83 protein-coding genes, 1 tRNA gene, 2 rRNA genes, 1 other RNA gene and 3 pseudogenes (2 of these 90 only partly in view) are annotated in these 115,343 nt (G+C 72.8%); 33 read left to right on the top strand and 57 right to left on the bottom strand.

The genetic code is table 11. The annotated features are described in order from the left end of the window. Window positions 1-1,318, bottom strand: the 5' portion of a protein-coding gene (locus AC3CHW_RS22715; RefSeq protein WP_488467675.1) for an RDD family protein. 572 nt of this gene lie to the left of the window's left edge; 1,318 of the gene's 1,890 nt are visible here — the first part of the coding sequence; its start codon is at window positions 1,316-1,318; its stop codon lies off the left edge, out of view. Between the two features lie 356 nt (window positions 1,319-1,674). Here AC3CHW_RS22715 and AC3CHW_RS22710 point away from each other — a divergent pair, with 356 nt between their 5' ends. Further along, entirely contained in the window at window positions 1,675-2,154 is a 480-nt protein-coding gene (locus AC3CHW_RS22710; RefSeq protein WP_459249875.1) for an SsgA family sporulation/cell division regulator, read from the top strand. Window positions 2,155-2,171: 17 nt separating this feature from the next. Here the strand turns inward: AC3CHW_RS22710 and AC3CHW_RS22705 are convergent, their stop codons facing one another. From AC3CHW_RS22705 to AC3CHW_RS22695, 3 genes are all read right to left on the bottom strand, one after another. After that, window positions 2,172-2,585 carry a VOC family protein gene (locus AC3CHW_RS22705; RefSeq protein ID WP_222625257.1) on the bottom strand — a complete coding sequence of 138 codons (414 nt, stop codon included), beginning with the start codon at window positions 2,583-2,585 and terminating at the stop codon, window positions 2,172-2,174. 254 nt (window positions 2,586-2,839) lie between these two features. Then, entirely contained in the window at window positions 2,840-3,124 is a 285-nt protein-coding gene (locus AC3CHW_RS22700) for a hypothetical protein (protein ID WP_398610772.1), read from the bottom strand. Between the two features lie 218 nt (window positions 3,125-3,342). Next, window positions 3,343-4,710 carry an FAD-binding oxidoreductase gene (locus AC3CHW_RS22695; RefSeq protein ID WP_488467674.1) on the bottom strand — a complete coding sequence of 456 codons (1,368 nt, stop codon included), beginning with the start codon at window positions 4,708-4,710 and terminating at the stop codon, window positions 3,343-3,345. Window positions 4,711-5,132: 422 nt separating this feature from the next. Between AC3CHW_RS22695 and AC3CHW_RS22690 the strand changes: the two genes are divergently transcribed. Continuing rightward, window positions 5,133-5,423, top strand: coding sequence for a hypothetical protein (locus tag AC3CHW_RS22690; protein WP_176161867.1), 291 nt, complete (start codon window positions 5,133-5,135; stop codon window positions 5,421-5,423). Window positions 5,424-5,612: 189 nt separating this feature from the next. Here AC3CHW_RS22690 and hppD read toward each other — a convergent pair whose 3' ends face one another. Then, entirely contained in the window at window positions 5,613-6,758 is a 1,146-nt protein-coding gene (gene hppD, locus AC3CHW_RS22685) for a 4-hydroxyphenylpyruvate dioxygenase (protein WP_176161868.1), read from the bottom strand. A gap of 208 nt (window positions 6,759-6,966) precedes the next feature. Here hppD and AC3CHW_RS22680 point away from each other — a divergent pair, with 208 nt between their 5' ends. The 6 genes from AC3CHW_RS22680 to AC3CHW_RS22655 all read left to right on the top strand — a co-directional run bounded on the left by AC3CHW_RS22680 (window position 6,967) and on the right by AC3CHW_RS22655 (window position 12,349). Continuing rightward, on the top strand, window positions 6,967-7,434 hold the full coding sequence (locus AC3CHW_RS22680; protein WP_176161869.1) for an Lrp/AsnC family transcriptional regulator: 468 nt from the start codon (window positions 6,967-6,969) through the stop codon (window positions 7,432-7,434). A 15-nt stretch (window positions 7,435-7,449) separates the two neighbouring features. Further along, entirely contained in the window at window positions 7,450-8,097 is a 648-nt protein-coding gene (locus tag AC3CHW_RS22675; protein ID WP_176161870.1) for an ABC transporter permease, read from the top strand. A 106-nt stretch (window positions 8,098-8,203) separates the two neighbouring features. Then, window positions 8,204-9,439: a betaine/proline/choline family ABC transporter ATP-binding protein gene (locus AC3CHW_RS22670; protein ID WP_488471139.1), complete on the top strand. Its 1,236-nt coding sequence runs from the start codon at window positions 8,204-8,206 to the stop codon at window positions 9,437-9,439. Continuing rightward, on the top strand, window positions 9,436-10,299 hold the full coding sequence (locus tag AC3CHW_RS22665) for an ABC transporter permease (RefSeq protein WP_488467673.1): 864 nt from the start codon (window positions 9,436-9,438) through the stop codon (window positions 10,297-10,299). Before AC3CHW_RS22670 ends, AC3CHW_RS22665 begins: the two co-directional genes overlap by 4 nt. Continuing rightward, window positions 10,296-11,354, top strand: coding sequence for a glycine betaine ABC transporter substrate-binding protein (locus AC3CHW_RS22660; protein ID WP_488467672.1), 1,059 nt, complete (start codon window positions 10,296-10,298; stop codon window positions 11,352-11,354). The genes AC3CHW_RS22665 and AC3CHW_RS22660 overlap by 4 nt, the downstream gene beginning before the upstream one ends. Before the next feature lie 200 nt (window positions 11,355-11,554). Further along, window positions 11,555-12,349 (top strand): helix-turn-helix domain-containing protein, encoded by a 795-nt coding sequence (locus tag AC3CHW_RS22655; protein ID WP_488467671.1) that lies wholly within the window; start codon window positions 11,555-11,557, stop codon window positions 12,347-12,349. A gap of 213 nt (window positions 12,350-12,562) precedes the next feature. Here the strand turns inward: AC3CHW_RS22655 and AC3CHW_RS22650 are convergent, their stop codons facing one another. The 9 genes from AC3CHW_RS22650 to AC3CHW_RS22610 form a co-directional block, all read right to left on the bottom strand. Continuing rightward, window positions 12,563-13,342, bottom strand: coding sequence for a S16 family serine protease (locus AC3CHW_RS22650; RefSeq protein ID WP_187062829.1), 780 nt, complete (start codon window positions 13,340-13,342; stop codon window positions 12,563-12,565). A gap of 182 nt (window positions 13,343-13,524) precedes the next feature. Beyond that, window positions 13,525-14,163, bottom strand: coding sequence for an IclR family transcriptional regulator (locus tag AC3CHW_RS22645; protein WP_176161876.1), 639 nt, complete (start codon window positions 14,161-14,163; stop codon window positions 13,525-13,527). A gap of 470 nt (window positions 14,164-14,633) precedes the next feature. After that, complete coding sequence (locus AC3CHW_RS22640) at window positions 14,634-16,418, bottom strand: DEAD/DEAH box helicase (RefSeq protein WP_359323871.1); 1,785 nt, start codon at window positions 16,416-16,418, stop codon at window positions 14,634-14,636. A gap of 145 nt (window positions 16,419-16,563) precedes the next feature. Further along, entirely contained in the window at window positions 16,564-16,941 is a 378-nt protein-coding gene (locus AC3CHW_RS22635; protein ID WP_187062828.1) for a type II toxin-antitoxin system death-on-curing family toxin, read from the bottom strand. Beyond that, window positions 16,941-17,138 (bottom strand): Arc family DNA-binding protein, encoded by a 198-nt coding sequence (locus tag AC3CHW_RS22630; RefSeq protein ID WP_187062827.1) that lies wholly within the window; start codon window positions 17,136-17,138, stop codon window positions 16,941-16,943. Before AC3CHW_RS22630 ends, AC3CHW_RS22635 begins: the two co-directional genes overlap by 1 nt. A gap of 32 nt (window positions 17,139-17,170) precedes the next feature. Continuing rightward, entirely contained in the window at window positions 17,171-18,859 is a 1,689-nt protein-coding gene (locus AC3CHW_RS22625; RefSeq protein WP_488467670.1) for an MFS transporter, read from the bottom strand. 352 nt (window positions 18,860-19,211) lie between these two features. Next, the gene (locus AC3CHW_RS22620) at window positions 19,212-20,333 is read right to left on the bottom strand and encodes a YeiH family protein (protein ID WP_488471138.1); all 1,122 of its coding nucleotides are present in this window, start codon (window positions 20,331-20,333) and stop codon (window positions 19,212-19,214) included. 71 nt (window positions 20,334-20,404) lie between these two features. Next, window positions 20,405-20,977, bottom strand: coding sequence for a cysteine dioxygenase family protein (locus AC3CHW_RS22615; protein ID WP_176161880.1), 573 nt, complete (start codon window positions 20,975-20,977; stop codon window positions 20,405-20,407). A gap of 191 nt (window positions 20,978-21,168) precedes the next feature. Next, a complete protein-coding gene (locus tag AC3CHW_RS22610; protein ID WP_398610777.1) occupies window positions 21,169-22,074 on the bottom strand; it encodes a LysR family transcriptional regulator in 906 nt (301 codons plus the stop codon). Window positions 22,075-22,362: 288 nt separating this feature from the next. Here AC3CHW_RS22610 and AC3CHW_RS22605 point away from each other — a divergent pair, with 288 nt between their 5' ends. Together AC3CHW_RS22605 and AC3CHW_RS22600 are read left to right on the top strand one after the other, a co-directional pair. Next, a complete protein-coding gene (locus AC3CHW_RS22605; RefSeq protein WP_488467669.1) occupies window positions 22,363-23,268 on the top strand; it encodes an alpha/beta fold hydrolase in 906 nt (301 codons plus the stop codon). A gap of 508 nt (window positions 23,269-23,776) precedes the next feature. Then, window positions 23,777-23,848, top strand: a tRNA-Cys gene (locus AC3CHW_RS22600). A gap of 108 nt (window positions 23,849-23,956) precedes the next feature. On the opposite strand, the gene AC3CHW_RS22595 is transcribed toward AC3CHW_RS22600, so the two are convergent. Further along, entirely contained in the window at window positions 23,957-24,298 is a 342-nt protein-coding gene (locus AC3CHW_RS22595) for a DUF1330 domain-containing protein (protein ID WP_488467668.1), read from the bottom strand. Window positions 24,299-24,707: 409 nt separating this feature from the next. On the opposite strand from AC3CHW_RS22595, the gene AC3CHW_RS22590 reads away from it, so the two are divergent. The 3 genes from AC3CHW_RS22590 to AC3CHW_RS22580 are packed head-to-tail and all read left to right on the top strand — an operon-like array spanning window position 24,708 to window position 26,260. Next, window positions 24,708-24,920 (top strand): hypothetical protein, encoded by a 213-nt coding sequence (locus tag AC3CHW_RS22590; RefSeq protein WP_488467667.1) that lies wholly within the window; start codon window positions 24,708-24,710, stop codon window positions 24,918-24,920. Beyond that, on the top strand, window positions 24,904-25,428 hold the full coding sequence (locus AC3CHW_RS22585) for a DUF6879 family protein (protein ID WP_488467666.1): 525 nt from the start codon (window positions 24,904-24,906) through the stop codon (window positions 25,426-25,428). The genes AC3CHW_RS22590 and AC3CHW_RS22585 overlap by 17 nt, the downstream gene beginning before the upstream one ends. Further along, window positions 25,418-26,260 (top strand): helix-turn-helix domain-containing protein, encoded by an 843-nt coding sequence (locus tag AC3CHW_RS22580; RefSeq protein ID WP_488467665.1) that lies wholly within the window; start codon window positions 25,418-25,420, stop codon window positions 26,258-26,260. Before AC3CHW_RS22585 ends, AC3CHW_RS22580 begins: the two co-directional genes overlap by 11 nt. A 666-nt stretch (window positions 26,261-26,926) precedes the next feature. On the opposite strand, the gene AC3CHW_RS22575 is transcribed toward AC3CHW_RS22580, so the two are convergent. Both AC3CHW_RS22575 and AC3CHW_RS22570 read right to left on the bottom strand, forming a co-directional pair. Beyond that, window positions 26,927-27,145, bottom strand: a complete 219-nt coding sequence (locus AC3CHW_RS22575) for a DUF397 domain-containing protein (protein WP_398610783.1) — start codon at window positions 27,143-27,145, stop codon at window positions 26,927-26,929. Then, complete coding sequence (locus AC3CHW_RS22570; RefSeq protein WP_488467664.1) at window positions 27,142-28,200, bottom strand: helix-turn-helix domain-containing protein; 1,059 nt, start codon at window positions 28,198-28,200, stop codon at window positions 27,142-27,144. Before AC3CHW_RS22570 ends, AC3CHW_RS22575 begins: the two co-directional genes overlap by 4 nt. Window positions 28,201-28,517: 317 nt before the next feature. On the opposite strand from AC3CHW_RS22570, the gene AC3CHW_RS22565 reads away from it, so the two are divergent. From AC3CHW_RS22565 to AC3CHW_RS22545, 5 genes are all read left to right on the top strand, one after another. Further along, window positions 28,518-28,883, top strand: coding sequence for a hypothetical protein (locus tag AC3CHW_RS22565; RefSeq protein ID WP_488467663.1), 366 nt, complete (start codon window positions 28,518-28,520; stop codon window positions 28,881-28,883). Then, a complete protein-coding gene (locus tag AC3CHW_RS22560; protein ID WP_488467662.1) occupies window positions 28,880-29,353 on the top strand; it encodes an NUDIX hydrolase in 474 nt (157 codons plus the stop codon). The genes AC3CHW_RS22565 and AC3CHW_RS22560 overlap by 4 nt, the downstream gene beginning before the upstream one ends. Before the next feature lie 127 nt (window positions 29,354-29,480). Beyond that, a complete protein-coding gene (locus AC3CHW_RS22555) occupies window positions 29,481-29,900 on the top strand; it encodes a GNAT family N-acetyltransferase (RefSeq protein ID WP_488467661.1) in 420 nt (139 codons plus the stop codon). Between the two features lie 409 nt (window positions 29,901-30,309). Then, window positions 30,310-34,458 (top strand): amino acid adenylation domain-containing protein, encoded by a 4,149-nt coding sequence (locus AC3CHW_RS22550; RefSeq protein ID WP_488467660.1) that lies wholly within the window; start codon window positions 30,310-30,312, stop codon window positions 34,456-34,458. 34 nt (window positions 34,459-34,492) lie between these two features. Further along, entirely contained in the window at window positions 34,493-34,708 is a 216-nt protein-coding gene (locus AC3CHW_RS22545; RefSeq protein WP_176161886.1) for an MbtH family protein, read from the top strand. Between the two features lie 83 nt (window positions 34,709-34,791). On the opposite strand, the gene AC3CHW_RS22540 is transcribed toward AC3CHW_RS22545, so the two are convergent. After that, a complete protein-coding gene (locus tag AC3CHW_RS22540; RefSeq protein ID WP_488467659.1) occupies window positions 34,792-35,418 on the bottom strand; it encodes a TetR/AcrR family transcriptional regulator in 627 nt (208 codons plus the stop codon). 213 nt (window positions 35,419-35,631) lie between these two features. On the opposite strand from AC3CHW_RS22540, the gene AC3CHW_RS22535 reads away from it, so the two are divergent. Next, window positions 35,632-36,264: a DUF2867 domain-containing protein gene (locus tag AC3CHW_RS22535; protein ID WP_488467658.1), complete on the top strand. Its 633-nt coding sequence runs from the start codon at window positions 35,632-35,634 to the stop codon at window positions 36,262-36,264. Between the two features lie 194 nt (window positions 36,265-36,458). On the opposite strand, the gene AC3CHW_RS22530 is transcribed toward AC3CHW_RS22535, so the two are convergent. From AC3CHW_RS22530 to AC3CHW_RS22490, 9 genes and pseudogenes are all read right to left on the bottom strand, one after another. Next, window positions 36,459-38,798, bottom strand: a complete 2,340-nt coding sequence (locus tag AC3CHW_RS22530; protein WP_488467657.1) for a xanthine dehydrogenase family protein molybdopterin-binding subunit — start codon at window positions 38,796-38,798, stop codon at window positions 36,459-36,461. A 296-nt stretch (window positions 38,799-39,094) separates the two neighbouring features. Beyond that, window positions 39,095-40,147, bottom strand: a pseudogene (locus AC3CHW_RS22525) ((2Fe-2S)-binding protein); the annotation flags it as partial. A 3,251-nt stretch (window positions 40,148-43,398) separates the two neighbouring features. Next, complete coding sequence (locus AC3CHW_RS22520) at window positions 43,399-44,295, bottom strand: FAD binding domain-containing protein (protein WP_187087840.1); 897 nt, start codon at window positions 44,293-44,295, stop codon at window positions 43,399-43,401. Between the two features lie 810 nt (window positions 44,296-45,105). Continuing rightward, a complete protein-coding gene (locus AC3CHW_RS22515; protein ID WP_187063086.1) occupies window positions 45,106-45,954 on the bottom strand; it encodes a carbohydrate ABC transporter permease in 849 nt (282 codons plus the stop codon). Between the two features lie 110 nt (window positions 45,955-46,064). Further along, complete coding sequence (locus AC3CHW_RS22510) at window positions 46,065-47,132, bottom strand: carbohydrate ABC transporter permease (RefSeq protein ID WP_488467656.1); 1,068 nt, start codon at window positions 47,130-47,132, stop codon at window positions 46,065-46,067. Between the two features lie 11 nt (window positions 47,133-47,143). Continuing rightward, entirely contained in the window at window positions 47,144-48,445 is a 1,302-nt protein-coding gene (locus tag AC3CHW_RS22505) for an extracellular solute-binding protein (protein WP_398610794.1), read from the bottom strand. 583 nt (window positions 48,446-49,028) lie between these two features. Then, window positions 49,029-49,421 (bottom strand): recombinase family protein, encoded by a 393-nt coding sequence (locus tag AC3CHW_RS22500; RefSeq protein WP_176161891.1) that lies wholly within the window; start codon window positions 49,419-49,421, stop codon window positions 49,029-49,031. A 120-nt stretch (window positions 49,422-49,541) separates the two neighbouring features. Continuing rightward, the gene (locus AC3CHW_RS22495) at window positions 49,542-49,850 is read right to left on the bottom strand and encodes a DUF3039 domain-containing protein (protein WP_176161892.1); all 309 of its coding nucleotides are present in this window, start codon (window positions 49,848-49,850) and stop codon (window positions 49,542-49,544) included. Window positions 49,851-49,865: 15 nt separating this feature from the next. Further along, window positions 49,866-51,191 carry an MFS transporter gene (locus AC3CHW_RS22490; RefSeq protein ID WP_488467655.1) on the bottom strand — a complete coding sequence of 442 codons (1,326 nt, stop codon included), beginning with the start codon at window positions 51,189-51,191 and terminating at the stop codon, window positions 49,866-49,868. Between the two features lie 149 nt (window positions 51,192-51,340). On the opposite strand from AC3CHW_RS22490, the gene AC3CHW_RS22485 reads away from it, so the two are divergent. After that, entirely contained in the window at window positions 51,341-52,300 is a 960-nt protein-coding gene (locus AC3CHW_RS22485; RefSeq protein WP_488467654.1) for a LysR family transcriptional regulator, read from the top strand. 52 nt (window positions 52,301-52,352) lie between these two features. On the opposite strand, the gene AC3CHW_RS22480 is transcribed toward AC3CHW_RS22485, so the two are convergent. Together AC3CHW_RS22480 and AC3CHW_RS22475 are read right to left on the bottom strand one after the other, a co-directional pair. Continuing rightward, a complete protein-coding gene (locus AC3CHW_RS22480; protein ID WP_488467653.1) occupies window positions 52,353-52,883 on the bottom strand; it encodes a VOC family protein in 531 nt (176 codons plus the stop codon). A 423-nt stretch (window positions 52,884-53,306) separates the two neighbouring features. Beyond that, window positions 53,307-53,954, bottom strand: a complete 648-nt coding sequence (locus AC3CHW_RS22475; RefSeq protein ID WP_398610799.1) for a YqgE/AlgH family protein — start codon at window positions 53,952-53,954, stop codon at window positions 53,307-53,309. Between the two features lie 251 nt (window positions 53,955-54,205). Here AC3CHW_RS22475 and murA point away from each other — a divergent pair, with 251 nt between their 5' ends. Continuing rightward, window positions 54,206-55,546: a UDP-N-acetylglucosamine 1-carboxyvinyltransferase gene (murA, locus tag AC3CHW_RS22470; protein WP_398610800.1), complete on the top strand. Its 1,341-nt coding sequence runs from the start codon at window positions 54,206-54,208 to the stop codon at window positions 55,544-55,546. A gap of 797 nt (window positions 55,547-56,343) precedes the next feature. Here murA and AC3CHW_RS22465 read toward each other — a convergent pair. From AC3CHW_RS22465 to AC3CHW_RS22445, 5 genes are all read right to left on the bottom strand, one after another. Then, window positions 56,344-56,622 carry an HU family DNA-binding protein gene (locus tag AC3CHW_RS22465; protein WP_176161898.1) on the bottom strand — a complete coding sequence of 93 codons (279 nt, stop codon included), beginning with the start codon at window positions 56,620-56,622 and terminating at the stop codon, window positions 56,344-56,346. Window positions 56,623-56,979: 357 nt separating this feature from the next. After that, window positions 56,980-58,401, bottom strand: a complete 1,422-nt coding sequence (locus AC3CHW_RS22460) for an NAD-dependent malic enzyme (RefSeq protein WP_176161899.1) — start codon at window positions 58,399-58,401, stop codon at window positions 56,980-56,982. Window positions 58,402-58,817: 416 nt separating this feature from the next. Next, window positions 58,818-61,421, bottom strand: coding sequence for a HelD family protein (locus AC3CHW_RS22455; protein WP_488467652.1), 2,604 nt, complete (start codon window positions 61,419-61,421; stop codon window positions 58,818-58,820). A 529-nt stretch (window positions 61,422-61,950) separates the two neighbouring features. Continuing rightward, window positions 61,951-62,547, bottom strand: coding sequence for a CGNR zinc finger domain-containing protein (locus tag AC3CHW_RS22450; RefSeq protein WP_488467651.1), 597 nt, complete (start codon window positions 62,545-62,547; stop codon window positions 61,951-61,953). Window positions 62,548-62,727: 180 nt separating this feature from the next. Then, window positions 62,728-63,981, bottom strand: a complete 1,254-nt coding sequence (locus AC3CHW_RS22445) for a uroporphyrinogen-III synthase (RefSeq protein ID WP_488467650.1) — start codon at window positions 63,979-63,981, stop codon at window positions 62,728-62,730. Window positions 63,982-64,403: 422 nt separating this feature from the next. Here AC3CHW_RS22445 and AC3CHW_RS22440 point away from each other — a divergent pair, with 422 nt between their 5' ends. Beyond that, window positions 64,404-64,796, top strand: a complete 393-nt coding sequence (locus AC3CHW_RS22440) for a hypothetical protein (RefSeq protein ID WP_488467649.1) — start codon at window positions 64,404-64,406, stop codon at window positions 64,794-64,796. Between the two features lie 420 nt (window positions 64,797-65,216). Here the strand turns inward: AC3CHW_RS22440 and ssrA are convergent. The 6 genes and pseudogenes from ssrA to ftsE form a co-directional block, all read right to left on the bottom strand. Continuing rightward, window positions 65,217-65,587: a transfer-messenger RNA gene (gene ssrA / locus AC3CHW_RS22435) on the bottom strand. A 173-nt stretch (window positions 65,588-65,760) separates the two neighbouring features. Further along, a complete protein-coding gene (gene smpB, locus AC3CHW_RS22430; RefSeq protein ID WP_176161904.1) occupies window positions 65,761-66,240 on the bottom strand; it encodes an SsrA-binding protein SmpB in 480 nt (159 codons plus the stop codon). A gap of 18 nt (window positions 66,241-66,258) precedes the next feature. Next, entirely contained in the window at window positions 66,259-67,344 is a 1,086-nt protein-coding gene (locus AC3CHW_RS22425) for a S41 family peptidase (protein ID WP_488471137.1), read from the bottom strand. Beyond that, window positions 67,345-67,485 (bottom strand): annotated as a pseudogene (locus AC3CHW_RS22420) (PDZ domain-containing protein); the annotation flags it as partial. A gap of 481 nt (window positions 67,486-67,966) precedes the next feature. Beyond that, window positions 67,967-68,878 carry a permease-like cell division protein FtsX gene (gene ftsX / locus AC3CHW_RS22415; protein WP_187059875.1) on the bottom strand — a complete coding sequence of 304 codons (912 nt, stop codon included), beginning with the start codon at window positions 68,876-68,878 and terminating at the stop codon, window positions 67,967-67,969. 9 nt (window positions 68,879-68,887) lie between these two features. Continuing rightward, window positions 68,888-69,577 carry a cell division ATP-binding protein FtsE gene (gene ftsE / locus AC3CHW_RS22410; protein ID WP_176161906.1) on the bottom strand — a complete coding sequence of 230 codons (690 nt, stop codon included), beginning with the start codon at window positions 69,575-69,577 and terminating at the stop codon, window positions 68,888-68,890. A 310-nt stretch (window positions 69,578-69,887) separates the two neighbouring features. Here ftsE and AC3CHW_RS22405 point away from each other — a divergent pair, with 310 nt between their 5' ends. After that, window positions 69,888-70,076 carry a hypothetical protein gene (locus tag AC3CHW_RS22405; RefSeq protein ID WP_176161907.1) on the top strand — a complete coding sequence of 63 codons (189 nt, stop codon included), beginning with the start codon at window positions 69,888-69,890 and terminating at the stop codon, window positions 70,074-70,076. Window positions 70,077-70,329: 253 nt separating this feature from the next. On the opposite strand, the gene AC3CHW_RS22400 is transcribed toward AC3CHW_RS22405, so the two are convergent. The 4 genes from AC3CHW_RS22400 to AC3CHW_RS22385 all read right to left on the bottom strand — a co-directional run bounded on the left by AC3CHW_RS22400 (window position 70,330) and on the right by AC3CHW_RS22385 (window position 76,272). After that, window positions 70,330-71,145 (bottom strand): hypothetical protein, encoded by an 816-nt coding sequence (locus AC3CHW_RS22400; RefSeq protein WP_488467648.1) that lies wholly within the window; start codon window positions 71,143-71,145, stop codon window positions 70,330-70,332. Between the two features lie 443 nt (window positions 71,146-71,588). Further along, a complete protein-coding gene (gene prfB, locus AC3CHW_RS22395) occupies window positions 71,589-72,695 on the bottom strand; it encodes a peptide chain release factor 2 (RefSeq protein ID WP_398610806.1) in 1,107 nt (368 codons plus the stop codon). Window positions 72,696-72,886: 191 nt separating this feature from the next. Then, complete coding sequence (locus AC3CHW_RS22390; protein ID WP_488467647.1) at window positions 72,887-74,188, bottom strand: serine/threonine-protein kinase; 1,302 nt, start codon at window positions 74,186-74,188, stop codon at window positions 72,887-72,889. 359 nt (window positions 74,189-74,547) lie between these two features. Continuing rightward, window positions 74,548-76,272 (bottom strand): serine/threonine-protein kinase, encoded by a 1,725-nt coding sequence (locus tag AC3CHW_RS22385; protein ID WP_459250211.1) that lies wholly within the window; start codon window positions 76,270-76,272, stop codon window positions 74,548-74,550. Window positions 76,273-76,879: 607 nt separating this feature from the next. Here AC3CHW_RS22385 and AC3CHW_RS22380 point away from each other — a divergent pair. The 6 genes from AC3CHW_RS22380 (at window position 76,880) to AC3CHW_RS22355 (ending at window position 87,047) form a co-directional block, all read left to right on the top strand. Then, the gene (locus AC3CHW_RS22380) at window positions 76,880-80,917 is read left to right on the top strand and encodes an FtsK/SpoIIIE domain-containing protein (protein WP_488467646.1); all 4,038 of its coding nucleotides are present in this window, start codon (window positions 76,880-76,882) and stop codon (window positions 80,915-80,917) included. A 675-nt stretch (window positions 80,918-81,592) separates the two neighbouring features. After that, complete coding sequence (locus tag AC3CHW_RS22375; protein ID WP_398610810.1) at window positions 81,593-83,029, top strand: ABC transporter substrate-binding protein; 1,437 nt, start codon at window positions 81,593-81,595, stop codon at window positions 83,027-83,029. 21 nt (window positions 83,030-83,050) lie between these two features. After that, on the top strand, window positions 83,051-84,532 hold the full coding sequence (locus AC3CHW_RS22370) for a carbohydrate ABC transporter permease (protein WP_459250214.1): 1,482 nt from the start codon (window positions 83,051-83,053) through the stop codon (window positions 84,530-84,532). Continuing rightward, a complete protein-coding gene (locus AC3CHW_RS22365) occupies window positions 84,529-85,410 on the top strand; it encodes a carbohydrate ABC transporter permease (RefSeq protein WP_398610812.1) in 882 nt (293 codons plus the stop codon). The genes AC3CHW_RS22370 and AC3CHW_RS22365 overlap by 4 nt, the downstream gene beginning before the upstream one ends. A gap of 134 nt (window positions 85,411-85,544) precedes the next feature. Beyond that, window positions 85,545-86,042, top strand: a complete 498-nt coding sequence (locus tag AC3CHW_RS22360; protein WP_398610813.1) for an FBP domain-containing protein — start codon at window positions 85,545-85,547, stop codon at window positions 86,040-86,042. A 99-nt stretch (window positions 86,043-86,141) separates the two neighbouring features. Further along, a complete protein-coding gene (locus AC3CHW_RS22355; RefSeq protein WP_488467645.1) occupies window positions 86,142-87,047 on the top strand; it encodes a sigma-70 family RNA polymerase sigma factor in 906 nt (301 codons plus the stop codon). Window positions 87,048-87,187: 140 nt separating this feature from the next. On the opposite strand, the gene AC3CHW_RS22350 is transcribed toward AC3CHW_RS22355, so the two are convergent. Continuing rightward, entirely contained in the window at window positions 87,188-92,260 is a 5,073-nt protein-coding gene (locus AC3CHW_RS22350) for an NAD-glutamate dehydrogenase (protein WP_488467644.1), read from the bottom strand. Window positions 92,261-92,751: 491 nt separating this feature from the next. Between AC3CHW_RS22350 and AC3CHW_RS22345 the strand changes: the two genes are divergently transcribed. After that, window positions 92,752-93,318 (top strand): DJ-1/PfpI family protein, encoded by a 567-nt coding sequence (locus AC3CHW_RS22345; protein WP_488467643.1) that lies wholly within the window; start codon window positions 92,752-92,754, stop codon window positions 93,316-93,318. Window positions 93,319-93,386: 68 nt separating this feature from the next. On the opposite strand, the gene AC3CHW_RS22340 is transcribed toward AC3CHW_RS22345, so the two are convergent. Together AC3CHW_RS22340 and AC3CHW_RS22335 are read right to left on the bottom strand one after the other, a co-directional pair. Then, window positions 93,387-94,049, bottom strand: coding sequence for an HAD family hydrolase (locus AC3CHW_RS22340; protein ID WP_488467642.1), 663 nt, complete (start codon window positions 94,047-94,049; stop codon window positions 93,387-93,389). A gap of 155 nt (window positions 94,050-94,204) precedes the next feature. Then, window positions 94,205-94,711 carry a DUF6912 family protein gene (locus AC3CHW_RS22335; RefSeq protein WP_398610834.1) on the bottom strand — a complete coding sequence of 169 codons (507 nt, stop codon included), beginning with the start codon at window positions 94,709-94,711 and terminating at the stop codon, window positions 94,205-94,207. 309 nt (window positions 94,712-95,020) lie between these two features. Here AC3CHW_RS22335 and AC3CHW_RS22330 point away from each other — a divergent pair, with 309 nt between their 5' ends. Beyond that, entirely contained in the window at window positions 95,021-95,695 is a 675-nt protein-coding gene (locus AC3CHW_RS22330) for an Rv3235 family protein (protein ID WP_488467641.1), read from the top strand. 302 nt (window positions 95,696-95,997) lie between these two features. Here the strand turns inward: AC3CHW_RS22330 and secA are convergent, their stop codons facing one another. Further along, on the bottom strand, window positions 95,998-98,853 hold the full coding sequence (secA, locus tag AC3CHW_RS22325; protein WP_488467640.1) for a preprotein translocase subunit SecA: 2,856 nt from the start codon (window positions 98,851-98,853) through the stop codon (window positions 95,998-96,000). Between the two features lie 612 nt (window positions 98,854-99,465). Between secA and AC3CHW_RS22320 the strand changes: the two genes are divergently transcribed. Together AC3CHW_RS22320 and AC3CHW_RS22315 are read left to right on the top strand one after the other, a co-directional pair. Then, window positions 99,466-100,056 carry a GNAT family N-acetyltransferase gene (locus tag AC3CHW_RS22320; protein ID WP_488467639.1) on the top strand — a complete coding sequence of 197 codons (591 nt, stop codon included), beginning with the start codon at window positions 99,466-99,468 and terminating at the stop codon, window positions 100,054-100,056. A 387-nt stretch (window positions 100,057-100,443) separates the two neighbouring features. Next, on the top strand, window positions 100,444-101,664 hold the full coding sequence (locus AC3CHW_RS22315; RefSeq protein WP_488467638.1) for a winged helix-turn-helix domain-containing protein: 1,221 nt from the start codon (window positions 100,444-100,446) through the stop codon (window positions 101,662-101,664). A 304-nt stretch (window positions 101,665-101,968) separates the two neighbouring features. Here the strand turns inward: AC3CHW_RS22315 and AC3CHW_RS22310 are convergent, their stop codons facing one another. The 9 genes and pseudogenes from AC3CHW_RS22310 to AC3CHW_RS22270 all read right to left on the bottom strand — a co-directional run. Further along, on the bottom strand, window positions 101,969-102,712 hold the full coding sequence (locus AC3CHW_RS22310; RefSeq protein WP_398610822.1) for a response regulator: 744 nt from the start codon (window positions 102,710-102,712) through the stop codon (window positions 101,969-101,971). A 344-nt stretch (window positions 102,713-103,056) separates the two neighbouring features. Then, window positions 103,057-103,752 (bottom strand): ribosome hibernation-promoting factor, HPF/YfiA family, encoded by a 696-nt coding sequence (hpf, locus tag AC3CHW_RS22305; RefSeq protein ID WP_488467637.1) that lies wholly within the window; start codon window positions 103,750-103,752, stop codon window positions 103,057-103,059. Between the two features lie 1,283 nt (window positions 103,753-105,035). Then, window positions 105,036-105,191, bottom strand: a pseudogene (locus AC3CHW_RS22300) (ComF family protein); the annotation flags it as partial. Between the two features lie 593 nt (window positions 105,192-105,784). After that, window positions 105,785-107,629: an LpqB family beta-propeller domain-containing protein gene (locus tag AC3CHW_RS22295; RefSeq protein WP_488467636.1), complete on the bottom strand. Its 1,845-nt coding sequence runs from the start codon at window positions 107,627-107,629 to the stop codon at window positions 105,785-105,787. 267 nt (window positions 107,630-107,896) lie between these two features. Continuing rightward, a complete protein-coding gene (gene mtrB, locus AC3CHW_RS22290) occupies window positions 107,897-110,215 on the bottom strand; it encodes an MtrAB system histidine kinase MtrB (RefSeq protein ID WP_488467635.1) in 2,319 nt (772 codons plus the stop codon). Window positions 110,216-110,223: 8 nt separating this feature from the next. Then, complete coding sequence (mtrA, locus tag AC3CHW_RS22285) at window positions 110,224-110,901, bottom strand: two-component system response regulator MtrA (protein WP_187062858.1); 678 nt, start codon at window positions 110,899-110,901, stop codon at window positions 110,224-110,226. 247 nt (window positions 110,902-111,148) lie between these two features. Beyond that, complete coding sequence (gene mtnA / locus AC3CHW_RS22280) at window positions 111,149-112,306, bottom strand: S-methyl-5-thioribose-1-phosphate isomerase (RefSeq protein WP_488471136.1); 1,158 nt, start codon at window positions 112,304-112,306, stop codon at window positions 111,149-111,151. A 174-nt stretch (window positions 112,307-112,480) separates the two neighbouring features. Continuing rightward, window positions 112,481-112,597: ribosomal RNA gene (gene rrf, locus AC3CHW_RS22275) — 5S ribosomal RNA — on the bottom strand. Between the two features lie 71 nt (window positions 112,598-112,668). After that, window positions 112,669-115,343: ribosomal RNA gene (locus tag AC3CHW_RS22270) — 23S ribosomal RNA — on the bottom strand (it continues 449 nt past the right edge of the window).

The following is a 115,343-nucleotide window of genomic DNA, read 5'->3' as shown; positions in this document are numbered from 1 at the left end:
CGTCGGGGCCGGCCGGCTGGGCGAGGTCGTGTACGCGCTGTGCCCAGTCGGCCTGGCCGGCGCCGAGGCCCGGCGCGGCGAGAGCGGGCGGGGGCGCGGGGGCCGGCTGGGCCGGGCCGGGGGCCGGGGCGCGGAGTGGGGCGCCCTGGGTCGGGATCTGGGTGCCCGGCACCGGCTGGGGGTGGGCGTCCTGGTGCGGCGCGGCCTGTGCGGGCGCGGGCGTGGCGGCCGGCTGGGCCGGGGGCGTTGGCGCGGCGGGGCCCGCCTGGGCCTGGCCCGCGCGCGCCTGTACGTCGCTGCCCCGCGCGTCGCCGCCACGGCCCTGCGCGCGGATGGTCAGCGTGCCGTCCCGGCCGCCGGGGGTGGCGGGGCCGGCGGGGGGTGCGTCCTCCGACTGGCCCCGGCCGCCGCCCGGTTCGGCGCCCTGCCGCTCGCGGCGCAGCGCCCGGATGGTGAGCGTGCCGTCGCCGCTGGCCCGTGGCGCGGCTCCGTCCGCTCCGGCCGCCCCGGGCTGGCCGGCGACCCCGGGCTGGCCGGTGCCTTGGCCGGGGACGGCGTCGGCGGGGGCCGGCTCGGTGGGCGCGGCGCCCTGGTGCGGTACGACGGGGGTGCCGCCCGCCGGGAGGGCCGCGCGGGGCGCGGCGCCGGCGTCCAGTGCGCGGCCCCGCGCCTGCGGGGGCTCGACCGCCGCCGTGGGGTCGGGCACCGTGGGTCCGGGCGCGGCGGGTGCCGGGGCCGGCGCGATGCCGGTCGGCGGGACCACGCGCGGGTCGCCCGGACCGTCGCCCCAGGCCGGCACGGAGCCGGGGCGGCCGGCCGGGGCGTCGTCGGCGCCCCAGGACACGCGCTGGTCCGCATCGCCCCCGAAGCCCGCCTGCCGCGAGGTGTCGGCGTACCAACCGCCGCCCGGCGCGGGGCCGCTGTCCGGCGACTGCTGCGGGTCGTGCCAGGGCACGGCGTCGGCGGGCCGGGTGGCGCCCTGCGTGCGCACGCCCACCTCGCCGCGCGGGCGCAGTTCGGGCAGCGCGCCGCCCGGGCCGCCGGCGTCCGGCTGTTCGTCGAAGAAGACCGGCCCCGTCTGGTCGGGGACCGCGCCCGCCTGTTGGGTGGTGTCGATCGGCGGCTGCTCGGTCGGGGCGAGCTGCGGGCCCTGGCCGTCGGCGTCGGGCGGCGGGGCGGGGACGGCCTCCCCCTCGCTGGGGGCGGGCCGGCTGGTGCCGGGCACCCAGGCGGCGCCGTTCCAGTAGCGGATGTAGCCGGGGATGGACGGGTCAGGGTAGTAGCCCTGCGTGGGGCCGCTGTCGCCGGGCACGCTCATGGTCTCCGATGTCCCGTATCTGCTCGGCCGCCTGGGCCGTGCTGTCTGTGCGGTGGGTGGCGCTACGCAGTCTGCCGCACCGGCGTGGCGCGGTGAACAGGCGCTCCGCGACCTTCTGGGCTGGCCGCACGGCCCCGCAGCGGCCCCCAGGTCTACCAGAAGGCCCCCCGCGCCGCGCCCCGCAATACCCACTGACCACCCGCACGCGGGCGGGTTCAGAAAAAATTCCGACTGAATGTGGGAACTCGCGTAATGGTGCGGGGGGTAGCGCGCTCTAACCCATGCGGGTCGCCACGCGGCGGCTCGTGGTCCACGCAACCAAGCCAACGCAACGCAGAGCAGAGAGGGCGCACCGCATGCACACCGTGGTGGAACGAGAACTGGAACTGAACCTGGTGCTGTCTCCCGAGCGCAGCATCCCCGTACCGGCCAAGCTGGTCTACCGCACGGACGAGCCGTACGCCGTGCACATCACCTTCCACGTCGGCTCCGACTCCCCCGTCAACTGGACGTTCGCGCGCGAGTTGCTCGTCGAGGGGGTGTTTCGCCCGTGCGGGCAGGGCGACGTGCGCGTGTGGCCGACCAAGGTGGACGGGCGCAGTGTGGTGTGCATGGCGCTGAGTTCGCCGGACGGGGACGCGCTCCTGGAGGCGTCGGCGCCGATCGTCTCGGCCTGGCTGGAGCGGACGCTGCGGGCGGTGGCGCCGGGGTCGGAGAGCGAACGGCTCGGGATCGACGACGCGCTGAGCGAGTTGCTGACGCCGACCCCGGGCGACGACTGGTGGCTGCACGGCCCGTGGCCCTCCGACGATTCGCCGGAGGGCCACGGGGCGTAGGGGTGCGGGTGCGAAGGTCAGCTCCCCGGCCCCTCGCTGACCGTGAGGAACTCGATGGCGTGCCCGTCGGGGTCGTCCACGTACAGGCCGCGCCCGCCGGAGCGGTGGTTGAGCTGCCGCGGCCCCTGGTGCCCCGGGTCCGACCAGTAGGGCAGGTCGCTCTCCCGGACGCGGGCGTAGATCCCGTCGAACTCCTCCTCGGAGACGAGGAACGCCAGGTGCTGCATGACGATCTGGTCGGGCTGGACGATGAAGTCCGCGTAGTCGATCGTCAGGCCGCCCTCGACGGGCACGGCGACGAAGGGACCGAACGGCTCGGGGTCGGGGGCGCCGAGCAGGTGGGTGAGGAAGCGGGCGGATGCGGTGCTGTCGGTGCTGTGCATGATGGTGTGGTCAAGGCGCGCCGGCACGATGCCTCCTACGGTGCTCATTTCCCGGCTGGAGCTGGGTCGTTGACCCTCTTCGACGGTAGGTCGGTGGCCACCGCACGGGAATCGGTCCTTCGCCGTACGACCCGCGTCCCGCGACTCGCGGGCCTTCGGCAAAGGTGCCGGGCGGGGGCGTACGACTTCGGACCGGGCGCGGGTCCTCGCGGGAGGGGCACGGGGCGCCGCGGACCATCGCGGACAGGCAAAAGCCCAGTACTCACGTCGCGGTGAGCACTGGGCTTCAGCAGTACGCGAGATCAGTCGCGGTCGAGGTGCGCCAGGAACTTGTTGTGCTTGACGTTGTTCTGGGTGTTGGTGTGGGTGTTGTTGTGGGTCTTGTTGTGCACGTTGGTGTTGATGTCGTCGAAGATGGTCGGAGCGTTCACCTTGGTGGTGTGGTTCACGTCGTCGATCTCGGTGACGACCTTGGTGCGCTCCGAGTCGCCGGTGATGATGTCGGCCGAGGCCGTGCTCATGGCGCCGGCGCCGGCGACGAGGGCCGCGGCGGTGGCGGCGGTAGCGAAGATCTGGCGAATGCGCATTTCCTGCTCCTTACGCGGGGTGTGACAGACCAGGCCAACTAAACAACCGCGAGGAGCGATAGCCGCCCATGACACCACGCATCTCCTGAATTAGCCCCAAATGGACCATAGTTGCGATAGTCCGCTGGTCGGGACACCGGCCCGGACTCCCACGGGCGCGGCGCGGAGCGCGCGGGCGAGCGGGCGTGCCGGGCCGGGGTGCGTGAACGGCGGGCGGATCAGAAGAGCTTGCCGGGGTTGAGCAGGCCCAGCGGGTCGAAGACGGCCTTGATCCCGCGCTGCAACTCAATGCCCACGGGACCGAGTTCGCGAGCCAACCACTCCTTCTTCAGCAGGCCGACGCCGTGCTCGCCGGTGATCGTGCCACCGAGTTCCAGACCGAGGGCCATGATCTCGTCGAAGGACTCGCGGGCCCGTCGGGCCTCGTCGGCGTCGGCGGGGTCGAAGCAGACGACCGGGTGGGTGTTGCCGTCCCCGGCGTGCGCGCTCAGGCCGATGGTGAGGTCGTGCTTGTCGGCGATGGCGGCCGTTCCGTCGATCATGTCGGCCAGTCGCGACCGGGGCACGCACACGTCGTCGATCATCGTCGCGGACTTGAGGGCCTCAAGGGCGGGCAGCGCCTGGCGCCGGGCCTGGAGCAGCAGCTCCGACTCGGCGGCGTCCTCGGCGGGCACCACCTCGGTGGCTCCGGCCTCGGCGCAGATCCGGCCCACGGCGGCGAGGTCCGGGCCGGGGTCGGGGGTGTCGAACGCGGCGAGCAGCAGCGCCTCGGTGGACTCGGGCAGTCCCATGTGGGTCAGCGCGTTCACGGCGCGGACACTGGTGCGGTCCATCAGCTCCAGCAGCGCGGGCGCGTGCCCGCGTTCCATGATCGCGCAGACCGCGTCACAGGCCGCGGCAGCCGAGGGGAACTCGGCGGCCAGCACCCGTTGTTCCGGCGGTGCCGGCCGCAGCCCCAGCACCGCGCGTACGACGATCCCGAGGCTGCCCTCGGAGCCGACGAAGAGTCTCGTCAGGTCGTACCCCGCGACGCCCTTGGCGGTGCGGCGACCGGTGCTCAGCAGCCGCCCGTCGGCGAGCACCACGTCGAGGCCGAGCACGTATTCGGCGGTCACCCCGTACTTCACGCAGCACAGCCCGCCGGAGGCGGTGCCGATGTTGCCACCGATGGTGCACTGCTCCCAGCTTGAGGGGTCGGGCGGGTAGTACAGGCCCTGCTCGGCGACGGCGCGGGAGAGGACGGCGTTCACGACGCCGGGTTCGACGACGGCGATCCGGTCCACGGCGCTGATCTCCAGGATGCGGTCCATCTTGGTCAGCGAGAGCACGATGCTGCCGTCGGACGCGTTGGCCGCGCCGGACAGGCCCGTGCGCGCGCCCTGGGGGACGACCGGGACGCGCAGGGCGGTCGCCGTCCGCATGACGTGCTGGACCTGTTCGACGGTGCGCGGCAGGACGACGGCGGCGGGGCTGCCCGCCGCGCAGAAGCTCGCCATGTCGTTGGCGTACGAGCGGGTGATGCCGGGGTCGGTGAGCACCGCTTCGGCGGGCAGTCCTGCGCGCAGTCGCGCCACGAGAGCGTTCATACGTCCAGCCTGGCACCGGTGCCGCCGGGGCGGAAGGTGCCCTGTCCGGCCGCGCCGCCGGCCGCCCCACCAGCGGCCGGGCGGCCGACGGTCCGGGGGAACGCCACGCGGGCGAGGCCGGGACCGGGTGGCGGGGGCGCCCTTCCGGGGCGGAACCGAGCCGGGGCGGCCAGGGGTACGAGCCGTCGACAACCGGGGCAAGCGACTCACAGGGCGTGGTCCGTACGGAAAGGACACAGAACCGCACGTATACGCAGGAGGAGCGAAAAGGTCACGCTGTCGCACCCACTTGGCGGCCAGAAACGGTGCGATGGGATGAACGATCGTCCTTGCCGACAACCGGTCGCGAGGAGCGCAGTTAGTGACTGTGCTGGTGCCTACACGGCGCCTAGTGCCCAACGCATACCAAGGAAGGTCACCTCATGAACACCAAGAAGGTGCTCGCGGGCTCGATGCTCAGCCTCGCCGCCGCTGGCTTCGCCGTCACCCCGGCGACGGCCGCCGAGGCCGAGGACACCGGCCGCTTCGAGCAGAACATCCAGATCATCGACGATCTGTGCCCGACCGTTCAGGACATCGACGTCCTGGTCATCGAGGTGCTGGACGAGGCCCGCACCAACCAGTGCAACACGATCCACGACAAGGCGGCGCAGATCGACAACTCGGACGCCCCGGGTCTGCCGATCGGGCTGCTGGGCTCCGCCGTCAACTAACAGCGCTGAGCCGCCAGCGCTGTTACCTGGAGGCATCCTCCAGGCAGAACGGCCCCTGGGTTCCGTGGCCCTCCTCCACGGGCCTTGGGGCCTTCTCCGTGCCCGGGCCCCCCACGGGGGGCCCGGGTTTTCGCCTGTCCGCGCGCACGGCGAGCGGCGGGCCGGCCCACGGGAGGCCGGCCACGGGGCTCAGAGGTTGCCGCGGCGCTCCTGCTCGCGCTCGATCGCCTCGAAGAGGGCCTTGAAGTTGCCCTTGCCGAAGCCCATCGAGCCGTGGCGCTCGATCATCTCGAAGAACACGGTCGGCCGGTCCTGCACGGGCTTGGTGAAGATCTGCAGCAGGTAGCCGTCCTCGTCGCGGTCCGCGAGGATCTTCAGCTCGCGCAGCGTCTCGATCGGCACCCGGGTCTCGCCGACCCACTCGCCGAGCGTGTCGTAGTACGAGTCGGGGGTGTCGAGAAACTGGACCCCCGCCGCGCGCATGGCCCGTACGGTGGAGACGATGTCGTTGGTGGCCAGCGCGATGTGCTGCACGCCCGGGCCGCCGTAGAACTCCAGGTACTCGTCGATCTGCGACTTCTTCTTCGCGATCGCCGGCTCGTTGAGCGGGAACTTCACCTTGCGGGTACCGTCCGCGACGACCTTGGACATGAGCGCGGAGTACTCGGTGGCGATGTCGTCGCCCACGAACTCCTTCATGTTGGTGAAGCCCATGACCTTGTTGTAGAAGCCGACCCACTCGTCCATCTTGCCGAGTTCGACGTTGCCCACGCAGTGGTCGATGGCCTGGAAGGTGCGCTTGGCCGGCGGCTCCACGATGGGGTTGGCGGCGACGAAACCGGGCAGGTAGGGACCGTCGTAGCCGGAGCGCTCGACGAGCGTGTGGCGGGTCTTGCCGTAGGTGGCGATGGCGGCCAGGACGACGGTGCCGTGGTCGTCCTTCACCTCGTGCGGCTCTTCGAGGCCGGTGGCGCCGTGCTCCAGGGCGTAGGCGTACGCCGCCCGGGCGTCCGGGACCTCGATGGCGAGGTCGATGACGCCGTCGCCGTGCTCGGCGACGTGCTCGGCGAGGAAGCGCCCGCGGTCGGTGGTGGGCTTGATGACGGAGGTCAGCACGAATCGGGCGCTGCCCGACACCAGCACGTAACTGGCGGTCTCGCGGCTGCCGTTCTCCGGTCCGGAGTAGGCGACGAGCTTCATGCCGAAAGCCGTCGCGTAGTAGTGGGCGGCCTGCTTGGCGTTGCCGACGGCGAAGACGACCGCGTCCATTCCCTTGACCGGGAAGGGGTCGGCCTGCCTGGCCGTCTCGGGGGACTGATCGATGGTCTCTGTCATAGCCGCAGACTCCCCCCGATCCACAAGGTGCGCAATAGTTTGCGCATCCCCTGGACAACTTGACTAGCAGTTCCAGAGTTTCGCCGGACGATCTGTACAGGATGACCATCACGGAGGTGGCCGGGTCGCATGGGCATAAGACGGGGTGCACGAGCCGCGGAACGCGGATACGCGGAACGCGGAGAGGCAACAGGCGGGGGAGGCTGTCATGGGGATTGACCGACTGGACGGTCGGCTGATCGAACTGCTCGCCGAGGAGCCGCGGATCGGCGTCCTCGAGGCGTCGCGCCGGCTCGGCGTGGCGCGCGGCACGGCGCAGGCGCGCCTTGACCGGTTGCAGGCGGCCGGCGTGATCCGCGGGTTCGGGCCGCAGGTGGACCCGGCGGCGCTCGGCTATCCGGTGACGGCGTTCGCGACGCTGGAGATCAAACAGGGGCAGGGCGCGGACGTCCGCAGCCACCTCCAGACGGTGCCCGAGGTGCTGGAGCTGCACACCACGACCGGCCACGGCGACATGCTGTGCCGCCTGGTGGCACGCTCCAACGCCGATCTCCAACGGGTGATCGACCGGGTTGTGGGCTTTGATGGCATCGTGCGGGCCTCGACGGCGATCGTGATGGAGAACCCCGTCCCGCTCCGGATCATCCCGCTGGTGAAGCAGGCGGCCGATGACTGATCGAGGAGAGACGCGATGAGCTTTTGGGAGTACGTCGGCAACCGGCGCACCCAGTTACTGCTGGACACCTACCAGCACGCCAGCGCCGTCTTCCAGTGCATGGTGGTCGCCACGGTCCTCGGGGTGCTGCTGGGCGTCCTCACCTACCGCAGCGAGTGGGCCGGAAACCTCGCCATCACCGTCACGGCGACCATCCTCACCGTGCCGTCCCTGGCCATGATCGGCCTGCTCATCCCGATCACCGGGCTCGGCGTCGCGCCGACGGTGACCGCGCTGGTCCTCTACGGGCTGCTGCCCATCGTGCGCAACGCGATCGTGGGGCTGCGCGGCGTGGACCCCGACCTGGTGGACGCCGCCAGGGGGCTCGGCATGTCCCGGCTGTCCCGGCTGGTGCGGGTCGAGCTGCCGCTGGCCTGGCCGCCCATCCTGACCGGCATCCGGGTCTCCACGCAGATGCTGATGGGCATCGCCGCGATCGCCGCGTACGCCTCCGGGCCTGGCCTCGGGAACGAGATCTTCCGTGGCATCTCCTCGCTCGGCAGTGCCAACGCGGTCAACAAGGTCATGGCCGGGACGCTCGGCATCGTGTTGCTCGCGCTGGTCTTCGACGCCGTGTACGTGCTCATCGGACGCCTGACCATTCCCAGGGGGATTCGTGCCTGACACCAGCAACGGCCAGCCCGGCGGCCAGCCCGCCCAGGCCGCCGACCGGCCCAGCGGCCAGCCCACCGGCAACGCCCCCGCGCGGGGCGCCACCACCGGGGCCACCATCGAGCTGGAGAACCTCACCAAGCGCTACCCGGGCAGCGAGGCGCCCGCCGTGGACAACGTCAACATGGAGATCAAGGCCGGCGAGACGGTGATCTTCGTGGGTCCCTCGGGGTGCGGCAAGTCCACCACGCTGAAGATGATCAACCGGCTGATCGAGCCGTCATCGGGCCGCATACGCATCGGCGACGAGGACGTGACCGGCATAGACCCGGTCAAGCTCCGCCGCAAGGTGGGTTACGCCATCCAGTCGTCGGGCCTGTTCCCGCACATGACGGTCGCGCAGAACATCGCCCTCGTACCGAAGATGGTCGGCTGGTCCAAGGCCCGTGTCGCGGCCCGCGTCGAGGAGATGCTCGACCTGGTCGGGCTCGACCCGCGGGAGTTCCACGACCGCTATCCGCGTCAGCTCTCCGGCGGCCAGCAGCAGCGGGTCGGCGTGGCCAGGGCGCTGGCGGCCGATCCGCCGGTGCTGCTCATGGACGAGCCGTTCGGCGCGGTGGACCCGATCACCCGCGACCACCTCCAGGACGAGCTGATCCGGCTCCAGCACGAGCTGCACAAGACCATCGTCTTCGTCACCCACGACTTCGACGAGGCGATCAAGCTGGGCGACCGGATAGCGGTGCTGCGGGACCGCTCGCACATCGCCCAGTTCGACACGCCGGAGGCGATCCTCACCAACCCGGCCGACGACTTCGTCTCCGGGTTCGTCGGCGCCGGGGCCGCACTCAAACGGCTCAATCTGACCCGGGTACGCGACGTGACGGTCGAGGACATCCCGACCGCGGTGATCGACGACCCGTTGCAGACCATCTTCGACCTGTTCCGGTCGGCCTCGATCAACGAGGTACTGCTCCTCGACCGGCACCGGCGCCCGTACAAGTGGCTACGCAGAGGCGACCTCAGCCGCGCCAAGGGGTCGCTGGCCCGCGCCGGCACGCTCGTCGCCGACACGGTGACCCGGGACGCCACGCTGCGCGACGCGCTGGAGGCGGTGCTCACCGACAACGCCGGCCGGGTCCCGGTCACCGGGCGGCGCGGTGAGTACACCGGCGTGGTCGACATGGAGACGCTGATGAACTCCGTCCACGAACTCCTGGAGGCGGACCGGCTCGACGCCGTGGAACACCAGCACCAGTTGCACGAGGCACGCTCGCACCAGACCCACCTCGAACAGGAGGGCGCCGCCGGTGGCAGCACGCCGCGCGGGCCGGGACAGGAGGCCGGCGCATGAGCCGCGCGGGCACCCAGGGACCCGGCGGGCGAGCCGGGCGCGCGGGGACGGACCTGCCCCCGCCGGACGAGACACGGGCCGTGGACGTCGAACGCAGGCCGCCCGCACCCGCCGCCCAGCCACCCCGGCTGACCTGGCAGAAGCTCACCTTCCTGCCGGCCACCATCGCGATCGGGCTGCTGGCCACCTGGCTCTGGTTCCGCGGCGCCGAACTGGACTCCATCGCGCGCAACGCCATCGCGGACGGCAACGTGTGGCTGCGGCTGCGCCAGCACGTCGAGCTGACCGCCATCTCCACGTTCTTCGTGCTGATCATCGCCATTCCGCTGGGCATCGCGCTGACCCGGCGCCGGCTGCGGCCCGCGGTGCCGGTGGTGCTGGCCATCGCCAACATCGGGCAGGCCACGCCCGCGATCGGGCTGCTGGCGCTGCTGGTGATCTGGCTGGGCATCGGCACCAAAGCCGCGCTGGTCGGCATCGTCGCGTACGCGGTGCTGCCGGTGCTGGCCAACACCATCGCGGGGCTGCGGGCCATCGACCCGACGCTGATCGAGGCCGCGCGCGGCATCGGCATGTCGGCCGTCGGGGTGCTGCGCAAGGTGGAGCTCCCGCTGGCCGTGCCGCTGATCCTGGCGGGCGTGCGTACCGCGCTGGTGCTCAACGTCGGCACGGCGACGCTCGCGTACTTCGGCGGCGGGGGCGGGCTCGGCGACCTGATCGCCACCGGCATCAACAACCAGCGCATGCCCGTCCTGGTGCTCGGCTCCATCCTCACGGTGGCGCTCGCGCTGCTTGTGGACTGGCTGGCCTCGGTGGTCGAACTGCTGCTGCGCCCGCGCGGGCTTGAGGGGGACGCATGAGGATGCCGGGGGTACGCGGGAGGGGCCGGCGGGCGGCCACGGGCCGACGGCCGGCGACGGGCCGACGGCCGGCGGGTCGCGGCCGGGCCACGCTCGGCGTCGGGCTCGCGGCGGCGCTGCTGGCCCCGGCCCTGCTCAGCGGCTGCGGGCTGCACAGCGGCAGCATGATGGTCGACGACGTGGAGCCGGGCACGATAGGCCGCGGCAAGCCGCTGGAGGGCGCCAACCTGACGGTGACCTCGAAGGAGTTCACCGAGAACATCATCCTGGGCCAGGTCATCGGCATCGCCTTCCAGGCGGCCGGCGCCAAGGTGCTCGACCGGACCAACATCCAGGGCTCCATCGGCGCCCGGGAGGCCATCAAGTCGGGCGACGCGGACGCGATGTACGAGTACACGGGCACCGGATGGATCACCTACCTGGGCAACGAGAAGCCGATCGTCGACCCACGGGAGCAGTGGCGCGCCGTGCGCGCGGCGGACCGGAAGAACGGCGTCGCCTGGCTGCCGCCGGCCAGCCTCAACAACACGTACACGCTGACCGTCAACCAGGCGAACGCGGAGAAGTACGGCGTGCGCACCCTGTCCGACGTCGCGGCGGCGACCCGGCGCGACGGGTCGCTCAAGCTGTGCGTGGACACCGAGTTCGCCTTCCGTGACGACGGGCTGCCCGGCATGCGCAAGGCGTACGGGATGCGGTGGCCGGGTTCGCGGGTGCGCAAGATGGAGGCCGGCGTCATCTACCGCGAGGTACGCAAGGGCTCGGCCTGCACGTTCGGCGAGGTCACCTCGACCGATGGGCGCATCCAGGCGATGAAGCTGGTGGTCATGGAGGACGACAGGCACTTCTTCCCCAACTACAACGCCGCCCCGGAGATCCACGGCAAGACGCTGGAGAAGCACCCCGAGATCGCCGAGGTGCTCAACCCGATCACCGCGAAGCTGACCAACGCGGTGGCCCAGCGGCTGAACGCCAAGGTGGACGTGGACGGCGAGGACCCGCACGACGTGGCGCTGGACTGGCTGGTGGCCGAGGGCTTCGTACGGAAGGGCTGAGCGCCCCCCACGCCGGCGCTGGCGCTGGCACCGGCACCGGCTTCGGTGCCGGCAAGGGCCCCGGTCGCGTTCCCCCGTGGGGCGTGGCCGGGGCCTCGTCGTGCCCGAACGCAGGGGCTCCACCTGCGGAAACTCTCTTGCAAAGAAAGTCATGCAAAGAAAGCATTGCAAGGCTTTCTTTGCAAGCTTACGGTGGCCGTATGAGCACCCGCGAGGTTCCCTCCCCCGACCCCGACCCGAGGCCCGCCACGGGCGGGGCGACGCCGCCGCTCCGGCAGCTCGACGCGCGGTCGCTGCGCGGCCTGGCCCATCCGTTGCGGCTGCGGCTGCTCGAGGTGCTGCGGCACGACGGTCCGGCGACCGCCTCCCGGCTCGCGGACCGGCTCGGCGAGTCCAGCGGCGCCACCAGCTACCACCTGCGCCAACTCGCCTCGTACGGCTTCGTCGCCGAGGAGACCGGGCGCGGCACGGCACGCGAGCGCTGGTGGCGGGCGGTGCACGAGGGCATCCAGGTCAGCGACCCGGAGACCTTCCTCGGGCACGACGACCCCGCGGTGCGCGGCGCGCTCGACCTGATGCTGCACGAGATCGCCAGCATCCACACCAGCGAGCTGTCCACCTGGCTCGGCTCGATGCACACCTGGTCCCAGGAGTGGCGCCGCCGAGGCGACATCAGCGACTTCACCCTGTGGCTCACCCCCGAGGTCGCGGGCGAGTTGGGCGAGCGGCTGCGCGAGGTCATCGACGACTACCGGGACCGGGTGCCGGCCGACGCCGACGGCGCCGCCTCCGTCCGGCTGCACCTGCACGCCTTCCCGCGCGAGGGCGGCCAGCGGCACGTCGCGCGGGAGGAAGCCGCGCGAGACGGCGAGAGCGTACGAGACGACGGCACCGCACGGAAGCCCGGGACCGCACGGGAGCACGGGAGCGTACGAGACGACGGCACCGCACGGGAGCACGGCACCGTACGAGACGACGAGGAGGAAGCGACATGACGCACGCCGACATCCACGCGGCCACGCACGACTACCGCGCCCGCGAACTGCGTGCCCAGGCGGCCACCTGGCGGCTGGCGCACGGTCGGCCGCCGGCCGGGGCCGCCGGACGGGCCGGGCCGCGCGACCGGGCCGGCGAGGGCTGGGCCTGGTTGCGCGACCGGTGCGGCTGGGCCCTGGTGGGTCTGGGGTTGCGGCTGGTCAGCCGGCCGCTCAGCAGCTCGGGACCGCTTTACCCGCCGCGAGGGCCCGGAGGGACGACACCGCGTCCTTCAACTCCTTGACCGGGATGAGCTTGAGCCCCTTGGGCAGTTCCTCCGTGACGTCGGAGCACTGCTCGCGGGGGACGAGGAAGACGCTGGCGCCGTCGCGCTTGGCCGCCTTCGGCTTGAGGCCGACGCCGCCGACCGGGCCGACCTTGCCGTTCGCGTCGATCGTGCCCGTACCGGAGATGATCCGGCCGCCGGTGAGGTCGCCGCCTCGGCCGTCGCCGTCCAGCTTGTTGATGATGCCGAGGGTGAACATCAGCCCCGCGCTCGGGCCGCCGACCTTGGCGAGCCGCAGCGTGACCTTCACGTCCTTCGGCGAGCGGTGCAGGTACCCCAACGCCGCCTGGACCGCGGAGTCCTGGGACTCCTTCATCTCCTCGCGGTTGTGCTTGTCCACCTCCTTCGGCGAGTCGCCGACCGGGTAGACGGAGTCGCGCGGCATCACGGCGCGCCCCTCGTTGAACCAGCCGCTGACCACGTCCTTGAGGCGGATGTCCGCGTCCGGGCCGGTGGCGACGATGGCCGTCATCCGCAACTGCCCGCTGGTCTCCCGGGTCGGGGCGCCCTCGATGGTGATCACCGGCTGGCCACGGTCGGAGCCGAGCACGTTCGCGGTCAGCCCGGGGTAGGCGATCGAGAACGGCAGCGGCGCGAACGCGGCGACCGCGAGCAGGGCGACGACGAGCGTGGAGCAGACCGCGAGGATGCGAGCGCGAGGAGACACGTCCGCCACCCTAAAGGACGGCGACGTTTCCCCGGCCGGGCAGGGCCGACCGGGGCCGGGCACGGCAGGGCAGCGCCGCGGGGGCCGGCGCGGCGGATCGCCCGCGCCGGCGCGTGGCGCGGGCGATCCGCGGCCCCGGGCGCGTGGCGCGGCGACGGCGGCCCCAGGCGCGTGGCCGGCGCTCAGCGCAGGGCGTCCGCGACCTCCTTCGCGGCCTCGACCACCCGGGGGCCGACCCGCTCGGGCACCGAGTCGGTCAGCATCACCACGCCCACGCTGCCCTCGATGCCGGTCACCCCGAGCAGCGGCGCGGCGGCGCCGCTCGCGCCGGCCTCCAGCTCGCCGTGGGTGAGGGCGTAGCCGCTGTCGGTCAGGCCGTTGCGGGCGGCGAGGATGGCCCGGCCCGCGGCGCCACGGTCGAGCGGGTGGCGGAAGCCGGCGCGGTAGGCGACGTGGTAGTCCGTCCAGGTCGGCTCGACGACGGCGACGGCGAGCGCCTCGGCGCCGTCCACCAGGGTGAGGTGGGCGGTGGCGCCGATGTCCTCGGCGAGCGCGCGCAGCGCGGGCATGGCGGCCTCGCGCACCAGCGGGTGCACCTGCCGGCCGAGCCGCAGCACGCCGAGGCCGACCCGGGCCCGGCCGCCGATGTCCCGCCTGACGAGGGCGTGTTGTTCGAGCGTGGCGAGCAGGCGGTAGACGACGGTGCGGTTGACGCCGAGCTTGTTGGACAGTTCGGTCACGGTCAGACCGTGGTCGGTGTCGGCCAGGAGTTTGAGGACACGCAGCCCTCGATCGAGCGTCTGAGAGGTCTCCGCGGTCACGACGCCCCCTTCTCGGGTGAGAGGCGGCCGATTCCGGTTCAGCGCCACCGGTCCCATCGGCAGCGCGCGGAAGAGGCCACCGGTCGCGGTTCGCACGCACCGGCCGCGCTCCGCGGCGGCGCTGCCACGGGGCGTGTGCGTGGGGGAACGCTAGCGAGCGGGTTCGCTCAGCGGAAGAGCTCGTCCACAATCCGGTCAACTGCGCGACACCTCGCGCCCGGCGTGCGCCCCGATATGGGCCGATGGCCCGCATTCGGCAGGTCGAGCCGGTGACGTACGGGAGCGCGGAGGGGCGCGACGGTGCGCCGGGCCGACCGTACGGCGAGGTAGCGCGCCCGGGGGCGCGCCGACCCCGCGACGGGGGCGGGTCCGGATCTGCCACGAGGGCCGGCGACGGGGGCGGGGTTCGGGCCGGCGACGGGGGCCGGGCTCGGGCCGGCGACGGGCGCGGGTCCGGGCCGGCCGCGCCGTCAGCGCATGCGGGTGGCCCACTCCCGGACCTTCTTGATCCGCTCACGGATCTGGCCGGCGGTGGCCTCGGCGCTCGGCGGGCCGCCGCAGACCCGGCGCAGCTCGGTGTGGATCACGCCGTGCGGCTTGCCGCTCTGGTGCACGTACGCGCCGACCAGGCCGTTCAACTCCTTGCGCAGGGCGAGGAGTTCCTTGTGGCTGACGACGGGGCGACGGTCGGCGGGCAGTTCGAGGAGGTCGGCCTCCTCGTCGGGCTTCTTGCGGCTGTGCGCGATCTGCCGCGACTGCCGACGTTGGAGCAGCATCTGCACCTGGTCGGGTTCGAGCAGGCCCGGGATGCCGAGGTAGTCCTGCTCCTCCTCGCTGCCGGGGTGTGCCTGCATGCCGAACTCGGCGCCGTCGTAGAGCACCCGGTCGAAGACGGCGTCCGACTCCAGCGCCTCGAAGGAGAGTTGGTCCTGCTCGCCGGTGTCCTCGTCCTGCTGCCGCTCGGCCTCCTGGAGGAGCTTGTCCTCCTCCGCGTACGGGTTGTCCTCACCCTCCTTCTTGGGCTTGTCGAGGACGTGGTCGCGCTCGACCTCCATCTCGTTCGCGAAGCCGAGCAGCGTCGGGATGGTCGGCAGGAAGACGGAGGCGGTCTCGCCGCGCCGCCGGGAACGTACGAAGCGGCCCACGGCCTGCGCGAAGAACAGCGGCGTCGAGACGGTGGTGGCGTACACGCCGACCGCGAGCCGGGGCACGTCCACGCCCTCGGACACCATGCGCACCGCGACCATCCAGCGGCTGTCGGACTGGCTGAACTCGTCGATGCGCTGCGAGGCCGCGCTCTCGTCGGAGAGCACGACCGTCGGCCCGTCGCCGGTGATCTTGCGCAGCAGCTTGGCGTACGCGCGGGCCTGCTCCTGGTCGCTGGCGATCACCAGGCCGCCGGCGTCCGGGATGGCCTTGCGCACCTCGCTGAGGCGGCGGTCGGCGGCGGCCAGCACGTTGGGCATCCACTCGCCGCGCGGGTCGAGCGCGGTGCGCCACGCCTGCGAGATGGCGTCCTTGGTCATCGGCTCGCCGAGCCGGGCCTCGATCTCGTCGCCGGCCTTGGTCCGCCAGCGCATGTTCCCGCTGTACGACAGGAAGATCACCGGGCGCACGACGCCGTCGCCGAGCGCGTTGCCGTAGCCGTACGTGTAGTCGGCCGAGGAGCGGCGGATGCCGTCGTTGCCCTCCTCGTACGTCACGAACGGGATCGGGTTGGTGTCCGAGCGGAAGGGCGTGCCGGTCAGCGCGAGCCGGCGGGTGGCCGGGTCGAACGCCTCCAGGCACGCCTCGCCCCAGGACTTGGAGTCGCCCGCGTGGTGGATCTCGTCCAGGATGACCAGCGTCTTGCGCTGCTCGCAGCGGTTGCGGTGCAGCATGGGGCGCACGCCGACGCCCGCGTAGGTCACGGCCACGCCGTGGTACTCGCGGCTGACCGGGCCGGCCGAGTACTCCGGGTCGAGCTTGATGCCGACCCGCGCCGCGGCCTCGGCCCACTGCTTTTTGAGGTGCTCGGTCGGGGCGACCACGGTGACCTGCTGCACGACGTGGTGGTGCAGCAGCCAGGAGGCCAGCGTCAGGGCGAAGGTGGTCTTACCGGCGCCGGGCGTCGCGACGGCCAGGAAGTCGCGCGGCTGCTCCTGGATGTACTTGTCCATCGCCCCCTGCTGCCAGGCACGCAGCTTGTTCGCCGTACCCCAGGGGGCCCGGCCGGGGAAGGCGGGTGAGAGGTGGTGGTTCGCGGTGGTAGTCACGGTCTCCGTCGGGCTGGCTCGGGATCGGCAACCGCGTCAGCGTACCCGTGCCACCACCCCCGGTACGGGCGTACGGGGGGTGGTGGGGCGGGGGTGGGACTCAGGTCACACTCCCCCCGCCCCCGTCACGCCGGGGCGTGGATGTTTACGCCGAGGAGGCCGCGAATCGCGGCAGCAATTCCGCGATCTTGGGTACGTCCAGCTCGCCCTGGGCCACGTTCAAGACGAAGCGCTCGGCCTCGTCCACGTCGAAGCCCTCGACCAGCGGATGGCCATTGACGTGCAGAAAGACCCAGGTCGCGTACCAGGCGAGGCGCTTGTTGCCGTCCACCATGGCGTGGTTTCGGGCCAGCGACTCCATCAGCGCGGCGGCCTTCTGCCATACGTCGGGGTACGCGTCCTGGCCGAACACGCTGGCCTGGGGGCGAGCGAGTGCGGACTCCAGCAATCCGTAGTCGCGCACCTCGCTCTCCCCGAGACGCTGGGCGAGCCCCAGCAACTGGGGCAGGTCCAGGAACTTCATCAGGCGAGCCTCCGGTTCAGCTCGGCGCTGACCTTCAGCACGTGATCGGCGGCCTCGTTGTAGAGCCGGGAGTGTTCGTTTATGGCGACCATCACGGCGTCGTGAGCGAACGCCTGCATGCTGCGCCCCTCAGCTTCCGCGCGTTCTCTGAGGGCGTCGAGTTCTTCTTCCGTGAAACGCAGGTTGAGTGCAGCCATAGCGGCACGGTACCACGTGGTACCACGCCGTACTACGCCTTCCCCGGCCGCAGCCGCGTCGTCACGAACGCCCCGACCAGGGCCATCGCGGCCATGCCGAGCAGGACCGCGGCGAAGGCGGCCGGGTGGTCGCTGGAGCCGGCGGCGTCGGCCGCGTCGTGCGTGCCGACCGTGGCGGAGCCGCCGCCGAAGGCGACGAAGAGCACGCCGCTCGCGCCGAGCAGCGAGATGTTGCCGAGCGCGTCGGAGACCTGGAGCGATGCCGCGTTGGAGCCCGAGTCCTCCGGGCGGGAGAGCTTGAGCAGCAGCACGCTGCCGCCCGAGATCGTCACGCCCATGCCGAAGCCGCCGATGACCCAGGAGGCGGCGACGATCCACGCGGGCACCCCGTCGATCAGCGCGGTGGCCGCCAGCGCGATGGACAGCGCGATCATGAGCATGCCGAGGCCCATCAGCCGCTCCCGGTGCGCGTCCAGGCGCGGCCGGCTCTGCGCGTACGAGCCGAGCGCCCAGGTCAGGCCGCCGCCGGTGAGCGAGAGGCCGGCCATCGTCGGGGACAGGCCGCGCTCGGTGACGAGCATCAGCGGCACGAAGGACTCGGCGCCCAGGAAGGTGCCGGCCGCCAGGCCGCGCAGCAGCACCACCGACGGCAGCCCGCGCGCGGCGCGGAAGGTGCCGGCGGGCAGCAGTCGTAGGACGCACGGCACGAGCAGCGCGGCGCCGGCGACGCCGGGCAGCAGCGAGAGCCAGCGCAGGTCCTGCACGGCGAGCTGGAGCAGCCCGGCGCCGGCCGCGACCGCGAGGGCCAGCAGGATGCGGCGGCGGTCCATCGCCGCGCTGTGCCCGCCGGGCGGCAGCTTGCGCAGCGCGGGCAGCATCACCATCAGCGGCAGCAGCACCAGGACGGGCATGCCGAGGAAGACCCAGCGCCACCCGACGTGCTCGGCGATCGTGCCGGCCACCACCGGGCCGACGATCACGGGCAGCACCCAGGCGGCGGAGAACGAGGCGAGCACGGCGGGCTGGAGCCGCTGTGGGAAGGCGCGGCCGACGACGACGTACAGCGACACGATGACCAGGCCGCCGCCGGTGCCCTGGACGCCGCGGCCGACGATGAACATCCACATCTGCGTGGCCGAGCCCGCGACGACCAGTCCCGCGCCGAACGCGGCGACGCCGGCGAACAGCGGCGCCAGCGGGCCCCTGCGGTCGCACCACTCACCGGAGAGCGTCATGGCGAACAGGCTGGCGGTGAAGTAACCGGAGAAGGCGAAGGCGTAATGCTCGACGCCGTCGAGCCGCTCGGCCGCCACCGGCATGACCGTGGTGACCGCGCTCGCCTCGAAGGCGATGAGCGAGACGACGGAGATGATCCCGAGGGTGAGCGCGCGGTAGGCCCGGCTGAAGACGGTGGCCTCGCTCGCGGGGATCTCGGCGTCGGCCCCGTCCCGGGCGCGGTCCCGGGCTCCGCCCTGGGCCTCGTCCCCGGTCGCGTCGCCGGTTGCGTTGCCGACTCCGCCGTCGGGCCGGTCGTCGGGCGCCTCGCGGGGTGGGGCTCCGGTCGCCGTGGCGGTGTCGGGCGCGGGGCGGGAGGGGCGGGGCGGGGCGGGGGCGTCGGGTGCGGCGCCGGATATGCCGCCGGCGGCCCGGACGGTACCCGCGCCGCCGGCGGGTGTGGGGGCCGCGCCGGCATCCACGGAGCGCGGATCGAGGTCGGTCATGGCGTCAGAGTAAGGGCCACGAACCGAGTTGACCCCTGTCTGAAGGCGGTGTTCCGCTCGGCCATCGGGCCTACGCCCTCGGCGTCATCCGGGGCGCGGCGCGGCCCCGTGCGCGGCCGTGGCCAGGCGGTCGGGGGCACCCGCCGACGCGACCGTACGGGAGATGCCGACGCCCCGCGCGAGGCCCCCCACGCGAGGCCCCCGCGCGGGACGACGGGGCCGGGCCCGGGGCTCGTACGGCCGTACGTTCCCGGGCCCGGCGCCGCGCGTGGCCCGGGCCCGGGGGTGGTGGGCCCGGCGCCTGGCGGCGGCCGGGGTGGCGCGGTGGGAGGAGTCCGCGCGGGCCGGGCCGCTACGCCGTCAGCAGGACGCCCGCGTACGAGACGCCCCCGATCACCACCCACGAGCACAGGCCGAGCGCGGCGACCCGGCCGCCCGTGCGGGCCAGCGTGGGCAGGTGCACCGCGCTGCCGAGGCCGAACAGGGCGGCGGCCAGCAGGAGTTCCTGCGCGTGCCCGGCGACGTCGATGGCGGCGCCGGGCAGCACGCCGGTGCTGCGCAGGGCGACCATCGCCAGGAAGCCGGCGACGAACAGGGGCACCAGCGGCGGCCGGCGGGTGGCGGCCCCGGGCCGCCCCTCGCCGGCGGGCGCGTCCGTCCGTGTGCGGGCCCGGGCCCGTACGGACAGGGCCACGGCCGCCACCAGGGGCGCGAGCATCGCCACGCGCATGAGCTTGACCAGCACCGCGTCGCCGAGCGCGGCGGAGCCCGCGGTCTGCGCGGTGGCCACCACCTGCCCCACGTCGTGCACGCTGGCCCCGGCCCAGCGGCCGAACTCCGCGTCGCTGAGCCCGAGCGGGTGTTGCAGCAGCGGAAGTACGGCGATGGCGAGGGTGCCGCACAGGGTCACCAGGGCCACCGAGGTCGCCACGTCCCGCTCGTCGCTGTCGGACGCCTCGCTGACCGCGCCGATCGCGGAGGCGCCGCAGATCGAGTAGCCGGTGGCGATCAGCAGCGGCTGGTCGCCCTGGAGGCCGAGCTTGCGGCCGAGCCACAGGGTGCCGAAGAACGTCGCCCCGACCACGGCGAACACCATGCCCACCGTCGCCCAGCCGAGGCCGAGCACGTCGTCCAGGCTCAGCTTGAGGCCGAGCAGCACGATGCCCAGGCGCATCAGACGCTTGCCGGCGTACGACAGGCCGGGGCGGCAGCGGCCCCGTACCAGGGCGCGCACGCCGCGTACGTGCGCCGCGACCACGCCGAGCACCACCGCGATGGTCAGCATCGGGACGGCGGGCAGCAGTTGGTGCGCCGTCCAGGCCACGGCGACGCCGCCGGCGGCGAGCGCGAGGCCGCTCAGCTTGCCCGAACGGGCACGCGCGGGCGGCGGTTGTTCGTCCCGCCCCGTGTTCGATCGGGCAGGCGTGCTGGGCGGCGGGGGCAGCGCGGCTGCCGCCCGGGGTGGGGCGGGCAGGGCGCTCACGGGGCGCGGGTGGGGGCGCGGGTGCGCCCGTAGCTGGGTCGGGTGGGCCGAGCGCGGCCGGCTCACAGCTCGTCCGCGGGTAGCTCGTACACGCGGCGCACACTGGTGCCGAGCCGCGCGATGTCGGCCCCGTAGATGTGGATCGAGATGGCCGTCTCGGTGCCGGCGTTGCACACCCGGTGGATGTCGCCGGGGGGCGCGAAGCCGCACACCGAGCCGAGCGGGTTGACGACGTCCTGGGTGGCCACCAGGCGCGAGGTGGCTCCGTCGGAGACCAGGCGGTAGCGGCGCTCGCTCTCCTCGCCCTCGTGCACCCCGGTCACGCACCAGGACACGTGGTCGTGGATGGACGTCCGCTGGCCCGGCAGCCACACCAGTGCCACGACGGAGAAGCTGCCGTCCCGCTCGGCGTAGAGCAGGTGCTGCCGGTAGGTGTCGGGGTCGCCCTCGCGCTGCTCGTCGGTGAGGAGGTCGGGACAGGTGAGGTGGGGGCCGAGCCGTTCGCCCACCAGGTAGGCCGTCAGGTCCGGCGGCAGGCCCCGACCCACGGCCTCCCGCACGTCCTCGACGAGGGCGTCGAGACGCGCGGTCGTGCGTGCGGCCCGAAAGGGCGTGGGAGCGGTCGGAGTACGCATGCTCGAAGCCTCACGCCGGCCCCCGCGCGCCGTCTAACAACAGTTCCTTGGCCGCACCGGGGCCCGCGCTTATGGATGGCCGCGCGCACGGGCCGGCGCGGGCGGTGGGCGAGCGGCGGCTCCGGATGCCGCGCGGCGGCCGTGCCACGGGCCGCGCGATCGGCGACAACGGCAGCGCCGGGGTCAGTGGATCAGCAGCCGACGCGGCGCTCGGCGGCGGCCCGCAGTTCGTCGAGGACCAGCGCGGTGGCCGGAACGCGCAGGTGCTCGCGGAGCACGTACGCCGAGACCTGCCGGCGCGAGGCCGGGTCCAGGGCCCGCCCCGCGACCTTCTGGTGGCACAGGAAGGACAGCACCAGCGAGGGCATCATGGCCACCCCCACGCCCGCCGCGACCAGGCTCTGCACGACGAGGTTGTCGTCGGAGGTGAAGGCGATGTCGGGCGCGAAGCCCTGCTCGGCGCACTCGTGCAGGAAGTTGGCCCGACATCGCAGGCAGCCGGCGATCCACCGTTCCTCGGCCAGGTCGACGAGCTTGACCGCGCGCCGCCTGGCCAGCGGGTGCCCCGTGGGCAGCAGGATCGTGAGCTGGTCCTCGAACAGGCGCACCTCCACCACCTCGTCCGGCACCTCCTCGTGCAGGCCGGGATAGGTGAAGGCCAGCGTGATGTCGCACTCGCCGCGCGCGAGGCGGCCCAGCGACTCCGGCGGCTCGCCCTCCAGGAGTTCCACCCGCACGCCGGGGTGGCCGACCGCGAGCGAGGCCATGACCTCGGGTATCAGCGTCGCGCTGGCGCTGGGGAAGGCGCACACCCGCACCCGGCCCGCGCGCAGCCGGGTGATGGCGTCCATCTGCTGCTGGGCCGTGGCGATGGTGTCGAGGATGACGTCGGCGTGCCGGGCCAGCGCCTCGCCCGCCTCGGTCAACCGCATCTGCCGGCCAACGCGGGTGAACAGCGCGGTGCCGACGTCCCGTTCCAGGGCCTTCATCTGCTGCGTGATCGCGGGCTGCGTATAGCCGAGCACGCGGGCCGCGCCGGAGTACGAGCCGGCTTTCAGGACCTCGCGGAACGTGTGGATGTGCCGGGAATCGAACACGCCTTCATCATAAGCAGATGTTGGGGTTGAGCGGCAGATCCCCTCGTTACGCGTATAGAAGGGCCCTCGGCACGCACCTCTGGCGCCCCACCCGCACCAAGCCGCAGGCCAACGCCGCGCACTCGGCGCACCCCTCCCCCGCCCCGGCCCGCGACGGAGACCACCGGCCCCGCCCGCCGTAACCCGCCAGCCCCGTGTCCCGGCACCCCGCCGGCCTCGCGCGCCGGGACGACGCGCCCCGCGCGCACGCCGCGCGGGACGGGCGGGCGGATGCGGCAAGCTGGACGAATGTCGCATGCCACCGCACCGCACGCCCTGCGCCCCGGCGCGCACCGGTACGCCTCGTACGACGGCGCCGAACTCGCCTACCGCGTCCTCGGCCCGCGCGACGGGGCCGCCGCGCCGCCGCTGGTCTGCCTTGCCGGCGGCCCCGGCCGGGACGCCGCGTACCTCGGCGACCTCGGCGGGCTCGACGAGCACCGGCCGCTGGTCGTCCCCGACAGCCGTGGCACCGGCGCCTCGCCGCCCGCCGCCGACCCGAGCGGCTACGCGTTCCCCCGCCTCGCCCAGGACCTGGAGGCCCTGCGCCAGCACCTCGGCCTCGAGCGGTTCACGCTGCTCGCCCACGACGCCGCGGCGGCGACGGCCCAGGCGTACGCCGCGGCCCACCCCGAGCGGCTCAGCCACCTCGTCCTGGTCTGCCCCGGCGCCCGACTCCAGGGCGAACTCCCCGACGACGCCCGCGAGATCTTCGAGGCCCGCTCCGACGAGCCCTGGTGGGAGGACGCGTACGCGGCGGTCCAGGCCCTGCCCACCGCCTCCGACCTGGACGACGTACGCGACCTGCTGCGCCGCGCCGCGCCGCTGGCCTACGGCCGCTGGGAGGAGCCGCAGCGGGCGCACGCGGCGAGCGAGGGCGCCCAACTCGGCCCCGTCCCCCGGGCCGGCTTCTGGCAGGGCGTGGACGAGGCGGCCCGCCTCGCGCTGGTGGAACGGCTGCGGGCGGTGCGCTGCCCGGCGCTCGTGGTGACCGGCGCCCGGGACGGCGTGACCGGCGTACGCGCCGGCGAACTCGTCGCCGCCTCCCTCGCCCACGCCAGCGCCCGCGCGCTCCCCGAGGTGGGCCACTTCCCATGGGTGGACGCGCCGGACCTCTTCCGCACGACGGTGGAGGACTTCGTACGCGGGGCGTAGGCCCTGCCCGGGCGTAGGCCCTGCCCGGGCGGGGGGCCCTGCCCGGGCAGGGGTCGGAGGCCGGGGCGCGGGGCGCGGGGTTGGGGAGTCGGGGCTCGGCTCGTGCGGGTGTGTCTGTGGGGGCGCGACGGCGGCCGTACGGGGGTGGCGGGCCCTCGTGCGCGGGCGCTTACGCGGGGCGGGCTTCGGAGTGGATGGCAGTGGAGGCGGGTGGTGGTGCCGGGGCCGGGGGCCGATCGGGCAACTCAACTTGCCCCATCGCGCAGGCCCGCGACAGGCCCGCTTCGGGCCCGCGCGGCGGCCGAACCTCGCCTCACCAGGAGGCTCGCCACCGCGGGGGCCGCAGTCGATCGTGGCGGCCTTGTTGCGGTCACATGGCAAGCGCCGCGCATTCGTTGACCAACCCGCCCCGCACCGGCTTTAGTCATCTCAGCGACACCGCAACACCCCCGGCGAACGGCCCGATTCCCTCCCCACGGAGCGGAACCGGAACCTACGCCGGAAGCCCGGCCGTGTGCCCGAGTGGTTCAGGGGCTCGCCTGCAAAGCGAGTTACGTGGGTTCGATTCCCGCCACGGCCTCTTCGCAAGGGGTTTCCTCCCGGCGGCGGGGGGATTTCCCACCGCCGCCGGGATCTTCCGCGCGGCGGGGAATTCCCCTCCACGGCGGCGGGTATCTCCCCGCGGCGCTCAGCCGGCTTCCGCGCGCAACACGCGGGCCCGCTCGGCCGGGTCGTAGTCCGGCCCGACGCCCTCGATCAGCAGCACGTCACCCTCGATGTGATCGGTACGCAGCCGCAGAATGGCCTGGTAGGCGGGCGAGTCGTACCAGGCGCGCGCATCGGCGAGGCTCGGAAACTCGATCAACACCATGCTGCCGGGCCACGCACCTTCCAGAACCTCGGCCGGCGGCCCGTGAATGACGAACCGCCCGGCGAAGGGGTCGAGCGTGGCCTGGATGCGCTCCAGGTATTCGATGATGTCGGAGTGATTCCGACGGCTGCGGAGATGAGCGAAGCCGTACGCGGTCATCACGGATCACCTTCGTTCAGAGCGTGGGTTGGGCAGGGCCCAAAAGGTAGTGAGGGCGGCTGGGCGGGGCGATTACCTCGGGGGTAAACGCGAGGCGCCGGGGAGCGTTGTCGCCGTGCGCGTCGGGGTGGGGGCGGGGAGGCCGGCTGGCGACCGGGCGGCGGCGAGGTGCCGTCGGTCTTGTCGCACTCGCGCTCATCGCGCGGCCCCGCCAACGGGCGCCCGCCGAGCGCCTCTCGCCGGTCCCCGGACTGCGCGCCCAGCGCCCGGAACAACGACTTCACAGCCGCACAGCAGGCTCCTTACCCGACTACGCGAATATTGGCCTTGTCGCGTGGACGTCCACGACCCCCCGCCCGTAGCGTCGTCGCAGGGGCCCAACCAGGGCCATCCGCAAGGGGGTTTCAGCATGGCGCGGGAGGAACTGACCCGGCTGACCGGCAACGGGAACGGGAACGGCACCTGCGGCAAGGATGACTGCCCGAACGTCTACCGCACCACCAGCGGCTCGTTCGTCATCCAGGGCGAGCTGTCTCAGGCATTCACGACGCCCGAGGGGGAAGGGCTTGTGAAGATCCCCGAAAGCGTGTTGCGGGAGGCGGTACGTGTACTTGGCTGGTGAGGAGTGGGCGGCGCGGTTCGAGGACTTCCAACAGGAAGCGTGGCGGATTGAGACCTTGCCTCAGTACCTCATGCCGCAGGAGGAGAAAGAGTTCGCGGCATTCCTGTCCGGGAGGCGGGCCGACCCGTACGCCGTGTCGAACGAGTACACCGAGAGGCTGCGTCGCCAGGCAGCGGCGGGACGTGTCCAGGGACGCGTACACGTCGTGAACCGACCGCTCACGGACTACCTGCGTTTCGAGTTCTCGCAGTACTACGCACCCCATGCGCTAGCCGGAGAGCAGATCCGGATTCTCGACGTAACCGACCGGAACAATCCGCTGGCCGGCGTCCAGGACTTCTGGATGTTCGACAGCAGCGAGGTCGTGCTCATGCACTACGAGGCCGACGGCACGCAGATCAGCCGCGAGGTGTACGAGGGGGACGTCACGCCGTTCCTCGAGTACCAGCGCATCGCACTGGCCGAGTCGGTTCCCTTCGAGGAGTACGTGAAGGGCCTTGACGTTTGATCCCCAGAGGCTAGGTCAATCCAGGTCAGACCTGGCAGAGGTGCTGAGAGACCAGCGCAAGCGAGCCGGGCGAACACAGACCTGGCTCGCTCGCCGCTGCAACATGTCCCAGACGAGGGTGAGCAACATCGAGAGCGGTAAGCTCACGCCTTCGCTCGTCGATGTCGAGTTGATCCTGGAAGCGCTCGGAATAGACGGTCCGGTCAGCGCCGAGGCCCGCTCACTGGCCCGGGTCGCCAACACGGAGTGGCAGGATCAGTGGTCGTCCCGCCGCAGAGGCTTGGACAAGAAGCAGAACGAGCTGGCCAGACTCGAATCCATCTCGACAGAGTTCCGGTTCTTCCTGCTGTCCATGATCACAGGCTTACTCGCGACACCAGACTACGTACGCGCCAGCCTTGCCGACGTCCCCGGTGACCAGTCGAAGACCATCGCGAAGAAATTGGAGCGCCAGCGCGTTCTCTATGACTCTGCCAAGTCGTTCACCTTCGTTCTCACCGAGCAGGCGGTCAGGTGGCCGCTACTCCCCCCGGTGGCCATGGCCGTGCAACTCGATCGACTTGCTTCCGTCTCCCGCATTCCCAGTGTGCGCCTTGGTGTTGTCCCGCTGGACGGGCATATACCCGAGAAGCCGCTGAACACGTTCACGGTCTACGACCGCCGGCTGGCCACGGTCGAGACGAGCACCGGCGCGTTGCTCCTGCGCGACCATCGAGACGTGACGGCCTATCTTCGGGATTTCGAAACCTACGAGCGACACGCCGTCTTCGGTGATGAATGCCGAGGTCTCCTCGCCGAGTGGGCATCGACATTCACCCGACGCCGCGCCTAGCGCTGCGCGCTCCAGCCGCCTGACAGACGTACGGAACCGCACCGAGGAGCGGAAATCCGCACCCTGTTGACAAGAAGCAGCAGAAGCAACTTTGATCTTTTACCCGATGACGCGCATAAAGGCTATCCCTTCCCCTCTCCGCCCTTACCTTGAATTACGTCAACGAGTCCGGCGAGAGCAGGGCCAGGCAAGGCGTTTCCACGTGCAGGAAACCGGCCGGCCGCTTGTCGCCCCCTTTCCGCGACTCGCCGAGAGAGATATCCGCTAGCCACGCCTCACGCCGTTCGGCGATAGCGCGGCACGCGGAGAGAAGGAGGTGGGTAGTGAGCACCACTGCCGTCGATTCGTACGAAACGCGTATCCCTGACGCGGAGGGTTGGCGCGGCATTCCCTTCCAGCATCCCGGAGGCACGCGAGCTGTCGCAGAGGGCGACGGCGGAAAGCACGATGGCGGCCCGATGCCTCCGGAGGCGCCACGGGAGCCCGCTCCCCGGGACGGTGACTCCGGCGCCGAGAAAGCCATGCCCCGCGCATAGGTCATGGCGACCGCTGTAGCGCCGTCGTCCTCCCGAGAGTTCGACGCTCCTCGCGGCGGTCCTCACACGCCAGCCGGCACCACATAGCCCCCGACCTTCCCGGTCGGGGGCTACGCCATGCGGTACCGGCTCACGCGCCGAAGTCGCCCGCCCTGACCCCCGCCACGAACGCGGACCAGGCCGCGGCCTCGAACAACAACGCCGGGCCCTGCGGGTCCTTCGAGTCACGAACCGGAACGACGCCACTGACCGCCGCGCGACCAGGGGCCCACTCCACGCACGCGCCACCATTGCCGTTGCTGTAACTACTCTTCACCCATATCGAAGGGCCAGACGCTGCAGTGCTCATGGACAGATCTCCCTCATCGCTGCTTCGATCCGAGCCTGGGACGCCTCGGGGGACAGAGCGGCGGCTCTGGCTAGATCGTAGGACAGGGTGCAAGCGTCCACTAACGCCTTGCCCTCCAGCACTTGACCGGTATGCGGCCCTTCGACGTAAGCGAGTGGCGGGGCATCAGGAAACCGCAGAATGATGAGTTCGGCTGACAGCAGTGCGTGCGCCCCCGCACTGAGCGGGAGAATCTGCAGCACCAACTTGTTGGCGTTGATCAACTCCAGCACGTAGCCCAACTGGCGGGCCCACACGTCCGGCGTTCCGACCGGTCGAACTAGTACGGACTCGTCCAGAATCACCATGAGCTGTGGACGGTCCTCGGAGGCCAGGATCTCGGCGCGCGCCATCCGACCAGCGACCAGGCTCTCCACCTCTTCCGGGCTTCGGAACGGCGAGAACGCTCGCGTGATCGCCGTGGCGTACTCCTTCGTCTGCACGATGCCGGGGAAGAAGGACTGGCTGTACCAGTCGATACGCGTGGCCCGGGCTTCCAGCTCGACCACGGCCGCGAAGTAGTCCGCGACCTCCGGTGAGCCGTGCGAACTGGCGTTGACGGCCATTTCGAATGCGGCGAGTACGGCGCCGTCCGCGTCCAGGGCCCTGTCGAGCGCTTTCACCAACTTTCCCTCCGGCCGCCGGACCGCGTGTTCGATGTGACTGACGTACTGCTTCGAGACATGCACGGCATCAGCCACGTCAACCTGACTCTGGTTCCCGCGATATCGGCGTACTACAGCTCCGAAGTACGCCCACGGGTCCTTTGTCGCGTCTAACTCCTTGGGCGTGAACACAGGCACGTCCTCTCTGACTACAGGTGACTGTAGACACGGGGTCGCTTCCACATCGCTGAACGTCGCACCAACCTGTTGAGGGCAACGCAGAAAAGCGAACGTGGAGGTCTCGCGGTGTCTCAAGGGGAAGAGTCCGACGACGTGGACAGCAGTGTTGGCGACGGTCGCGGTGGCTTCGAGAAGCCGACCGTGACCGCTCCTTCGAAACTCGAACGCCATTCCGAGAACTGTGGACAGACACAGGACAATCCAATGAGCCATAGCCCTGCCCCCAACCCACCCGACGTCGAACTGAGCGCGCTGAGCGCCAGGCACGTACGCGATGCGCGAGAGGAACCGCGAGCCGGCGTACGCGAGGCGGGGCGCGCCAACGCCCATGTGGCTGCGCTGGGTTCGCGCGCCGGCAGACGGCACGCCCCGCACACGACGACCGCACGGGCCAAGGCGCTTCACGACACCGATCAGCACCGTAAGGCCATCGACTCGTCGCGTGTCCAGCGGCTTCGGGCACAACCCCTCGAACGAGGTGATGTCGCGTGCTGACGCGCCTCGTCTTCGAGGGTGCGCACCGCGTCATCGTGCGCGGCGTCGCCCTTCGTTTCTTCCTGCGTACCGACCGCAGTAGCGACACCCACAACGCCAACGACACCAGCAAGCCCGACAGCGCGTGGGCGCCCGTCACGGACGTCGACTTCCAACACGCCTACGAACTCGCCCTCTTCGACCCCGACGCCCTGCGCGAGGACGTGTTGTGCCCCAACGCGCGACGCGTCGAGCACACCACGGCCGAGGGCTGGCTCTGGTCGGACGGCTGTGGCTCAGTGGGGCTGTGCACCTTCGATGACCGGACGCCCGAGGAGTGCGCCGGCATGGCACAGCTCACGAGGAGGGTGACACCGTGACGCCCCGCCAGACCTGGGTCCACCTGCTCGTCTGGCTCCCGGCCGACCCCGCCGCGCCGATGGACGTCAGCCGGGCCTGGCCTCGCGTGCTGCAGGTGGTCAGGGACGGCGGAGTCGGGCCGCCCGGCGTGCTCCTGCGGGGTGGCGAGTCGCTTCGGCAGGCCGCGGCGCGGGTGAGCGGTGCCCTGGGGTTGCGCGCCCCGGTGGGGCGGCCCGCGCTGCTGGCCGTTGACCAGTGGCCGGCGGAGCCGGGGGCCGGCCACGGGGACCAGATGGTGGTGGTACTCGACGGCGGGGCGCTCGCGACGGCCGGCCTGCCGCCGTGCGGCGAGTGCGGCCGGCCGCACCTGGTGTGGACGCGGCGTGCGGAACTCGGAGAGCGCAGCGCCCTGGCGCACGCCCTGCGGGCGCGGGTGCTCGGCCACCAGCCGCTCACGTTGTGGCGGGGCGAACCCAGCGCCGAGAACTAAGCGACGCACCGCCCCCACCAAACGCCCACCCCACGGAAATCACCACCCGCACACGCCACCCGCTCCGCTATTCTCCGCATTCCGTGCCCGGCATGCGTTGCCGGTGCAGCGAGGAAGGGGCGGTGGCGTGGAGATTCGGCGGGCTGGGGAAATTCGTGAGGTGGTCGCGGCCGAGCACCTTTTCGACGGGCCGGCCCGGGTCGGCGCGGCGGAGCGTTTTCTGCATGAGTCGGGGCATCACCTGCTGATCGCCTATGTGGCGGAACGGCCCGTCGGAATGATCACCGGTGTAGAGACCACACACCCCGACAAGGGAACCGAGATGTTCCTGTATGAACTTTCGGTGGACCCCGCGTATCGGCGGCGCGGCGTCGGGGGCTCGCTGGTCCGGGCGCTGGCGGAGCTGGCGCGGGATCGGGGGTGTTACGGCATGTGGGTCGGTACGGAACGCGACAACACGGCGGCGCTCGCCACCTACCGCGGGGCGGGAGGCACGGACGAGGAGGACTTCGTGGCCCTGACGTGGTCGTTCCGGAACCACGACTGAACCACATCGCCCGAAACGCGAGCAATACAACGGGGGAATGGGAAATGTGACCTACGCGAAGTGTCACCCACTCGCGTCAGGCCACGTGTTACTACCCGTAACTGACCCCCCTAAATGGACCCCTATGGCACCCCTAGCGAGGTATTGGCCACCACGGGTCTGCAAACTCTATTCACGTGGCCGTCACGGAACAGTTTCACCATCCTCATAAACTCAGGGGACTTCGCCGGCAACCCCTACGATGTGGCCTGAATCCCCTCTCGGTGGCCACCACGGCGCGGTTCGGCTCTTAAGATCATCGTGCGGCTTACCCGTCGTTGTGGTGGCTGAACATCGGCCAACGACCGGGCCGACTCCCTCCATTTCGCTAGCGCACGAGGTGAAAGTTTTGCGGTCTGAGACTCGCGAAATGCGACTCCCGCTGTCCAACGGGCAAAACGAGATCTGGTTCAGCCAGCAGCTCGATCCGGAGAGCACCCAGTTCCGGATCGGCGAGTACATAGAAATACACGGCCCGGTGGACGCCGGGCTGATGGAAAAGGCGATGCGGCAGGCCGTCGCGGAGGCCGAGCCGCTCAACACGCGGTTCGGCGACGACGGCGGAATTCCCTGGCAGGTGTACGAGCCGATCACCGAATGGGACTTCCCCGTCCTCGACGTCAGCGCCGAGGACGACCCGGACGCGGCGGCCGAGGAGTGGATGCGGGCCGACCTCGCGCGCGTCCTCGACCTCACCCGCGACCCGCTGTTCCGGTACGCGCTGTTCAAGCTGGAGCCGGAACGGTACGCCTGGTACCAGGGGCTGCACCACATCGTCACGGACGCGGCGGGCGGCGCCCTCGTGGCCCGTAGGACCGCGGAGCTGTACACCGCGTTCGCCACCGGAACCGACGCCCCGCCCTCTCCCCTGGGACCGTTGCGGCTCCTGCTCGACAAAGACGCGCAATACCGGGCATCGGATGATTTCGCCAAGGACCGGGAATACTGGACCGAGCGCTTTCGCGACTATCCGGAACCGGCGCGACTCGCCGGCCGGCGGGCCACCGTCTTCGAATCCCGTATCCGCGAGACGGTGTTCCTCAGCGAGGAGGAGGCGGTACGGCTGCGCGCTTCGGCCCGGGCCGCCGGAACGCACTGGTCCGCACTGATGATCGCGGCGACCGCCGCCTACCTGCACCGGCTCACCGGCGAGCGCGACATCATCCTGAGCCTGCCGGTCGCGGCGCGTACCGACGCGGAAACGCGCACCGTCCCCGGCATGTTCGCCAACCTGCTGCCGCTGCGCATTCCGGTACACGGCGAAACGCGTATTCGCGACCTGCTCAAGCAGGTCTCGCGCGAGGTGCGGCAGGCGCTGCGGCACCAGCGTTACCGGAAGATCGACCTCGCCCGGGACCTCCAGTTGCCGGACGGCGGGCGCGGGTTCAACGGCCCGCACGTCAACATCATGTCCTTCGGCTACGACTTCACCTACGACGGGCACCGCGTCACCGCGCACAACCTCTCCAACGGGCTGGTCGAAGACCTGGCGATCATGGCGTACGACCGGTCGGACGGCACCGGCATCCGTATCGACCTCAACGCCAACACCGACCTGTACTCCGAGGCGGAGCTGGCCACGCACCGGCGCCGCTTCATCGACCTGGTGTCCGAGTTCGCCGACGCCGACCCGGAGGCGCAGCAGCGCACCGTGGGCGGCATCGAGTTGCTGAGCGCGGAGGAGCGGGAGCGCGTCCTCTTCGACTGGAGCGGGGGCACCAGGGCGAGCGACACCGGCGGCGAGGGCACGTCCGTGGCCACGGCGACCACCGACGCCGCCGAAGCCGCCGAAGCCGCCGAAGCCGCCGCCGACACCCTCCCCGCGCTGCTCGCCGCGCAGGCGACCCGTACCCCCGAGCGGCAGGCGCTCGTCGCCGGCGACGAGCGGCTCAGCTACGCCGAGTTGGACGCCGCGGCCAGCCGCCTGGCGCACCTGCTCGCCGCGCGCGGCGCCGGGCCCGAGCGGACCGTGGCCGTCGCGCTCCCCCGCTCCGCCGACCTCGTGGTGACGCTGCTCGCCGTGCTCAAGACGGGCGCCGCGTACCTGCCGCTCGACCTCGACCACCCGGCCGAGCGCCTCGGCTACCTGCTCACCGACGCGGCGCCCGCCCTGCTGGTCACCCGATCCGACGCCGCGCCCGAGGTCGACCCGGCCGCCGACGTACCGACGCTCACCCTCGATGACAGCGATGTCAGGCAGGTGCTCGCCACCCAGCCCGCCGACGCGCCCCTGCCGCACCCGCCGCTGCCCGCGCACCCGGCGTACGTGATCTACACCTCCGGCTCCACCGGCCGGCCCAAGGGCGTCCCCGTACCGCACGAGGCCATCGTGAATCGGCTGCGCTGGATGCAGGACGCGTACCAACTGGACGCCGAAGACCGGGTGTTGCAGAAGACCACGGCCGGGTTCGACGTGTCGGTGTGGGAGTTCTTCTGGCCGCTGCTGGCCGGCGCGACGCTGGTGCTGGCCCGCCCCGGCGGCCACAGGGACCCGGTCTACCTGGCCCGCGTCATCCAGGAGCAGTCCATCACCACGGCCCACTTCGTGCCGCCGATGCTGGACGTCTTCCTCGCCGAGCCGGACGCCGCCCGGTGCCGGAGCCTGCGCCGCGTCTTCTGCAGCGGCGAGGCGCTGTCCCGGGAGACCGCGGAGCGCTTCCACGCGGAGCTGCCGCAGGCGCGGCTGCACAACCTGTACGGGCCGACCGAGGCGGCCGTCGACGTGACGTACCACCCGGTCGAGCCGGGTGAGAGCGGCCCGGTGCCGATCGGGCGGCCGGTCGCCGGCACCCGGCTGTACGTCCTGGACGAGGGGCTGCGGCCGTGCCCGCCCGGCGCGCCGGGTGAGCTGTACCTGGCCGGGGTGCAACTGGCCCGCGGCTACCACCGCCGCCCCGCGCTGACGGCCGGCCGGTTCGTCGCCGACCCGTACGCCCATCTGTACGGCGTCCCGGGCGAGCGCATGTACCGCACCGGGGACCTGGCGCGCTGGCGCGCGGACGGCGCCGTCGAGTACCTCGGCCGCACCGACCACCAGGTGAAGCTGCGCGGCTTCCGCATCGAACTGGGCGAGATCGAGGCCGCGTTGCGCGCGCTGCCGCGGGTCGCCCAGGCGGTGGCCCTCGTCCGCACCGACACCCCCGGCGACCAACGCCTGGTCGCCTACGTGACGGCGGAGCCGTCGGATGTGGCGAATGCGGCGGGCGCGGACGGGAACGGGGCGTCGCCGCTGGACGTCCCGGCCCTGCGCGCGCGGCTCGGCCGTACGCTGCCCGACTACATGGTGCCGGCCGCGTTCGTCGTCCTGGACGCGCTGCCGCTGAACGTCAACGGCAAGGTGGACCGGGCGGCGCTGCCCGCCCCCGACGTCACCGCCAGCGCCGCCGGCCGGCCGCCGCGCACCCCGCACGAGGAGTTGCTGTGCGAGCTGTTCGGCGAGGTGCTGGGGCTGTCCCAGGTCACCATCGACGACGACTTCTTCCACCTCGGCGGGCACTCGCTGCTCGCCTCCCAGCTCGTGAGCCGGGTCCGTTCGGCGCACGGCGTGGAGCTGACCATCCGTGACCTGTTCGCCGCGCCGACGCCCGAGCGCCTGGCGCACCGTCTGGACGCGGCGCTCGCGGCGGCGACGGGGTCGGGGCCGGCCGCGCGCCACGGCCTGGAGCCGCTGCTCGCGCTGCGCGCCGACGGCACCCGGCCCCCGCTGTTCTGCGTCCACCCCGGCGGCGGGCTCGGCTGGCTCTACTCCGGGCTGCTGCCGCACCTGGGCGTGGACCAGCCGGTGTACGTGCTCCAGGCGCGCGCGCTGAGCGAGCCGGGCAGCCACCCGTCGGCGGTGGCCGAGATGGCCGCCGACTACCTGACGCAGATCCGCGCCGTGCAGCCGAGCGGCCCGTACCACCTGCTCGGCTGGTCCTTCGGCGGGCTGGTGGCGCACTCGATGGCCGTCCAGTTGCAGCGGGCGGGCGAGGAGACGGGGCTGCTGGCCGTGCTCGACGCGTACCCCGACTACCGGCACACCTTCGACGACCTGCCGCGGCTCAGCAAGCGGCAGTGGCTGGGCCTGCTCCTGGACGACGTCGGCGGGCGCGACCTGACCGCGCCGGGGCCGGAGGCGGCCGGGGCGCCGGCGGAGGAGGAGTTGGCGGCCGACCTCAGCCGCGAGACGGGTCTTCCCGCGCACCTCCTGGAGGGCCGGGAGAGCTTCCCGCTGCTCGACATCTTCCGCAACGACCTGGAGCTGATGCGCACGTTCACGCCGGAGGCGTACGCGGGCGACATGCTGCTGTTCACCGCCGACCTGGACATCCCCGGCTACCAGCGCGACCCTGCGCACACGCCGCGGGCGTGGGAGCCGTACGTGGGCGGGCTGCTTGACGTGCACCGGGTGCGGGCCCAGCACTACCACCTGATGCGGCCCGAGCACGTCGCGGTCATCGGCCCGGTGGTGGCCGCCGCGCTGCGCAGCCCGCGCACCGCCGCCTCCTCGGCGGCGGCCCGGCCCGCCCTGGCGCACTGACCACGCCAGCCCCCACCCCACGGAAGGACCACCCATGACGAACCCGTTCGACGACGAGGACGCCCGCTACCTCGTGCTCGTCAACGCCGAGGGCCAGCACTCGCTGTGGCCCGCCATCACCCCCGTACCGGCGGGCTGGACGGTGGCGCACCCCGAGGACAGCCGCGCCGCGTGCGTGGCCTACGTCGAGGAGCACTGGAGCGACCTGCGCCCGGCCAGCCTGCGCCGGCTGACGGAGCCGGCCGGCTGACGGCCGCCGTACGACGACGAGCGGGCCGGGTCGCGCGGAGCGACCCGGCTCGCTCCCTCGTGTGGCCCCCGTGACCGCGCGGGTCAGGCGGGCGTGATCCGGGGCGCCGGGGGGTCCTGGGTCGCCAGGGCCACCGCCGCGTCGAGGAGCGCGGAGGTCAGGGCGGGGAGTTCGGCGGGGGGCTCGGACAGCAGGAACAGCCAGGCGAAGGCGGGGCCGACGAGCAGGGCGTTGAGCACGGCCGGGTCGGGGCGGGTGGTGAGTTCACCGCGCGCGCTCGCGTGGTCGAGGATCTCGGTCAGGGTCCGGCGCTGGGCCCCCAGGTACCTCTCGGTGAACCGGTCGTGGAGCGCGGGGTCGGCGTGGATGTCGGCCAACAGGCCGGGGACCGTCCCCGGTGGCGGAGACGCCATGGCCTCCGCGACCTCGGCGAGCACGGCGGCCAGGTCGGCGCGGAGCGACCCGTGGTCGGGTGGCACGGCCAGGAACCGGTCCGGCAGCAGGACATCGAAGATCATCTCTTGCTTGGTGGCGTGGCGCCGGTAGATCGCCGCCTTGCCCACGCCGGCCCGCGCGGCCACCTCGGCCATCGTGAGGCGCGGGTATCCCACCTCGACCAGCAGCTCCCGTACGGCGGTGGCGATGGCGTCGTCGACGCGGCTGTCCCGGGGCCGGCCCCCCGGGTTACGTGCTTGCTTTCGAGCGGGCATGGGCGCATCATACGGAACCAGGAGTAACGAAACCGGTAGTTCCAAAACGGTCGGTCTCGTTACTCCGCCGCGACCGTGTCCCGGCACACCGTCCGCGCTGAGGAGCGTGGCCCGGGCAGGCGCCGTCGCGGCCATCGACGGGCGGCCGGCCGGCCGCACCACCGCCGGTTCCGGCCCCATCGGCAGAGCACACCCGCTCGGAAGGAACGACCGATGCGCATCCCGAAAGCCGCCCACACCGCACAGCCGTGGCGGGTCCACGAGTTCACCCGGGACTTCCGGATCGAGGACGTGTGGTCCTTCCGCGCGCCCGACGCCGGGCCCGACGACTTCCCCGTGATGCTCAAGGCGCTGAAGACGGCCTACGACACCCGGAGGGACCCCGCCCCGGTCCGGTTTCTGTTCGCGGTGCGCTGGAAGCTCGGCGCCCTGCTCGGCTGGGACACTCCCCAGGCGGGCCTGGGCGGGCGGGTCACCTCGCTGCGCGACCGGCTCCCGCCGGACCTCGCGCGGACCGTGCGCGACGCCGTCCCCTGCACCGACCCGTTCTCCGACGTCTACCAGCTCGACAACGAGGCGGCCCGCGAACTGGGCAACAAGACCGTCCACACCATCATGCACCTGGGCTGGGTGCCCACCGACGACGGCGGACACGAACTGCGCATGGCGGCGCTGGTCAAGGACAACGGACTGTTCGGCCGGCTCTACATGGCCGCGATCCTCCCGTTCCGGTACCTCGTCGTCTACCCGGCGCTGACCCGCCAGTGGGAACGCGCCTGGCTCGACCACGGCCGCCCGAACCGGCACGCCGGGAACGGCCCACGCACGACCGCCGGCCCCCACTGACCCACCCGGCACGGCCGCTGGCGGGCGGGCCGGGCGGCCATGACGTCGGCCGCGACGAGCACGCGCGGGGGGCCCGGGCACGGGGGCCGGGCACAGGGGGCTCGGGCACCGGGCCGGGCACGGGGTCGGGCGTGCTGGTGGTCGTGCTCGTACGCAGGGACGGCTGGGGGCTGGCCCGGTGGGCCGGGCCAGCCCTAGCGCCGCTCGTCGTGCGCGACGGCCGACTGGGGCCGGATCGGCAGCCGGCCCACCGGGCGGCCGGTGGCCGCGCGCACGGCGGAGGCGATCGCCGCCGGGGAGGTGACGACCGGCACCGCGCTGACCGCCTTGGCGCCGAACGGCGCCACCACGTCGCGCTCCTCGATCAGCTTCACGATCTTGATGTCGGGCACGTCGAGCGCGGTCGGCAGGGCGTAACCCGTCAGGTCGGGGTGGCGGACGATGCCGCGCGAGGTGCGCAGGTTCTCCCTGAGGGCGGCGCCGATGCCCTGCGTGACGCCGGCCTCGATGCGCGCCCTGAGCTGCCGCGGGTTCAGCGCGCGCCCCACGTCCTGGGCCACCGTCAGCTCGACCACGCGGACGGCGCCGAGTTCCACGTCCACGTCCACCACGGCCCGGATCGCGCAGAACGCGAGCCCCACGTACGCGTCGCCCTGCCCCGAGTCGTCCAGCGGCTCCGTCGGGTGCGGCCGGCACTGCGCCGTGGCCCACAGCTCCTTGCCCTCCAGCGCCTCGGCCACGGTCGTGCTGAGCACCCCGTCGTACGAGGTGATCTTGCCGTCGGCGATGGTCAGCAGCTCCGTCGACATGCCGAACTTGTGCGCCAGGGGCTGGAGGAGTTGCGTACGGACCATCTTCGCGGCCCGCTCCACCGCGCCGCCCGACACCCAGGTGTGACGGCCACGGGCGGCGGGCCCGGCCGGTGGCTGGTCGGTGTCGACGGGCGCGATGTGCACCTCCTCGACGCCCAGGGTCTCCTGCACGATCTGCCGGGCCAGCGTGCTGAAGCCCTGCCCGGTCTCCACGGCGGCGCAGACCACGGTGGCCACCGAGCCCTGCACCTTGACGGTGGCCGTGGACACCTCGTCGGTGCCCTCGGCGCCCAGCATGTGCACCATGCCGAGCCCGTAGCCGACGCCGCGCCGCACGGCCTGCGGGTCGCCCGCGCCGTCCGGGCCGCCGGGCAGCAGCCACTCGCTCTCGTCCGCGTCGGCGTCGTCCCCCGGCAGCGCGGGCAGCGGCTCGTCGCGGACCGCGGTCAGCAGGTCGGCCACGGGGGCCGGGCAGGTGACGGTCTGGCCGGTGGGCAGCAGGTCGCCGGTGGCCATGACGTTGCGCATGCGCAACTCGGCCGGGTCGAGGCCGAGCTTGGCCGCCAGCTTGTCCATCTGGCCCTCGTACGCCGCGCACACCTGCATCGCGCCCTCGCCACGCACGTGGCCCGAGGGCGGGTTGTTGGTGCGCACCGCCCAGCCCTCGATGAACGCGTGCGGCACCACGTACGGGCCGCAGGCGAAGGAGACGGCGGCGGCCAGCGCGTCGGCCGAGGTGTCGGCGTAGGCGCCGGCGTCCAGCAGGATCTGCGCCTCGACCTTGAGCAACGTGCCCTCGGCGTCGGCGTGGTGGCGGTAGCGCAGCAACGTGGGGTGGCGGTGCGCGTGCCCGAGGAAGGACTCCTCGCGGGTCGCGGCCAGCTTGACCGGGTGGCCGGTACGCAGCGCGAGCAGGCCGAGCGGCAGCAGCATGCCGGCGTCCTCCCGCTCGCCCATGGCGCCCGGCACGCCGGTCACGACGACCTTCACCAACTCGGGCGGCAGCCCGTAGCAGGCGGCGGCCAGGTCGCGGTCGGCGTGCGGGTCGGTGGAGGCGGTGTACAGCTCCACGCCGCCGTCCGGGCGCGGCACGGCGAGCCCGGCCTCGGCGCCGATCGGCGCCGGGTCCTGGCGCCCGATCCGGTACACGCCCTCGACGATGACGTCGCCGACCACGCTCGGGTCGCCGTAGCTGAGCGGGATGTGCCGGATGAGGTTGCCGTCGGGGTGCAGCGGCTCGGCGCTGAACGCCTGCTCCGGGTCGGTGACCGGGTCGAGGACCTCGTACTCGACGGCGATGGCCGCCGCCGCGAGACGGGCCGTGTCGGGGTGGTCGGCGGCCACGGCGGCGATCGGCTCACCGTGGTGGCGCACCAACTCGGCGGCGAACACGGGCCGGTCCAGGACCTTGCGCCCGTGCGCGGCGTCGCCCGGCACGTCCGCGTGCGTGACCACCGTCCGCACGCCCGGCATGGCAGCCGCCGCCGTGGTGTCGATGGAGACGATGCGCGCGTGCGGGTGCGGGGAGCGCAGCACCGCGGCCCACAGCAGCCCCTCGGCCCACAGGTCGGCGGCGTACGGGAAGACGCCCTGCGTCTTGGCGATGGAGTCGAGCGGCGGCACGGACACGCCGAGCCCGTGCGGTGCCGGCGGCCCCGGCACCGCACCGACCGCCGTCGCAGGCACGGTGGCGGCGCCGTGGCCGTCCGCGGTTCCCGTCATGCCGATTGCCTTCCGCTGCCGCCGTCGTCGTGAAGCGCCCCGTCGCCGTAGGCGCGGTCCTGACCGCCGTAGGCGATGTCCTGGCCGCCGTAGGGGAGATCCTGACCGCCGTAGGCGGGGTCCTGGCCGCCGTAGCTGACGCCCTGGCCGTCGGTGCCGTAGCCCGTGTAGTCGGGTGTGGTGTGGCCCGTGCCCTGGCCCAGCGGGTCGTGCCCGGCGTCGTACGCGACGGGCGCGCCCTGCGGCGCTCCGTGCCCGGGGTAGCCCGCCGGGAACGCGCCCGGGACCGCCGAGGGGTCGGCGGGGTGCGGGGCGTCGTGCGGCGGGAACTGGCCGTGGCCGTGGCCCGGGTTGGCGGCGGGGCCGCCGTCGCCGGCCGCGCTGTCGTGCGCGGCCTCGTCGGCGGCGGCAGCGGCGGCCTCACGGCCGGCCACCACCTCGCGTACCGCGTCGAGCACGCCACGGTAGCCGGAGCAGCGGCAGAGGTTGCCGCAGATCGCCTGCCGGGACTCCTGCTCGGTGGGCGCGTGGTTGCCCTCAAGCAGGTCGTGCACGGTCATCGCGAGGCCCGGCACGCAGAAACCGCACTGCACGGCGCCCGAGGCGGCCAGCGCCCGCTGCACGTCGCTGGGCTGTCCGTTGGTCGCCAGCCCCTCCACGGTGCGGACCTCGGACCCGGCGGTGGTCGCGGCCGGCACCAGGCAGGAGGCCACCAGGCGCCCGTCGACCTGCACCGAGCAGGCCCCGCACTCGCCCTGCGAGCAGCCGTCCTTGGCACCCGCGAGGCCGAGCCGCTCGCGCAGCACGTACAGCAGCGACTCGCCGATCCACGCGCCGGTCACGGGCCGGTCGGCGCCGTTGACCCGCAGTACGTACGAGGCCAACGGGTGCTCGGTGTGCGGGTCGGCGGGGGCGGCCTCGGTGGCGGCGGACCCGGAGGCCGGGGCGGCGGCCGACGCGTCGGCGTCGCCGGACACCTCGGACGTGGGCGCGCCCGCCGTCACCTCGGCGCCGTCGGCGCCGGTCGGGTCCGGTCGCGCCGGAGCTGGCACGGCGGCGGGGCCGTCGTCCTCGGGGCTCTCGGCGGCGTCCGGGTCGGTCGCGTCGGTGACGGAGCTGCCGGTGGGTCCTGCGTCGGGGCCGGCCGTGGGGTCGTCGCCCGCGCCCTCGGGGTGCGGCTGGTCGGCCGTGGCGTGGTCGGCCGTCGCGGCTCCGGGGTCCTCCCCCGCACCGGGTCCGACCGGGGCGTCGGCTCCGCTCGGGGCATCGGCGTGACCGGCGCTCGTGTGGGCGCCGGTGGCGTCGGCGCCGTCGTGGCCATCGACGTCACCGCCGGCAGCGGGCTGCGGCTCGGCCGCCACGGCCCGGCGTGGGCCGGGGATCGCGGCGAGGTGCGCGCCGGCGTCGGGTCCCGTGTCGGCGTGGGTCGGCTCGACGTCGGCGTGGGTCGGCTGGGCCACGCCACTGGCCGGGTCGTGCGCGGGCCGCGCACCGCTCAGGGCCGCGCTGGCCAGGTCCGAGCCGGCGCCGTCGGTGCGGGAGACGTCGGTACGGGGCGCGTCCGCGTGGGAGGCGTCGGTACGGGAAGCCTCGCCGTCCGCGACGGGGTGCGCCGAGCTGGGCGCGCCGGGGTCAGCCGAGCCGGGGTCGGCGGAACCCGCGTCGGTGGACCCGGCGTTGGCGGGTCCGGCGTTGGCGGGTCCGGCGTTGGCGGGTGCGGCGTCGGTGGCGACCGGGCCGAGGGCGATGGGCGTGCGCGCGGCGGTGGCCGCGCCGTCCTCAGTCGTCGCGCCGTCTTGTGCCGCCGCGCCGTCCTGTGCCGTCGCACTGTCCTGCGTCGCCACGCCGTCCGGTTGCGCGGGCGTGCCGTGCGGCGGGGTGCCGTGCGGGAGAACGCCGTCGATCGGCGTGCCCTGCGCGGGCGTCGCGTGGCCGGAGGCGTCCTGGATGGGTGTGCCGTGCGCCGGGGTGCCGGGTACGGGGGTGCCCTGCGCCGGGGTGCCGTGGGTCGCGGTCCCGTGCGCCGGTGTGCCGTGCGTCGGCATGCCCGGTACGGGCGCGCCCTGTACCGGTGGGGCGGGCGCGCGGGTGCCCTGCGCGGGCGTGCGCGGGGCGGTGGCCTCGGGGGCGGCGGCCGGTGCGCCCGTGACCGGGGCCTGGTCCGCCGGACCGGCGAACGGGGCGGCCTCGGCGCCCGGTTCACCGGCGGGGCTCGGCTGGCCGTCTCCCCGCGTCGCGCCGTCGGCGGTCGGTACGGCGTCGGCGGTCGGCACGCCGTCAGGTGCCGGTGCCGCGTCGGGCGTCGGCTGGTGTGGGCCCGCGACGGCCGGGTCGCCGGGGTCGCCGGCGTCGTCGGGGTGTGCGTCGGCGCCGGGGTGCGTGTCAACGCCGGACGCGCCGGGGTGCGCCGGCGCGGGGTGCTGCTCGCCCTGCGGCGGCTGCTCCCCGTGCGGTGGCTGGGCCGGGTCGTCGTGCCCGGGGTCGCCCTGGGCCGGCACGTGGGCGCCGGCAGCCGCAGCGGCACCGGAGGGGGCGACGGAGAAGCCGAACTGGCCGGACGCGTCCGGCAGTTGGCCGTCCGGTCCGGGCGTGGGCCAGGGCAGCCGGGCGGCCGGCACGTCCCCCAGCTCGCCGGCGGCGCCCTGCGGCGCGTGGGCGTCCGGGGAGGCGTCGGCGCGTACGCCGTCGCCGGGCGCGGTCGGGGCGTGCGGCGCTTCGTCCGCGCGCACCGGCGCGTCCTGCGCGGCGTCGAGCGTGGCGGCAGCGGGCGTATCGGCAGCGGGCCCGTCGGTGTGCTCGGCCTCGGGGCGCGCCGGGCCGCCGCCCACGCTCGCGGGCTGCTCGTCGCTGGTCGAGGCTCCGTCACCGGCTTGGGCCGCGTCGTCGGCCTGTGCCTCGGCGGGCGCCTGGTCCGCCGCGGCGTGGCCCGCCGCCGCCTCCCCGGGCGCCCAGTGCCGCGCCGCGGCCGGGGCGCCGGGGGGCTGGCCGGCGTCCGGACCGCGCTGGTCGTCGTCCGCTACCTCGCCGGCACCGCCGGTGACCTCCGCGCCGTCGGGGTGCGCGGGGTACTCCGGCTGCTCGGGCTGGTGCGCGGGGCGGGGGCGGTACGGGGCGACCAACCGGTCGGCGAGCGCGTACGCCTCCGGCGCCTGCCCGGGCATCGGTTCGCCGCGCTCCGCCGCGCCCGCCACCGGCCACTGGCCGGTGCTCGCGTCGCCGGCCGGCGGCGTCGGCCACTGCGGAACGCCCTGCGGGCGGTGCGGCTCGTGCGGTCCCGGCCCCTGCGCCGCCGGTCCCCGCTGCTCGCCGGGGCCCGGCCGCTCGCCGGGCTCCGGCCGCTCGCCCACCTGCTGTCCGGGCAGGCCGCCGTCGGCTTGGGCCGGGTTCGGCACGCCGTGCCCGGCGGTGTCCTCGGGCCGGCCGGGGCCCGGCCGGTCGGTAGCGTACGGGGCCTGCTCCGGACCGCCGTAGGGGTGGCCCGGCTCGGGCTCGTCGGCGTCGGGGCCGGCCTGCGCCGGGTAACCCGGCTCCGGGTAGGGCGCCTGGTCGGGGTCGGCACCGTGGCCGTAGTCGGCGGGGCCGGTCGCGTCGGCCGGGTAGCCGGGCGGGTAGGAGTCGTGGTCCTGCGGTCCGGCGCCCGGTGTCTGCGCGGCCGGCGCCGGCTCGCCCGGGTGCGGCCGGTTGGTCTGCGGGCCTCCCGGGTGCGGGGGCAGCCCGAACCGGTAGGCGCTCATGGTGTATTCGCCGGTTTCCTCGACGCTGTCGTCGCCGACGGTGGGCAGCGTCCACTGCCCGGTCCCGCCGAGCGCCGAGGGCACCGGCCACTGCGCGGTCGCGTGCGGGTCGTGCGGCTGGCCCTGCGCGTCCGCCCCGCCCGCGTCGTGCGCGCCGTGGTCGCCGTACGGATCGTGCGCGGGGTCCTGCTGGCCGGGGTGGCCCTGCTGGCCGTGGCCCGGGGCGTGTTCGTCCGGCTTGGCCGCGCCCCGCTGCCCGTAGCCGGCCTGGCGGTGCTCGCCGCGCGGGAACTCGCCCGCCTCGTCGGGGCCGTCGTCGGCGGCGAGCGGGATCGACCACTGTCCGGTCGCGGGCTGGCCGCCGCGCGTCGGGTCGGCGCCCTGGTCCGGGGCGTGCGGCAGCGACCAGTGGCCGGTGGCGGCCGGGTCGGCGCCGGGCCCGTCGGCGGGCCCGGCGTGCTGTGCGTACGGCTGGTCGTACGGCGTCGCGTACGGCTGCGCGTCCCGCTCGTCGACGTGCCCGCCGTCCTCGGGGCCCGCGGCCAGCCGCGGCGGCGTGGACTGCGGGTGCCAGTGGGCGCCGGGGGGCGGCGTGTAGCCGGTGCCGGGCGCGGCCAGCGGGTCCCAGCCCTGCGGCAGCGGCGCCGACGGGTCGGCCAGCTCGGGCGGCAGTTGCACGAAGGCGGTGCCCTCGGCGTCGTACTCCGGGCCGCTCGGCATCGGCTGCCAGCCGGCGAACGCCTGCGGCGCGCCGGCGGGCACCCCGTACCCCGCGTCGGGCGCGCCGTGCTCCGGCTCCTCGGCATGGCGCGGCTCGGCGTCGGGCCCTGCCGGGTGGCCGGGGCCGCGCGGGTGGTGTTCAGAGGTCATGCGAGCGCCCTCCCCAGTGCTCGGCGGGCCAGGATCGCCACCGTACGCCGCAGGTGGAGGGCGGCGGGCGGCAAGGGGGGTGGTTCGTGGGCGCCGTCCTCGGGCGCCGGCGGGTCCGGGATGCAGGCGGCGGCCACGTACTCGCCGAAGGCCGCGCGCACCTCGGGGGCCAGGCCACGGGCGCCGTCCCAGTCGATGAGCGAGGCCACCCACGCCTCGGCGTCCAGCGGGCGCAGCGGCATCGGGGCGACGGCGCCGACCGCGCAGCGCACGCCTCGGCGGGCCGGGTCGAGCACCACGGCCACCGACGCGATGGCGCGGCCGGGGCCGGTGCGGCCGGTGGCCTTGAGGAAGGTCTGCGGGGCGTGCAGCAGCGGAACGCGGACGAAGCCGACCAACTCGCCGGGCCGCAGCATCTCCACGCCCGCCAACAGGTGGCTGACCGGGATCTCGCGGCTGCCGTCGGGGCCGACGATGACGAGCGTGGCCTCAAGCGCGGCGAGCACGGGCAGCGCGTCGCCGGTGGGCCCGCTGGTGACGACGTTGCCGCCGAGGGTGCCGGCGTTGCGGATCTGCGGCGGTCCCGCGGCGCGCGCCGCGGCGGCCAGCGCCGGGATCAGCGCGGCGAAGTCGGGGCGCCCCATGCGGGCGTGCGTCAGTCCGGCGCCGAGCAGGGCGTGCCCGTCCTGGTACTGCCAGCCCCGGATCTCGCTGATCCGGCCGAGGCCGACCAGCGCGGCGGGCCGCAGCAGCCCGGAGTTGACGGCCGCCATCAGATCGGTACCACCCGCGACGGGCACGGCCGCGGGCATGGCGGTCAACGCCGCCACGGCCTCGTCGAGCGAGCCCGGCAGCGTCACCGTGTGCGCTGCGTGCGGTACGTGCGTGGTCAACCAGATGCCCCTTCCCCGGTCCCCGGTGTCCCGGCTGCCAGCCGTACGGTACGTGCTGACGGCCTGGACGTGGCAACTCTGGCACACATCGACGACCCGCCGCCGCGAGGGTCCACGAAGCGGGGTTCCATCCCAGAGATGCGGATAGTCCGATTTCACCGAAGTTCCGGACGATTTCCGCTTGCTGGTGGAATGCCAGTCTTCAGGGGCTTCGGGGGACACCGCGCGGCTCGCACCGCGTCACGGGTCCACCGTTACCGGACGGCGGAGCGACCCGCTCCGCGCACCGACGGACTCACACGATCGGGGCCGCCCCTCGCTCGGACGTCCGAGCGGGCATGAACAGGGCCCAGCGGTGTCAAGCGGGGGCGGAGCGAGGCCGGGCGGTGCCGGGCGGTGCCGGGCGGGGTGGGCGCGCGAGGCCGGGCGGGGACGCCGGCCCGGTGGGCGGCCGGCCCCCGCGTCGGCATCGTGCCCCGGCGGCGGGGTGCCCAAGTAGCCCGTATCACCCACACCACGCACACCGCCCATGCCGTCGATGCCGCTCATGTCACCCGTGTCATCGATGCGCCCGGGCGCGGCCATGCGCCGTCGGGGCCCGCCGGTGCGCCGCTGCCGCGCAGCCGTGCGCCGGCCGTGCGCACCCCGGGCGGCCGGGCGCGGCCGGCGGCGGGCAAGCGGTGGCCAGTGGTGGGCGGACGGTGGCCGACGGCCGGCGCGCGGCCGGCCAGCGCGGCGACGGTCAGGGCACGGGGCGCGGCCCCGCCCGAGTCCCGGGCGGGGCCGGCCCCTTCGCCGAGAACCGGGCCGTCAGTCCTTCACCGCCCCGCCGAGGCCCGACACGAGTCGCCGCTGGACCAGGACGAAGAAGACGAGCACCGGGATGGTCATGATCGTCGAGGCCGCCATGATGCCGCCCCAGTCGTTGCCCTCGTCCTTGAAGAACACCAGGAGCGCCATCGGGAGCGTGGAGTTCTCGGTCGCGCTGATGATGAAGGACTTGGCGAACAGGAAGTCGTTCCAGGTGGAGATGAAGGAGAACACGCTGGTGGCGATGAGCCCCGGGAGCACGAGCGGGAACAGGATCTGCCACAGGAAGCGGGTGCGGCTCGCCCCGTCCAGGTAGGCGGCCTCCTCCAGGGACTCGGGGACGGCCTTGACGAAGCCGCGCAGCATCCAGATGGCGAACGGCAGCGAGAACGCGATGTGCGGCAGGATCAGCGAGCCGAGCGTGTTGAGGCCGATGCCGGGCACGCTGTCGCCCAGGTCGCGCATGAGGAAGAACATCGGGATGGTCAGCGCCTCGACCGGCACCATCTGCGCCACCAGGAACATGATGAGCACCGTCGTGCGCATCTTGAACTTGAAGCGCGTGACGGCGGTGGCCGCGAGGAAGGCGATCAGGGCCGAGGCGACGACCACGGTGCCGGCGACCAGCAGGCTGTTGAGGAAGTAGCGGCCGAAGTCCTGCTGGTCGAAGACGCGTCGGAACGCGTCGAGGGAGGGGTTCAGGGTCCACGGCCGTGGATTGCTGGACTGCACCTCGCTGGCGGGCTTGAACGCGGAGAGCACCATCCAGTACAGCGGGAAGGCGACCACCACGGCGATGAGCACGGCCGCCGCCTCGGCCGCCAGCCGCCAGGGCCGGCGGACGCGCAGCCGCGCACCGCGCCGCGGCCGGTCGGCCGGCGCCTTGCTGACGGGTCGGTCGGCGAGCGCGGGGCGGGCGGAGCCGGCGTCCGCGGACGAGGGGTTCGCGGTCGAGGGGCTCACAGCTCTTCTCCTTGCCTGCGCAGCAGCCGCAGATAGATCAGCGTCACGGCGAGCAGGATCAGCAGCATGACGATGCCGATGGCCGAGCCGAGGCTGTATTGCGAGGAAGCGAACGCCTTCTGGTAGGCGTACACGTTCAGCACCAGGTTCTGGCCGGCGATGCCGCCACCGTTGGTCATCACGTAGATCTGCGTGAACACCTTGAAGTCCCAGATGATGGACTGGATGGTGACCACGACCAGGATGGGCCGCAGCATCGGCGCCATCACGCTGCGCCAGATGCGCCAGTTGGACGCGCCGTCCAGCGAGGCCGCTTCGAGCACCTCGCCGGGGATGGCCTTGATGCCCGCGTACACCGTCACCATGACCAGCGGGAACGAGCACCACACGACCTCGAAGAGGACCAGCGCGAAGGCGCTGTAGCGGTCGTAGGTCCAGGAGAAGTCCTCGAAGCCGGACAGGCCCACCCAGACGAGCATCTTGTTGACCGGGCCGAAGTCGGGGTCGAAGAGGAAGACCCAGACCGTCGAGCCGGTGATGGCCGGGGTCGCCCAGGCGCCGAGCGCGGCGAGCATCAGCGCCAGCCGGGGCACGGCGCGGATGCGGGTCAGCAGCACGGCCAGCCCGCAGCCGACCACGAGGGTGGAGAAGACGCAGACCGCGGCGAACACCAGGGTGGCGACCAGCACCTCCCAGAACTGCCGGTCGCTGAAGAGTTCGGTGTAGTTGGCGAAGCCCTGGAAGGTGGCCGGCTCGCCGCCGCTGACCTGGGCCTGGGTGTACTCCAGGAAGGAGATCAGGCCGAGTTGGTAGATCGGGTAGACGAGCAGCGCGGCCAGCACGATCAGGGCCGGTGCCAGGTAGAGCCACGGCGTCCAGCGCGAGGCGCCGAGCCCGCCGGGGCTGCCGGGCTTCGGTGCGCGGGGGGCCGCGCCGCCGCGCCGCCCGCCCTTCGCCACGGCGGACACCGGGGCGGGGGCGGCAGCGGCGGCGGCGGCCGGGACGAGCGGCGCGGGGGCGCCGGGCCCCGCGCCGGGGGCCGGAGAGGAGGAGTCGGGGGACATCACTGGCTCACTCAGCCCGCTTCGGTGAAGGCGGCGTCCATCTTCTTGCGCGCCTCGTCGGCCGCCGCGTCCACGTCCTTACGACCGCTGACGATCTGCTGGAACATCGTCGGCAGCACCAGACCCGCGTCGATGGCGGCCCAGCCCGGCGACGCGGGGACGAACTTCGCCACGTCCAGGGTCTTCACGAACGGCTCGGCGAACGGCTCGCGCGCCGCCGCCTCCTTGCGCACGTCGGTGTAGGTGGGCAGGAAGCCCATCGCGTCGAAGAGCGCGCCCTGCGTCTTCTTGCTGGTGAGCGACTGCATCAGGTCAAGGCCGAGGGTGCGGTGCGAACTGCTCTTGAGCAGGCCGATGTTGTTTCCGCCCGCGAACGCCGGAGCAATCTCGCCGGCCTTCTTCCCGGGCAGCGGAACCACCGCGTACTTGCCCTTGACCTTGCTGGCCTCGATGGCCGGGTGGTTGAAGTTGCCGGCGATGGCCATACCCGCCTTGCCGGAAGCGAACGCCTCGACGGTGTCGTTGCCGCCCATCTCGGCACACTTGTTGGCCGGGCAGTTCTGGTCGCCGAACAGCGCGGTGTACGCCTTGATGCCGGCCTGCGACTGCTCGCTGTCGATGGTCGAGCGGTAGGCGCCGTCCTTCTCGGTGGCCAACTCGCCGCCGTTCGCCCACAGGAACGGCATCGCGCCGTAGGTGTACGCGCCGCCCACCGCGAGCCCGTACAGATCCCCCCGCTCCGCCCGGATCTTCTCGGCGGTGTTGACCAACTCCTCCTGGGTGGTCGGCGGCTTGAGGCCGAGGTCCTTGAAGACGTCGGTGCGGTAGTAGAGCGCGCGCACGCCGACGAAGAGCGGGGAGCCGTACGTCTTGCCCTTGACGGTCACCGACTCCTTGGCCGTGGCGTCGGTGTCCTTGCTCTGCGGCCAGCTCGCGAACTCCTCGCTGATGTCCGCGAGGCCGCCGTCCTGCACGTAGCCGGCCGTGTCCGTGTTGCCGTACTCGATGAGGTCAGGGGCGCTCTTCGGGTCGTTGAACGCGGCCTTGATCTTCTCGGCCCGGGTGTTGATCGGGATGTAGGTGACGTCCACGTCGACGTCCTTGTGCTTGCCGCGGAAGTCCGCCACGGCCTGGTCGACGACCTTCTTCTTGGGGTCGTTGTCCACCTCCTGGAAGAGCCAGACGCGCAGCGTGCCGCTCTTGTCGTCCTTCTTCGCCTCGTTGTCCGAGGTGGACGGGGCGCAGGCGGTGGCGGTCAGGCCGGCCGCGACAAGTGCCGCCACCGGCGCGGCTATTCGAGCAAAGACGTTCATATACGGAAACCCCCACGGAGTGGCGTTGCACGATGCGCAACGCCCGTTTCGCTTTGCACAATACGGAGGAGGTTAAGGGCCGTTGTCTGGCCGTACAAGAGGTCCCGACCACTTCGTGACCGGCAAAAAGTGCGCACAAGGCGCGGCATGTCGACATGTGTTGGTCGCGCGGCCGGCCAGCCCAGGCGGCGACGCCCGACCACGACCCGGCCCGGCGAGGCCCGGCGGCTCCGGAACGGGGGCGACGATCAGCCCACGCGCGGGCCCGGACGGCTGAGAGCGGGCGAAGGAGCGAACCCTGCGAGCGGCCCGGCCACCTCCACCTGATCGAGGGACCGGCTACGGGTCAACGCGAGGCAGGGCGCGGCACGTTGGACGCGGCGATAGGGGGCGCGGCGGCGCGGGGAGCGGCGGCGCGAGGCACGGCCGTACGGGAACGGCGGCGTGGCGGGCGGCGGCGCGGGAAGCGGCGGCGGTACGACGCGTCGTGATGGCGGCGGCGCGGGGGCGGCCCTGGTGGTGGTGGGGTGTGGCGCGGCGCGAAGCGTACGGGAAGGCGTACGGGAGGGGGCGCGGGGCGGGGCTACTCCGGGAAGCGCTCGCCGGGGTAGGCCGGCTCGGGGAACGGCACGGCTTCGAGGCGGGCGCCGGCCGCGCCGAGCCGGGCCACCACCTGGTCCCAGTCGGGCCAGCAGGCGTGCATGCGGCGGAGCAGGCGGGGGCTGGCCACCAGGACGACGTCGCAGCCGGGGTCGTCCGCCCACTCCAGGAGCCTGTCCATGGACGCCTGGAGCACGGAGAACACGCTGCTGCCCACGGGCTGGTAGCCCCGCTCGGCGGCGAGTCGGCCGCACTGCTGGAGTTGTGCGTCCCAGTCCTTGTCGAACTGGCTGAAGGTCGGCGAACCCTCGTCGGACTCATCGACCTCCCGGGCCCCGAACACCAGATACGCCGCCCGTTCCACGCGCCCGCTCATGGCAGCGACCTTACTGCGCGGCCCGGCCCGACAACACCGCGCGCCCGGCCCGTATCCCGAGCGGATACGGACCGGGCGCGCGCGCAGCCTCCGGGCGCGGGCGGCGTGAGCCGGCAGCGGCTACTTCTTGCCGTCCTTACCGCCCTTGCCGTCCTTGCCCTTGTCGCCACCGGCGCCCATGCCCTCGAAGATCTCCTTGCACATGGGACACACCGGGTACTTCTTCGGGTCACGGCCGGGGACCCAGACCTTGCCGCAGAGTGCGACGACGGGCGATCCGGAGAGCGCGCTCTCCATGATCTTGTCCTTCTGTACGTAATGGGCGAAGCGCTCGTGGTCGCCGTCGCCGTTCGACACCTGCGGCGTCGGCTCGACGAGGGTGCCGGTACCTGCCCCGCGCTCGGGCTCGGGCTGAAGAGGAGTGCTCATACAGCCCAAGGGTACTCACGCCTGGGGTGTGCCCGACGCCCCACCGTCCACAACACGCGCCGTGCCCGCGCCCCCGCCCGCGCCGCCGGCCCCGCACGCCACCCCGTCGCCGTCCGCTCGCGCGGCGTCGCCAACCGCCCCCGGCGCGCCGGCGCCTGCCGTGCCCGCGCCCGCCGCGCCGGTGCCGCGCGCGCGGGTCGCCCCGGCGCTCGCCGCGCGCCCCGCGCCCAGGTGCAGCAGCAGGCTGAGGCCGAGGATCGCGGCGGCGGCCCAGGGCAGCGCGTCGCCGGGCAGGCCCGCCGCGAGGGCCAGGCCGCCGAGCGCGGAGCCGACGGCGCTGCCGAGGTAGAGGGCGGAGTTGTTGAGCGCGAGCGCCACCGTGCCGCGCCGCGCGCTGACCGCGAGCAGTTGGTGCTGCTGCGGCACCTGGAGCGCCCAGCCGCCCGCGCCCCACACGACCAGGGCCGCGCCGAGCAGCAGCGGTACGCCGGCGACCGGGGCGAGCACCAGGTGCGCCACGCCCACGGCGGTGAGCAGGGCCGCGACCAGCGCCCGCACCCGCCCCGTGCGGTCCACCAGCGGCCCGATCAGCAGGCTGCCCAGCACGCCGCCGGCGCCCCAGGCCCACAGGTAGGGGGCGACGCCGTCGATGTCGCCGGCCGCTTCGAGCACCGGGGCCAGGTAGGTGTACAGGCCCAGGCTGGCGACGGCGCCCAGGAAGGAGACGCCGACGACGGGGGCGACGGCCGGGTCGGCGATGGCCCCGAGCCGTGCCCTGGCCGGCACCGGCGGCTCGGCCGGAACCTGCGGCAGCAGCGCCGCGAGCCCGCCGATGGCGACCGCGCCCAGGGCCGTGACCAGGCCCATCGTGGCCCGCCACGACGCGTGCTCGGCGAGCAGCACGCCCAGCGGCACGCCCAGCACGGTGCCGGTGCTCATGCCACCCATCACCAGGGCCAGCGCCTTGCCGCGCCGCTCGGTGGGCACCAGCGCGGAGGCCGCGGCGGTGGACAGCGCCGCGTACACCCCGGCCCCGGCGCCCGCCACGACGCGCGAGGCGAGCAGCAGCGCGAGCGAGGGCGCCACGGCGGTGAGCCCGTTGCCCAGCGTGAAGACGGCGAGGGCGACCAGGATCACCGACTTCGGCCTGGCGCCCGTCAGCAGCCCGGCCACCAGCGGCGCGGACAGCGCGTAGGCGAGGGTGAAGGCCGTGACCATCTGGCCGGCCAGCGACACGGTGGTGTCGAGGTCGTCGGCGACCACGGGCAACAGCCCGGCCATCACGTACGCGTCCAGGCCGAGGGTGAACGCCCCCAGCGCGAGCAGCGAAACCTTGCGCACAGTGCGCTCCTTGAGGTTGACGGTCGTGGGTGACCGGCGGCCTGCCCCGCCCGGCAGGCCCAGCCGGAACGGGGCGGCGGGCCGGAAGCGTAGGCACTCTCCGGATCGCCGCGGAAATGCCCGAGCGCGGGCACTTATGCTCGGGAGGCATGAGTGGTGACGAGCGGTACGAGGAGAGCGGCGACGACGCGCGGGAGCCGGTGGCCGCGGGGCTGCTCGGGCTACCCGACGTGGAGTTGCGGCACCTGCGCGGCTTCGTGGCCGTGGCCGACGAGCGCAACTTCACGCACGCCGCGCACCGGCTGGGCATCGGACAGCCCGCGCTCACCCGCACCGTGCGCGCCCTTGAGGAGGCCGTGGGCGCCCGCCTCCTGGACCGCAGCACGCGCCACGTGGCGCTCACCGACGCCGGCCAGCGGCTTCACGCCGAACTCGCCGTGCTGCTCCCCCGGCTCGGCGAGGCGCTGCGCGCGCCCTGCCGGCACGCCAGGCTGCGGCTCGGCTTCACCTCGCTGCTGCCGCTGGCCTGCGCCGGGCTGAGCGCGGCCTTCGAGCCCGCCACCGGCGCCCGGGTGCGCCTGGTGCGCCGGGACACCCCGCTGGCCGGCCTGGACACCGGCGACTGTGACGTGGCGGTGGTACGCGGCGAGGTGCCACGGGACCGGCAGGACGGTCACCACGCGGTCCGCAGCAAGGTGGTCGCCCACGAGGCGCGGGTCGCGGTCGTCGCGCGCAGTGCCGCGGGGGCAGCGGCGCCGGTGGCCCGCCGTCGCGTCCTGGACTGGACCGAACTGGCCGACCTGCCGCTCGTGGTCAACACCGTCACCGGCACCACCCGCCCCGAGCTGTGGCCCGCGGGCCGGCGCCCCACCCTGGCGTGCACCAGCGGCAACTTCGACGAATGGCTGGAGGCGGTGGCGGCCGGCCACGGCGTCGGCGTCGCCCCGGAGTCGGTCGCCCAGCGCCACACGCACCCCGGCATCCGCTTCGTACGCCTGAAGAACGCGCCCCCGGTCGCCGTCCACCTGGCCATCCCGGCCCGCGGCGCCCATCCGCTGGCGGCCCAGTACTACGCCATGACCAGCGCGAACTGGCCCCCGAGCGCCTGAGCCGGGGACGGCTGAACCCAGGGCGGCGCCTTCGCCACGGGCCGGCCCGGCGTCAGCGCCAGGTGTTGTTGCTGGTGTGGTCGCCGGCGAGCCAGCGGGCGAGATCGGCGTGTGCCGTCGTACGCCGCTCGGCGTCGATCCGTGCCACGTCGGGGTGGTCGACGACGAACTCCAGCATGAGCCCGTTGGGGTCCGTGACGTACAGCGAGAGGCAGTAGCCGTGGTCTACGACGAAGGTGTCGGGCTCCGCGTAGCCGGCCTCGGCGACGCGCTCGCGCAGCGCGTGCTGGGTCTCCCGCTCGACCTTGAAGGCGATGTGCCGGAAGGGCGTGAAGTGGACGTCGGTCCGAAACTCCCGCTGGTCCTCGGGGTCGGCGAACTGGAAGAAGGCCAGGGCTCCGCCGTCGGCGAGGCCGTAGAAGGTGTGGGAGTAGGCGCGCTCGGCGCCGAACAACACGTCCCGCTCGCTCCAGGTGGCCACCAGCGGCAGACCGATCACGTCCTCGTAGAAGCGCCGGGTGGCTTCCTGGTCGTCGGTTATCCACGCGTGGTGGTGCAGGCGCAGCGGAAGGGTCTGGCTCACGTCGGATCAGCTCCTTGGTGGGGTCTCCGTTGACACGGGGGCGGGCCTGGCCGTCCGACGACCGCCAGCCCACTCCCAGCATGACCCAAGCTGGTTTAACGTTGAACTACTTTTCGCCACGACTCGTCCACCCCGACCAACACCACCCTCCGGGGCTTCGACCTGCGGGAACGGGAACCACACGGCGACCGCCAACCGGGACGACTCCCTGGCCCACCAGGCCCGCCACACCGCCGACAAGCACCCCCACCTGCCCGGGCCCGGCCCGCCAAGCAGCGAGCAGCCCAGGCGCGCCGATGTCCACATCCAGCGGGCCGACCACCCACGAACGACCTCGACCGGCATCCCGACCACCGGCTCACCGCCCCGCGCCGACGGCCGAGCCGGGCGCCGCGTCGCCGCCGCCAGTTGAGCGAGGCGTCGTCAGTTGAGCGAGGCGTCGTCCGGGTACGTGGCCACCATCGCCAACTCGCTGCGCTGCCGCCGCAGCACGGAGCGCCACAACTGCTCCGGATCGGGCGACGACACGTCGCCGGGCTCCGACTCCACGACGTACCACGCGCCCTCGACCAGTTCCTCTTCCAACTGGCCCGGCCCCCACCCGGCGTACCCCGCGAAGATCCGCAACGAGCCGACCGCCGAGGCGAGCAGCTCCGGCGGGGCCTCCAGGTCGACCAGGCCGATCGCGCCGTGCACCCGACGCCAGCCGATGGGGTCGCCCCGGCGCACGCGCGCCCGGGAGCGGGTGGCCGCGCCCTCGCCGGTCGACGACTGGCCCGAGTTCGGCACCCGGTCGCCCTCGATCGACTCGCCCGGCACGACGGCGACGCCGAGCGCCGAGTCCAGCGACACCGGGCCGCCCTGGAAGACCACGCCCGGCTCGCCCGCCAGCGCGGCCCACGATTCGAGGATGTCGCCGACGCCGACCGGGGTCGGCCGGTTGAGCACGACGCCGAGCGAGCCCTCCTCGTCATGATCGAGCAGGAGCACGACGGCACGGTCGAAGTTCGGGTCGGCAAGCGCCGGTGTGGCGACGAGCAACCGTCCTGTGAGCGAGGACACCTCGGTCATGCGCACATGATCCCGCATTTCCGGCTCACACGGGGGGCGGAAACCACGTCCCGACCCAGGAGCAGGTGGGGCGTACGACAGCAGCGACGGCGCACATCACAATGAGTCATCGATCGAACACCCTTCGCGCACACGGGGGCCGGGGCCGGTGGCCGAGAGCCGATCGAGCTTACGGAACGGCTCCCGTTGGCCATTACCCTTTCCTTTTGCCCCCCTTGCTCATCAAGGCCCATCCCAGGAACGCGAGACTTATGACCGGCACCGACGATGTACTCCTTGTCCACGGCGGCACCCCGCTGGAGGGCGAGATCCGGGCCCGGGGCGCGAAGAACCTCGTGCCCAAGGCCATGGTCGCCGCACTGCTCGGCAGCGGGCCCAGCCGGCTGCGCAACGTGCCCGACATCCGTGACGTACGCGTCGTGCGCGGGCTGCTGCAGCTCCACGGGGTGACGGTGCGCCCCGGGGAGGAGGCGGGCGAGCTGGTGTTGGACCCGTCACACGTGGAGAGCGCCAACGTCGCGGACATCGACGCACACGCCGGTTCGTCGCGCATCCCGATCCTTTTCTGCGGCCCGCTGCTGCACCGCCTCGGCCACGCCTTCATCCCCGGGCTCGGCGGCTGCGACATCGGCGGCCGGCCGATCGACTTCCACTTCGAGGTGTTGCGGCAGTTCGGTGCGACGATCGAGAAGCGGGCCGACGGCCAGTACCTGGAGGCCCCGCAGCGGCTGCGCGGCTGCAAGATCCGGCTGCCGTACCCGTCGGTCGGCTCCACCGAACAGGTACTGCTGACGGCGGTGCTGGCGGAGGGCGTCACCGAGCTGTCCAACGCGGCGGTCGAGCCGGAGATCGAGGACCTCATCTGCGTACTGCAGAAGATGGGCGCGATCATCTCCATGGACACCGACCGCACCATCCGGATCACCGGCGTGGACCGGCTCGGCGGCTACAACCACCGCGCCCTGCCGGACCGCCTGGAGGCCGCGTCCTGGGCCAGCGCCGCGCTCGCCACCGAGGGCAACATCTACGTCCGGGGCGCCCAGCAGCGCTCCATGATGACCTTCCTCAACACCTACCGGAAGGTCGGCGGCGCCTTCGAGATCGACGACGAGGGCATCCGCTTCTGGCATCCCGGCGGCCCGCTGAACGCCATCGCCCTGGAGACCGACGTCCACCCCGGCTTCCAGACCGACTGGCAGCAGCCGCTGGTCGTCGCGCTGACCCAGGCGTCGGGCCTGTCGATCGTGCACGAGACGGTGTACGAGTCCCGGCTCGGCTTCACCTCGGCGCTGAACCAGATGGGCGCCCACATCCAGCTCTACCGCGAGTGCCTCGGCGGCTCCGCCTGCCGCTTCGGCCAGCGCAACTTCCTGCACTCCGCGGTCGTCTCCGGGCCGACCAAGCTGCAGGGCGCCGACCTGGTCATCCCCGACCTGCGCGGCGGCTTCTCGTACCTGATCGCCGCGCTGGCGGCGCAGGGCACCTCCCGGGTGCACGGCATCGACCTGATCAACCGGGGCTACGAGAACTTCATGAGCAAGCTCGGCGACCTGGGCGCGAAGGTGGAGCTGCCGGGCGCCGGCGTCCGCTGACACCCACCGGTCGCCCCCCGCGCACCACACGCCGCCGCCCCGCCCCAGGCCGTACGCCCGGAGCGGGGCGGTGCGCTGTCGCGCGCCCGTTTCAGGCGTACGGGCGGCGAGGACCGCCGACCGGGCCGCGAACTCGCCGTCCCGGGCGCCGGCCGTGGTTCACGGGCCGCCCACGTCTGGCGGAGCGGGCGGGTCCGCTAAGAATGATCATGGCCGTAAATAGCCGCTCGTTCGCGCGCACGGCGAATGTTTTCAGCCAGCCTCCATACGCGTCCCGAACCACCCGCCCAGCCCTGCGCGAACCGCCCGCCGGGCCCCGCTCCCCCGCCCCGGAGTAAGCCGAAAGAGCGCCCCGCGACGGGCACGGACGGCGACCCCCGCGCCACGACTCCATGGCGCCCGGCGCCCCGCGCCGCCCGGGCCGGGTCGACCGGGGCGCCGCCACTGGCCCAGTCGCCCACCCCGCCGCGGCGGCTTTCCATGGGCCGACGGAACGGCCCCGTCCGCCGCCCCGGGCCCGCCCACCGGTCTTCCGGGCCAGCGGACGCCCGGGAGCCCCCGCACGCCGCCGTACAGGGCCTTTTCGTACGCCCCTGGTACGCCCACAGGACGCTGGAAGCACGCCTTCCGGCGTCCAGCGGGCCGCTGGGCACCGCGAGCGGGTCCGGTGGGCGGCGGTTCAGAGCGGGCCGGCTGGTGCGGCGGGCGGGCGAAGTGGCCCACGCCACACGGGGGTGGACACACGGCAGGGGCGGCCACCCGCTGTGGGTGGCCGCCCCTGCCGTGTGTGTCGGGACTCAGCCCTTGGCGGCTTCCTTGAGCTTGGAGCCCGCGGAGACCTTCACGCTGTAACCGGCCGGGATCTGGATGGGGTCGCCGGTCTGCGGGTTGCGCGCGGTACGAGCGGCACGGTGGGTGCGCTCGAAGGTCAGGAAGCCGGGGATGGTGACCTTCTCGTCGCCCTTAGCAACGACCTCACCGACGGTCTCGGCGAGCGCGGCCAGCACGGCGTCCGCGTCCTTACGAGTCACCTCGGCGCGGTCGGCCAGCGCGGCCACCAGCTCACTGCGGTTCATGTTGTACTCCCGTGTTCTTCTTGCCAATGAGGCGTGAGATCGAAGCCGATGCTGCCAGGGCCCTCGGACAGTCCCCGGACCCGGGTCCGATCTTTCGATCTTTCCGCGCCCCTTGGGGGTCCCCCCTGGACTTCAGTCCTCGGGGGAGCATCCTGCCCGCACCTATGGCGCGAAAGCCAATCCGGCACCCTGGGGAGTCACACGAAAAGCGCCACTGCCTCATTGTGATGACGCTCCGTCCGCTCCTGGCAGCACACCGCAGGGTTCGCTTCGCGTCTTGCTCAGGGGCTGCGGCCGTTGTGCTGCCCGCCACCCTACGGCCGCTTGGGCGACCCCTCGCACCGCGACGCGCCGTGCCTAGACCGCCGTGGTGCCGGTCACAGCCTTGGCGGCGTCCCGTACGGCACCGGCGACCGCGCCCGCGACCTTGTCGTTGAAGACCGACGGGATGATGTAGTTCGCGTTCAGCTCGTCGTCGAGCACCACGTCGGCCAGCGCCCGGGCGGCGGCCAGCATCATCTTCGTGTTCACCGTGCGTGACTGCGCGTCGAGCAGACCGCGGAAGACGCCGGGGAAAACGAGCACGTTGTTGATCTGGTTCGGGAAGTCGGAGCGGCCCGTGGCGACCACCGACGCGGTCTGCCTGGCCACCGCCGGGTCCACCTCGGGGTCGGGATTGGCCAGCGCGAAGACGATCGCGCCCTCGGCCATCGCGGCCACGTCCTCGCCGCCGAGCACGTTGGGCGCGCTGACGCCGATGAAGACGTCCGCGCCGACGACGGCCTGCTTGAGGGTGCCGGTGACGTTCTCCGGGTTGGTGTTGTCCGCGATCCAGCGCAGCGGCGAGTCCGGGTCGGCGTCCACGAGGTCGTGCCGTCCGGAGTGCACCACGCCGTGGATGTCGGCGACGACCGCGTGCCGCACGCCGGCCGCGATGAGCAGCTTCAGGATGGCCGTACCGGCCGCGCCCGCGCCGGACATGACGACCCGTACGTCCTCGGTCTTCTTGCCCACCACGCGCAGCGCGTTGGTCAGCGCCGCGAGCACCACGATGGCCGTGCCGTGCTGGTCGTCGTGGAAGACCGGGATGTCGAGCGCCTCGCGCAGCCGGGCCTCGATCTCGAAGCAGCGGGGCGCCGAGATGTCCTCCAGGTTGATGCCGGCGAAGCCCGGCGCGACGGCCTTGACGATCTCCACGATGGCGTCGGTGTCCTGGGTGTCCAGGCACAGCGGCCACGCGTCGATGCCGGCGAACCGCTTGAACAGCGCGGCCTTGCCCTCCATCACCGGCAGCGCGGCCTTGGGGCCGATGTTGCCGAGGCCGAGCACGGCGGAGCCGTCGGTGACCACGGCGACGCTGTTGCGCTTGATGGTGAGCCGGCGCGCGTCCTCGGGGTTCTCGGCGATGGCCTGACAGACCCGGGCGACGCCGGGCGTGTAGATCATGGAGAGGTCGTCACGGTTGCGGATCGGGTGCTTGGACGACATCTCGATCTTGCCGCCGAGGTGCATGAGGAACGTACGGTCCGAGACCTTGCCCAGGGCCACGCCCTCGATGCCGCGCAGCTTCTCGACGATCTCGTCGGCGTGCGCGGTGGAGGTCGCGGCGATGGTGACGTCGATCCGCAGCTTCTCGTGTCCCGACGCGGTGACGTCGAGGCCGGTGACCGATCCGCCGGAGGACTCCACGGCGGTGGTGAGCTGGCTGACCGCGGTCCCGCTCGCGGGGACCTCCAGCCGGACCGTCATCGAGTACGAGACGCTAGGCGCCGTTGCCATGGCCGACTTCCTCTGCTTTCCCTTGTTCCCTTGGAACGCGGCCACGCTGGGCGGGCCGCGTCTGTCGATGCTCCCACTTACCAGTCGGTACCCGGTAACCACCCCGCATCCAGCAGATGGCGGAAACGGTTTTCCACGATACGAGACCACACGAGCCGCCCGGAAGCCCTTTCCGGCCCCGTACGACGGCATCCCCGAGCGGGATTGGCTTCTGCGCTGAGTTTGTTAGCCTTGAGGTGACGCCGGCTCGATCCAAGCCCCCGGGCCCAACCATCGTCGCTACGAGCGACCACTTGCCGCGAGGCGAGCATGGCGGGTCGGCGTCACCTAAGCGTTCACGTCGGGCGCCTCAACCCAGGTGAGGCGCCCGACGCGCGTTCCGGCCCCGGGCGAACGCCGCCCGGGGCCGGCGCGCGTCAGTCCCGCAGTAGGTCCGGCACGCCCGCGGCGTCGGGGTCGTCCCGCTCGCCGGAGAGCACGGTCAACTGCTGGGTGGCCCGCGTCAGCGCCACGTACAACACGCGCAGCCCGGCCGGGGACTCGTCGGCGATCTCCGCCGGCGAGACCACCACCGTGGCGTCGTACTCAAGACCCTTGGCCTCCAGGCTGCCGAGCACCACGACCCGGCCGCGCGGCTCGCCCGCGCCGCCGACGCCCACGCCAGCACCAGCGCCGGCGCCCACGCCAGCGCCCGCGCCCGCGCCCGCCTCAGCGTCGTTCCCGGTCAGTTCCGCCAGCCAGGAGCGGGCCCGCGCGCGCCGCTCCATCGCGACGACCACGCCGACCGTGCCGTCCACCTCGGCCAGCAGCCGCCGCACCTCCGCGCGCAGCACGGCGCCCGGGTCGTCGCCGAGCACCACGAAGCGCGGGGTGAGGCCGGTGGAGCGGACGGCGGTCGGGGGCACGGTGCCGGGCATCGCGAGCGCGAGCACCCTGGCCGCCAACTCGGCGACCTCGGCCGGGTTGCGGTAGTTCACGGTGAGCTGGAAGCGGCGCCGCGGGCGAGTGCCCAGCGCCTCGTCGCGGGCGGCAGCCGCCTCGTCCGGGTCGGACCAGGAACTCTGCGCCGGGTCGCCGACCACCGTCCAGGTGGCCTGCCGGCCCCGCCGCCCCACCATGCGCCACTGCATGGGCGTCAGGTCCTGCGCCTCGTCCACGATGACGTGCGCGTAGTCCGTGCGCCCCTCGTCCCGCAGCCGCTCAAGCCGCTCCGCCTGGCTGGGCCGGCTGGCGAACCGGTCGGCGTAGGTGGACAGCTCCTCCAGGCCGGTGAGCTGGTCCAGCGGGTCCGCCTCGCGCCTGCGGGGCCGGGCCGGGGTGCCGAGCAGCGTGTGCAACTCGTCGAGGAGGGCCACGTCGTGCACCGACAGCGGGCCGCTGCCGTCGGGGGCCAGGCGCCGCAGCGAACGGGCGACCAGCCGCACCTCGCGCTGGGTCAGTACCCGGCCCCGGCCGCCGCCGCCCGCCCCCGACCAGCGGGCCAGCCGCTTCTCGTCGGCCATCGCGGCCAGCACCCGGCGCGGTGTCAACTCGGGCCACCACGCGGCGAGGAAGTCGGTGAACTCCGCCTCCGTCGCGATGTCCTCGTCGAACGCCTCGCGCGCCTCGGCCGCCAACTCCGGGTCCTGGTAGCGGCGCGGCCCGCCCGAGGCCGACCACAGGGCGTCGAGCAGCAGCCGTCTCGCGCGCGGGCGCATCAGGTTCACCGGCGCGGTGCCGCTGAGCACCGCCTGCCGGATCTGCCGCAGCTTCTGCGCGTCCAGCTCGATCCGGGCGCCGAACGCCACCACCCGCAGATGGTCGGGCGGCCCGCCCGCGCGCTGCCCTTCGGCGCCGAGCCCGTCGAAACTGAGCTGCCCGTCACCGTCACCATCACCATCGGCGCTGGTCAGCGGCGCGGGGCCGGGCAGCGTGAGCGCGCCCCTGGCCGCCTTGCGCAGCACCTTCGCCATCCGGATGGAGCCCTTGACCCGGGCCACGGCCGGCTCGTCGTACGCCGGCGCACCACTGCCGCCACCGGCGCCGCCCCGCTCGGACGGCTCGGCCGCCTCGGACAGGGAGCCGAGCGCCCGGATGGCGACCTGCCCCTCCTCGCCGAGCGAGGGCAGCACGCCCTCGGTGTACGCGACGAGCAGCGGGGTCGGGCTGACGATGAGGATGCCGCCCGCGTACCGGCGCCGGTCCTGGTACAGCAGGTAGGCGGCGCGGTGCAGGGCCACGGCGGTCTTGCCGGTGCCGGGCCCGCCCTCGACCTCGGTGACGGAGTTGGCCGGTGCGCGGATCACCAGGTCCTGTTCGGCCTGGATGGAGGAGACGATGTCGCGCATGGTGTGCCCGCGGGCCCGGCCGAGCGCGGCCATCAGGGCGCCGTCGCCGATGATCGACAGCGGCTCCCCGTCGAGCGAGGCGGTCAGCTCGGGACGCAGCAGGTCGTCCTCGACGCTGAGCACCTTGCGCCCCTTGCTGCGGATGACGCGCCGGCGCACCACCCGGCCCGGGGCGACCGGCGTCGCCCGGTAGAACGGCGCGGCGGCCGGCGCGCGCCAGTCGATGACCAGCGGCGTGTACTCGGCGTCGAGCACGCCGAGCCGCCCGATGTGCAGCGTCTCGGCGATGTCGGCGTGCGGGTCGCCGGCGTCGTCGGTGCGTACGGCGTCGTCCGCGGGCTCGACGGAGGTGTACGCGCCGTCCGGGCCGCGCTTGCCGTCCTTGCCGAGCAGCAGGTCGATGCGGCCGAAGAGGAAGTCCTCGAACTCGTTGTTCAACCGGTTCAGGTGAACCCCGGCGCGGAAGACCTGCGCGTCGCGCTCGGCGAGCGCGCCGGGCGTGCCCACCTGACCCCCCTTGGCCGCGTCGTCCATCAGGTACTCGGCCTCGTGGATCTTCTCCTCAAGACGCCGGTAGACCCGGTTGAGATGTCGCTGCTCGACCCGGATCTCCCGGTCACGGGCACCCTCGGTCCCGGGCTCGGCGTGCCGGGACGTGACGGATGCTGCGTGCGTGGCGTTGTGCGCGGCCACCCAGGCCCCCTTCTGTGTGCGTAGGGCAGCCGTCAACCGTACGCGAACCGGGGCAGTCCGCGCACGCCTCGGTGCCCGCCCAGTGGAGCGGCCGACCGGCCCGCCGCCCCCGCCACGCCACCCGGACCGGGTCGGCACCGCGCCGCGAGCCGTGCGAGCCGGAGCCCGGGGCCGCGCGCTCGGGCCCGGCCTCGCGCTCGGAGGCGGCCACGCGGGGACGCGCCCGGGGGGCGGGCCCAGGGGGCGGGCCGGGGTCGCGCGAGGAAGGTCGACCGGGCCGCCGCCGGCGACACGGGCGGCTACGCAGGGGGCCGGCCCGCCTTCACCTTCCGTTACGCGGCGGTCAGTTCACCGCCCGTAGCGGCCAGGACGTGAAGGCACCACCGACCCGCGCACACAGGCCCCGGACCCCCGACCGGGGCCTGTGGCGCTTCCACGTTCTCATACCAACTCCCGTCGCGCGTCCATTAATTGATGACACATCAGGAACGTCCGGCTCCACCCCGCGCACGGCGCACGCCCCGCGCGGTCAGCCCCGGGCGGCCACCGCGCGTCTGCGGTGGCGGGCCACCCGTTCCCGGTTGCCGCACACCTCGCTGGAGCACCAACGGCGGCGCCGGCCGCGTGAGGTGTCCAGATAGATCAGCGCGCACGCCTCCCCCTCGCAGCGGCGCAACTGCCCGCGCGCCCGCTGGTCGGTGAGCAGGTCCACCGCGTCCCTGGCGATCTGGGCGAGCAGCGCGCCGCAGTCGGGGCGGGCGGCGAGCGTGCGCACCAGGGTGCCGTCCGCGGCCCGCACCGCCCGCACGACCGGCGGCGCGGCGCTGGCCAGCGCGTTGACCCGGGCCAGGTCGGCGTCGGTGGCCCGCCCGTCGAGTTCGGCGCACACGACGCGGCCCAGCAGGTCCCGCAGCGCGTGGAAGCGGGCGAGCCAGCCGGCGTCCACGGCGTCCAGCCGTACGCCCGGCGGTAGCAGGCCGGCGCCGAACAGCCACTGACCGAGCCGCCCTGGCCCGTCCAGCCGCTCGACGGGCTCGTCGCCGAGCCGGCCGCCGACCGTGGCCACCAGGTCGAGACAGACCCGCCCGGCGTCGAAACGCAGCTCGTAAGAGGCCGAGACCGCCATCCGCCCACCACTCCCTCAGTGCCCGGGACGCACGGTGCCACCGGACGCCCGCGAGGAACCTCCGCTTCCAGAGTGCCGCCCCCGGCCCCTGGCCGGAACCCTCCCGACACGCCCGAGCACGACGCGCCGCGCACCGGCCCGAAACGCGGGCGGCTCCGGGCCCCGGCACGCCCCGGCGCGCTAGGCGTCGCCGAGCCGCGCCCCGTCGCCCGGGCCCGGCTCCGGCGCCGCCAGCCGGTACCCGCGGTCGGCGACGGCCTCGACCAGCCCCGGCACGCCGAGCGCGGCGTCCAGCCCGGCCACCGCCGCCCCGACCGCGCCCTCGCCGCCCACCGGGTCGGGCAGCGCGCGCAGCAACGCGGCCGGCGCCACCACCTGGCCCGGACGGCGGGAAAGCGCGCGCAACAGTGCGGCCTGGGCCGGCGTCACCGATCGCGGCTCGCCGTCCACGAGCGCCACCCGCCCCCGCACCGCCACGCCGTGGCCCGCGACCCGCAGCACCGGCGCCCGCGCCGGAAGTTCCTGGCACAGCAACTGCACCAGCGGCCCGAGCCGGAACCGCTCGGGCGCCGCGGTGGGCACGTCGTGCGCGGCCAGCGGCTGCGCGGTGACCGGGCCGACGCAGGCCGCCAGCACGTCGTGGCGCAACGCGTCGACGAGCGCCTCGCGCAGGCCGCGCTCCCGGGCCCGGTCCAGCAGGCTAGTGGCCGCGGGCGCGCTGGTGAAGGTGATCGCGTCCAGGGCACGGGCGACCGCGGCGTCGATCAGCCCGTCGAGCGGGCCCGGGTCCTCGGGCGGCAGCCACCGGTAGACGGGCACCCCGACCACGTCGGCGCCCGCGTCCCGCAGCGCCGCCACGAACTCCGTGAGCGGCTCGCCGTGCAACTGCACCGCGATCCGGCGCCCGGCCACGCCCGTGGCCAGCAACCGGTCGAGCACCTCGGCCATCGACTCGGAGGCGGGCGACCAGTCATCGGCCAGGCCGGCGGCCCGGATCGCGCCGCGCACCTTGGGCCCGCGGGCCAACAGCTCCGCGCCCCGGAACCGGTCGAGGAGCGCGTCGCCCAGCCCCCAGCCCTCGGCGGCCTCGGTCCAGCCACGGAAGCCGACGGCGGTGGTGGCGATCACCACATCGGGCCCGCGCTCGACCAACTGCCCGGTGGCGGCTCGCAGTTCGCCGTCGTCGGCGAGCGGGACGATGCGCATCGCGGGCGCGTGCACCACCGTGGCCCCGCGCCGCTCCACCAGCGCGATCAGCTCCTCCGCGCGCCGGGCCGCCGTCACCCCGACGGTGAACCCGACGAGCGGCGTCCCCCCACGCCCGGCCGCGCCCCCGTCCTCCCGTACGCCCGTCTCGGCGCCCGCACCGCCGCCGTGCCGCTCGGGCCCGCTCGCCTCGTCGGCTCCGGTCGGCTGGTCGTGATCCGCCTGCATCTGCCTCGCCCCGCTTCTGCCCGTCGTCCACCGCGCGCCGCCCGGCCCTGGCCGACGCGGAGATCCGGGCCCACCAGCGCCTCGGGGCGGGCTCGGTCCGCCAGTATTTACCGCCCGGCACGCCCCTGGCACCCACCACCCGCGCCGCGCGAGCCGGCGCTCACCACCGACGACCGAGCGTTTCCAGCCGATGGCGCGATGCGACCAGACGAAACCCCGCACTCACCTGCGGACCGAAGGCACCGTGAGCAACACTGTTCGCCGATCAATGCCGTTGAGCCGTACCACGGGGGATTTCCATGACGAGTTCGCGTGTCCACGTACGTTTCCCCAGCACACCCCACCCGTCACACCGACCCCCACGCCCACTCCCCCACCAGGACCCACACCGCCGACGGAGAACCCGCCGGGCCGCGGCGACCGTGGCCCTCACCCTGACGCTCGGGCTCGTCGGCGCCTGCTCCACCGACTCGGAGAACGACGCGAAGGCGGTGAGCCTGACGGAGCGCACGGTGCCCAACGCCGTCGCCGCGTTCCAGTCGGCCGAGAGCCCCCGGTGCGGCGAGGGCGACTGCACGCGCCAGTTGCGTCGGCTGGTGGGCGACATCCGGGCCCTTGGCCAGGCGATGCGCGCGACACCGAACGGCGAGCGGACATACGCGGAGCCGCTGGAGATCGTGCGCGGCATGGAGAACGAGTTGCCGGGCGACGAGTCCGCCGAGGTCGACTCCCTGGCCCGCGAACCAGCCCACACCGCCGCCCGGGCCCTCAAGCGCTGGATCGACACCCACCCCAACGCCATCCGCGACCACTGACCCGCCCCCGGAACACCACCCCGTGACCCCCCGCGTAGGACGAAGTCCACGCCAGCCCGGCCCCATGCCCCCACCGCGTAGGACGAAGTCCACGCAACCCCAACCACCAGGCCGCCCTCGCGTAGGACGAAGTCCACGCCGGCCCACCCTCCCCGCGTAGGACGAAGTCCACGCAACCCCACCTCGTGGCCCCGCCCGCGTAGGACGAAGTCCACGCCAGCCCAACAAAAAAGCGAGGCGCCCACCCCATAGGGAGGCCCTCGCCACCAACAACCGCAACACCACCACCCCCCGCAACCCCCCACCCACCCCAAGGGGGCCGCGGGTGGCGAAGCCCCCGCCCGCGCGGACGCAGTCCGCGCACAAACGACGAAGGCGAGACGGCCTGCGCTTTCCGCAGGCACACCTCGCCTCTCGCCTTCGTGGAGATGGCGGGAATCGAACCCGCGTCCAACGGTGCGGAATCAGGGCTTCTCCGTGTGCAGTTCGCTGCGCTTTTCTCGGCCCCGGAGATCACGCGAACAAGTCTCCGACGGGCCCAGCCACTGTTTGGTTTCCCACCAGACCCCGTGGCCGGATCTGGTGGTTTAGTTCCCTAGCTGATGCCAGGATCCGGGTCGGGAACAGCCCCGGGCTGACACTTCGCGCAGTCGCTACTTAGGCAGCGAGGGCGAAGGAATCGCGCTTGGAATTGGCGATTATTGTTTTCGGCATATGGTTTACGAGATCATTGCCGCTTTCTCGACACGCTTCCCCTGCTTCGACAGCCGCTGTCGAAACCGATCATCCCCATGTGGTGTTTTCAATGCGCTCCCCTTGCGGGGTTGCCCCGGCTGAGCGGGGCGAGTGCCATCGTACGTGAACAGCAACCGTACGTGCCAGCCTATTCCCGCGACCGTCGGCCGAACCGGAGTCCGGCGGCGGCTGGGCCGGTCCGAGGCGCCCGCCGGCCCGCCGGGCGCCGCTAGGCCCGCTGGCGGCGACGTACGGCCGAGATGGCCCGCTGCGCCTCGCGCTGGTCCTGCTTCTCGCGGAGCGTCTGCCGCTTGTCGTACTCCTTCTTGCCCTTGGCCAGCGCGATCTCGACCTTGGCCCGGCCGTCCTTGAAGTACAGGGCCAGCGGGACGATGGTGTGGCCCGTCTCCTGGGACTTCGACTCCAGCTTGTCGATCTCCGCCCGGTGGAGCAGCAGCTTGCGCTTGCGCCGGGCCGAGTGGTTGGTCCAGGTGCCCTGGGTGTACTCCGGCACGTGCACGTTGTGCAGCCACGCCTCGTGGCCGTCGATCTGCACGAAGCCGTCCACGAGGGAGGCCCGGCCCTGACGTAGCGACTTGACCTCGGTGCCGGTCAGCACCAGGCCGCACTCGTACGTGTCGAGGATGTGGTAGTCGTGTCGCGCCTTCTTGTGCTGCGCGATCAGCTTGCGTCCCGTCTCTTTAGCCATAGCGCGGCCATTGTCGCACTAGGCCCCGCCCCCGAGGCCACTCAATACTGACTGGGCCCGCTGTTCGGCGTCGTCGCCCACGGTCAGGTCGGGGGTGATGCCCACGCCCTCGACGCCCCGCCCCACGGGGGTGCGGTAGTGGCCCACGGTCTCCTGGGCCACCGAGCCGTCCGGGCGCTCGGTCGGCATCTGGACCGAGCCCTTGCCGAAGGTCTGCGAGCCGATCACGACGGCTCGCCCCCGGTCCTGCAACGCCCCGGTCAGCAGCTCACCGGCGCTCATCGTGCCGCCGTCCACCAGCACCACCAGCGGGGTCTGGGTGTCGCCGCCGGGCTCGGCGTTGACCACGCGCTGCTGCCCGCGTACGTCGTAGGTGGCGACGAGGCCGCCGTCGAGGAAGGCGGAGGCCGCGGTCGCGGCCTCGGTGACCAGGCCGCCGGAGTTGCCGCGCAGGTCGAGCAGGAGCCCGTCGCCCTCGGGGGCCGCGCGTACCGCCTCGCGGACCTGCTCGCCGGTGTCCTTGGTGAAGGCGTCGACCTTGATCCGCGTCGCGTCGGGTTCGCCGCTGGTGAGCCGGCCCACCGTGACGTTCCTGGTGACGAGCCGGGAGCGGCGCAGGGTCTCGGTCCACTGGCGGCCCGCACGCTCCAGGCCCAGCACCACCCGGCTGCCGGCCGGCCCGCTCGCGGCGTCGGGGCCCGCGTGGTCGCTCGACCTGGTCGCGCGCTGGGCCGTGCCCCGCCGGTCCGCGGCGCCGCCCGCGTCGCCGCCCGCCGGCCGCGCGGCGTCCTGGCCTGCCCCCGTGTGGTCCCCGCCGTCGTGGTCCGGGTCGGCGTGGAGCTGGGCCTGCGAGGGTGCGGCTGCGGGGTCGGCCGGGGGCGCGTCCGCCCGCGGGTCCGTGTCCTGGGGGGACGTGGTGTCGCCGTCGGGGGTCGTCCCGGCCGTCCGCTGCGCGGTCTCCGGGGCATCGGGCCGCTCGGCCCGGTCGGTGTCCTGGTCCGGCTCGCGGTCGGCGTCGGGCGCTGCCGCCCGGCGGGCGGCGGGGTGGTCGCCGCGCTCCGCTTCGGTGGCCGTCGGTTCCCCGGCCGGGAGGTCGCCGCGCAGTCGGGCGACGACCTCGGTGACGGGTCTGCCCGTGACGGGCACGCCGTCGACGGATCTGAGTCGGTCGCCGGGGCGGACCCCGGCCCGGTCCGCCGGGCTGCCGGGCTGGACCCGGTCCACGGCGATGGCCCCGTCGGGCATCCGGCGCGCCCACAGCCCGACGCCCACGTACTGGCCTTCGAGGCCGCGCTGGTACCCCTCGTACTCGCGCGGCGAGTAGACGGAACTCCAGCGGTCACCGCTGCGGCTCACGTCGCGCGTGGCGCCCTCGTGCTCGGGCGGGAAGGCCGCGGGAGCGCCGTCGCCGTGCGAGCCGGCGGCGGGGCGGGAGTTGGTGACGGGGTCCGCAGGGAGGTGGGGGGCGCGCCGCGCCGGCTCCGCCGAGGCGGACTCCTCGCTCCAAGTGCCGGTGGCCGCGCCGGTCGCGAGGACGCTGGCGAACACCAGGGACAGGGCGGCCCCGCGATGGGTACGGCGGAGCCGGGGCTCGGCGTCCACGGGCTGTCTGCCAGCCGGAGCGGAGCGGAGCGGACGATTCATCCACAGGCCCGACATGCCGGCGAGTCTAGGCCACGACCGGGCGCCGCACGGGGTGTTGGCCGTACGGCGCCCTGGGCGTACGTCACACCTTGAGGTACTTGCGCAACGCGAAGAAGGCGGCAAGAGCGGGCATGAGCAGGCCGATCGCGAGCACCAGCGGGAGCTTGGAGATCACCGCGTCCCAGCCGATGAAGTCGATGACGCTGATGTGGTCCGCGAGCCAGCCGTTCACCAGCACCTGTTGCCCGGTGACCAGCAGCACGCAGGCGAACACCGCGCCGATCAGGCCGGCGATGGCGGCTTCCATGATGAAGGGCATCTGGATGTAGAAGCTGGAGGCGCCCACGAGCCGCATGATGCCGGTCTCGCGGCGACGGCTGAACGCGGAGACGCGCACCGTGTTGACGATCAGGAGCAGCGCGACCACGAGCATCAGCGCCATCACCCCGAGCGCCGCGAAGTTCATGCCGCTGAGCAGGTTGAAGAGCGGTTCGAGCACGGCCTTCTGGTCCTGCACCTCCTGTACGCCGGGTCTGGCGGCGAAGGCGCTGGAGATGACCTTGTACTGCTCGGGGTCCTTGAGCTTGACCCGGAACGACTCCTGCATCTGGTCGGCGGTCAGCGAGCTGGCCAGGGGGGAGTCGCCGAACTCCTCCTTGTAGTGCTTGAACGCCTCCTCGCTGCTCTCGAAGTGCACCGTCTCGACGAGGTTCATCCGCTCCAGCTCGGAGCGGATCTCCTTCTTCTGGTCGTCGGTGACGGCGCCCTTCTCACAGTTGGGCGAGGTCTCCTTGTCGTTCTTGTTGCAGAGGAAGATCGATACGTTGACCTTGTCGTACCAGTAGCCCTTCATCGAGTCGACCTGCTCGCTCATCAGCAGGGACGCCCCGAACAACGCCAGGGAGAGGGCCACGGAGACGATCACGGCGAAGGTCATCGTCAGATTGCGGCGGAGACCGACGCCGATCTCCGACAGGACGAACTGGGCGCGCATGGCGTCCTTTCAGTGCTGGTAGCCGTAGACGCCGCGCGACTGGTCGCGTACGAGACGGCCCTTCTCAAGTTCGATCACGCGCTTGCGCATCTGGTCGACGATCTGCTGGTCGTGGGTGGCCATGACCACCGTCGTCCCGGTCCTGTTGATCCGGTCGAGCAGCTTCATGATGCCGACCGAGGTCTGCGGGTCGAGGTTGCCGGTGGGTTCGTCCGCGATCAGGAGCATCGGCCGGTTGACGAACGCGCGGGCGATGGCGACCCGCTGCTGCTCACCACCGGACAGCTCGCCCGGCATCCGGTCCTGCTTGCCGCCGAGGCCGACCAGGTCGAGCACCTCGGGCACCGTCTTGCGAATCGCGCCGCGCGGCTTGCCGATGACCTCGAGCGCGAAGGCGACGTTCTCCCCCACGGTCTTGTTGGGCAGCAGTCGGAAGTCCTGGAAGACCGTGCCGAGCTGGCGGCGCATCTGCGGCACCTTCCAGTTGGACAGCCGCGCGAGGTCCTTGCCCAGCACGTGCACGGCGCCGTGGCTGGCCCGCTCCTCGCGCAGCAGCAGCCGCAGGAAGGTGGACTTGCCCGACCCGGAGGAGCCCACCAGGAAGACGAACTCGCCCTTGGCGATCTCCAGCGAGACGTCACGCAACGCGGGGCGGGTCTGCTTGGGATAGGTCTTGGAGACGTTGTCGAATCGGATCACGAATGCACCACGGTCGACCTGTATAGGGGATACGGGCTGCCGCTGGCGCGGCTCCCGTCGGTGAGCGTGACCATACGCGAACCGCGTGGGGGCGCGCAGTCGGCGTCGGTGGTTGAGGGGTTTGTCGCGGGCCGCAGCGGGGACAAAACGACGGCAACCCGGACGGTGTACGGCCCGCCCGCTGGGCGATTCGCGCGGAGCGCGCCGAAGTGGGCGGAAGCTGGCACAGTGGGAGAGGAACAAGCGCTCGTACCGAAGCGTTCCCAGTGGAGAGACAGCGGCTGCGCCGCATACGGGAGGAGGAGAGCGCATGACGTACGACAGGCTTGTCTGCGCCAACTGCGCCAGTCCCGTCAGCGAGGGTCGCTGCCCGGTCTGCCGGGCACAGCGGCGCACGCAGCAGGAGGGCCCGCTCGCCGGGCTGACCCCCGCGGCGTTGATCGCCCTGCTCATAGCGCTGATCGCGGTGGCCGCGGTGGCCCACGAGGTGGCCGTCTAGCGCACCGCGACGGCCCGCGGGTGGACGACCCGCCGAGCCGACGCACACGATCCGTCCAGCACCGCACGCGTTCCGTTACGTACGGGCGTTGACGCCTGCCCGCGCGGGCCCTCGCCGCGCGCGCCGGCGCCCGGAGTGCGACGAGGGGGCCCACGGCGCGTCATGCGTCGTGGGCCCCCTCGCTGTGGTGCGGTGGTGTGCGCCGGGCTCGCGCCGGCTCAGCCGGTGTGGCGCGGCCCGCTCACCGCCTCGATCAGGCCGCGGCGGCGTTGCGGCTGATCAGACGCGGCATGACGCGGAAGCCGATGCCGCCCGCGATCATGGTGGCCGCGCCGACGACCAGGAAGGTCGTCTCGGAGGCGCCGGTCTCCGCCAGCTCCTCCTTGGGCTTGCTCTGCTGCACCGGCTGCGCGCCCGCGCTGTCGGTGTCGGTGTTGTCGTCCGCGCAGTCGGTGCCGTCCGTGCCGACCGGGCAGGTGCCCGCGTCGTCACCGTTGTCGCCGCCGGTGCCACCGGTGCCGCCGCCCGGGGCGGTCGGCTGGGTGGTGGGGCTGCCGGTCGGCTGGCCCGTGGGCTGGCCGGTCGGCGGGTCGGTGGGCTCACCCGTGGGCGGGTTCGTCGGCGGGTTGGTCGGCTCACCGGTGGGCGGGTTCGTCGGCGGATTCGTCGGCTCACCCGTGGGCGGGTTGGTCGGCGGATTCGTCGGCGGGTTCGTCGGCTCACCCGTGGGCGGGTTCGTCGGCGGATTCGTCGGCGGGTTCGTGGGCGGGTTGGTCGGCGGGTTCGTGGGCGGGTTGGTCGGCGGGTTGGTCGGGTCGCCGGTGGGCGGGTTCGTCGGCGGATTCGTGGGCGGGGTCGGAACGTGGGAGGGCTCTTCGGGCGGGGTCGGGGCAACCGCGACGCGTGCCCCCACTCCGTCCTTGTCGGCCTCGGCCTTTACTCCCACCCCGCCCACGTTGACGTCGATGCCGACGGCCGAAGCGGCGCCCGCCGCGGTGAGCGACGCGCCAGCGGCGATCACCGTGCCCGCGACGATCCGCGCAACGCGCAACCGCGTCTTTTTGGTCATCTGCCTGCTACCCCCAGTAGCTGTACTCGTCAATGGAGCAGCTATGCACGGGGCCACGGCCCGGGGCTGCGTCTCGCGGCACGGGCCTCACAACAGACCAGCCGCGGGCCCCACTCGCACGTGCCCCAGTTCATACGCATGCCGCGCGCCAGCCTTCCCACTAATCCCACCACCGTCAAGGTCGTTCCGTGCAAGATGTCCGCCTTGCAGCGAGTTGACGACCACCACGGGATGTAACCGTGACCTAAAAGCCGGCCGGGACGGGCCTGTTGACAGTCCGTCGGCCGGCGGCCAGGGGGCGACGGGCGCGCAGCGAAAGGGCCCGCCGCGCAGCGGACGGGCCCTTCGTGGGTGGAGCGGGGGCGGCGGGTTCGCGCCGTACCCTGATCGACGCGGCGGCTCGCCGCGCCTCGGGGCGGCGGTGGCACCGCGCCGTGGTGGCGCTACTTCTCCTGCTGCTTGCGCCAGCGGATGCCCGCCTCGAGGAAGCCGTCGATCTCGCCGTCGAGGACGCCCTGCGGGTTGCCCACCTCGTGGCCGGTGCGCAGGTCCTTGACCATCTGGTAGGGGTGCAGGACGTACGAACGCATCTGGTTGCCCCAGGAGTTGCCGCCGTCGCCCTTGAGCGCGTCCATCTTGGCCTGGTCCTCCTGGCGGCGCCGCTCAAGGAGCTTGGCCTGCAGGACGTTCATCGCGGTCGCCTTGTTCTGGATCTGCGAGCGCTCGTTCTGACAGGAGACGACGATGCCGGTGGGGATGTGGGTGAGCCGCACCGCCGAGTCGGTGGTGTTCACGCCCTGGCCGCCGGGCCCGGACGAGCGGTACACGTCGATCCGCAGCTCGGACTCGTCGATCTCGACGTGGTCGGTCTGCTCCACCACGGGCAGCACCTCGACGCCGGCGAACGACGTCTGGCGGCGGCCCTGGTTGTCGAAGGGCGAGATGCGCACCAGGCGGTGGGTGCCCTGCTCGACGGAGAGCGTGCCGTACGCGTACGGGACCTGGACGGCGAAGGTGGAGGACTTGATGCCGGCCTCCTCCGCGTACGAGGTGTCGTAGACCTCGGTCTTGTAGCCGTGCCGCTCGGCCCAGCGCAGGTACATCCGCTGGAGCTGCTCGGCGAAGTCGGCGGCGTCCACGCCGCCGGCCTCGGCCCGGATGTTGACGAGGGCCTCGCGGGCGTCGTACTCACCGGACAGCAGCGTGCGGACCTCCATCTCGTCCAGCGCCTTGCGGACCGAGGTGAGCTCGGCCTCGGCCTCGGCGCGGGCGTCCGCGTCGTCCTCGGCCTCGGCCAGTTCGAAGAGCACCTCGAGGTCGTCGATCCGGCCGCGCAGTTCCTCGGTGCGGCGAAGCTGCCCCTGGAGGTAGGAGAGCTGGCTCGTCACCTTCTGCGCGTTGTCCGGGTCGTCCCAGAGGGACGGCGCCGCGGCCTGCTCCTCAAGCACGGCGATGTCGGCCCTCATCTTGTCCAGATCGAGGACCGCCTCGATCGACCCCATGGTGGAGGAGAGGGACTTCAGCTCTTCGGATACATCGACGACTGCCACACCCCCAGCCTAACGGTTACCCGGCCCCACCCCGCCCGGCCGCGTGCCCACCCCGGCCCGTACGCCTCTGAGCTGGAACGATGAGCCGGCGGAAGCGGTGTGGGGCGCCGCGCCGGCGGTGTCACGGGCCCGGCGGGCCGCTCACGCGCACCCCGGGGCGGGCGCCCGGGGTACGCGCGCGGCACGCGGCGTCACGGAGTGCGCTCGGACTGGTGCACGCCGGGGGACTCGGTGTCCCCGCCGTCGTCGCCGCCGACCGCGAGGTAGCCCCCCACGCCCGCGGCGATGAGGGCGGCAGCGGCGGCGGCGCCGAGCTTGACCCGGCGGCGGCGCACCGCCTCCAGCTCCGAGCGGTGCCGGGCCGACCCGGCGCGGCGTTGGCCGCTGGCGCGCGGGGCGCGGGCCGTGCCGTGCGCGCCGCCCGCCAGCTCGGCCGACGTCGGGGCCCGCATGCTGGTGTGGGTGTCGCGGCTGGAGTCGGCGACGGCGCCCGGCACCAGCGGTACCGCGCCGCGTCGGCGCGGCTCGCCGACCGGCGGCTGTGGGGCGCCGGCGCCGTTGTCGTAGTTCCCGTACCCGCCCTCGTACTCGCCCGGCGACTCGTCGCCCGGCTCGTCGATGTCGAGCGGGGGCATGCCGGCGAGGCTGGGCAGCAGTTCGCGCAGCCGGGCGGCCAGCTCGGCGGCGCGCAGCCGGGAGGCCGGGGCCTTGGCCAGGCACTGGACGGTGAGCTGCCACAGCTCGTCCGGGATGCCGGGCAGCGGGGCCACGGTCTCGGTGACGTGGCGCCGCAGCACCGCGCCGGGGTGGCCGCCGCCGAACGGGGTGAAGCCGGCGAGCAGTTCGTACAACACGGTGGCCAGCGCGTACACGTCCACGCTGGCCCGTGGCGGGAGGCCCTCGATGATCTCGGGGGCGAGGTAGTCGGGGGTGCCGATGACGCTGTTGCTGCTGGCCGCGCGGGTGCCGGCGCCCTCCTTGGCGCGGTGTCGGCCCGGCGCGTCCACCAGGCGGGCCACGCCGAAGTCGGTGAGCAGCGCGGGGTGGGCGCCGCCGGGTCCGAGCGGGCCCTGCATGTCGAGGAGGACGTTCTCGGGCTTGACGTCGCGGTGCACGATCTGCGCGGCGTGGGCGGCGGCGAGCGCGTCGGCGACGTCGGCGACGATCGCGACGGCCGCCTCGGGGGCGAGGCGGCGTTCGTGGTTGAGCCGGGTGCGCAGGTCGGTGCCCCGGATCAGGTCCATGACCAGGGCGAGGTCGTTGCCGTCGATCACCAGGTCGCGCACGCCGACGACGCGCGGGTGGTCCAGGCTCAGCAGCGCGGCGCGCTCGTGCACGAAGCGGCCGACGAGTTCCTGGTCGGCGGCGAGCTCCTCGCGCAGCAGCTTGATGGCGACCGGCCCATCGGGACCCTCGCCCAGCCACACCGTGCCGACGCTGCCGCGCCCCAGGACCTGGCCTGCGGTGTACCGGCTACCGATCTTCCGTGCCAAGGCTGCTCCGACTGTCGTCTGAGGGTGTCCAACGGTTCGGCGGTTGAGCGGTGCGGCGAGCCCCGCCGACCGCCGTTGGGGCTCGGCCGCGCTCATCGCTTCAACGCCGTGCGCGGCGCCAGCCGCGCGCCCCGACGCACCTGGTCGGGTCAGCGACAAAGTTACGCGGCCGGTGGCCGGTTGCGGGGCTCGGAGCAGCCCAACTGTCCACTACGGGGTGATTTACACCGTTGGGGTGTCGACAAATCGCCACAGTCAGCGCGGGGTTTGGTATACGCGCCCCGCGGCCCCGCGCGCGCCTCGCCCCCGACCGGCTCGGGGGCCGGGGAGGCGAGGCGGGCGGAGCGGCACGGCGGCGGTCAGCTCGGCCCGCCGAGGTCGGAGATCCAGTTCTTGACCTCCGTGACCCAGTCCTTGGTCGCCTGCCAGAAGCTCTTCCCGTCCGCGACCCAGTCCTGCAACGGCGTCAGCTCCCAGACCAGCCAGGCGCCGACGAACAGGATGATGATCACGAACAGGCAGCCCTTGAGGCAGCCGAGACCCGGAATCCGCATCGCGTTGGCGCCGCGCTGGCGCGGCTCGCGGCGCGCCGGCGCCGCGGGCTCGGGGGCCGGCGGCGGGGGCGCGTACCGCTGCGGCTGGGGCTGCTGCTGCCGCCGGCGCGGCTGTTGCGGCTGCGGGTGCTGTGGCTGCTGCGGCGGCGCGTACGGGGCGGGGGCCGGGCCGCGCTGCTGCTGTTGCGGCGGGTAGGGCTGCTGGCCGTACGGCTGCTGCGGGGGCTGCTGCCGCTGCGGGGGCTGCGGCGGGCCGGGGCGGCGCTGGGGGCGGCGGCGCAGCGGGTCCTGACTCGGGTCGAGGTACTGGACCTGGGTCTGGTCGTTGCGGTCGCGGGCCGCGCGCATCTGGTTCTGCCAGGGGTGGTCCCCGTCGGGCTGGCCCGGCTGCCCGCCAGGACCTGGCGGCACCGGCGGCATGGCCCGGGTGGCGCCGTCGGCGCCGGCCGGGCCGGAACCCGCGGGCAGCACCTGGGTCGGGTCGGCGTTCGGGCCCGGGGCGCCGGTGTGGGGCAGCACGCTGGTCGGGGCGGCCGGGTCGTAGCCGCCCGCGCCCGCCGACAGGACCTGGGTGGCGTTGTCGCCGCCGCCGGTGTCCGGGACCTGGGCCGGGCTCGGGTCGGGGGCGAGCAGCGCGGCGACGCCGAGCGCGGCCTCGGCCTGCGTGGGCGAGGCGTGCACACCGACGCCGGCGGCGACGGTGCGCAGCGCGCGGGCCAGGCTCTCCGCGCCGGGTCGCTCCTCCGGCCGCTTGCGCAGGCAGCGCTCTATGCAGATCCACAGCGGCTCGGGCACGGTCGACGGCCGGCGCGGCTCCTCGCTCAGGTGCCGGTGCAGCACCTCGAGCGCCGTGTTGCCGGCGAACGGGGGTCGGCCGGTGACCAGTTCGTACAGCAGGATGCCGGCGCCGTAGATGTCCACGGCGGAGGTCTGCGGCCGGCCCTCGGCGGACTCGGGCGCCACGTACGAGGGGGTGCCGACGAACTCGTGGGTGCGGGTCAGGCCCGGGGAGTCGGCGAGGCGCGCGATGCCGAAGTCGGTGAGCATCGGGTGCATCTGCTCGCCGTCCGGGCCCGTGGCGACCAGCACGTTGGCGGGCTTGAGGTCGCGGTGCACGACGCCGTCGGCGTGGCTGGCGGCGAGCGCGTCGGCGATCTGCGCGGTGAGCAGGGCCGCGGCCACGGGCGTGAACGGCCCGTTGGTCTGCAGGTACTTGTGCAGGTCCGGGCCCTCGACCAGGTCCATCACCAGGGCGAGCAGGTCCCCCTCGACGACCAGGTCGCGGGTGCGGACGATGTTCGGGTGGGTGAGCCGCAGCAGCACCGAGCGCTCGCGCAGGAAGCGCATGACGATCTCGGGGTCGTGCGCCAGCTCCTCCTTGAGGACCTTGATCGCAACCGTCTCGCCGGGCTGCCCGGCCACGGCGGCCTCGGCGCCCGCCGCCTCGCGCTGGCGGGCCCGCCAGACGGTGCCAGTGGCTCCGCGCCCGAGCGGCTCCTCTAGCAGGTACTTGCTGCCTACCGGCCGCACGTCATGCGCTCCCTGATCGTGGTCAACCTGATCGTGGTCTGTGTCCCAGCTCCGTGGCCCTGTGCTCGGCCGCCCGCCCACTCTAGTGCCGCGTCGGCGACCGCTGAGGAGCCGCAGGCCGCACCCTGGCACGCGGGGCTCCGAGGGAAGACGCGGGAAGTGGCCGGATGGTTGCCATCCGGACGACCCGCCGCGCGGCGACCGACCCCCGGTGAACGGGGCGACCCGCGCCTGCCCGGCGCTCCCGGGCCGGCCGAGAACGGCGTGATCTGGCCAGCTAGCGCCGGTGGTCTCCGAGGCCCCGGCGGCCCGGCGGCCGGCGCGCGTCGGGTGGTCCGGGCGGTCGCCACCGGCCCTGTGTGGCGGCCGGGCCGGTCGCCGGGCCGTTCGTACGCGGATGGTTTTGGCCAACCCGGGGGCAGAACAAGATCGCGTAGCGGCGGTCGCCAGGCGCGTTGTCAGTCGTGGATGCGAGGATGCACGCAGCACATGGGGGGCGGGAGGAGGGGCCCGTGATGTGTGTCCTGTACGTGCTGACGCGCCTGGGGGCGGTGGGGGGAGCAGCTTCCCCGCCGAGCATCCGGGGCAGAAGGGACCGCTGGCGGCGATGCAGATCCGGTTGACCGTCCTCGGGCCGCGCAGCGGCCTCCCCGGCCACCAGGCGCACGCCTGCGACGTCCTCGTCACGGCCCCCGTCGGCACCGCGTTGGCCTCGGTGACCAGCGGTCTCGCGGCGGCGGTCGCGGCGGCCGGCGCCGACGTGGGCAGTGGCACGGTGGCGGTGTACGCGGGGGCCGAGCGGCTCGACGCGCGGCGCTGCGTGCTCGGCGAGCCACCGCTCGTGGACGGCGCGGTGCTCGCCCTCCAGGCCCCGGCCGCCCCCGAGGAACAGCCGCACCCCTACCCCGCCCTGTGCTCCGCCGCGCCCGCCCGGCTGCACGTGGTCGCGGGCCCGGACGCGGGCGGTGTGCACCTGTTGCACGGCGGGCAGGCGCGGATAGGCCGCTCCAGCGACGCCGACGTGCCGCTGGACGACCCGGACGTCTCCCGCGCGCACTGCGCGGTCTCCGTCTCCGACGACGGCCGGGTGACGGTGGTCGACCTCGGCTCGACGAACGGCACCCACCTCGACGGCATGCCCGTCGGCAACCAGCCGGCCCCGCTGCCCCCCGGCGCGCTGCTGCGCATCGGCGAGTCCGCGCTGCGGCTGCACGCCCCGCCGCCCGGGCTCGCGCCGCACGGCGAGCCGGCCGGCGCCGGCCGGCCGGGCACCGGACAGGCCGCCGGTCAGTACGCGGCGCAGGCGCCCGCCGGCGCCGCGGGCCAGCCCGCCGGCTGGGGCGCCGGCCCCGCGCCGCTGGCCACCCACCCGGACGGCGAGGGCCACCTGCGGGTCGCGCCGGGCGGCCGGACCCCCGCCGAGCCGACGGCCGGCGCGCCCGCGGCCCACCCCGGAGCGGGCCCGCACGCCGCGGCGGGCACCCCATCGCCGACACCGGACGGCGGGGCGGCCGACGCGCCCGGCGCGTACGGGTACGACGGGTACGGCGGTCCTGGACAGCAGCCCGGCGAGCGGAGCGCCGCGGCGGCGCCCGCCCCGAACCGGGCGTACGACGCGGCTGCGGCCGGCGCGGAGGCCGAGGCCGGTCGCGGCGCGGCGCCGACGGCGGACCCGAGGGGCCTGCCCGGCGGCGCGGGTCCCACCGGGTACGCGATCGGCGCGGGTGGCCCGGTGCGTCCCGCGCCCGGCGACCCCGGCGCCACCCGCCGGATGACGCGCCCGGGCGCCCACCCCGCCGACGGCCCCGGCCGCTGGCCGGGCCCCGAGCCCACCGACGGCCATGACGTACCGACGCACACCGGCGACCTGCACGCCCCGCGCACCGAGCGCCGGCGCACGGGCCTGGGGGCGTGGGCGCGGCGGCTCGCCGGCGGTGGCCGGGTCGTCGAGCGCGCGGAGTCCGGGGACGGCTGGGGCGCGGACCCGGCCGAGGTCGTGCGGGAGGCCGTCGCGGCGGCCGAGGCGCTCGACCAGCGCTGGCCCGACCCGTCCGCCGTGCTGCTGACCGCGCTCGGCCCCGACGTACGGCTGTGGGAGCGCACGCCGTGCCATCCGGACGCGCTCGTGGTCCGGCTCGGCACGGCGGACCAGCCGCTCGCGGGCGCGCCGGGCGGCCCCACCGTGTTCGCGCCCGTCGCGGTGAGCCTGCGGGAGGCCGGGGCGGTGGGCCTGGCCGGGCCGCGCGCCCGGCTGGCCGGCCTGGCCCGCTCGGTGATCGCGCAGTTGGCCGCCGCGCACCCGCCCACCGCCCTGGAGATCGTGCTGATCAGCGCCGACCGCCAGCGGCCCGTCGAGGAGCGGCTCGCCGACTGGTCGTGGCTCGGCTGGCTGCCCCAGGTGCGCCCGGCGCACGGCCAGGACTGCCGGCTGCTGCTCGCCTTCGACCGGGACCAGGCCGCGGCCCGGGTGGGCGAGTTGGTGCGGCGCCTGGACGACGGCCCGCTCGGCCCCGGCTGGATCACCGCGTCGCCCTCGGCCGTGACCGCCGCTGCCAAGCGGCACACCGGGCCGCACACGGTGGTCATCGTGGACGGCGAGCCCGGCCAGCGGTCGGTGCGCGAGCGGGTGGCCCGCCTCGCGGCGGGCGGCCCCGCCGCCGGCGTCCACCTGCTGTGCCTGGCCGAGGCGCCGCCCGCGGCGACGGGCGCGCCGCTGTCGGCGAGCTACGAGGCGGCGCGCTCGGCCTCGTCGCTCATCGCCGAGTGTGGCGTCGTCGCGCTGCTCAGCGGCGACGTCGCGACCGAGCTGAAGGTGCTGCACCGGGGCTGGGACGGCGACCCGGGGCGGGCGCACGCCCCGAGCCCGCCGCCGCTCGCGCCCCGGCCCGGGGTGCCCAGCAGCGACTGGTTCGCGGCGCACGGCCTGCCCGCGCAGTCCGCCCTCGCCAGCGGCGGCCAGGGCGGCCAGGGGGGCCAGAGCGGTCAGGGTGGCCAGGGCGGTCACAGCGGCCAGCGACCGGCGGCAGCCGCCGAGTACGCGGGCGGCGAGTTCGGCGGCGGCGCGGGCACCACCGGCCCCACGGGCCTCGCCACCCCGCGCGCCACGCCGACCACCGGGCCGGGCGCGCCGAACTCGGGCGGCGGCGGGACGAGCCCCGACGGCGCCACCGACGCCGGCTCGACCGCGCCCGACGCGACCGGCGTGGTCCGGACGGCCACGGTGGACGCGGTCTCGCTGGCGTGGGCCGAGCGGTTCGCGCGTGCGCTGGCGCCACTGCGGCCCGTCGACGCCGCGGCCGGCGGCCTCGGCGGCCCGGCCCGGGCGAGCGCGCCACTGCCCGACAGCACCCGACTCCTTGACGAACTCGGCCTCGCGCGGGCCACGCCGGCGTCCCTGATGGCGCGCTGGGCCGCCGCGGCCGACGAGGTCGCGCTCGGCGGCCGGACGCTGGCGGTGCTCGGCGCCGGCCCGCGCGGGCCGCTCGCCATCGACCTCGCGGCCGACGGTCCGCACCTGCTCATCGACGGCGCCCCCGGCACCGGCAAGACCGAACTGCTGCGCTCGATCGCCGCCTCGCTGGCCGCCGCCGAGCGCCCGGACCGCATGTCGCTGGTGCTCGTGGACGGCGGCGGCGTGGAGCGCGGCGAGGGGCTGCGGCCGTGTACGGAGCTGCCGCACGTCTCGACGTACCTGGCCGCCTCCGACCCGGTGCGGATGCGCGAGTTCGCGCAGGCGCTCAGCTCCGAACTCAAGCGCCGGGCCGAGCTGCTCGGCCGCGGCGATTTCCTGTCCTGGCACGCGGAGAACGCCGCCGCGCCCCAGCTCATCACGGACCGCGGACCGGTGGACGCGCCGGGGCCGGCCGCGGCCGGCCCCGGCGCGTTCGGCGAGCCCGAGCAGCCCGGTCAGGCCGACCCCGCCGGCCAGCCGGGCCAGCCCGACGGCCGCTGGGGGACGGGGTACGCGCCGGACGGCGGCCTGGAGAGCCCGGCCAGCGGCACGCTCAAGCTCCGCACCCAGCCCGTCGACGGCGGCCAGGTCGGCGCCGGCGTGGCCGCGAGCGCGGGCCCGTCCGTCGGCGGTGAGCAGCCGGCGGACCCGTACGAGCCCGGCGCGATGCCCCGGCTCGTGGTGCTCGTGGACGACTTCGACGCGCTGGTGGCCCCCGCGCTGGGCAGTACGGGCCGGCCGTCGGCCGGGTCGGTGGTGCGCGCGCTGGAGGCCGTGGCCCGGGACGGCGCGCGCCTCGGCGTGCACCTGATCGCCGCGTCGGGCCGGCCGGACCGCACGGCGGACACGGTCGCGGTCGAGCGCGCGGGCCTTCGGGTGCTGTTGGAGCAGCCGTCGGGCAGCGTCCGCAACGCCGTGGAGGGCCTGCCGAACCCCGGCCGGGGCCGGCTCAAGCGGCCCGACGACGGTGGCGCGACCCCCTTCCAGGCGGGCCGCGTCACCGGCCGCATCCCCCGCACGGCGACGGCCAGGCCCACCGTGGTCCCGCTGGACTGGGAGCGGATGGGCGACCCGCCGACCCGCCGGCCGCTGCGCGAACTCGGCAACGGCCCGACCGACCTGGCCCTGCTGGCCAGCGCCTTGCAGCGGGCGGCCCAGTCCACCGGCGCGCCCCCGGCCCCGCCCCTGATCTGAGCCCGACGCCCGCCCCTCGGCCCACGGCCTACGGCCCACGCCGGGCGGGGCGAGCGTGCGCGCGGACCCTGGCCTGCCGGCCCCGGCTCGGCGTGGGCGCCCGGCTCGGCGTGCGTGGCCCGGTTCGGCGTGGGTGCCCTCCCCAGCTCGGCGAGCGGGGCCCGGTTCGGCGTACGCGACCGGCCCGGCGTACGCGACCGGCCCGGCGTGCGTGGCCCGGCCCGGCGTACGCGCCTGGGCGGGTGCGCCGGCGCGTGGGAGCCGGCCGCGCGCCCGGCCCAGCAACCAGTCAACCAACCCCCATACGCCGAGTGACGAGTCCGGCCGCCGCGCCCCGGGAGGAGCGGGCCGCGGCGGGCCGGGGGCGGGACCGGCGCGGGTCGCGTGGGCCCCTCGTCTCACCCGCGCACCAGTGGTTCTCCAGGGCCCCTCCAGCGGCAGGCGGCACGCCAACTCCGCTGGTCAGCACGGGATATGGGCTTAACGGGCACGGCGGGCATCGAAGATCACGGCACCATCACGATCAGCCGTCCGACGCCGATGCACGTATTGCGGCCGGCGGTAACACGGCGTAGGACTGTCGACACCGGGCACGGCCGGAGAAGCGGAGCGTGTCGACGTACGACGGCCGTCCGCGGGGGCCGAGCACACCGGGGGCACGGGAGGGACGGCGAAATGCGGCTCACACGCCATGCACCACGACACCAGGGGCGCACGGCAGTCGACGACGAACGCGCGGCGCACGCCACGGCGCGCGGCGCCGGTCGGCGACGGGCGGGGCGCGGCGCGCTGGCGCTGACCACCACGCTCGCGGTGATCACCACCCTGCTCGGGGTCGCCGGCTGCGGCGCCGAGGACGAGGACAGCACGAGCACCGCCCCGATCCCCCAAACGGTGCGACTCCCCCGCCTCGACGGGCAGAAGCTCCAGGTCACCGCCGTGTGGACGGGCACCGAGCAGGAGAACTTCAGCAAAGTGCTGGCGGAGTTCGAGCGGCGCACCGGCGCCGAGGTCTCCTTCGTACCCAGCGGCGACGACATGTCCGCCTACGTCGGCTCGAAGGTCGCGGGCGGCCAGCCGCCCGACATCGCGATGCTGCAACAGGTGGGCGTGCTGCGCGAGTTCGCCGCCAAGAAGTGGATCAAGCCGATCGGCGAGGCCGGCCAGGCCCAACTGCGGAAGAACTTCGCGCGCGGCTGGCAGGACCTCGGCTCGTACGAGGGGACGCCGTACGGGGTCTACTTCAAGGCCAGCAACAAGTCCCTCATCTGGTACAACACCCGCGCCTTCGACTACGCGGGGGCCAAGGAGCCCGGCACCTGGAAGGAGCTGATCGAGCAGGCGCGCCTGGTGTCGGACTCGGGCGTGCAGCCGGTGTCGGTCGGCGGCGCGGACGGCTGGACGCTCACGGACTGGTTCGAGAACATCTACCTCTCGCAGGCCGGCCCCGAGATGTACGACAAGCTGTCCACACACGAGATCAAGTGGACCGACCCGTCCGTCACCCGGGCGCTGACGACGCTGGCCGAGCTCTTCGGCGACGAGGACCTGCTGACCGACGGCAAGGAGGGCGCGCTGCGCACGGAGTTCCCGCAGTCGGTGGCCAAGACGTTCGCGGGCGGTGAGCCGCAGGCGGCGATGGTCTTCGAGGCGGACTTCGTCGCCGCCAACGTCGCGGACGCGGGCGCGGAGCTGGGCACGGACGCGAAGGTCTTCCCGTTCCCGGCCGTCGGGGACAAGGCCCCGGTGGTCACCGGCGGCGACGTCGCCGTGGCGCTCAAGGACACCAAGGCGGCGCAGGCCCTGCTGACCTTCCTGGCCTCGCCGGACGCCGCCGCGGTCTGGGCCCGCGAGGGCGGCCTGATCTCCGCCAACACCAAGCTCGACCTGGCTACCTACCCCAACCCCGAACTGCGCGGCATCGCCGAGGCGCTGATCAAGGCGGGCAACGACTTCCGCTTCGACATGTCCGACCAGGCGCCCGCGTCGTTCGGCGGCAAGCCCGCGCAGGGCGAATGGAAGGCGCTCCAGGACTTCCTCAAGAACCCGAAGAACATCTCGGGCATACAACGCCAGTTGGAGAAGGACGCCGCCAAGGCGTTCTCGGACTGATCCGGCCGAGGGACCCACACCATGCCGACCCCGCCAGCGGGCGGCGCAGCCCAGCCGGGCCCGCGCCGCTCGTCCACCCCGAAGACCCCCGCGGACGCCGCGGGAACGACGCCGGGCGCCGCCGCGCCCGCCCCGGACCCGACCGCCCCCGACCCCGCCGCCGCGCGCGGGAACGGCAAGCCCGCGCCGCGCGGCGGCGTCAGGCGAGCCGCGCGGCGCGGCGTGGCCGGCAGCAACCCGTGGCTGGCGGCGCTGTTCCTGCTGCCCGCGCTGGTGCTGCTGGGCGCGCTCGTCGTCTACCCGATCGTCTACTCGCTGCGCCGCAGCTTCTTCGACGCGGCGGACAAGGACTTCGTCGGCCTGGACAACTTCCGGGAGATGTTCACCGACGACGCGATCCAGCAGGCCGTCACCAACAACGTGATCTGGATCGTGGTCGCGCCGCTGGTGGCGACCGCGCTCGGGCTGATCTTCGCCGTGCTGACCGAGCGCATCCGCTGGGGCACCGCCTTCAAGCTGCTGGTCTTCATGCCGATGGCGATCTCGATGCTCGCGGCGGGCATCATCTTCCGGCTGGTGTACGAGCAGGACCCGGACCGGGGCGTGGCCAACGCGCTGTGGGTCAGCGTGCACGACACCTTCTCGGAGCCGGCCCCCTTCGAGCGGGCCAACCCCGGCCGGCAGTCGCCGCTGACCGAGGCGTCCGACGGCACGATCAGCGACCCGAGGACGCTGCGCGCCGGCAGCCCGGTCCACATCCCGCTGGTCGGCATCCCGCGCGACCAGGTGGACGGCGCGCAGGAGGCGGCGCGCGCCGAGCGGACCTCCGGCAAGGTCACCGGCACCGTGTGGCGCGACTTCACGCGCGGCGGCAAGGGCACCGCGAACGAGATCGACGCGGGCGAGGAGGGCCTGGCCGGCATCAAGGTGCAGGCGGTCAAGGACGGCTCGGTGGTGGCCAGTGCGACGACCCGCGGGGACGGCACGTTCGAGCTGTCCGCGGCGGCCGACGGGGCGACACTGCGGCTGCCCGGCTCCAACTTCCAGGCCCCGTACAACGGCGTGGACTGGCTCGGCCCCACGCTCGTGACCCCGGCGATCATCGGCTCGTACGTGTGGATGTGGGCCGGCTTCGCGATGGTGCTGATCGCCGCCGGCCTGGCCGGGCTGCCGCGTGAGCTGCTGGAGGCCGCGCGGATGGACGGCGCGAACGAGTGGCAGGTCTTCCGGCGGATCACGGTGCCGATGCTGGCGCCGGTGCTCGGGGTCGTCCTCGTCACGCTGATGATCAACGTGTTGAAGATCTTCGACCTCGTCTACATCATCGCGCCGGGCGCCAGCCAGGACGAGGCCAACGTGCTGGCGCTCCAGCTCTACAAGTCCTCCTTCGGCACCGACGTCAACCAGGGCGTCGGCAGCGCCATCGCCATCTTCCTGCTGTTGCTGGTGCTGCCGCTGATGTACGTCAATGTCCGCCGCATCCGAAGGGAGCGCCGTCGATGACCAGTACGGAAACCGTCGTACGGGCCAAGCAGTCGCTCGCCACCCGCGTCGCGGCCCGGGCCGGGGGCGCGGGGATGCGGTTCTTCCTCGTCGTCGTCGGGCTGCTGTGGCTCACGCCCACCGCCGGGCTGTTGCTGTCCTCGCTGCGCGACCCGGCGGAGGCGGACCTGACCGGCTGGTGGAAGGTCTTCACCGACCCCTCGCAGCTCACCCTGGACGGCTACGACCAGCTCCTGCACAACGAGGTGGTCACCGACTCGCTGCTGACCACCGCGCTGATCACCATCCCGGCCACCGCCCTGGTGGTGCTCATCGGCGCGCTGGCCGGTTACGCCTTCGCGTGCATGGACTTCCCCGGCCGCGACTGGTGGTTCCTGCTGGTGGTGGGGCTGCTGGTGGTGCCGGTGCAGGTGGCGCTGATCCCGGTGTCCAAGCTGTTCGGCGAGATCGGCATCTTCCAGACCACCACCGGCGTGGTGCTCTTCCACACCGCCTTCGGGCTGCCGTTCGCGGTCTTCCTGCTGCACAACTTCTTCGCGGAGATCCCCCGCGAACTGCTTGAGGCGGCCCGCCTGGACGGCGCGGGCGAGCTGCGGCTGTTCTTCCGCGTGGTGCTGCCGCTGGCGGGCCCGGCCATCGCGTCGCTGGCCATCTTCCAGTTCCTGTGGGTGTGGAACGACATGCTGGTGGCCCTGATCTTCGCCGACAGCGGCGACCCGCCCATCACGGTCGCCCTCCAGCAGCAGGCCCGCCAGTTCAGCAACAACCTGGACGTGCTCGGGCCCGGCGCCTTCATCTCGATGGTCGTTCCGCTGGCCGTGTTCTTCGCCTTCCAGCGACAGTTCGTCTCGGGCGTCATGGCGGGGGCGGTGAAGTAGCCCTCAGCGAGCGGTCCCCGGCGCCCCCGCGTGGCGCGAGCCGGCCCCGGGCGGGAGCGCCCGGGGCCGGCTCGCGCCTGGTCAGGGCGTAAATGGTGCGACAGTCCGGCTCGGCCGCTGTTAGCTTCGCGTACATGCTTGCGGTCGGTGAAAAAGAAATTCGAGCCTCCTTCGTCAACTGTTCCAAGGGAGAGGCCAGCCGGCTGAACCTGCCCCGGAACCTGGCCGAGCAGCCCTGGGACGACCTGGACTTCCTGGGCTGGCGCGATCCGGGCGCACCGGACCGCAGCTACCTGGTCATGCCGTACCAGGGCCAGCTCACCGGGGTCACGCTGCGGGTCCCGCAGGGCCCGCGGAAGAGCCTGACCAAGACCAACCTCTGCACCCTGTGCCTGACCTCGCACCCCGGCTCCGGGGTCACCCTGCTGGCCGCACGCAAGGCCGGCGCGGCCGGGCGGCAGGGCAACACGGTGGGCGCGTACATCTGCGGCGACCTGGCCTGCTCGCTGTACGTACGGGGCAAGAAGAAGCTGGAGCTCGCCCAGCGCTTCGAGGAGTCGCTCACCCTTCAGGAGCAGATCGACCGCCTGGTCGGCAACACCGAGGCGTTCCTGGCCCAGGTCTTCAGCTAGGCGTGGCGCCCCGCGCCGGCGGTCGCGGGCGCTCCCTGTCACACTCGCCGCGCCCCCTCCGTCATACCCCTGACGGAACGCGACGGGAGAATGTGACCGATGGACGAACGTGAACGCCTGGCGCGGCGCTTCGAGGCCGAGCGGCCCCGGCTGCGGGCGGTGGCCTACCGGATGCTGGGCTCGCTCAGCGAGTCGGACGACGCCGTGCAGGAGACCTGGCTGCGGCTCCAGCGGTCCGGGGCGGACGGGGTGGACAACCTCGGCGGCTGGCTGACGACCGTGGTGGCCCGGGTCTGCCTCGACATGCTGCGGACCCGCACGGCGCGGCGCGAACAGCCGCTGGAGGGGCAGCCCGCCCCCGATCCGGTGGTGGACGGCGCGGAAGGCGTCGACCCGGAGCACGAGGCGCTGCTCGCGGACGCGGTGGGGCTCGCGCTGCTCGTCGTCCTGGACACGCTGGCCCCGGCCGAGCGGCTGGCGTTCGTGCTGCACGACATGTTCGGGGTGCCGTTCGACGAGATCGCGCCGCTGGTGGAGCGCACGCCGGCGGCGGCGCGGCAGCTCGCGAGCCGGGCCCGGCGCCGGGTGCGCGGCAGCGACCTCGCGCCCGAACCGGACCTGACCCGGCAGCGCACGGTCGTGGACGCCTTCCTCGCCGCGTCGCGCGGCGGCGAGTTCGACGCGCTGGTCGCGCTGCTCGCGCCGGACATCGTGCTCCGCGTCGACCTCGGCGCCACGGCCGGCGTCCGCGAGGTGCACGGCGCGGCGGCGGTCGCCGGGCAGGCCCTCACGTTCGCGCGCGCGGCGGGGGACGCCGTGCCGGTGCTGGTCAACGGCCTGGCGGGGACGGTCTCGCTGGTCGACGGCGTGCCGCGCTCGCTGCTCAGCTTCACCGTCCGGGACGGCCTGGTACGCCGCATCGACATCCTCGCGGACCCGGCCCGCCTCCAGCACCTCGACGTGGCGGCGCTCCGCGTCGACCGGCCCAGGGCGCCGGGGGCGTAGCGCCGGCGTACGGGCCCGCGGGCGCGGGCGGACGCGCCGAGGGGCGGTACGGGAATCCCGTACCGCCCCTCGGTCACCGCTTGCCGTAGCGCCTGACTGCCTACCGCCTACCGCCTACTGCCGACCGCCTACCGGCAGTCTCAGCCGTGCGAGCGCAGCAGCGTGCGCATGGTCCGCATGGCCACCGACAGGTTGGCCAGGTCGAACGCGTCCGACCCGTGGATCTCCTCCAGGGTGCTGCGCGCCCGGCCGAGCAGCGCCGCGTTCTTCTCCTCCCACGCCTTGAACCGCTGCTCCGGCGTGGAGTTGCCGTCGCCCACCGAGAGGATGTCGGAGGTGAGCGCGGCGTGCGCCGCGTACAGGTCCTCGCGGATGGAGGCGCGGGCCATGGACTGCCAGCGGTCGGCCCGCGGCAGCTCGATGATCCGGTCCATGAGCTGGGTGATCCGCAGCCGGTCCCCGAGGTCGTAGTAGACCTCCGCGACGGCCAGCGGGTCCTTGCCGGTGCGGTCCGCGATGGCGACGATGTCCAGCGTCGGGAAGGCGGACGAGAAGCTCGCCACCCGCGACGCCAGCTCCTCCGGCACGCCCGCCTGGATGAGTTCCTCGTTGATGCCCTGGTACCACTCCAGGTCGGCGCCGCGCAGCAGCTTCGGCAGGGCGGCCCACACGGTGGCCACCCGCTCGCTGAAGAAGGCGATGGTCTCGGCCAGCTCCAGCGGCTGCGGCCGGTTGTTGAGCAGCCAGCGGGTGCCGCGCTCGACCAGCCGGCGCGAGTGCAGCCGGATGCGGGTCTGCACGTCGGCCGCGACCACGTTGTCCAGCGCCTCGACCTCGTCCCACACCCCGGCGAGCCCGAAGATCTCCCGGCCCGCGGTCTGCGCGCGGACGACTTCCTCGGTGGAGGCGCCGGTCTCCTCGCGCATCCGGTGCAGGAAGGTCGAGCCACCCGTGTTGACCGTGTCGTTGACCAGCACGGTCGTGATGATCTCGCGGCGCAGCGCGTGCGCGTCGATCTGCTCGGCGAAGCGCTCGCGCAGCGGCTGCGGGAAGTAGGCGTGCAGCAGCCGTTGCAGGTAGGGGTCGTCCGGCAGGCCGGTGGAGACCAGCTCGTCGGCCACCGTGATCTTGATGTACGCGAGGATCACGGCCAGCTCGGGCTGGGTCAGGCCGCGCGAGGAGGCCAGCCGCTCGCGGATCTGCCGGTCGGTCGGCAGGAACTCGAGCTGCCGGTCGAGCTGACCCTCACGGCCGAGCCGGCGCATGAAACGCTGGTGGGCGTGGAGCAGGCTGGGCGCCTGGGCGACGGCGTTGGCCAGCGCGGTGTTCTGCGCGTAGTTGTTCCGCAGTACCAGGGTGCCGACCTCGTCGGTCATCTCGGCGAGCAGCTTGTTGCGCTGCTTGACGGTCAGGTCGCCGTCGGCCACCACCGAGTTGAGCAGGATCTTGATGTTGACCTCGTGGTCCGAGGTGTCCACGCCGGCGCTGTTGTCGATCGCGTCGGTGTTGATCCGGCCGCCGGTGGCCTGGCCGTCGGCGTCGCGGGGCCCGCCGACGCTGGCGAACTCGATCCGGCCGAGCTGGGTCAGGCCCAGGTTGCCGCCCTCGCCGACGACCTTGACCCGCAGGTCCTGGCCGTCCACCCGGATCGCGTCGTTGGCCTTGTCGCCCACGTCCGCGTGCGTTTCGAGCGAGGACTTCACGTACGTGCCGATGCCGCCGTTCCACAGCAGGTCGACGGGGGCCTGCAGGATCGCCTTCATCAGCTCGGCCGGGGTCAGCTTGGTGACGCCGGCCGCGATGCCGAGGGCCGCCCGCACCTGGGCGTTGATCGGGATCGACTTGGCGCTGCGCGGGTGGATGCCGCCGCCCGTGGACAGCAGCGAGCTGTCGTAGTCGGCCCACGAGGAGCGCGGCAGCTCGAACAGGCGGCGGCGCTCGGCGTAGGAGACGGCCGCGTCCGGGTTCGGGTCGAGGAAGATGTGCCGGTGGTCGAAGGCGGCCACCAACCTGATGTGCTCGCTGAGCAGCATGCCGTTGCCGAAGACGTCGCCGGACATGTCACCGACGCCGACGACGGTGAAGTCCTCGGTCTGGGTGTCGTGGCCCAGCTCCCGGAAGTGCCGCTTGACCGACTCCCAGGCGCCGCGCGCGGTGATGCCCATGCCCTTGTGGTCGTAGCCGGCCGAGCCGCCGGAGGCGAAGGCGTCGCCGAGCCAGAAGCCGTAGTCGACGGCGACCTCGTTGGCGATGTCGGAGAACGTCGCGGTGCCCTTGTCGGCGGCGACCACCAGGTACGTGTCGTCCTCGTCGTGCCGTACGACGCCCTCGGGGTGCACGACCTGCCCGCCGACCAGGTTGTCGGTGATGTCGAGCAGCCCGGAGATGAAGATCTTGTAGCAGGCGATGCCCTCGGCCAGCCACGCGTCGCGGTCCACCGACGGATCGGGCAGCCGCTTGCCGACGAAGCCGCCCTTGGCGCCGACCGGCACGATGACGGTGTTCTTCACCATCTGCGCCTTGACCAGGCCGAGGATCTCCGTACGGAAGTCCTCACGCCGGTCGGACCAGCGCAGCCCGCCGCGCGCGACCTTGCCGAACCGCAGGTGGACGCCCTCGACGCGGGGCGAGTACACCCAGACCTCGTAGGCCGGGCGCGGCGCGGGCAGGTCGGGGATGGCCTGCGGGTCGAGCTTGATGGACAGGTAGCTGTGCGGCTCGCCCGAGGTGGTCTTCTGGAAGTGGTTGGTCCGCAGCGTCGCCTTGATGAGGGTGAGGAAGGCGCGCAGGATGCGGTCCTCGTCCAGGCTGGCGACCAGGTCGAGCGCGGCGTCCAGCTCCTCGAGCAGCGCGTCGGTCAGCTCCAGGCCGGCCCGCTGCCGGTGCGGGGCCATCCGGGCCTCGAAGAGGTTCACCAGGAGCCGGGTGGTGTGCACGTTGTTGCGGAGGGTGTCCTCCATGTACGACTGGCTGAAGGTGGAGCCGGCCTGCCGCAGGTACTTGGCGTAGGCGCGCAGCACCATCGCCTGCCGCCAGTCGAGCCCGGCGCTGAGCACCAGCTCGTTGAAGTTGTCGTTCTCGGCCTGGCCGGTCCACACGGCGGCGAAGGCGTTCTGGAAGCGCTCGCGCGCGTCGTCGCCCTCGACCCGGTCGGGCATCCGCAGCCCGAAGTCGTAGATCCAGGCGGTGGACCCGTCGGAACTGCGCAGCTCGTACGGGCGCTCGTCGACGACCTCGACGCCGAGGCGCTGGAGGACGGGCAGCACGGCCGACAGGGAGACCTGGCCGCCGCTGCGGTAGATCTTGAACCGGCGCTCGCCGGGGCCGGCGCCGACCGGCTCGTAGAGGCTGAGCGCGAACTCGCGCTCGCCGCCGGGCGCGGTCAGCCGCTCCAGGTGCTGGAGGTCGGAGACGGCGGCGCGCGGGGTGTGGTCGGCCTTGTAGCCCTCGGGGAAGGCGTTGGCGTAGCGGCGCAGGAGTTCGGCGGCGTGCTCCTCGCCGACCTCGGCGCTCAGCGCCTCGGCGAAGCCGTCGGCCCACGAGCGGGCGGCCTCCACGAGCCGGGCCTCGATGCGGTCGGCGTCGGCGTCGGTCAGGTCGGCCAGCGTGGCGCCGGGCGCGACGCGGATGACGAAGTGCAGCCGGGAGAGGATCGACTCGGTGTTCCAGGCCGTGAAGTCGACGCTGGTGCCGCCCAGCTCCTCCTTGAGGATGTCGATCAACCGCAGCCGCACGCCGGTGGTGTAGCGGTCGCGCGGCAGGTAGACCAGGGCCGAGTAGTAGCGGCCGTACTCGTCCTGGCGCAGGAACAGCCGCAGCCGACGCCGCTCCTGCAGGTAGAGGACCGAGGTGGTGATGGAGCGGAGCTGGTCGACCGGGGTCTGGAACAGCTCGTCGCGCGGGTAGGTCTCCAGGATCTGGAGCAGGTCGCGGCCGTCGTGGCTCTGCGGCGTGAAGCCCGCGGTGGACAGCACCTCGGCGACCTTGCGCCGGATGACCGGCACCCGGCGCACCGACTCGGTGTACGCGGCCGACGAGAACAGGCCGAGGAAGCGGCGCTCACCGACCACGTTGCCGTCCGCGTCGAACTTCTTGACGCCGACGTAGTCGAGGTAGGAGGGCCGGTGCACGGTGGCGCGGCTGTTGGCCTTGGTGAGGATGAGCAGCTTGTGCTCGCGGGCCTTGGCGCGGGCGTCGGCCGGCAGCCGGTTGAAGGAGGGCGAGCCGGGGCGGCCGTCGCCGGGCGCGGCGTGGTTGCCGTCCGCGGCGTGCGTGGGGTCGGAGCGCAGGATGCCGAGGCCGGTGCCGGGGACGGCGGTGAGGACGTCCTCCTCGACGCCCTCGTCGCCGGGCGCGGCCGTCAGCTCGTACTCGCGGTAGCCCAGGAACGTGAAGTGGTCGGCGGCCAGCCAGCGCAGCAGCTCCTGCGCCTCCTCCACCTCCTGCTCGCGCAGGTCGCTCGCGGTGGGCTCGTCCGGCAGCTCGTCGGCGATGCGCAGCGCGGAGTCGCGCATCTTCGTCCAGTCCTCGACGGCCTCGCGCACGTCGGACAGGACGCGCCGCAGGTCGGCGGTCATCTGCTTGAGGTCGCCGCGGTCGGTCTCGCGGTCGATCTCGACGTGAATCCACGACTCGGTGACCGCGTCGTGCGGCAGGTCGCCCGGGGGCAGCGTCATGGTGGCGGCGGCCAGGCCGGCGGCCGTCCCACCGACCACGTCGGGCCCGGTGGCCAGCGTGATGCCGGGGGCCTCGCGCTGCGAGCCGAGCACCTCGAGGAGCTTGCCGGTCACATCGCGGCGCACCACGATCTGCGGGTGGATGACGACGTGGATGCCGCGTCCCTGACGGGACAGCTCGTTGGTGACGGAGTCGACCAGGAACGGCATGTCGTCCGTGACGACCTCCACCACGGAGTGGCTGCACGTCCAGCCGTTCTCCTCGACGGTGGGCGTGTGCACGCGCACGTTCGCGGTGCCCTGCGGGCGCGCCTGCGCCAGCCGGTAGTGGGAGAGCGCCGCACCGAAGACGTCGACCGGGTCCCGGCCGCTGAGGTCCTCGGGCGCCGTATGCAGGTAGTAGCGCTGGAGGTACGCGCGAAGGGTCTCCGGATCGAGCCCTCGCTCCGGTTGCTGTGTATGGGCAGGGCTCTGCTCAGCGACCCGGGCGGCCCGTTCGAGCAGCTCGGCCTTGGCTTCGTCCAGCTTGGTCTGCATTTCCTCTGCTCCTGTCGCGCGCCGTTGCGTGACATCGATGTGCGGTGGCATGACGTCGAGACGCGGGATCGCCGGTCACTGTCGACGTTATGCGGGAATGAGCGACAGCCGGGTCGGTCTTGACCAAATGTGGCCAACAACCCTGCGGAAGGGAATCAGCGGCGGCCCGGGCACTATGGTGCTCCGGGCGCTGGGGTCCCGCCTGACGAAGGCCAGGTGAGGGGGCAGCTCCGCCCCCGTGGGGTATCGCGCTGATCACGCCGTAAGGCTATCGCTCCCGACCCGCTCGCCGTCATCGGCCGGGTATGTACAAATCTGGGCCCCGGACTTTGACGAATCGGACCAAGGTGCGTCGCGCGCGGCAGGAAGTCGCCGAGCGGGCCCGGAGGGGTTGGCAAACGGCGCGCGGCGATGCACGGTGAACAAAGCGGACAGTTCGGAGCTAGCGCCGCCCGGGCCAGCCCCGTCGGCGCACCGCGGAGGTGGGCGGCATGACGGCGAGGATCCTCATCGTGACGGGCGACGCGGCGGAGTCCCTGGAGGTGCTCTACCCCTACCAGCGGCTGCGCGAGGAGGGCTACGAGGTGCACGTCGCGGCGCCGGCCCGCAAGACGCTGCGCTTCGTCGTCCACGACTTCGAGGACGGCTTCGACACCTACACCGAGAAGCCCGGCTACACCTGGCCCGCCGACCTCGCCTTCACCGAGGTGGAACCGGGCGAGTACGCCGCCCTGGTGATCCCGGGCGGCCGGGCGCCGGAGTACCTGCGCAACGACGGCGAGCTGCGGAAGGTGGTCAAGGCGTTCTTCGACGCGGACAAGCCCGTGGCCCAGATCTGCCACGGCCCGCAGCTGACCGCCGCCACCGACAGCCTGCGCGGCCGTCGGGTCACCGCCTACCCGGCCCTCGAACTCGACATGCAGGCGGCGGGGGCCGTCTTCCAGGACGCCGAGGTCGTCGTGGACGGGACGCTGGTGTCCGCGCGCGGCTGGTCGGACCACCCGGCGTGGATGCGCGCGTTCCTGACGGTGCTTCGGGACAAGGCCCCGGTGAGCTGACGGCGCGCGGGCCGCGGGCACCGCGCGGCGGGCGCGGTGCCGCGGCGCGGGCGGCGGGCGGGACGTCATCAGGCCGTCAACACCTCGGCCAGCTCGATGGCCTCGGCCAACGTGTCGGCGATGGGCACCCCGGCCGCCGCGAGGCTGGCCCGACTGTGCGAGCCGCCGGAGTAGAGCACGGCGTGCGCCCCCGCCTGCCGCGCGGCCAGGGCGTCGTCGAGCGCGTCGCCGATCACCACGGTCCGGCCCGCCCGCACCCCGTCGAGCTGCGCGAGGTGGCGCACCATGTCCTCCGTCTTGCCGCCCCCGGACGGTCCCGTACGCCCCTGCACGCGGACGAAGCGCGACTCGATGCCGAAGCGGCGCACCAGGGGCACCAGGTTGTCGTGCTCGTACAGGGAGAGCAGGGACTGGGTGCGCCCCGTCGTCTGCCAGCGTTCGAGCAGCGCCTCCGCGCCGGCGGCGAGCTGGCAGGCGGCCCGCCGCACCGCGTACTGGCGCTGGAACGCCACGTCCATCTGCGCCCACTCCTCCGGCGTCGGCAGCCGGCCCATGAGGCGCTCGTAGAAGTGCGGGATGGGGACGCAGTACAGCTCGCGATAGCGCTCAAGGGTGATGGGGTCGAGGCCGATCTCGGCGAACGCGGCGTTGGTGGCCGCGATGACGGCGTCGATGTCGTGGAAGAGGGTGCCGTTCCAGTCCCAGATGATGTGCGTCTCGCGCTTACCCATGCCTTCGAAGGTACCCGGCACCTCTGACAGCCGGTCCACGCGTTCGGCAACTCCCGACGAACCGCCGGTGGGGGCCCGCGACGGGCGCCTCCGGGCGGCCGGGCGGGCGGGCCAGGGGGCCGGGAACCGAGGGTCCCGGGCCCCGGGCCCCGGGCTCAGTCGATGAGGTTGGGGATCTCCTGGGTCGCGTACCACAGCAGCTCGTGGTCCTCGGCCCCGTCCACCGTGAACTGGGCGTCGTCGTCGCCCTGGTCGGCCGCGCCGAGCGCGGCGGCGGCGGCGCTCACGTCCGCCTCCGCGTCCGGCCCGTCCACGTGCACCGCGGCGGCCTTGCTCAGCGGGATGGCGGTGGCGACGCGCACCTCGCCGAGGGCCGACTGGTCGAGCCCACGGTCCGGGTCGGCGACGGCCTGGCCGTCCGCCACGTCCACCGCCACGACCACGCGGCGGCGAGGCGCCGATGGGTTGCCGGCCAGCCGGCGCAGCGAGGCCGCCGCGGCCCGGTTGAGCGCCGCGTACTCCAGCTCCTCGATGTCGTCCGAGACGTACCACTCGCGCAGCGCCGGCGTCACCGCGTAGGCGTCCAGCGGGGCCGGGCCCAGCTCGCCCGCCGTGAGCGCCTCGGCGAGGCCGGGGAGGGTCAGGGGGACGTACACGCGCATGTTCGCCGCTTTCGTCAAGACATGTCCGTCACGGCACGCGGAGCCGTGCCGCCCGCAAGCATAAGCGCGCCGGTCCCCCTTCGGAGGAGGGGCTACGGCCCGTGCCGTACCGTGTGCACCACGTCGCCCCGGGCGCAAGAGCTATCCCGCTCCCCTTCTCGTATTTCACCCAGATAGGTGGTCACGCACAGCGAGGTTCCCACCCCCGCTTCGGCGTTGCCCGCACGCGCGCCCCGCCGGTAGAAGTCACGCAACGAAAGCTACTGCCCGGTATCAAGGCCGGGCCGGGACGACGGGGGCGCGTGACGGATGGAGCGACGGAGCACCGGGGCAGCCACACGAGGGACCACGAGCGCCACGACGCGCGCCCGCCCCACGCCACCTCGTACGGAACCGGCCACCCCGCCACGCGGCAGGACGACGGCCGACGGCACGCCGGGGACGCTGGGGCCCGGGGCCGCGATCGGCGCCGGCGCCGGCCTCGACGGGCACCGGGTGCCGCGGCAGTACAGCGGCCCACCGCGCCGGCGCGACCAGCGGCGCCCCGGCGGCGCGGACCTCGCCGCCCGGCACCGCGCCCGCGAGCGGCTGCCCCGCTACTGGTTCGCCAACCGGCTGCTGCTGACCCTCAGCGGTCAGCGCCCGGTGCACTGGATGCTCGGCCATACCCAGGGCGCCGCCTACGACCAGTTGACCCGGCTCGCCCCGCACCCGAGCCTCTGTCCGCCCAGGGCCACAAGGGCCACGGCCCGCGCCGCGGCCCGCACGCACCCGGCCGGGCCGGGCCCGCGGGTGTGGCCGCCGGTCGTGCGGCACTGCGACGAGTTCCGCCCCGAGCCGTGGGTCATCGAGGCGTTCGCCCGCATCGCGGCCGGCGATCGTCTGCGAGCGCTGGCCTTCCGGCTTGAGGAGGGCGCCGACGGCCGCTGGCGCTGCGCCGCGATCGACCTCGGCCACCCACCGGGCCACCCTGGGCCGCCGTGACCGACGCGCCAGGCCACCGGCAGGACAGCGGCGCCGACACGGTCCCGACGACGCGGGGCGGCGCGGGGCAGGCGAACCGCGACCAACCACCTGGGGCCCAGCACGGCCGACGCACCGCGGCGGGACGACCCAGCAGGGGCGGCGCAGCGGAGGCGGCCCAGCAAGGGCGGCCCAGACCGCCGGCCCAGCGCGCCCGGACCAGCGGCGCCCGGCCCGTGGAGCCGGACGCGCCGCGGGCCCGGCATCGCGACGATGCCGGGCCCGCGCTCCGGAGCGGCTGTCGCCGCCCCGGCTGTGACGTCCTACTTCTTGCGGCGACGGCCGCCCTTCTGCGCCTTGCGACGCTCGGCGCGGGTCTGGCCGCCCGCGGCGGGCACCGTCGCGGAGCCGCTGTCGCCGTCCCCGGTCGCGGTGGCGAAGTCGCCCTCGACCACGCCGCCCTCGCCGTCCACGGTGGGCGCCGAGAAGTGCAGCCGGTCCGGGCGCTGCGGCGCGTCCAGGCCCTTGGCGTGGATCTCCGGCCGGCCCGCGCCGGCGGCGACGGGCTCGCGCTCGCCCTTCTCGAGCGAGGGCGCCGCGTCCTGCACCGGCACCTCCTCGACCTGCTGCTCGACCTGGACCTCCAGGTTGAACAGGTAGCCGACGGACTCCTCCTTGATGCCCTCCATCATGGCGGTGAACATGTCGAAGCCCTCGCGCTGGTACTCGACCAGGGGGTCCTTCTGGGCCATCGCGCGCAGCCCGATGCCCTCCTGGAGGTAGTCCATCTCGTAGAGGTGCTCGCGCCACTTGCGGTCCAGCACCGAGAGCACCACGCGACGCTCCAGCTCACGCATGATCTCCGAGCCGAGCTGCTCCTCGCGCGCCGCGTACTGCGCGTGGATGTCTTCCTTGATCGCGTCGGTGATGAACTCCGCGGTGAGCCCGGCGCGGTCGCCGCCGACCTCGTCCTCAAGCTGCTCGATGGTCACCTGCACCGGGTAGAGCTGCTTGAACGCGCTCCACAGTCGGTCCAGGTCCCACTCCTCGGCGAACCCCTCCACGGTCTCGGCCTGTACGTAGGCGTCGATCGTGTCGTCCATGAAGTGGCGCACCTGCTCGTGCAGGTCCTCGCCCTTCAGGACGCGGCGGCGCTCGCCGTAGATGACCTCGCGCTGCCGGTTGAGCACCTCGTCGTACTTGAGGACGTTCTTACGCGTCTCGAAGTTCTGCTGCTCGACCTGCGACTGGGCGGAGGCGATGGCGCGGGTGACCATCTTGTTCTCGATCGGCACGTCGTCGGGCACGTTGGCCATCGACATCACGCGCTCGACCATCTGGGCCTTGAACAGGCGCATCAGGTCGTCGCCGAGCGAGAGGTAGAAGCGGGACTCGCCCGGGTCGCCCTGGCGGCCGGAACGACCGCGGAGCTGGTTGTCGATACGCCGCGACTCGTGCCGCTCGGTGCCCAGGACGTAGAGCCCGCCGAGATCCTTGACCTCCTCGTGCTCCGCCTTGACCGCGGCCTTCGCCCGCTCCAGGGCGGCGGGCAGCGCGGCGGCCCACTCCTCGACGTGCTCGACCGGGTCCAGGCCCTTGGCGCGCAGCTCGGTCTCGGCCAGGTCGTCCGGGTTGCCGCCGAGCTGGATGTCCGTACCACGGCCGGCCATGTTGGTCGCCACCGTGACCGCGCCCTTGCGGCCGGCCTGCGCGACGATCGTCGCCTCTCGGTCGTGCTGCTTGGCGTTGAGCACCTCGTGCCGCACGCCGCGCTTGTTCAACTGCTGCGAGAGGTACTCGGACTTCTCCACCGAGGTCGTACCGACCAGGACCGGCTGGCCCTTCTCGTACTTCTCGACGATGTCCTCGACCACCGCGGCGAACTTCGCGGGCTCGGTGCGGTAGATCAGGTCGGGCTGGTCGATGCGGACCATCGGCCGGTTGGTCGGGATGGGGACCACGCCGAGCTTGTAGATCTGGTGGAACTCGGCCGCCTCGGTCATGGCCGTACCGGTCATGCCCGAGAGGGTGCCGTAGAGGCGGAAGAAGTTCTGCAGGGTGATCGTGGCGAGCGTCTGGTTCTCGTCCTTGATGTCCACCCCTTCCTTCGCCTCGATCGCCTGGTGCATGCCCTCGTTGTAGCGGCGGCCGGCGAGGATACGGCCGGTGTGCTCGTCGACGATCATGACCTCGCCGTCGATGACGACGTAGTCCTTGTCCTTCTTGAACAGTTCTTTCGCCTTGATGGCGTTGTTCAGATAACCGACGAGCGGGGTGTTGACCGACTCGTAGAGGTTGTCGATCCCGAGCCAGTTCTCGACCTTGGTGACGCCGGACTCGTGGATGCCGACGGTCCGCTTCTTCTCGTCGACCTCGTAGTCCCCGGTCTCCTGCTGCGGGTTGCCGTTCTCGTCCCGCTTCAGCGGGTTGGCGGGCTCGCCGCGGGTCAGCCGCTTCACCAGCTTGGCGAAGTCGCCGTACCACTTGGTGGCCTGGTCGGCGGGGCCGGAGATGATCAACGGCGTACGGGCCTCGTCCACGAGGATGGAGTCGACCTCGTCCACGATCGCGAAGTTGTGTCCGCGCTGTACGAGTTCTTCCTGCGACCACGCCATGTTGTCGCGCAGGTAGTCGAAGCCGAACTCGTTGTTGGTGCCGTACGTGATGTCGCAGTTGTACTGTTCGCGCCGCTGGGCGGGCGTCATGTTGGCGAGGATGCAGCCGACGGACAGGCCGAGGAACTTGTGGACCCGGCCCATCATCTCGGAGTCACGCTCGGCCAGGTAGTCGTTGACCGTGATCAGGTGCACGCCCTTGCCCGACAACCCGTTGAGGTACGCCGGCAGCGTGCCGACGAGGGTCTTGCCCTCACCGGTCTTCATCTCGGCGACGTAGCCCAGGTGCAGCGCGGCGCCACCCATGATCTGTACGTCGTAGTGGCGCTGGCCGAGGACGCGCTTGGCAGCCTCACGGACCGTAGCGAACGCCTCGGGCAGGAGGTCATCGAGACTCTCGCCGTCCGCGTACCGCTCCTTGTACTCGTCCGTGAGAGCGCGCAGCTCTGCGTCGGAGAGGTTCAGGAAGTCCTCTTCGATGGAGTTGACCTGGCCCGCGATGCGGTGCAGCTTGCGCAGGATCTTGCCTTCGCCTGCACGCATGAGCTTGTTGAGGACGGACACGTAGGCTGGCTCCTTGCCGGTCGGACCTGGCACGGTTCGGGTGCGCTAGCGCGGCATTATCGGGGGCCACGGGGCCTGCCGCAACGGCCATCGTAAGTCAGGACCAGCCTGCCCCGGGAGGTCCGTCGGCACGAAGGCTCGCTATCGCCCTCAGTTCCCAACGCGTGAACCCCGCCGAAGGTGCCTGGAGACCCCCCGGAAGGGCGGGGTCACCGCCGCCTCTCCAGCCCCACGAGACACCGCCGGTCCCGTTCCCCACCGCGCCACCCCCACGCGGCCCTTACGCATCGTGACCGCGCGAACCGCCACCGCCGTCCCACGCCTCGCCCCCTTCGCGCGCGACAGGTCCACGTCATCCGTACGGGAGGCGGCACCGCACCCTTCGTACGGGGAGCGGCGCTCCGCCATCCGCACGACGCGACGCCCCTCCGCCCGCACGGAGCCCGGCGCGCCGCCCGGCCCGGCCGCGCCTCGTCCCCGCCCCGGAGCCGCGCGGCGCCCGGCGCCGCACCACCGGTCCGGCCGGTGAGGTGCGACGGGACGCGGCCCGGCGTCCCACGCCGGAGCGCAAAATGGTTTTCGCAGACCGGGTGGAGCGACCACACTCGATCCATGGAGCCCCTGATACTCAACACCCCCCGCCTGGTCCTGCGCCCGTTCGAGGCGTCCGACGTGGACGCGGTCTTCGCCGCCTGCCAGGACCCGGACATTCCGCGCTGGACGAACGTGCCCTCGCCGTACCTGCGCGAGCACGCCCAGAACTTCGTCACCGAGATGGTCCCGAACGGCTGGCGCGACAACACCTCGTACAGCCTCGCCGTGGTCACGAAGGACGACGGCGTGCTCGTGGGCGCCATGGGCCTGGTCCGCCTGGAGCTGGCCGGCCCGGAGCGGCAGGCGGAGATCGGCTACTGGACGGTTAAGGAACACCGTGGCCGTGGCTACACCGTCGAGGCCGCCCGCCGCATGATCGACTGGGCCTTCGGCGAGCTGGGCGTGGAGCGCATGGAGTGGTACGCCGAGGTCGGCAACGAGGGCTCCTGGGCCGTCGCCCGCTCACTCGGCTTCCAACGGGAGGGCACGCTGCGCGCCCGCATCCCGCACGCGGGCACCCGCCGGGACTCCTGGATCGGCTCCCTCCTCCCCAGCGACCTCGGCCTCTCGACCCCGACCCCGTACCTGCCCGGCCCGCAACCGTCCTGACCCACGACCGGCACGACGCGGGGCGGGGGGCGTCGCGGGGCGACACGGGGTGTGCGGGCGGCGGCTGGGCAGCGGGTCAGTCGGCTGGGCGGTGCGGAGGTGAGGGTCGGCTCCGTCCCTGGCGTCCGGCTCGGCTCGGATCGGATCGGCTCGGGGGCCGGTTACGGGGCCTGGCCGGCCCGGCGCGTGAGGGCCCCGGCGGGGCTCGGGCGGGAGTCGGGCGGGGCTCGACCGGGGGTCGGACGAGGCTCGGGCGGGGGCCGGGCGGGGCGTCGGGCTCACTCGATCGTGGGACATCGCCGGCTCCGCGGACCCGCCGTCGGCCTCGCGCCCACGGCACAGCGCGTGCCGACGGCGTTGTCAGTGCCACCGTTTACTGTGTCCGGCATGACAACTCCCCTGTCAGCGAGCCGCGTCGCCCGCGCTGCCGACGCGGCGACGCCGCCCGCACGCCCCGAGGTCACCCTGTCCGCCGACGAGGCCCGCCGCATCGCGCTGCGCGCCCAGGGGCTGCTGGGCGCGCGGGACCAACGGGCGGGCGTGCGCGGCGTGTTGCGCTCGCTGGGAGCGGTCCAGTTGGACACCATCTCCGTCCTGGCCAGGTCGCACGAACTGGTGCCGTACGCCCGACTCGGCGCCGTCGGCCGCGACACCGTGGAGGCCGCGTACTGGACGGAGAGGCACAGCTTCGAGTACTGGTCCCATGCCGCCTGCATCCTGCCGATCGAGGAGTGGCCGCACTTCGCGTTCCGGCGCCGCGCGTACCGCGACCGCCCGCAGTGGCACCACGACCTGCCGGCCGGGGTCTACGAGAAGGTCATCGCCCAGTTGCGCGCCGAGGGCCCGCTGACCGCCACCGAACTGGGCGGCGCGAAGAACGGCGGCGAGTGGTGGGACTGGTCGGCGACGAAGATCGCGGTCGAGCGCGCCCTGATGTACGGCGAGGTCGTCTGCACCGAGCGGCGCGGCTGGAAGCGGGTCTACGACCTGGCCGAGCGCGCGATCCCCGGGGAGCTGCTGCACGACGACCTGCCGGACGCGGAGTGTCTGCGGCGGCTGGTCGCGCAGGCGGGCGCGGCCATGGGCGTGGCCACGCGCGCGGACCTCGCCGACTACCACCGGATCAGGAACGAGCAGGTGGACGCCGTCATCGCCACTACGGGGCTGACGCCGGTCGAGGTCAAGGGGTGGGACAAGCCCGCCTGGGCCGACCCGGCCGCGCTCGCCGCGGAGTCCGCGGGGCGCCGGGAGCGGCACCGGACGACGCTGCTGTCGCCGTTCGACTCGCTGGTCTGGGACCGACCGCGCACCCAGCGCATCTTCGACTTCACCCACCGGCTTGAGGCCTACGTGCCGCGGCCCAAGCGGATACACGGCTACTTCGCGATGCCCCTGCTCACCGGCGGCAAGCTGGTGGGCCGCGTGGACCCGGCCCGGGAGGGCACGACGCTGGTGGCCCGACAGCTCTCGCTACGGGGCGCGAAGGACGTCGCCCCCATGGCCCGCGCGCTGCGCGAGGCCGCCGAGTGGGTGGGCTGCGACGCCGTACGGATCGAGCGCGTGAGCCACCCCGACCTGGTCGCCCCACTCACCGCCGCCCTCGCCTGACGGCCCCCGGGCCGGGTGCGCGCCCCGGGCTCGGGAGCACCTGTGCTGCCCCGGGCCGGGTGCGCCTGCGCTGAGGCGGAGGCTCCAGACTCACGGAACACCTCGCCCGAGGCGGACGCTCCGGCCCGCCTGACCGCTGCCGCCCATCGGCGCGTCCGGCCGGCCGGCCATGCGCCATTGGCCTGTCGCCGACGGTCATCCACCGTCGATCAGTCGCCGTCGGCCAGCCACCGTTGATCAGTCGCCGTCGCTCGGCCGTGCTCGGCTCCGCGACGGCCGCCTCGGGTGCGGCCACCGCGACCCGTCACCTGATCTCGAGGATCTTCTCCCGCATCGCGTACACCACCGCTTCCATGCGCGAATGGAGCTGGAGCTTCTCCAGGATGTTGCGGACGTGGTTCTTGACCGTGTTCTCGCTGATGAACAACTCCTTCGCGATATCGCGGTTGTTCATCCCGGTGGCCACGAGCTTGAGCACCTCAAGCTCGCGGTCGGTCAGCCGAGGCGCGGGCACCAGTCGCCGCTCGTCGGTGCGCTGGATCATCGACTTGAACTCGGTCAGCAGCTTGGACGCCATGGACGGGCTGATCTGCGACTGCCCGTCGGCAACCGCCCGAATCGCGGTCGCCACCTCGTCGGTGGAGATCTCCTTGAGCAGGTATCCGGTGGCCCCGGCCTTGATCGCGTCGTAGAGATCGGCCTCCTCGTCGCTGATCGTCAGCATGATGATCTTGGCGCTGGGGGCCACCTCCTTGATGGCGGTACACGCCTCGATCCCGCCCCGCTTGGGCATGCGGACATCCATCAGCACGATGTCGGGGAGCAGGTCCGCCGCCTTCTCGACGGCCTCAGCTCCATCCCCGGCCTCGCCAATGACCTGGATGTCCGCTTCCTGCGCGAGTACGATCTCCAGTCCTCGGCGGAAGAGCGCGTGATCGTCCACCACGAGGACCCGGATCGGCTCCTTGCGCGACTCGCCCCTGTCCGTTCCGACGTTGACGCCGTCACCGTCGTCATCGTCGGGCACGGGCCCGAAGCTGTCCGCCATCGTTCCTCCCCCATGAAGGCCGTGGCCTTGCGGTTGCACCTAGCTCTGCACGCCAACCAGTCCCCACCGAGCGCCGATTGACCACGCCGCCATGATTCCATGCCCACGGGGTGGCCCGGTGCTCCCGCCATCCGCACCGTAGTGCCCCGGAGGGCCCACTCGGCCCTCCCGGGGCACCACCTACACCGTCTTACGAGACACGGCCGTCACCACGCCTCGTACATCAATTCAGTCAGCTCTCGTCGGTTCACCACGTTGATCCCCAACGCCGCGCGCCGCGCCCCGCGGCGCCGACGCCGGGTCGTCTCGCTATCGACCGTGGTCAGACGGAGGTCCGTCGCGGATCAGCCGCCGAGCGCGCCGCCGGCGCCACCCGGCTCCTCACCGACGAACGCCTCCGTCTTGAGGTGGATCACGCCATAGTCGTAGCCATGCCGCCGGTACACCACGCTCGGGTGGTTGGTGTCCGAGTCGACGAACAAGTAGAAGTCATGGCCGACCAACTCCATCTCGTACAGGGCCTGGTCGAGCGTCATCGGCGCCGCCGCATGCGTCTTCTCACGGACGATGAGCGGGCCCTCGCCGCGCACTTCGAGCGGCCCCATCCTCGTGGTGGGCACGTTGTCCGCAGCCCCGGTCTCGGCCTCGGCGCCCTCGCCTGATCCGTTGATCCGGGCGGCTTCCGGCACGGTCACCGCGACGTCGCTCGCCGGGATGCGGCCATTGCCACGCCGCGTGTGACGCTTGTCGTTCTGCTTGCGCAGGCGCTGCTCCAGCTTGCCCGTGGCGAGGTCGAGCGCCACGTACGGATCGGCGGCGGCGGCCTCTGCCCGGATCACCGGCCCCCGGGAGCGGAGGGTGATCTCCACTCGGTCGGAACGGTCGGCCTGGCGCGGGTTGTGCTCCTTGGACACCTCGACGTCGAGGCTGATCACCTTGCCGTCGAGCTTCTGGATCTTCTCCAGCTTCAGCTTCTCGGCCACGTGCTTGCGGAACCGCTCCGGCACCTCTGTCTTGCGGCCCTTCACGACGATGTCCACGCAGAACTCCGTTCCCGGATTGCTCCGTTGGCTGTTCGAAGCACATCCGTTTCGCACTGGGCCCGAGAGATTTCCAGGGCCCCCGACTCGGCGGCTTTCACCTCCTCCTCCCCCGCCATTGGGCTGTACACCCCACCGTCTTCACTTTTCTATGGAACACGGAAAGGCACGAAGCACGCTAAGCGGATATCAGCGCCATAGCGGCACCTAGTCCTCACAACCGAACATAGCTCGCTCGGCCGGGAGTCGGCACCCCCTACTGGCACGTACCTCCGTTCAGGTACTTTTTCGCTGTTACTAGCTGCAACGTCGCACGTTCGTTATCAGTTCCGATTCGCGCCGAATGCGCTGTGCGAGGCGGCCACCACCGCGGCCCCCACCAGCCCTTCCCGGACTGGGCCCACACCGGGCGTCTCAGCGGTGTCCACCGATCCGACACCTGGAACAGCGAGTGCCCCGGGAACCCCGCTCCAATCAGCGCCAGCCGACACCCGTATTCCCGTACGTCCGGCAACCGCGGCGCCGCTCCCCGTAGCTCGCCACACGCCCGACGCCGCTCCCGCCGCGCCCCGACCGCCGCTCCCGCCGTCAGCACGGCCCGCCGTACCCCGACCCATCGCGGCCCGCACCGCCCGCGCCGCCTCCGCGAGCGTCGCCCCGGTGGTCATGAGGTCGTCCACCAGCACCACGGGCCCGCCGCTCAGCAGCCTCTCCGCGCCCGGGGTGACCCGCAGCGCCCCGCTCACGTTCGCGACCCGCTGGGCGGCGCCCAGCCCCGCCTGATCCACCACCCTTCGCCGCTGCCGCACCACCGAGAGCACCCGGGCCGGCACGCCCTGCTCACGCAGAACCCGCGCGGCAGCAAGGGCTATCCGTCGCGTGGGATCGTGCCCACGCGCGGCCACCGCTCGGCGCGCCGACGGCACCGGGACCAGCAGGATCGGCGGCAGGGCCCCCGCGCTCCCCGCCCCGGCCGTCAGCGCGGAGCACGCCTCGTCCAGACCGCGCCCACGCCCCGTCGCCCGCCCGGCCTCGATACCCGGATCGGCCGGCTCTCCCCGGACGCGGTCCCGCCCGGCCGCCCCGCTGGCCCGCGCACCCGTCGGCGACTGCCCCGGCGGGGCGGGTCTCCGGGCAGGGGCCACCCACGCACCTACCGGCCTGGGCTCCCACCCCGCCCCACCCACGCCAGGCGGTCTCGCACGCTCTCTCGCGGGGTACACAGCCGTCGGCCACTCCTCCTTCGCCCCGGCACCCCGTAGCCACGCTCCCCGGCACACCACCGCGCAGACCGCCAGCGCCAGTGCGGCCCCCAACGGGCCCGCCAGCCGTAACGCCCCCCGCTCCTTGTGAGCGAGCAGGATCGATCTGCACGCCCCGGCATACGCCGCTACCGCGTACACCACAGGCAAGCCCTGCGGCATCGGACTCGGCCGCACCCGGGACGCGCTCCCGTCGAGCAGCACCGCACGGCACCGCTCACACAGCACGGCCCGAGGCGCCCCGCACCCCGCACACTCGACCGGCAGAACCAGCCCCGTCGCCTCTCGCCACCATCCCCGCATGCCCTCCACTGTCCCGCCGCGACCGCAGGCCCGCCACCCCTGTGGATAACTCTGCTCGCGCCGCGCGCCACTCTCTGGAGAGGGCATCAAAACCGCAGGTCAGCGCGGTAGTGACAGATTCTCTGGGCGTACGCAACCCGCACCGGCTCGCACCGTCGTCGGAGGCGCACCCCGGCGTGCTCCGCCCCCACGATCGCGCTCCCGACTACGCCCGAGAAGCGCGGCTGGGAGGGGCGCCCGGAGATGGTGAGCACAACTGGCCCGATGCACTGGCGGGGCCTGAACCGCCCCGCGACCCGCCACCGGGCCCAGCCCGACAGCGGACCAGCAGACGAACGCCGCCGCGCCGCGTGCCCGTGCCCGCCCCGCTGCCCCGGTCCCTTCCCCTATCCCCCGGCGCAAGGCCCGACGTACACGGCAGCACACAACGCGCGACAAGCCCCCGGGACCGACCGCGCCGGCCCGGACTAACCCGGGTAGACGGGTGCCGTTCCCTTCTTGACGACCGTCTTCCAGTTCGCGTCCGGAGGGAGTCGGACGATGCCGTCCGACGCCTTGGCGATCAGTGGCCGGTTCTCGTCCTCCGAGGCCGCGATCTGTTCCACCTTGCCGGGGCCGGGCAGCGTCGGGCTGTTCCCCGGCGAGCCGTCGGTCTCCATGTACCGCAGTTCCTGCACGCCGCCCGACTCGGTGCCGGCCACCACGAGTCGGCTGCCGCCGGCCCACGACACGGCGTCCACCTCGTCCAGTTGCGGGGCGAGGGAACGCAGCCCCTTGACGGACAGCGGTGGCTCCGCCGAGGTCTTGGCCCGTTCGAGCCGGCCGAGCCACAGCGACGTATGGCCGTCGCGCTCGATCAGCAGGGCGATCCGTGTGCTGTCGGCGGCCACCCGCAGTGAGACGATCCGGCCGCCGTCGAGCCCGGTGACATTGACTTCCTCGGGCTCCCCCACCCCGCTGGCCAGCCTCAACAGCCGCGGCTTGCCCGGGCTACGGTCGGCCACCCACAGGTCGCCGAGACCGTCCCAGCTCGGCACGGTCAGTCCGCCCTGCCGGCCACCGGTCGCACTGTGCAGTCGCGAGCCGCCCCGCTCCACGCCCGGCTTGAGATCGGCCACGTACAGGTCCCGGCCATTCTGGGACACCCCGGCCGCGGTCCGCTCGTCCCGCGCCACGGCGATCGAACCGAGTCCCGCCGTCGGCTCACCGAACGGCCCCGGCACGTGCTCCGGTTCCTCCCCGGTGTCGTCGAGCTGGACCATGCGGCGTTCCTCGTCGATGAAGTACTGGTTGTCCGCCTTGCCGTTGATCCGGTCCGGAGCGTACCCCTCGGCCTGGTCGCGGGTCAGCGAGCACAGTTCGGCGCCGGCCGCGCTCTCCAGCACCACCTTGCTGACCTTGGACGTCGACAGGTCCTGCACCGTGAACAACACCTGGGCCGCCATCTCGTGGCAGCGCAACTGGTCGACGGCGGCCGCGTCCTGGCTCAGCCCGATACGCAACTCGTTCGAGTCATCGAGGCGCAGGTGCTTGCTGTCGAGCTGGGTACCGCTCGGGAAGGACGTACGGACGACCGGTTCCAGCCAGTTGGTGGGCCCGCCCAGCAGCGCCCGCACGGTCGAGGTGACGGGGTCCACCCAACGCCGCAGGTAGACGGGGTCGGCGACCAGGACGTCCCTGCCGACGGCCGACTTGTCGCCGTCGGGCCCCAACTCCGCGAAGTAGTACTTGTTGACGGAGCGGTAGATGCGCTGGAAGTCCGACTCACCGAGGACCAGACCCGCCGGAAGCGAGTCAATCCGCCACTGCGAGCCCGACTTCGCCACGTGCAGCCGTTCCTCGTACGGCTTCTCGTCGGGCTCGTACGCGTGGTTGGCGTCGACCGTGGCGAGCTGCTTTCCGGACAGCACGATGTCGTACCCCGGAGTGTCCCGGTTGGCACGGCCCTCCACGCGCACCTTGGGCGCCTGCGCGAGCACGGTCGTCTCCGCGAGGGGGTTCCACTCGTCCCGGGCGCGCTTGGTCAGGTACTCGCGCGCCGTCTCGAAGCGGGCCTCATCGCTCGTCGTCGCCTCCAGGAAACCGAGCACCAACTCCTGCGGCTGCTCATCGTTCCCCGGGCGCACCCCGTATACCCGAACGGGTGAATCCGCGTCGGCGCGCGGCGTCGAGCCGACCTGCCGTACGTCCCCGCTGTCGGGCATCGACGCACAGCCGGCCAGCAGCAACCCGCTGGCCGCGAGGGTGGCGCAGGCCCGTCGCGACATACCGAGCTTTCCACCGCCGCCCTTCTGCCCGCGACGTCGGATCATGCCGGCACGTTGCAGCGCTCCGGGGCGCCCACCACGGTCGCGCGCGCCGGCGCCGATGAGCCCGAAGAGACTGACGAACAGACCGGCGGGGTGAGAGGCGCGGCTGGTTCCGCCACCAGCCCCGCGCCCCTCGACCGCGTTCCGGCCTGCCCCGGCCACCGCCCGACCGGTCGCTCCACGGTCAGCCGCCTCATCACCAGGCACCTCGTGGCCCGTCACCTCACGGTCAGCGCCCACGAGCGCGGCTCCCTCGTTCGCCGGTCACCATCACTCCGCTGTCCCCTCTCGATCCGCGCGTGCGGCGCCCTCCCCCCGCCCGGCGCCACCGATCTCGTCGTCCTCGGCCGGGTCCCCGCCGGCTACGTCCCCGCTGGACGTGGCCCCATCGCCGTTGCGGCTACCAGAGTCCGCGTCACGCGGCGCGGCCTCGTCCGGCCGGCCACCCGTCGCCGCCCCCTCCGACGGCGCGTTCGGCTCCGACGCCTGCTGGCCCGGCCGCTTCGACGCGAGAAGCGAGGTGTTGGCCCCGGAAACCCGATGCGCCCCCGTACCCTCCGCACGCGCAGCCCCGCCCCCGCCGCCCGCACCAGCAACACCAGCAGCACCACCAGCACCAGCAGCACCCGATGCCGCACCACGTTCAGCGGCGGCCGACGCGCCGCCCACCGCCTGCCTGCCAGCCGCGCTCGAAGCACCCCCGCTCGTAGCGCCTCCGCTCGACGCCACCCGAGTGCTCCCGGCGCCGCCCGCGGCCTTGGCCGCGCGCAGCGCGCGCTTACGGCGCGAGTCCTCCGGTTCGAGCGGTATCGGCGAACCGCGCAACGCATCGCCCGCCGTGCGCGGGAGTGTCAGCCGGAACTGCGAGCCCCCACCGGGCTCCCCCCACGCCTGGAGCCAACCCCCGTGCAACCGCGCGTCCTCCTCCGCGATCGACAGCCCGAGGCCGGTTCCGCCCGTGGTCCGGGCCCGCGCGGGGTCGGCACGCCAGAAGCGGTTGAAGACCCGGGTGGCCTCGCCGGGCTTGAGCCCGACCCCGTAGTCCCGTACGGCCACGGCGACGGCGCCGCTCTTCGCGGCCAGCCGCACGATCACGTCCTCGCCCTCGCCGTGCTCGACGGCGTTGACCACGAGGTTGCGCAGCACGCGCTCCACGCGGCGCGCGTCCGCCTCCGCGATCACCGGTCGGGCGGCGCCGCGGACGATGATCCGGCTGCCCTTGCGCTCCGCGAGCGGCTCGGCCCCGTCCACCACGCGCTTGACCACGTCACGCAGGTCGATCGGCTCGGCCTCCAGTGCTGCCGCGCCCGCGTCGAACCGGCTGATCTCCAGCAGGTCGGCGAGGAGCGACTCGAACCGGTCGAGCTGACCGCCCAGCAGCTCCGCCGATCGCGCGGTCGCCGGGTCGAACTCGTCCCGCGCCTCGTAGATCACGTCGGCGGCCATCCGCACGGTCGTCAGCGGCGTCCGCAGCTCGTGCGAGACGTCGGACACGAACCGCCGCTGCATCCGCGACAGGTCCTCCAACTGCTGGATCTTGACCTGGAGGTTGTGCGCCATCTTGTTGAACGCCTCGCCGAGCCGCGCAATGTCGTCCTCGCCGGTGACCTTCATCCGCTCCTGGAGCAGCCCGGCCGCCAGCCGCTCGGAAATGCCGGCCGCCATCCGCACGGGCGTCACGACCTGCCGCACCACCAGCCACGCGATCGCGCCGAGCAGCACCACCACGAACACCCCGGCCGTGGCCAGCGTGCCCTTCACCAGGCTCAGCGACTTCTCCTCCTGCGAGAACGGGAAGAGGTAGTAGAGCTGGTACGGGTCGCCGTTGATGTCGTTGAGCCGCTTGCCGATCACCAGCGCGGGCTCGCGCTCATGGCCGGGGGCGTCGTGCTCGATGTTCGTGTACTGCTCGTACGGGCCCGTGCCGCTGTCGACGCGGTCCCGCAACTCCCTGCTGATGCTCTCCTCGGGCTTGACGCCACCCGACGCGCGCGGCCCGCGCGTGCTGGCGAACAGTTCCTTGTCGGCGTCCGAGCTCAGCGCCACCACCGAGTACACGCCCTGGCCACCGCTCGCCAGCTGCTGAACCAGCGCGGTGAGCCATGCGCCGGGGTCCCGATTACCGCGCGCGCCGGGACCGTCCTCACCGCCACGTGAGTCCTCGGCGTTCTCGGCGGCGTCATCGGCCGCGTTGAACCCGCCCACGGCCTGGCTCTGCGCGGCATGCCGCTTGGCGTCCAGCAACCCGTTGCGCACCTGGCCGATGACGACCACACCGAGGATCAGCACCACGCCGAGCGACATGAGCAGCGTGGTCGCGACGACGCGGAGCTGGATGTTACGCCGGTAGAGTCGCGCGGCCGGCAACAGCGGGCGCCGCACCCACCGTACGAACAGCCGCAGCACCGGGTGCACCGGCGCCCCGGAAGCCCCGTCGGGCAACAGGTTCCCGCCCCGCCACAGCCGCCCGAAAAGCGATATGTCGCTTCCCGAATCGACCGGCCGCCCCGCGCCATGGCCGCCTTCAACCGGACCTCCCGCAGCCGGGGCGCCGTGCCCCGGCTCCGGAGTGGTCCCACTGTCCGACATCTCAGATCTCAGCTCGGCCCGGCCTTGTAACCCACTCCACGCACGGTCACGACGATCTCGGGCCGCTCCGGGTCCTTCTCCACCTTGGAGCGCAGTCGCTGTACGTGCACGTTCACCAGGCGGGTGTCCGCGGCGTGCCGGTAACCCCACACCTGCTCCAGCAGGACCTCGCGAGTGAACACCTGCCACGGCTTACGGGCCAGCGCGACGAGCAGATCGAATTCCAGCGGGGTCAGCGCGATCGACTGCCCCTCCCGCTTCACCGAGTGCCCGGCCACGTCGATCACCAGATCCCCGATGACCAGTTGCTCCGGCACGGGCTCCTCGGAGCGCCGCAGCCGCGCCCTTATCCGCGCGACCAACTCCTTGGGCTTGAACGGCTTCACGATGTAGTCGTCGGCGCCGGATTCCAGGCCGACCACCACGTCCACGGTGTCGCTCTTGGCCGTGAGCATCACGATCGGCACCCCGGACTCGGCGCGGATCAGCCGGCACACCTCGATGCCATCACGCCCGGGCAACATCAAATCGAGCAGCACCAGATCAGGCTTGGTCTCGCGGAATGCGGCGAGCGCCTTGTCCCCATCGGAAACGAACGACGGTTCAAAGCCTTCGCCGCGCAGCACGATGCCAAGCATCTCTGCCAGTGCGGTGTCGTCGTCGACGACAAGGACGCGTCCCTTCATGTCGTCATCATCCCATTGTCGGACCCGGTGGCTAGACGCGGGCGATCACTCGTCCGCAGCATGTCAGCGCTCCCCTGGCGTACGAGCCGTTCGCCGCCACCGCGGCACCGCCGAACGGCACGAGAACTCGGCCCCTCAACGAGGGAGAAAAAACAGAAACCGCGCATTGAACCGGGCCACCGCTACGGCCATGCGCCGCGCTACGCCAGCCGGGCATCCGTCGGCAGGCCCGTGACCTGGAACACCCTCAGCCGGACGGCACTCCACGGTCCGGCCGCGACCGGCCGACCAGCTCAGCGAGCCCCGCCGCCGTCACGGGCGCCACGGCTCCCTCCTCCGTAACGATCGCCGTCACGAGATCCGGCGGCGTGACGTCGAAGGCCGGGTTGTACGCCTGGGTGCCCACGGGCGCCAGCGGCGCGCTCGCCGCCGCCCCGCGCCCGCCCGTAGAGGCACCCGGATGAGGGACCATCGTCACCTCGTGTGCCGGGCGCTGCTCGATCTCGATCGCCGCGCCGTCGGGCGTCGCCAGATCCACGGTGGTGCTGGGCGCCACGACAATGAACGGCACGTGGTGGTACTTGGCCAGAACGGCCAGCGGATAACTGCCCACCTTGTTCGCGACCGAGCCGTCCGCGGCGATCCGATCGGCCCCGATCAGCACGGCGTCCACCTCACCCGCCGCAAAGAGCGAACCCGCCGCGTTATCGGTCAGCAGCGTGTACGCCATGCCCGCTCGGGCCGCCTCGTACGCGGTCAGTCGCGCCCCCTGCAACAACGGCCGCGTCTCGTCCACCCACAACCGTCGAAGCTGCCCCTTGTGATGCGCCCGCACCGCCACGGCCAGCGCCGTTCCGGTCCCACCGGAGACCAGGGCGCCCGTGTTGCAGTGGGTGAGAACGCGGAAGCCGCCGCCCGGCAGCAGTTCCTCAAGCAGGGCCAGGCCGTGCGCGGCCATCCGCGAGCTGGCCTCGGCGTCCTCCCGGTGCAGCGCCCGCGCCTCGGCGAGCGCGACCCCGGCCGCCTGCTCCGCGCCGCCACCCGCCGCAAGGGCCGCGTCATACGCGCCGGCAGCGCGTCGAACGCCGTACCCGAGATTGACCGCCGTCGGTCGAGCCTGCGCCAGGAGATTCGCGGCCTCGGTGACGTCGTACCCGCGAGCAGCAGCGAGCGCCACGCCATACGCGCCGACGATTCCCAGTACGGGAGCACCACGGACGGCGAGCGTACGAACAGCCTCCACGAGAGCCGGCACGTCCGTGCATACCAGCTCGACTTCCTCGACGGGCAGCCGCCGCTGGTCGAGAAGGACCACCACCGGCCCATCCGACGATGCTTCCCAACGCACCGTCCGCACGCCGTGCGATACGTAACCGTCCGGTGCTTCCACGCTCTGATCAGCCATCCGCCCAGTCTGCCGCCTGCCGCACCACTTACTGAAGGGCGACAACCCGCCTAGCTGACAGCCGGCCGGCCATACGGCAGCAACCAACGCCCCGGAATCCCACCCGATGACCCGTAAAAACGCAGAAGAGCCTTGTGACGGATTGAAATCCGTCACAAGGCTCTTCTAAAAGGAGTTCGGCGGCGTCCTACTCTCCCACAGGGTCCCCCCTGCAGTACCATCGGCGCTGAAAGGCTTAGCTTCCGGGTTCGGAATGTAACCGGGCGTTTCCCTAACGCAATAACCACCGAAACACTATGAAACAAACAACCGGACATGACACAGCCGTTATTTCAGAACCAACACAGTGAACGCGAGCAACTGAGGACAAGCCCTCGGCCTATTAGTACCAGTCAACTCCACCCCTTACGAGGCTTCCATATCTGGCCTATCAACCCAGTCGTCTACTGGGAGCCTTACCCCATCAAGTGGGTGGGAGCCCTCATCTCGAAGCAGGCTTCCCGCTTAGATGCTTTCAGCGGTTATCCCTCCCGAACGTAGCCAACCAGCCATGCCCTTGGCAGGACAACTGGCACACCAGAGGTTCGTCCGTCCCGGTCCTCTCGTACTAGGGACAGCCCTTCTCAAGACTCCTACGCGCACAGCGGATAGGGACCGAACTGTCTCACGACGTTCTAAACCCAGCTCGCGTACCGCTTTAATGGGCGAACAGCCCAACCCTTGGGACCGACTCCAGCCCCAGGATGCGACGAGCCGACATCGAGGTGCCAAACCATCCCGTCGATATGGACTCTTGGGGAAGATCAGCCTGTTATCCCCGGGGTACCTTTTATCCGTTGAGCGACGGCGCTTCCACAAGCCACCGCCGGATCACTAGTCCCGACTTTCGTCCCTGCTCGACCCGTCAGTCTCACAGTCAAGCTCCCTTGTGCACTTACACTCAACACCTGATTGCCAACCAGGCTGAGGGAACCTTTGGGCGCCTCCGTTACCCTTTAGGAGGCAACCGCCCCAGTTAAACTACCCACCAGACACTGTCCCTGATCCGGATCACGGACCCAGGTTAGACATCCAGCACGACCAGAGTGGTATTTCAACAACGACTCCACACACACTGGCGTGCATGCTTCACAGTCTCCCACCTATCCTACACAAGCCGAACCGAACACCAATATCAAGCTATAGTAAAGGTCCCGGGGTCTTTCCGTCCTGCTGCGCGAAACGAGCATCTTTACTCGTAATGCAATTTCACCGGGCCTATGGTTGAGACAGTCGAGAAGTCGTTACGCCATTCGTGCAGGTCGGAACTTACCCGACAAGGAATTTCGCTACCTTAGGATGGTTATAGTTACCACCGCCGTTTACTGGCGCTTAAGTTCTCAGCTTCGCCAACTCGAAAGTCAGCTAACCGGTCCCCTTAACGTTCCAGCACCGGGCAGGCGTCAGTCCGTATACATCGCCTTACGGCTTCGCACGGACCTGTGTTTTTAGTAAACAGTCGCTTCTCGCTGGTCTCTGCGGCCACCCCCAGCTCAAGGCGCAAAGCCCATCACCGGAAATGGCCCCCCTTCTCCCGAAGTTACGGGGGCATTTTGCCGAGTTCCTTAACCATAGTTCACCCGAACGCCTCGGTATTCTCTACCTGACCACCTGAGTCGGTTTAGGGTACGGGCCGCCATGAAACTCGCTAGAGGCTTTTCTCGACAGCATAGGATCATCCACTTCACCACAATCGGCTCGGCATCAGGTCTCACCCTCATGTCATCCGGATTTACCTAGATGACGGGCTACACCCTTACCCCGGGACAACCACCGCCCGGGCTGGACTACCTTCCTGCGTCACCCCATCACTTACCTACTACCCCCTAGGGTCAGCGGCTCCACCACTTCCCTTTGCCCGAAGGCTCCAGGACGGCTTCACGGCCTTAGCATCAGAAGATTCAGTATTGGGCGCTTCAAAGCGGGTACCGGAATATCAACCGGTTGTCCATCGACTACGCCTGTCGGCCTCGCCTTAGGTCCCGACTTACCCTGGGCAGATCAGCTTGACCCAGGAACCCTTAGTCAATCGGCGCACACGTTTCCCACGTGTGAATCGCTACTCATGCCTGCATTCTCACTCGTGAACCATCCACAACTCGCTTACGCGGCTGCTTCACCCGGCACACGACGCTCCCCTACCCAACCCAACAGGCGTTAGCCCTCTATGCTGGATTGACACGACTTCGGCGGTACGCTTGAGCCCCGCTACATTGTCGGCGCGGAATCACTTGACCAGTGAGCTATTACGCACTCTTTCAAGGGTGGCTGCTTCTAAGCCAACCTCCTGGTTGTCTCTGCGACTCCACATCCTTTCCCACTTAGCGTACGCTTAGGGGCCTTAGTCGATGCTCTGGGCTGTTTCCCTCTCGACCATGGAGCTTATCCCCCACAGTCTCACTGCCGCGCTCTCACTTACCGGCATTCGGAGTTTGGCTAAGGTCAGTAACCCGGTAGGGCCCATCGCCTATCCAGTGCTCTACCTCCGGCAAGAAACACACGACGCTGCACCTAAATGCATTTCGGGGAGAACCAGCTATCACGGAGTTTGATTGGCCTTTCACCCCTAACCACAGGTCATCCCCCAGGTTTTCAACCCTGGTGGGTTCGGTCCTCCACACGGTCTTACCCGCGCTTCAACCTGCCCATGGCTAGATCACTCCGCTTCGGGTCTTGAGCGTGCTACTCCAACGCCCTATTCGGACTCGCTTTCGCTACGGCTCCCCCACACGGGTTAACCTCGCAACACACCGCAAACTCGCAGGCTCATTCTTCAAAAGGCACGCAGTCACGACCACCAAGAACAAGTCTCGATGGCGACGCTCCCACGGCTTGTAGGCACACGGTTTCAGGTACTATTTCACTCCGCTCCCGCGGTACTTTTCACCATTCCCTCACGGTACTATCCGCTATCGGTCACCAGGGAATATTTAGGCTTAGCGGGTGGTCCCGCCAGATTCACACGGGATTTCTCGGGCCCCGTGCTACTTGGGTGTCG

This window comes from Streptomyces sp. MGP-BFMKR1, from assembly GCF_057766585.1.
The sequence above is the reverse complement of the archived record's forward strand: the minus strand, read 5'-3'. Positions and strand labels throughout refer to the sequence as shown.

Excerpts from the sequence above, each read along its gene's own strand:
- AC3CHW_RS22710 (WP_459249875.1), top strand. The coding sequence starts at position 1,675 with ATGCACACCGTGGTGGAACGAGAACTGGAACTGAACCTGGTGCTGTCT.
- AC3CHW_RS22705 (WP_222625257.1), bottom strand. The coding sequence starts at position 2,585 with ATGAGCACCGTAGGAGGCATCGTGCCGGCGCGCCTTGACCACACCATC.
- AC3CHW_RS22700 (WP_398610772.1), bottom strand. The coding sequence starts at position 3,124 with ATGCGCATTCGCCAGATCTTCGCTACCGCCGCCACCGCCGCGGCCCTC.
- AC3CHW_RS22695 (WP_488467674.1), bottom strand. The coding sequence starts at position 4,710 with ATGAACGCTCTCGTGGCGCGACTGCGCGCAGGACTGCCCGCCGAAGCG.
- AC3CHW_RS22690 (WP_176161867.1), top strand. The coding sequence starts at position 5,133 with ATGAACACCAAGAAGGTGCTCGCGGGCTCGATGCTCAGCCTCGCCGCC.
- hppD (WP_176161868.1), bottom strand. The coding sequence starts at position 6,758 with ATGACAGAGACCATCGATCAGTCCCCCGAGACGGCCAGGCAGGCCGAC.
- AC3CHW_RS22680 (WP_176161869.1), top strand. The coding sequence starts at position 6,967 with ATGGGGATTGACCGACTGGACGGTCGGCTGATCGAACTGCTCGCCGAG.
- AC3CHW_RS22675 (WP_176161870.1), top strand. The coding sequence starts at position 7,450 with ATGAGCTTTTGGGAGTACGTCGGCAACCGGCGCACCCAGTTACTGCTG.
- AC3CHW_RS22665 (WP_488467673.1), top strand. The coding sequence starts at position 9,436 with ATGAGCCGCGCGGGCACCCAGGGACCCGGCGGGCGAGCCGGGCGCGCG.
- AC3CHW_RS22660 (WP_488467672.1), top strand. The coding sequence starts at position 10,296 with ATGAGGATGCCGGGGGTACGCGGGAGGGGCCGGCGGGCGGCCACGGGC.
- AC3CHW_RS22655 (WP_488467671.1), top strand. The coding sequence starts at position 11,555 with ATGAGCACCCGCGAGGTTCCCTCCCCCGACCCCGACCCGAGGCCCGCC.
- AC3CHW_RS22635 (WP_187062828.1), bottom strand. The coding sequence starts at position 16,941 with ATGAAGTTCCTGGACCTGCCCCAGTTGCTGGGGCTCGCCCAGCGTCTC.
- AC3CHW_RS22630 (WP_187062827.1), bottom strand. The coding sequence starts at position 17,138 with ATGGCTGCACTCAACCTGCGTTTCACGGAAGAAGAACTCGACGCCCTC.
- AC3CHW_RS22625 (WP_488467670.1), bottom strand. The coding sequence starts at position 18,859 with ATGACCGACCTCGATCCGCGCTCCGTGGATGCCGGCGCGGCCCCCACA.
- AC3CHW_RS22615 (WP_176161880.1), bottom strand. The coding sequence starts at position 20,977 with ATGCGTACTCCGACCGCTCCCACGCCCTTTCGGGCCGCACGCACGACC.
- AC3CHW_RS22605 (WP_488467669.1), top strand. The coding sequence starts at position 22,363 with ATGTCGCATGCCACCGCACCGCACGCCCTGCGCCCCGGCGCGCACCGG.
- AC3CHW_RS22595 (WP_488467668.1), bottom strand. The coding sequence starts at position 24,298 with ATGACCGCGTACGGCTTCGCTCATCTCCGCAGCCGTCGGAATCACTCC.
- AC3CHW_RS22590 (WP_488467667.1), top strand. The coding sequence starts at position 24,708 with ATGGCGCGGGAGGAACTGACCCGGCTGACCGGCAACGGGAACGGGAAC.
- AC3CHW_RS22575 (WP_398610783.1), bottom strand. The coding sequence starts at position 27,145 with ATGAGCACTGCAGCGTCTGGCCCTTCGATATGGGTGAAGAGTAGTTAC.
- AC3CHW_RS22570 (WP_488467664.1), bottom strand. The coding sequence starts at position 28,200 with ATGGCGTTCGAGTTTCGAAGGAGCGGTCACGGTCGGCTTCTCGAAGCC.
- AC3CHW_RS22550 (WP_488467660.1), top strand. The coding sequence starts at position 30,310 with ATGCGACTCCCGCTGTCCAACGGGCAAAACGAGATCTGGTTCAGCCAG.
- AC3CHW_RS22545 (WP_176161886.1), top strand. The coding sequence starts at position 34,493 with ATGACGAACCCGTTCGACGACGAGGACGCCCGCTACCTCGTGCTCGTC.
- AC3CHW_RS22540 (WP_488467659.1), bottom strand. The coding sequence starts at position 35,418 with ATGCCCGCTCGAAAGCAAGCACGTAACCCGGGGGGCCGGCCCCGGGAC.
- AC3CHW_RS22535 (WP_488467658.1), top strand. The coding sequence starts at position 35,632 with ATGCGCATCCCGAAAGCCGCCCACACCGCACAGCCGTGGCGGGTCCAC.
- AC3CHW_RS22530 (WP_488467657.1), bottom strand. The coding sequence starts at position 38,798 with ATGACGGGAACCGCGGACGGCCACGGCGCCGCCACCGTGCCTGCGACG.
- AC3CHW_RS22510 (WP_488467656.1), bottom strand. The coding sequence starts at position 47,132 with ATGTCCCCCGACTCCTCCTCTCCGGCCCCCGGCGCGGGGCCCGGCGCC.
- AC3CHW_RS22505 (WP_398610794.1), bottom strand. The coding sequence starts at position 48,445 with ATGAACGTCTTTGCTCGAATAGCCGCGCCGGTGGCGGCACTTGTCGCG.
- AC3CHW_RS22500 (WP_176161891.1), bottom strand. The coding sequence starts at position 49,421 with ATGAGCGGGCGCGTGGAACGGGCGGCGTATCTGGTGTTCGGGGCCCGG.
- AC3CHW_RS22495 (WP_176161892.1), bottom strand. The coding sequence starts at position 49,850 with ATGAGCACTCCTCTTCAGCCCGAGCCCGAGCGCGGGGCAGGTACCGGC.
- AC3CHW_RS22485 (WP_488467654.1), top strand. The coding sequence starts at position 51,341 with ATGAGTGGTGACGAGCGGTACGAGGAGAGCGGCGACGACGCGCGGGAG.
- AC3CHW_RS22475 (WP_398610799.1), bottom strand. The coding sequence starts at position 53,954 with ATGACCGAGGTGTCCTCGCTCACAGGACGGTTGCTCGTCGCCACACCG.
- murA (WP_398610800.1), top strand. The coding sequence starts at position 54,206 with ATGACCGGCACCGACGATGTACTCCTTGTCCACGGCGGCACCCCGCTG.
- AC3CHW_RS22465 (WP_176161898.1), bottom strand. The coding sequence starts at position 56,622 with ATGAACCGCAGTGAGCTGGTGGCCGCGCTGGCCGACCGCGCCGAGGTG.
- AC3CHW_RS22460 (WP_176161899.1), bottom strand. The coding sequence starts at position 58,401 with ATGGCAACGGCGCCTAGCGTCTCGTACTCGATGACGGTCCGGCTGGAG.
- AC3CHW_RS22450 (WP_488467651.1), bottom strand. The coding sequence starts at position 62,547 with ATGGCGGTCTCGGCCTCTTACGAGCTGCGTTTCGACGCCGGGCGGGTC.
- AC3CHW_RS22445 (WP_488467650.1), bottom strand. The coding sequence starts at position 63,981 with ATGCAGGCGGATCACGACCAGCCGACCGGAGCCGACGAGGCGAGCGGG.
- smpB (WP_176161904.1), bottom strand. The coding sequence starts at position 66,240 with ATGGCTAAAGAGACGGGACGCAAGCTGATCGCGCAGCACAAGAAGGCG.
- ftsX (WP_187059875.1), bottom strand. The coding sequence starts at position 68,878 with ATGCGCGCCCAGTTCGTCCTGTCGGAGATCGGCGTCGGTCTCCGCCGC.
- AC3CHW_RS22405 (WP_176161907.1), top strand. The coding sequence starts at position 69,888 with ATGACGTACGACAGGCTTGTCTGCGCCAACTGCGCCAGTCCCGTCAGC.
- AC3CHW_RS22400 (WP_488467648.1), bottom strand. The coding sequence starts at position 71,145 with ATGACCAAAAAGACGCGGTTGCGCGTTGCGCGGATCGTCGCGGGCACG.
- AC3CHW_RS22380 (WP_488467646.1), top strand. The coding sequence starts at position 76,880 with ATGCAGATCCGGTTGACCGTCCTCGGGCCGCGCAGCGGCCTCCCCGGC.
- AC3CHW_RS22375 (WP_398610810.1), top strand. The coding sequence starts at position 81,593 with ATGCGGCTCACACGCCATGCACCACGACACCAGGGGCGCACGGCAGTC.
- AC3CHW_RS22370 (WP_459250214.1), top strand. The coding sequence starts at position 83,051 with ATGCCGACCCCGCCAGCGGGCGGCGCAGCCCAGCCGGGCCCGCGCCGC.
- AC3CHW_RS22365 (WP_398610812.1), top strand. The coding sequence starts at position 84,529 with ATGACCAGTACGGAAACCGTCGTACGGGCCAAGCAGTCGCTCGCCACC.
- AC3CHW_RS22360 (WP_398610813.1), top strand. The coding sequence starts at position 85,545 with ATGCTTGCGGTCGGTGAAAAAGAAATTCGAGCCTCCTTCGTCAACTGT.
- AC3CHW_RS22355 (WP_488467645.1), top strand. The coding sequence starts at position 86,142 with ATGGACGAACGTGAACGCCTGGCGCGGCGCTTCGAGGCCGAGCGGCCC.
- AC3CHW_RS22350 (WP_488467644.1), bottom strand. The coding sequence starts at position 92,260 with ATGCAGACCAAGCTGGACGAAGCCAAGGCCGAGCTGCTCGAACGGGCC.
- AC3CHW_RS22345 (WP_488467643.1), top strand. The coding sequence starts at position 92,752 with ATGACGGCGAGGATCCTCATCGTGACGGGCGACGCGGCGGAGTCCCTG.
- AC3CHW_RS22340 (WP_488467642.1), bottom strand. The coding sequence starts at position 94,049 with ATGGGTAAGCGCGAGACGCACATCATCTGGGACTGGAACGGCACCCTC.
- AC3CHW_RS22335 (WP_398610834.1), bottom strand. The coding sequence starts at position 94,711 with ATGCGCGTGTACGTCCCCCTGACCCTCCCCGGCCTCGCCGAGGCGCTC.
- AC3CHW_RS22330 (WP_488467641.1), top strand. The coding sequence starts at position 95,021 with ATGGAGCGACGGAGCACCGGGGCAGCCACACGAGGGACCACGAGCGCC.
- AC3CHW_RS22320 (WP_488467639.1), top strand. The coding sequence starts at position 99,466 with ATGGAGCCCCTGATACTCAACACCCCCCGCCTGGTCCTGCGCCCGTTC.
- AC3CHW_RS22315 (WP_488467638.1), top strand. The coding sequence starts at position 100,444 with ATGACAACTCCCCTGTCAGCGAGCCGCGTCGCCCGCGCTGCCGACGCG.
- AC3CHW_RS22310 (WP_398610822.1), bottom strand. The coding sequence starts at position 102,712 with ATGGCGGACAGCTTCGGGCCCGTGCCCGACGATGACGACGGTGACGGC.
- AC3CHW_RS22295 (WP_488467636.1), bottom strand. The coding sequence starts at position 107,629 with ATGATCCGACGTCGCGGGCAGAAGGGCGGCGGTGGAAAGCTCGGTATG.
- mtrB (WP_488467635.1), bottom strand. The coding sequence starts at position 110,215 with ATGTCGGACAGTGGGACCACTCCGGAGCCGGGGCACGGCGCCCCGGCT.
- mtrA (WP_187062858.1), bottom strand. The coding sequence starts at position 110,901 with ATGAAGGGACGCGTCCTTGTCGTCGACGACGACACCGCACTGGCAGAG.
- mtnA (WP_488471136.1), bottom strand. The coding sequence starts at position 112,306 with ATGGCTGATCAGAGCGTGGAAGCACCGGACGGTTACGTATCGCACGGC.